This window comes from Terriglobales bacterium (assembly GCA_035573675.1).
Lineage (GTDB): Bacteria > Acidobacteriota > Terriglobia > Terriglobales > Acidobacteriaceae > DATMAB01.
Genome location: DATMAB010000010.1, coordinates 114,603 through 229,502 on the forward strand (window position 1 = coordinate 114,603; position 114,900 = coordinate 229,502).

107 protein-coding genes and 1 tRNA gene (1 of these 108 cut by a window edge) are annotated in these 114,900 nt (G+C 64.4%); 63 read left to right on the plus strand and 45 right to left on the minus strand.

What is annotated here, in order from left to right; genetic code table 11:
• The first annotated feature begins 78 nt into the window (after positions 1-78).
• The 9 genes from VNK82_02630 (at position 79) to VNK82_02670 (ending at position 11,279) form a co-directional block, all read left to right on the plus strand.
• Complete coding sequence (locus VNK82_02630) at positions 79-1,755, plus strand: DNA polymerase Y family protein (GenBank protein HXE89836.1); 1,677 nt, start codon at positions 79-81, stop codon at positions 1,753-1,755.
• Between the two features lie 96 nt (positions 1,756-1,851).
• Positions 1,852-5,259 (plus strand): error-prone DNA polymerase, encoded by a 3,408-nt coding sequence (locus VNK82_02635; GenBank protein HXE89837.1) that lies wholly within the window; start codon positions 1,852-1,854, stop codon positions 5,257-5,259.
• Between the two features lie 107 nt (positions 5,260-5,366).
• Positions 5,367-5,603 (plus strand): DUF2934 domain-containing protein, encoded by a 237-nt coding sequence (locus VNK82_02640; protein ID HXE89838.1) that lies wholly within the window; start codon positions 5,367-5,369, stop codon positions 5,601-5,603.
• A gap of 138 nt (positions 5,604-5,741) precedes the next feature.
• Positions 5,742-7,781, plus strand: coding sequence for a heme lyase CcmF/NrfE family subunit (locus VNK82_02645; GenBank protein HXE89839.1), 2,040 nt, complete (start codon positions 5,742-5,744; stop codon positions 7,779-7,781).
• Between the two features lie 72 nt (positions 7,782-7,853).
• On the plus strand, positions 7,854-8,291 hold the full coding sequence (locus VNK82_02650; GenBank protein HXE89840.1) for a cytochrome c-type biogenesis protein CcmH: 438 nt from the start codon (positions 7,854-7,856) through the stop codon (positions 8,289-8,291).
• Entirely contained in the window at positions 8,288-8,575 is a 288-nt protein-coding gene (locus VNK82_02655; protein HXE89841.1) for a hypothetical protein, read from the plus strand. The genes VNK82_02650 and VNK82_02655 overlap by 4 nt, the downstream gene beginning before the upstream one ends.
• A 145-nt stretch (positions 8,576-8,720) precedes the next feature.
• Positions 8,721-10,001: a carboxypeptidase-like regulatory domain-containing protein gene (locus VNK82_02660; GenBank protein HXE89842.1), complete on the plus strand. Its 1,281-nt coding sequence runs from the start codon at positions 8,721-8,723 to the stop codon at positions 9,999-10,001.
• Between the two features lie 228 nt (positions 10,002-10,229).
• Positions 10,230-11,045 carry a zinc metalloprotease HtpX gene (locus VNK82_02665; protein HXE89843.1) on the plus strand — a complete coding sequence of 272 codons (816 nt, stop codon included), beginning with the start codon at positions 10,230-10,232 and terminating at the stop codon, positions 11,043-11,045.
• 147 nt (positions 11,046-11,192) lie between these two features.
• A tRNA-Leu gene (locus VNK82_02670) sits at positions 11,193-11,279 on the plus strand.
• A gap of 56 nt (positions 11,280-11,335) precedes the next feature.
• Here VNK82_02670 and VNK82_02675 read toward each other — a convergent pair.
• Both VNK82_02675 and VNK82_02680 read right to left on the minus strand, forming a co-directional pair.
• Entirely contained in the window at positions 11,336-12,922 is a 1,587-nt protein-coding gene (locus VNK82_02675; GenBank protein HXE89844.1) for a serine/threonine-protein kinase, read from the minus strand.
• Between the two features lie 306 nt (positions 12,923-13,228).
• Positions 13,229-15,295 (minus strand): GAF domain-containing protein, encoded by a 2,067-nt coding sequence (locus VNK82_02680; protein ID HXE89845.1) that lies wholly within the window; start codon positions 15,293-15,295, stop codon positions 13,229-13,231.
• A 184-nt stretch (positions 15,296-15,479) separates the two neighbouring features.
• On the opposite strand from VNK82_02680, the gene trpC reads away from it, so the two are divergent.
• From trpC to VNK82_02730, 10 genes are all read left to right on the plus strand, one after another.
• The gene (gene trpC / locus VNK82_02685) at positions 15,480-16,289 is read left to right on the plus strand and encodes an indole-3-glycerol phosphate synthase TrpC (protein HXE89846.1); all 810 of its coding nucleotides are present in this window, start codon (positions 15,480-15,482) and stop codon (positions 16,287-16,289) included.
• Positions 16,290-16,408: 119 nt separating this feature from the next.
• Complete coding sequence (locus VNK82_02690) at positions 16,409-17,143, plus strand: phosphoribosylanthranilate isomerase (protein HXE89847.1); 735 nt, start codon at positions 16,409-16,411, stop codon at positions 17,141-17,143.
• Positions 17,140-18,342, plus strand: a complete 1,203-nt coding sequence (trpB, locus tag VNK82_02695) for a tryptophan synthase subunit beta (protein ID HXE89848.1) — start codon at positions 17,140-17,142, stop codon at positions 18,340-18,342. The genes VNK82_02690 and trpB overlap by 4 nt, the downstream gene beginning before the upstream one ends.
• Positions 18,339-18,623: a hypothetical protein gene (locus VNK82_02700; protein ID HXE89849.1), complete on the plus strand. Its 285-nt coding sequence runs from the start codon at positions 18,339-18,341 to the stop codon at positions 18,621-18,623. The genes trpB and VNK82_02700 overlap by 4 nt, the downstream gene beginning before the upstream one ends.
• A 15-nt stretch (positions 18,624-18,638) precedes the next feature.
• Positions 18,639-19,412 (plus strand): tryptophan synthase subunit alpha, encoded by a 774-nt coding sequence (gene trpA, locus VNK82_02705; protein ID HXE89850.1) that lies wholly within the window; start codon positions 18,639-18,641, stop codon positions 19,410-19,412.
• Between the two features lie 86 nt (positions 19,413-19,498).
• Positions 19,499-19,798 carry a chorismate mutase gene (locus VNK82_02710; protein HXE89851.1) on the plus strand — a complete coding sequence of 100 codons (300 nt, stop codon included), beginning with the start codon at positions 19,499-19,501 and terminating at the stop codon, positions 19,796-19,798.
• Positions 19,795-20,697 carry a prephenate dehydrogenase gene (locus tag VNK82_02715; GenBank protein HXE89852.1) on the plus strand — a complete coding sequence of 301 codons (903 nt, stop codon included), beginning with the start codon at positions 19,795-19,797 and terminating at the stop codon, positions 20,695-20,697. Before VNK82_02710 ends, VNK82_02715 begins: the two co-directional genes overlap by 4 nt.
• A 128-nt stretch (positions 20,698-20,825) precedes the next feature.
• Positions 20,826-21,524 (plus strand): CoA transferase subunit A, encoded by a 699-nt coding sequence (locus VNK82_02720; GenBank protein ID HXE89853.1) that lies wholly within the window; start codon positions 20,826-20,828, stop codon positions 21,522-21,524.
• Between the two features lie 92 nt (positions 21,525-21,616).
• On the plus strand, positions 21,617-21,898 hold the full coding sequence (locus tag VNK82_02725; protein ID HXE89854.1) for a hypothetical protein: 282 nt from the start codon (positions 21,617-21,619) through the stop codon (positions 21,896-21,898).
• Positions 21,899-21,966: 68 nt separating this feature from the next.
• Positions 21,967-22,656 carry a CoA transferase subunit B gene (locus VNK82_02730; protein HXE89855.1) on the plus strand — a complete coding sequence of 230 codons (690 nt, stop codon included), beginning with the start codon at positions 21,967-21,969 and terminating at the stop codon, positions 22,654-22,656.
• 1 nt (position 22,657) lies between these two features.
• Here the strand turns inward: VNK82_02730 and VNK82_02735 are convergent, their stop codons facing one another.
• The gene (locus VNK82_02735; protein ID HXE89856.1) at positions 22,658-22,846 is read right to left on the minus strand and encodes a hypothetical protein; all 189 of its coding nucleotides are present in this window, start codon (positions 22,844-22,846) and stop codon (positions 22,658-22,660) included.
• A 52-nt stretch (positions 22,847-22,898) separates the two neighbouring features.
• Complete coding sequence (locus VNK82_02740) at positions 22,899-25,094, minus strand: LpqB family beta-propeller domain-containing protein (GenBank protein ID HXE89857.1); 2,196 nt, start codon at positions 25,092-25,094, stop codon at positions 22,899-22,901.
• A gap of 294 nt (positions 25,095-25,388) precedes the next feature.
• Between VNK82_02740 and VNK82_02745 the strand changes: the two genes are divergently transcribed.
• The gene (locus VNK82_02745; protein ID HXE89858.1) at positions 25,389-25,820 is read left to right on the plus strand and encodes a hypothetical protein; all 432 of its coding nucleotides are present in this window, start codon (positions 25,389-25,391) and stop codon (positions 25,818-25,820) included.
• 79 nt (positions 25,821-25,899) lie between these two features.
• On the opposite strand, the gene VNK82_02750 is transcribed toward VNK82_02745, so the two are convergent.
• The 5 genes from VNK82_02750 to uvrA all read right to left on the minus strand — a co-directional run bounded on the left by VNK82_02750 (position 25,900) and on the right by uvrA (position 33,021).
• The gene (locus VNK82_02750) at positions 25,900-27,525 is read right to left on the minus strand and encodes a DUF885 family protein (GenBank protein ID HXE89859.1); all 1,626 of its coding nucleotides are present in this window, start codon (positions 27,523-27,525) and stop codon (positions 25,900-25,902) included.
• Positions 27,526-27,541: 16 nt separating this feature from the next.
• Positions 27,542-28,582 carry an S-methyl-5-thioribose-1-phosphate isomerase gene (mtnA, locus tag VNK82_02755; GenBank protein ID HXE89860.1) on the minus strand — a complete coding sequence of 347 codons (1,041 nt, stop codon included), beginning with the start codon at positions 28,580-28,582 and terminating at the stop codon, positions 27,542-27,544.
• Between the two features lie 76 nt (positions 28,583-28,658).
• The gene (gene pyrE / locus VNK82_02760) at positions 28,659-29,297 is read right to left on the minus strand and encodes an orotate phosphoribosyltransferase (GenBank protein HXE89861.1); all 639 of its coding nucleotides are present in this window, start codon (positions 29,295-29,297) and stop codon (positions 28,659-28,661) included.
• A 40-nt stretch (positions 29,298-29,337) separates the two neighbouring features.
• Positions 29,338-30,156: a type II CAAX endopeptidase family protein gene (locus tag VNK82_02765; protein HXE89862.1), complete on the minus strand. Its 819-nt coding sequence runs from the start codon at positions 30,154-30,156 to the stop codon at positions 29,338-29,340.
• A 72-nt stretch (positions 30,157-30,228) separates the two neighbouring features.
• Positions 30,229-33,021: an excinuclease ABC subunit UvrA gene (gene uvrA / locus VNK82_02770; GenBank protein ID HXE89863.1), complete on the minus strand. Its 2,793-nt coding sequence runs from the start codon at positions 33,019-33,021 to the stop codon at positions 30,229-30,231.
• A gap of 180 nt (positions 33,022-33,201) precedes the next feature.
• Here uvrA and VNK82_02775 point away from each other — a divergent pair, with 180 nt between their 5' ends.
• From VNK82_02775 to VNK82_02800, 6 genes are all read left to right on the plus strand, one after another.
• A complete protein-coding gene (locus tag VNK82_02775) occupies positions 33,202-33,420 on the plus strand; it encodes a hypothetical protein (protein ID HXE89864.1) in 219 nt (72 codons plus the stop codon).
• Between the two features lie 94 nt (positions 33,421-33,514).
• On the plus strand, positions 33,515-33,706 hold the full coding sequence (locus tag VNK82_02780) for a hypothetical protein (GenBank protein HXE89865.1): 192 nt from the start codon (positions 33,515-33,517) through the stop codon (positions 33,704-33,706).
• A 25-nt stretch (positions 33,707-33,731) separates the two neighbouring features.
• Entirely contained in the window at positions 33,732-34,208 is a 477-nt protein-coding gene (locus VNK82_02785; GenBank protein HXE89866.1) for an NUDIX hydrolase, read from the plus strand.
• Between the two features lie 219 nt (positions 34,209-34,427).
• Positions 34,428-36,770 carry an adenylate/guanylate cyclase domain-containing protein gene (locus tag VNK82_02790; GenBank protein ID HXE89867.1) on the plus strand — a complete coding sequence of 781 codons (2,343 nt, stop codon included), beginning with the start codon at positions 34,428-34,430 and terminating at the stop codon, positions 36,768-36,770.
• 226 nt (positions 36,771-36,996) lie between these two features.
• Positions 36,997-37,497 (plus strand): hypothetical protein, encoded by a 501-nt coding sequence (locus VNK82_02795; protein ID HXE89868.1) that lies wholly within the window; start codon positions 36,997-36,999, stop codon positions 37,495-37,497.
• A 623-nt stretch (positions 37,498-38,120) separates the two neighbouring features.
• Positions 38,121-39,362 carry an MgtC/SapB family protein gene (locus VNK82_02800; protein HXE89869.1) on the plus strand — a complete coding sequence of 414 codons (1,242 nt, stop codon included), beginning with the start codon at positions 38,121-38,123 and terminating at the stop codon, positions 39,360-39,362.
• Positions 39,363-39,468: 106 nt separating this feature from the next.
• On the opposite strand, the gene VNK82_02805 is transcribed toward VNK82_02800, so the two are convergent.
• Entirely contained in the window at positions 39,469-40,068 is a 600-nt protein-coding gene (locus VNK82_02805; GenBank protein HXE89870.1) for a UbiX family flavin prenyltransferase, read from the minus strand.
• Between the two features lie 129 nt (positions 40,069-40,197).
• Between VNK82_02805 and larB the strand changes: the two genes are divergently transcribed.
• Positions 40,198-40,944, plus strand: a complete 747-nt coding sequence (gene larB, locus VNK82_02810) for a nickel pincer cofactor biosynthesis protein LarB (GenBank protein ID HXE89871.1) — start codon at positions 40,198-40,200, stop codon at positions 40,942-40,944.
• 32 nt (positions 40,945-40,976) lie between these two features.
• Entirely contained in the window at positions 40,977-41,606 is a 630-nt protein-coding gene (locus VNK82_02815; GenBank protein HXE89872.1) for a CPBP family glutamic-type intramembrane protease, read from the plus strand.
• Between the two features lie 228 nt (positions 41,607-41,834).
• Here VNK82_02815 and purB read toward each other — a convergent pair whose 3' ends face one another.
• On the minus strand, positions 41,835-43,175 hold the full coding sequence (gene purB / locus VNK82_02820) for an adenylosuccinate lyase (protein HXE89873.1): 1,341 nt from the start codon (positions 43,173-43,175) through the stop codon (positions 41,835-41,837).
• A gap of 218 nt (positions 43,176-43,393) precedes the next feature.
• Between purB and VNK82_02825 the strand changes: the two genes are divergently transcribed.
• From VNK82_02825 to VNK82_02835, 3 genes are read left to right on the plus strand one after another with little or no spacing between them, the layout of a single operon-like run.
• Entirely contained in the window at positions 43,394-43,564 is a 171-nt protein-coding gene (locus tag VNK82_02825; GenBank protein ID HXE89874.1) for a hypothetical protein, read from the plus strand.
• Between the two features lie 60 nt (positions 43,565-43,624).
• A complete protein-coding gene (locus VNK82_02830) occupies positions 43,625-46,891 on the plus strand; it encodes a response regulator (protein ID HXE89875.1) in 3,267 nt (1,088 codons plus the stop codon).
• Positions 46,888-47,265 carry a response regulator gene (locus tag VNK82_02835; GenBank protein HXE89876.1) on the plus strand — a complete coding sequence of 126 codons (378 nt, stop codon included), beginning with the start codon at positions 46,888-46,890 and terminating at the stop codon, positions 47,263-47,265. The genes VNK82_02830 and VNK82_02835 overlap by 4 nt, the downstream gene beginning before the upstream one ends.
• Here the strand turns inward: VNK82_02835 and VNK82_02840 are convergent.
• Positions 47,254-48,249 carry a serine protease gene (locus VNK82_02840; protein ID HXE89877.1) on the minus strand — a complete coding sequence of 332 codons (996 nt, stop codon included), beginning with the start codon at positions 48,247-48,249 and terminating at the stop codon, positions 47,254-47,256. The two genes, VNK82_02835 and VNK82_02840, sit on opposite strands and share 12 nt — an antisense overlap.
• A 205-nt stretch (positions 48,250-48,454) precedes the next feature.
• Between VNK82_02840 and VNK82_02845 the strand changes: the two genes are divergently transcribed.
• Entirely contained in the window at positions 48,455-49,342 is an 888-nt protein-coding gene (locus tag VNK82_02845) for a hypothetical protein (protein ID HXE89878.1), read from the plus strand.
• A 64-nt stretch (positions 49,343-49,406) separates the two neighbouring features.
• Here the strand turns inward: VNK82_02845 and VNK82_02850 are convergent, their stop codons facing one another.
• Positions 49,407-49,895, minus strand: coding sequence for a hypothetical protein (locus tag VNK82_02850; protein ID HXE89879.1), 489 nt, complete (start codon positions 49,893-49,895; stop codon positions 49,407-49,409).
• Between the two features lie 97 nt (positions 49,896-49,992).
• On the opposite strand from VNK82_02850, the gene VNK82_02855 reads away from it, so the two are divergent.
• The 5 genes from VNK82_02855 (at position 49,993) to VNK82_02875 (ending at position 53,955) form a co-directional block, all read left to right on the plus strand.
• Positions 49,993-50,445, plus strand: a complete 453-nt coding sequence (locus tag VNK82_02855) for a MarR family winged helix-turn-helix transcriptional regulator (protein HXE89880.1) — start codon at positions 49,993-49,995, stop codon at positions 50,443-50,445.
• Positions 50,442-52,229 (plus strand): chloride channel protein, encoded by a 1,788-nt coding sequence (locus tag VNK82_02860; protein ID HXE89881.1) that lies wholly within the window; start codon positions 50,442-50,444, stop codon positions 52,227-52,229. The genes VNK82_02855 and VNK82_02860 overlap by 4 nt, the downstream gene beginning before the upstream one ends.
• Before the next feature lie 129 nt (positions 52,230-52,358).
• Positions 52,359-52,796 (plus strand): hypothetical protein, encoded by a 438-nt coding sequence (locus VNK82_02865; GenBank protein ID HXE89882.1) that lies wholly within the window; start codon positions 52,359-52,361, stop codon positions 52,794-52,796.
• A 37-nt stretch (positions 52,797-52,833) separates the two neighbouring features.
• The gene (locus tag VNK82_02870; protein HXE89883.1) at positions 52,834-53,172 is read left to right on the plus strand and encodes a hypothetical protein; all 339 of its coding nucleotides are present in this window, start codon (positions 52,834-52,836) and stop codon (positions 53,170-53,172) included.
• Between the two features lie 66 nt (positions 53,173-53,238).
• A complete protein-coding gene (locus tag VNK82_02875; protein HXE89884.1) occupies positions 53,239-53,955 on the plus strand; it encodes an FAD-dependent oxidoreductase in 717 nt (238 codons plus the stop codon).
• A 188-nt stretch (positions 53,956-54,143) separates the two neighbouring features.
• Here VNK82_02875 and VNK82_02880 read toward each other — a convergent pair whose 3' ends face one another.
• From VNK82_02880 to VNK82_02895, 4 genes are all read right to left on the minus strand, one after another.
• Positions 54,144-56,588, minus strand: coding sequence for an ATP-dependent Clp protease ATP-binding subunit (locus tag VNK82_02880; protein HXE89885.1), 2,445 nt, complete (start codon positions 56,586-56,588; stop codon positions 54,144-54,146).
• Positions 56,589-56,766: 178 nt separating this feature from the next.
• Positions 56,767-57,477: an ABC transporter ATP-binding protein gene (locus VNK82_02885; protein ID HXE89886.1), complete on the minus strand. Its 711-nt coding sequence runs from the start codon at positions 57,475-57,477 to the stop codon at positions 56,767-56,769.
• Between the two features lie 157 nt (positions 57,478-57,634).
• A complete protein-coding gene (locus VNK82_02890) occupies positions 57,635-59,971 on the minus strand; it encodes a hypothetical protein (GenBank protein HXE89887.1) in 2,337 nt (778 codons plus the stop codon).
• Entirely contained in the window at positions 59,913-60,485 is a 573-nt protein-coding gene (locus VNK82_02895; GenBank protein ID HXE89888.1) for a hypothetical protein, read from the minus strand. Before VNK82_02895 ends, VNK82_02890 begins: the two co-directional genes overlap by 59 nt.
• An 826-nt stretch (positions 60,486-61,311) precedes the next feature.
• Here VNK82_02895 and VNK82_02900 point away from each other — a divergent pair.
• Both VNK82_02900 and VNK82_02905 read left to right on the plus strand, forming a co-directional pair.
• Positions 61,312-62,841 (plus strand): hypothetical protein, encoded by a 1,530-nt coding sequence (locus VNK82_02900; protein HXE89889.1) that lies wholly within the window; start codon positions 61,312-61,314, stop codon positions 62,839-62,841.
• 856 nt (positions 62,842-63,697) lie between these two features.
• The gene (locus tag VNK82_02905; protein HXE89890.1) at positions 63,698-63,964 is read left to right on the plus strand and encodes a hypothetical protein; all 267 of its coding nucleotides are present in this window, start codon (positions 63,698-63,700) and stop codon (positions 63,962-63,964) included.
• Between the two features lie 118 nt (positions 63,965-64,082).
• Here the strand turns inward: VNK82_02905 and VNK82_02910 are convergent, their stop codons facing one another.
• The 5 genes from VNK82_02910 to VNK82_02930 form a co-directional block, all read right to left on the minus strand.
• Positions 64,083-65,360 carry an FtsX-like permease family protein gene (locus tag VNK82_02910; GenBank protein HXE89891.1) on the minus strand — a complete coding sequence of 426 codons (1,278 nt, stop codon included), beginning with the start codon at positions 65,358-65,360 and terminating at the stop codon, positions 64,083-64,085.
• Positions 65,357-65,491, minus strand: coding sequence for a hypothetical protein (locus VNK82_02915; GenBank protein HXE89892.1), 135 nt, complete (start codon positions 65,489-65,491; stop codon positions 65,357-65,359). Before VNK82_02915 ends, VNK82_02910 begins: the two co-directional genes overlap by 4 nt.
• 28 nt (positions 65,492-65,519) lie before the next feature.
• Complete coding sequence (locus VNK82_02920; GenBank protein ID HXE89893.1) at positions 65,520-66,104, minus strand: isoprenylcysteine carboxylmethyltransferase family protein; 585 nt, start codon at positions 66,102-66,104, stop codon at positions 65,520-65,522.
• A gap of 150 nt (positions 66,105-66,254) precedes the next feature.
• The gene (locus VNK82_02925) at positions 66,255-68,447 is read right to left on the minus strand and encodes a hypothetical protein (protein HXE89894.1); all 2,193 of its coding nucleotides are present in this window, start codon (positions 68,445-68,447) and stop codon (positions 66,255-66,257) included.
• A gap of 149 nt (positions 68,448-68,596) precedes the next feature.
• Positions 68,597-70,384, minus strand: coding sequence for a hypothetical protein (locus tag VNK82_02930; protein HXE89895.1), 1,788 nt, complete (start codon positions 70,382-70,384; stop codon positions 68,597-68,599).
• A 120-nt stretch (positions 70,385-70,504) separates the two neighbouring features.
• Between VNK82_02930 and VNK82_02935 the strand changes: the two genes are divergently transcribed.
• Positions 70,505-71,689 carry a VWA domain-containing protein gene (locus tag VNK82_02935; protein ID HXE89896.1) on the plus strand — a complete coding sequence of 395 codons (1,185 nt, stop codon included), beginning with the start codon at positions 70,505-70,507 and terminating at the stop codon, positions 71,687-71,689.
• 118 nt (positions 71,690-71,807) lie between these two features.
• Here the strand turns inward: VNK82_02935 and VNK82_02940 are convergent, their stop codons facing one another.
• Entirely contained in the window at positions 71,808-72,548 is a 741-nt protein-coding gene (locus tag VNK82_02940) for a hypothetical protein (protein ID HXE89897.1), read from the minus strand.
• Between the two features lie 95 nt (positions 72,549-72,643).
• Between VNK82_02940 and VNK82_02945 the strand changes: the two genes are divergently transcribed.
• On the plus strand, positions 72,644-73,675 hold the full coding sequence (locus tag VNK82_02945) for a hypothetical protein (protein HXE89898.1): 1,032 nt from the start codon (positions 72,644-72,646) through the stop codon (positions 73,673-73,675).
• Positions 73,676-73,753: 78 nt separating this feature from the next.
• On the opposite strand, the gene VNK82_02950 is transcribed toward VNK82_02945, so the two are convergent.
• On the minus strand, positions 73,754-74,074 hold the full coding sequence (locus VNK82_02950; protein HXE89899.1) for an antibiotic biosynthesis monooxygenase: 321 nt from the start codon (positions 74,072-74,074) through the stop codon (positions 73,754-73,756).
• 211 nt (positions 74,075-74,285) lie between these two features.
• Here VNK82_02950 and VNK82_02955 point away from each other — a divergent pair, with 211 nt between their 5' ends.
• Entirely contained in the window at positions 74,286-75,023 is a 738-nt protein-coding gene (locus VNK82_02955; protein HXE89900.1) for a ZIP family metal transporter, read from the plus strand.
• Here VNK82_02955 and VNK82_02960 read toward each other — a convergent pair.
• Positions 75,010-75,345 (minus strand): four helix bundle protein, encoded by a 336-nt coding sequence (locus VNK82_02960; protein ID HXE89901.1) that lies wholly within the window; start codon positions 75,343-75,345, stop codon positions 75,010-75,012. The two genes, VNK82_02955 and VNK82_02960, sit on opposite strands and share 14 nt — an antisense overlap.
• Positions 75,346-75,488: 143 nt before the next feature.
• Positions 75,489-76,568: a redox-regulated ATPase YchF gene (ychF, locus tag VNK82_02965; protein HXE89902.1), complete on the minus strand. Its 1,080-nt coding sequence runs from the start codon at positions 76,566-76,568 to the stop codon at positions 75,489-75,491.
• Positions 76,569-77,006: 438 nt separating this feature from the next.
• Between ychF and VNK82_02970 the strand changes: the two genes are divergently transcribed.
• The 3 genes from VNK82_02970 (at position 77,007) to VNK82_02980 (ending at position 82,472) form a co-directional block, all read left to right on the plus strand.
• Positions 77,007-80,624: a PKD domain-containing protein gene (locus VNK82_02970; protein ID HXE89903.1), complete on the plus strand. Its 3,618-nt coding sequence runs from the start codon at positions 77,007-77,009 to the stop codon at positions 80,622-80,624.
• Between the two features lie 234 nt (positions 80,625-80,858).
• Positions 80,859-81,263, plus strand: a complete 405-nt coding sequence (locus VNK82_02975) for a hypothetical protein (protein HXE89904.1) — start codon at positions 80,859-80,861, stop codon at positions 81,261-81,263.
• 354 nt (positions 81,264-81,617) lie between these two features.
• Entirely contained in the window at positions 81,618-82,472 is an 855-nt protein-coding gene (locus VNK82_02980) for a hypothetical protein (protein ID HXE89905.1), read from the plus strand.
• 162 nt (positions 82,473-82,634) lie between these two features.
• Here the strand turns inward: VNK82_02980 and VNK82_02985 are convergent, their stop codons facing one another.
• From VNK82_02985 to VNK82_03005, 5 genes are all read right to left on the minus strand, one after another.
• Positions 82,635-83,024 (minus strand): type II toxin-antitoxin system VapC family toxin, encoded by a 390-nt coding sequence (locus VNK82_02985; protein HXE89906.1) that lies wholly within the window; start codon positions 83,022-83,024, stop codon positions 82,635-82,637.
• Complete coding sequence (locus tag VNK82_02990; protein ID HXE89907.1) at positions 83,021-83,263, minus strand: type II toxin-antitoxin system Phd/YefM family antitoxin; 243 nt, start codon at positions 83,261-83,263, stop codon at positions 83,021-83,023. Before VNK82_02990 ends, VNK82_02985 begins: the two co-directional genes overlap by 4 nt.
• A gap of 159 nt (positions 83,264-83,422) precedes the next feature.
• Entirely contained in the window at positions 83,423-83,905 is a 483-nt protein-coding gene (locus VNK82_02995) for a DUF4149 domain-containing protein (protein HXE89908.1), read from the minus strand.
• Positions 83,906-83,992: 87 nt separating this feature from the next.
• Positions 83,993-84,961 carry a MoxR family ATPase gene (locus VNK82_03000; protein HXE89909.1) on the minus strand — a complete coding sequence of 323 codons (969 nt, stop codon included), beginning with the start codon at positions 84,959-84,961 and terminating at the stop codon, positions 83,993-83,995.
• A 27-nt stretch (positions 84,962-84,988) separates the two neighbouring features.
• Complete coding sequence (locus tag VNK82_03005) at positions 84,989-85,414, minus strand: OsmC family protein (protein ID HXE89910.1); 426 nt, start codon at positions 85,412-85,414, stop codon at positions 84,989-84,991.
• A gap of 507 nt (positions 85,415-85,921) precedes the next feature.
• On the opposite strand from VNK82_03005, the gene VNK82_03010 reads away from it, so the two are divergent.
• Positions 85,922-86,338, plus strand: coding sequence for a hypothetical protein (locus tag VNK82_03010; protein ID HXE89911.1), 417 nt, complete (start codon positions 85,922-85,924; stop codon positions 86,336-86,338).
• A 129-nt stretch (positions 86,339-86,467) separates the two neighbouring features.
• Here VNK82_03010 and VNK82_03015 read toward each other — a convergent pair whose 3' ends face one another.
• The 14 genes from VNK82_03015 to VNK82_03080 all read right to left on the minus strand — a co-directional run bounded on the left by VNK82_03015 (position 86,468) and on the right by VNK82_03080 (position 99,051).
• On the minus strand, positions 86,468-86,674 hold the full coding sequence (locus VNK82_03015; protein ID HXE89912.1) for a hypothetical protein: 207 nt from the start codon (positions 86,672-86,674) through the stop codon (positions 86,468-86,470).
• 87 nt (positions 86,675-86,761) lie between these two features.
• Positions 86,762-87,586, minus strand: a complete 825-nt coding sequence (locus VNK82_03020) for a hypothetical protein (GenBank protein HXE89913.1) — start codon at positions 87,584-87,586, stop codon at positions 86,762-86,764.
• A 562-nt stretch (positions 87,587-88,148) separates the two neighbouring features.
• Positions 88,149-88,568: a nuclear transport factor 2 family protein gene (locus VNK82_03025; GenBank protein ID HXE89914.1), complete on the minus strand. Its 420-nt coding sequence runs from the start codon at positions 88,566-88,568 to the stop codon at positions 88,149-88,151.
• Positions 88,569-88,743: 175 nt separating this feature from the next.
• On the minus strand, positions 88,744-89,160 hold the full coding sequence (locus tag VNK82_03030) for a hypothetical protein (GenBank protein HXE89915.1): 417 nt from the start codon (positions 89,158-89,160) through the stop codon (positions 88,744-88,746).
• Positions 89,161-89,607: 447 nt separating this feature from the next.
• Positions 89,608-90,657, minus strand: coding sequence for a hypothetical protein (locus VNK82_03035; GenBank protein HXE89916.1), 1,050 nt, complete (start codon positions 90,655-90,657; stop codon positions 89,608-89,610).
• Between the two features lie 218 nt (positions 90,658-90,875).
• Positions 90,876-93,962, minus strand: coding sequence for a vitamin B12-dependent ribonucleotide reductase (locus VNK82_03040; protein HXE89917.1), 3,087 nt, complete (start codon positions 93,960-93,962; stop codon positions 90,876-90,878).
• Between the two features lie 50 nt (positions 93,963-94,012).
• Positions 94,013-94,537: a hypothetical protein gene (locus VNK82_03045; GenBank protein ID HXE89918.1), complete on the minus strand. Its 525-nt coding sequence runs from the start codon at positions 94,535-94,537 to the stop codon at positions 94,013-94,015.
• Positions 94,538-95,188: 651 nt separating this feature from the next.
• Positions 95,189-95,485, minus strand: coding sequence for a MoaD/ThiS family protein (locus VNK82_03050; protein HXE89919.1), 297 nt, complete (start codon positions 95,483-95,485; stop codon positions 95,189-95,191).
• Positions 95,482-96,669: a hypothetical protein gene (locus VNK82_03055; protein ID HXE89920.1), complete on the minus strand. Its 1,188-nt coding sequence runs from the start codon at positions 96,667-96,669 to the stop codon at positions 95,482-95,484. The genes VNK82_03050 and VNK82_03055 overlap by 4 nt, the downstream gene beginning before the upstream one ends.
• Positions 96,670-96,743: 74 nt before the next feature.
• Entirely contained in the window at positions 96,744-97,106 is a 363-nt protein-coding gene (locus VNK82_03060) for a DUF1428 domain-containing protein (GenBank protein ID HXE89921.1), read from the minus strand.
• 50 nt (positions 97,107-97,156) lie between these two features.
• Positions 97,157-97,432 carry a hypothetical protein gene (locus VNK82_03065; protein ID HXE89922.1) on the minus strand — a complete coding sequence of 92 codons (276 nt, stop codon included), beginning with the start codon at positions 97,430-97,432 and terminating at the stop codon, positions 97,157-97,159.
• Positions 97,433-97,440: 8 nt separating this feature from the next.
• The gene (locus VNK82_03070) at positions 97,441-97,914 is read right to left on the minus strand and encodes a VOC family protein (GenBank protein ID HXE89923.1); all 474 of its coding nucleotides are present in this window, start codon (positions 97,912-97,914) and stop codon (positions 97,441-97,443) included.
• A 116-nt stretch (positions 97,915-98,030) separates the two neighbouring features.
• Complete coding sequence (locus tag VNK82_03075) at positions 98,031-98,504, minus strand: hypothetical protein (GenBank protein ID HXE89924.1); 474 nt, start codon at positions 98,502-98,504, stop codon at positions 98,031-98,033.
• Positions 98,505-98,526: 22 nt separating this feature from the next.
• Positions 98,527-99,051, minus strand: coding sequence for a helix-turn-helix domain-containing protein (locus VNK82_03080; protein ID HXE89925.1), 525 nt, complete (start codon positions 99,049-99,051; stop codon positions 98,527-98,529).
• Positions 99,052-99,356: 305 nt separating this feature from the next.
• On the opposite strand from VNK82_03080, the gene VNK82_03085 reads away from it, so the two are divergent.
• The 17 genes from VNK82_03085 to VNK82_03165 all read left to right on the plus strand — a co-directional run.
• Positions 99,357-100,706 carry a sigma-54 dependent transcriptional regulator gene (locus tag VNK82_03085; protein ID HXE89926.1) on the plus strand — a complete coding sequence of 450 codons (1,350 nt, stop codon included), beginning with the start codon at positions 99,357-99,359 and terminating at the stop codon, positions 100,704-100,706.
• 10 nt (positions 100,707-100,716) lie between these two features.
• On the plus strand, positions 100,717-101,391 hold the full coding sequence (locus VNK82_03090) for an isoprenylcysteine carboxylmethyltransferase family protein (protein HXE89927.1): 675 nt from the start codon (positions 100,717-100,719) through the stop codon (positions 101,389-101,391).
• Positions 101,392-101,570: 179 nt separating this feature from the next.
• Positions 101,571-103,097: a hypothetical protein gene (locus VNK82_03095; GenBank protein HXE89928.1), complete on the plus strand. Its 1,527-nt coding sequence runs from the start codon at positions 101,571-101,573 to the stop codon at positions 103,095-103,097.
• Between the two features lie 348 nt (positions 103,098-103,445).
• Positions 103,446-103,616: a Flp family type IVb pilin gene (locus VNK82_03100; GenBank protein ID HXE89929.1), complete on the plus strand. Its 171-nt coding sequence runs from the start codon at positions 103,446-103,448 to the stop codon at positions 103,614-103,616.
• A 146-nt stretch (positions 103,617-103,762) separates the two neighbouring features.
• Positions 103,763-103,933 (plus strand): hypothetical protein, encoded by a 171-nt coding sequence (locus VNK82_03105; protein ID HXE89930.1) that lies wholly within the window; start codon positions 103,763-103,765, stop codon positions 103,931-103,933.
• 109 nt (positions 103,934-104,042) lie between these two features.
• Positions 104,043-104,552: an A24 family peptidase gene (locus tag VNK82_03110; protein ID HXE89931.1), complete on the plus strand. Its 510-nt coding sequence runs from the start codon at positions 104,043-104,045 to the stop codon at positions 104,550-104,552.
• Entirely contained in the window at positions 104,549-104,965 is a 417-nt protein-coding gene (locus tag VNK82_03115) for a TadE/TadG family type IV pilus assembly protein (protein ID HXE89932.1), read from the plus strand. Before VNK82_03110 ends, VNK82_03115 begins: the two co-directional genes overlap by 4 nt.
• Positions 104,966-104,983: 18 nt before the next feature.
• A complete protein-coding gene (locus VNK82_03120; GenBank protein HXE89933.1) occupies positions 104,984-105,448 on the plus strand; it encodes a TadE/TadG family type IV pilus assembly protein in 465 nt (154 codons plus the stop codon).
• A gap of 14 nt (positions 105,449-105,462) precedes the next feature.
• A complete protein-coding gene (gene cpaB / locus VNK82_03125; GenBank protein HXE89934.1) occupies positions 105,463-106,308 on the plus strand; it encodes a Flp pilus assembly protein CpaB in 846 nt (281 codons plus the stop codon).
• A gap of 30 nt (positions 106,309-106,338) precedes the next feature.
• The gene (locus VNK82_03130; GenBank protein HXE89935.1) at positions 106,339-107,868 is read left to right on the plus strand and encodes a type II and III secretion system protein family protein; all 1,530 of its coding nucleotides are present in this window, start codon (positions 106,339-106,341) and stop codon (positions 107,866-107,868) included.
• Positions 107,868-109,070 (plus strand): Tad domain-containing protein, encoded by a 1,203-nt coding sequence (locus VNK82_03135; protein ID HXE89936.1) that lies wholly within the window; start codon positions 107,868-107,870, stop codon positions 109,068-109,070. Before VNK82_03130 ends, VNK82_03135 begins: the two co-directional genes overlap by 1 nt.
• 48 nt (positions 109,071-109,118) lie before the next feature.
• Positions 109,119-110,282, plus strand: coding sequence for an AAA family ATPase (locus VNK82_03140; GenBank protein ID HXE89937.1), 1,164 nt, complete (start codon positions 109,119-109,121; stop codon positions 110,280-110,282).
• A gap of 17 nt (positions 110,283-110,299) precedes the next feature.
• Positions 110,300-111,595, plus strand: a complete 1,296-nt coding sequence (locus VNK82_03145; protein HXE89938.1) for a CpaF family protein — start codon at positions 110,300-110,302, stop codon at positions 111,593-111,595.
• A gap of 26 nt (positions 111,596-111,621) precedes the next feature.
• Positions 111,622-112,590: a type II secretion system F family protein gene (locus VNK82_03150; GenBank protein ID HXE89939.1), complete on the plus strand. Its 969-nt coding sequence runs from the start codon at positions 111,622-111,624 to the stop codon at positions 112,588-112,590.
• A gap of 4 nt (positions 112,591-112,594) precedes the next feature.
• The gene (locus VNK82_03155) at positions 112,595-113,503 is read left to right on the plus strand and encodes a type II secretion system F family protein (GenBank protein ID HXE89940.1); all 909 of its coding nucleotides are present in this window, start codon (positions 112,595-112,597) and stop codon (positions 113,501-113,503) included.
• A gap of 87 nt (positions 113,504-113,590) precedes the next feature.
• Positions 113,591-114,001 (plus strand): DUF192 domain-containing protein, encoded by a 411-nt coding sequence (locus tag VNK82_03160; protein ID HXE89941.1) that lies wholly within the window; start codon positions 113,591-113,593, stop codon positions 113,999-114,001.
• Positions 113,998-114,900: the beginning of a hypothetical protein gene (locus VNK82_03165; protein ID HXE89942.1), read on the plus strand. It continues 1,212 nt past the right edge of the window; the window shows 903 of its 2,115 coding nt (coding positions 1-903); its start codon is at positions 113,998-114,000; its stop codon lies off the right edge, out of view. The genes VNK82_03160 and VNK82_03165 overlap by 4 nt, the downstream gene beginning before the upstream one ends.

The following is a 114,900-nucleotide window of genomic DNA, read 5'->3' on the forward strand; positions in this document are numbered from 1 at the left end:
AGAGGCATTTCGTGATTTGGTGATCTGGTGATTGGGCGATTTGAAAATCACTCAATTACCAAATTTCCAAATCACCCAATGACTTGTGCCTGCCTTTACGTTCCCGACTTCCCCGTGGCCGCGGTCGCCCGCAGCGAGCCCGAACTGTGCAGCCGGCCGGCGGCGGTGCTGGAGGGTGCGCCGCCGCTGCTCACGGTAACCGCCGCGAACGGGAAGGCGCGTACCGCCGGCGTGGCGGCTGGCATGAACGAGCTTGAGGCCCGGGCACGCTGCCCACAACTCGTAAGCCGCAAGCGTTCGCTCGAGCAGGAAAAGACCGCCAGCGCGGCCCTGTTCGATTGTGCATGCGGCTTTTCTCCGCGGGTCGAGGCCACGGCTCCGGAAGCGGTGGTCCTGGATATCTCCGGCCTGGAACGGCTGTTCGGTCCGCCCGCCATGCTGGCGCGCCGCTTGGCGTGCCGCGCCCGCGAGCTCGGCCTGGAAGCGCGTGTCGCCGTGGCCGCCAATCCCGATGCCGCGCTTCATGCCGCGCGCGGTTTCTCCGGCGTAACCGTCATTCCCCCAGGTCAGGAGGCGGAACGGTTGGGAGGATTGCCGCTCGAGGTGCTGGCGCCGCCTCCCGAAATCCTGGAGACGCTCGACCGCTGGGGCATACGCACCTTGCGCGCCCTGGCCGCGCTGCCGGAGGTTTCCGTGGTCGAGCGCCTGGGCCAGGCAGGACTGCATCTGCAGAAGCTGGCTCGCGGGGCAGCGTCGCGCCCGCTGGTTCCCGCCGAGCCCGTGCTGCGCTTCGAAGAGACTTTCGAACTGGAGTCGCCGCTGGCGCTGCTGGAGCCTCTGGCGTTCGTGCTGAGCCGTCTGCTGGAGCAGCTTTGCGGCCGCCTGGCTTGGCGCGCCCTGGCCACCCACGAGCTGCGTTTGCGCTGTGAGCTGGAGGAGATTGCCGAATTGCCGAATTGCGGAATTGCCGAATTGAAAGCCGATCCGGGCGGTGCGAAGCCAGATTCCGCAATTCCGCAGTTCCGCAGTTCCGCAATCTCCTCCAACGGCCGGCATTTCTATGAGCGTACGCTCCGCTTGCCCGTGCCCATGCTCGACCCCGGTCTCTTCCTTAAGCTGTGGCGTCTGGAGCTGGCGGCGCACCCGCCGCCGGCCCCGGTGATCAAGGTCACGCTGGCGGCCGAGCCGGTGAAGCCGCGGGTGGCGCAGAGCGGGCTTTTCCAGCCGCTGGCGCCCCAGCCGGAAAAGCTCGAGCTGGTGCTGGCCCGCCTGGCCGCGCGCGCCGGCGAAGACTCGGTCGGCTCGCCCGAGATCGAAGACACGCATCGGCCACAAGCCTTCCGCATGGGACGGTTCCAGCCAAGAGAACCGATTGCTGAATTGCCGGACTACGGAATTGCCGGATTGAAAGACGGTCACGGAACGGCGCAGCCCAATTCGTCAATTCGAAAATTCCGCAATTCGACAATTTCTCACCGTCCCCTTCTGGCCCTTCGCCTGTTCCGTCCGCCGCGCGCCGCCACCGTCGAAATTCGCCGCGGACGCCCGGCACGCATTTACTCCTCCGGTGCGCGTGGGGATGTGCTCTGGCTGGCGGGGCCATGGCGCTCCTCCGGCGACTGGTGGAGCGAGCCCGCCTGGACGCGCGATGAGTGGGACGTTGCCGTGCGCAACGGCGGCTCGGGCGTCGCGCTCTACCGCCTGGTGCGCGAAGGCCAGGGTGACAAGTGGTTTGTCGAAGGCGAGTACGACTAGCGAATTGGTAATTGAGAAATTTGGTAATTAGGTAATTGACAATCTTCCGTCGCGTAGCCTTTCAACTACTCAATTACCAAATCACCAAATTACCCAATGTACGTCGAGCTCCACGCCCGCTCCGCCTTCAGCTTCCTCGAGGGCGCTTCCCTGCCCGAGGAGCTGGCTCAGCGCTGTGTGGAGCTCGGCCTTCCCGCCATGGCGCTCCTCGATCGCGACGGCGTCTACGGCGCTCCCCGCTTCCACCTGACGGCGAAGAAAGCAGGCGTCCGCGCGCACATCGGCGCGGAAGTTACGGTAAGGACTTTTTCACCACAGAGACACGGAGGCACAGAGAAAGAAGGACCGAACTTGCCGCAGATGAACACGGATGAACACGGATTTGTTCTCAATCAAATCCGGGTTGATCCGTGGCCATCCGTGGCCGCTTTCAAAGCTTTCTCCGTGTCTCCGTGTCTCCGTGGTGAATTCCGTCTTCCTCTGCTGGCCGCCTCCCGCGCCGGTTATCAGAACCTCTGCCGCCTGATCACGCGCATGAAGCTGCGCGCCCAAAAAAACGAAGCCGCCGCCACCGAGGACGACCTCGCCCCGCACGCCGCCGGGCTCATTTGTCTGACCGGCGGCGAGGAAGGCCCGCTCGCGTCCGCCCTCGCACGCGGCGGCATGGAGGAAGCCCGGCGCACGCTCGGCTGCCTGCTCGGCATCTATGGCCGCTCGAACGTGTACGTGGAATTGCAGCGCCACTTCGACCGCGCCGGCGAAGCGCGCAACCGGGCGGCGGTCCAGCTTGCCCGCAGCCTGGGTTTGCCACTGCTGGCTACCAACGGCGTCGGGTATGCGCAGCCGGAACAGCGTGAAGTGCTGGATGTGCTCACTTCGATCCGCCATCACCGCACGCTCTCCACCGCCGGCCGCTTGCTGGCGCGCAACTCCGAGCGGCATCTGAAATCCGCGGAGGAGATGACGCGTCTCTTCGCCGATCTCCCGCAAGCCATCGCTGCGACCCGCGAGCTTTCTTCACGCCTGGAGTTCACGCTCAACGACCTGGGCTACCGCTTTCCGCGCTACCCGGTGCCGCCCGGCGAGACCATGAATTCCTTCCTGCGCGCCCGCACCGAAGAAGGTGCGCGCGCACGCTATCGTCCGTATCACGCACGCGCCCGCCGCCAGATCGAGCGCGAACTGGCGCTGATCGAAAAGCTCGACCTCGCCGGATACTTCCTCATCGTCTGGGACCTGGTCCGCTACTGCCGCGAGCAGGGCATCCTGGTGCAGGGGCGGGGCTCGGCGGCCAACAGCGCCGTTTGCTATTCGCTGGGTATCACCGCCGTGGATCCCGTGGGCATGGATCTGCTCTTCGAGCGCTTTCTTTCCGAGGAACGCGGGGAATGGCCGGACATCGACCTCGACCTGCCCAGCGGCGACGCCCGCGAGCGCGTCATCCAGTATCTCTACCGGCGCTACGGCGAGCGCGGCGCTGCCATGACCGCCAACGTCATCACCTATCGCGGGCGTTCGGCGGCGCGTGAGGTGGGCAAAGCCCTGGGTTTCGATCCGCCCACGCTCGACCGCCTGGCCCGCCTCACCGACGCCTGGGAATACAAGGACCCAGCTGACACTGCCGAGCGCCGTTTCCGCGACGCCGGCATCGACCTGGCGCATCCGCGCATGAAGAAGTTCTTCCAACTCTTCCAGGGCGTGCTCGATCTGCCGCGGCATCTCGGCCAGCACTCCGGCGGCATGGTCATTTGCGAGGGCGAACTGGACGCGGTGGTTCCGCTCGAGCCCGCCACCATGCCCGGCCGCGTCGTGGTGCAATGGGACAAGGAAGACTGCGCCGACCTGGGCATCATCAAAGTGGACCTGCTCGGCCTGGGCATGATGGCCGCGCTGGGCGACGCCCTCACTCTCATCCGCGAAGGCCACGGCGAGGAAGTGGACCTGGCGCACCTGCCGTCGGACGATCCCGCCGTCTACGCCGCCCTCCAGCAGGCCGATACCGTGGGCATGTTCCAGGTGGAGAGCCGCGCGCAGATGTCCTGCCTGCCGCGCCTGCGTCCCAGGAAGTTCTACGACATCGTGGTGGAAGTGGCCCTCATCCGCCCCGGGCCCATCGTCGGCCGCATGGTGCATCCCTACCTCAAGCGCCGCCAGGGACGCGAGCCGGTGGAATATCCCCATGCTTCGCTCGAACCGGTGCTGGCGCGCACCCTGGGTGTGCCCATCTTCCAGGAACAACTGCTGCGCATGGCCATGATCGCCGCCGGCTTCACTGGAGGCGAAGCCGAAGAGCTGCGGCGCGCCCTGGGCTTCAAGCGTTCGGTGGCGCGCATGCGTGAGATCGAGGTCAAGCTGCGCCGCGGCATGGAGCGCAACGGCATCACCGGCGCCGCCCAAGACCAGATCGTGCAGTCCATTTCCTCGTTCGCGCTCTACGGCTTCCCGGAATCGCACGCGGCCAGCTTTGCGCTTCTCGCCTATGCCAGCGCCTGGATCAAGTGCCATTACCCGGCAGCGTTCCTGGCCGCGCTGCTCAACAACCAGCCCATGGGCTTCTACCATCCGGCGACGCTGGTGAAGGACGCGCAGCGGCACGGCGTGCGCGTCCTGCCCGCCGACGTCACCCGCTCGGACTGGCTGTGCACGTTAGAAGCGGTTGCCCGTTGCCGGCTGCCAGTTGCCAGTAGAAACCATGACAACTCGCAACTTGAAACTCGAAACTCGAAACTCGCCGTCCGCCTCGGCCTCTGCTACGTCAAAGGCCTGCGCCGCGAGGCCGCTCAAGCCCTGCTGCGCGAGCGCGCTCGCGCGCCGTTCGGTTCCGTGGACGACCTGGCCGCCCGCGTCCCCGAACTGCGCCGGGATGAGCTGGTGACGCTGGCCGAGATCGGAGCGCTGAATTCAGTTTCTAGTTTCCAGTTTCCTGTTTCCAGGAGAAACCATGACAACTCGAAACTTGAAACTGGAAACTCGAAACTGGTTTTCCACCGTCGCGATGCGCTCTGGCAGGTGGAGCGCGCCGTGCGCCGTGCCGGCCCGCTGCTGGAGGGGATTCGCGAAGCCGAAGCCCGCTCGCCGCTCGCGCCCATGAACCACGAAGAGCGCCTGGTCGCCGACTTCCGCGGCACCGGGCTGACCGTCGGCAAACACCCCATGGCCTATCGCCGCGAGGTGCTGGACCTGATGGGCGTACGCCGTGCGGTTGACCTTCCGCGCACGCCGCCCGGCCGGCCGGTGCGCATCGCTGGGTGCGTAATCGCCCGCCAGCGTCCGGGCACGGCCCGCGGTTTCCTGTTCTTGAGCCTCGAAGACGAAACCGGCATCGCCAACGCCATCGTCACGCCCGACATCTTCAACCGCCACCGCCTGCTGCTGGTGAGCGAATCGTTCCTGATCATCGAAGGCGTGCTGCAGAACCAGGACAACGTCATCTCGGTGAAGGCCGAACGCGTGTTGCCGCTTTCCGTCACCCGCGCCCCCACGCGTTCGCATGATTTCCACTAAGCGAAGCGTGAAAAGTCCGTGGCCCGCCGTGAATTCCACAGGTTTTTGCGATACAGTAGATTGTCGCTCCGCTGCACGCGGATCTCGCCGACAAAGGAGGACTTGTTATGGCTGCAACCCCTCGCAAGAGCAGCGGTTCCACCGGCCGCTCGGCCAAGCCGCCGAAGTCGGCCCAGTCCGAACCCGGCCACGCCACCTCCGTGCTCAACGGCCTGGAGGAGGAGATCCGTCAGCGTGCTTACGAACTCTACGTCGAACGCGGCTACGAGGACGGGCACGATACCGAAGACTGGCTGCGCGCCGAATCCGAAGTGCTCTCCCGCCACGGGCTTCGCACCGCCTGAGCCCCGGGCGGTTCCCCTCGTGCACCGGGCGTGACGTATGTCACATCCTGCCGTGCCTCCCTGTGTAAGGATGATTCCTGGCTGATGGGGTTTGCCTAACTCCTTTCGGTTTGAAAGAATTAGACGCCCCTCCTGGATATGGCTGCCTTCGGTAGTTACGCGCTCCTGCTCGCCCTGGCTCTGAGCGTCTATGGCTTCGTCGCGGGCCTGGTGGCCCTGGTCTCCGGCGCTTCGGAGCGACTCGGCGAAACTGCGCGCCGTGCCGGCATCGCCTTGTTCGTCGCCGTTTCCGGTGCCGCAATGGCCCTGGTCGTCTCCGCCTTTCTGGATGACTTTTCCATCTCCTACATTTCCCGGCACAGCAACCGCGACCTCGGGCCCGCGTACAAGTTCGCCGTCCTCTGGTCGGGACAGGAAGGCTCGCTCTTGTTCTGGGCCTGGCTGCTGGCTGGGTTCGGCCTGCTGGTCCGCGTGCGCCACCATGTGGATACGCGCCTGACGGCCTACGCTTCCGTCATCCTGGCGGGCGTGGAGGTGTTCTTCCTCCTCCTGGTCAACTTTGCCGCCCATCCCTTCGCGCTGCTGCAGGGCAACATCCCCACGGACGGCAACGGCCTGAACCCGCTGCTGCAGTATCCGGAGATGGTCATCCACCCGCCCATGCTCTATTTGGGCTACGTGGGCTTCACCGTCCCGTTCGCCTTCGCGCTGGGCGCGCTCATCATGCGCTACCCCGGCGAAAAGTGGATTCACATCACGCGCCGCTGGACCATGGTGACCTGGTGCTTCCTCACTATCGGCATCTTCCTCGGCGGGCACTGGGCCTACTCCGTGCTGGGCTGGGGAGGCTATTGGGGCTGGGACCCGGTCGAGAACGCTTCCCTTATGCCCTGGCTCACCGGCACCGCCTTCCTGCACTCGGTGATGATGCAGGAGAAGCGCGGCATGCTGAAGGTGTGGAACATGTGGCTGATCTTCGCCACCTTCCTGCTTTCTATCCTGGGCACGTTCCTCACCCGCAGCGGCGTGGTCAGTTCGGTACATGCCTTTGCCCAGTCTTCCATCGGAACCTGGTTCTTGGTGTTCTTGGCCATCAGCTTCTCCGTCTGCCTCTTCTTCTTCCTGCGCAATCGTGATCACCTGAAAAGCGAGAACCGGCTGGAGTCGCTGCTCTCGCGTGAGTCCAGCTTCCTGTTCAACAACCTGGTCTTTCTGCTGGCCTGCTTCGCGGTGCTGTGGGGCACTCTGTTCCCCATCCTCTCCGAGTGGGTGCAGGGCACCAAGATCACCGTCGGCCCGCCGTTCTTCAATCGCATACTCGTTCCGGTCGGTTTGTTCCTGCTGGTGCTGACGGGCGTAGGCCCATTGCTCGCCTGGCGGCGTACTTCCTGGGAGAGCCTGAAGCGCAGCTTCGGCATCCCGGCTCTAATGGCCGCGCTCACCGTGGTCGTGCTCATCGTCGGTGGCATGCGTCCCTGGCAGGACGCATCGGTCGCGTACTCGGTCATGGCCATTGCGCTTTCGGTGCTGGTCACGCTCACGATCGCCACGGAGTTCGTGCGCGGCGGGCGCGTCATTTCCGGTCATACCGGCCAGAACCTGCTGGCCTCGATGGTCCAGCTCACCCGCCGTAACACGCGCCGCTACGGCGGCTACATCGTGCACTTCGGCATCGTGGTCCTCTTCGTGGGCTTCGCCGGCAACGCCTTCAACCGCGACGTCGAGCAGGAACTGGGCTTCGGCGACTCCATGACCATCGGTCCCTACACCCTGGTGAGCAAGGCGTACACGCAGGATGACAACGCCAACGCTTTCCGCGACCTTGCCATCCTCGACGTCTACAAGAACGGCCGCTTCCTCGCCACCATGTATCCGGAGCGCCGCTTCTACAAGGCCAGCCAGCAGACCGCCACCATCGTGGCCAACCGCTCCACTCTCAGGGAAGACCTGTATCTGGTTTACGCCGGCAAGAATGAGGAGACCGATCGGCCCATCATCAAGGCTCACCTGAACCCCCTGGTCATGTGGGTGTGGATCGGTGTGGGCATCGTCGTCCTGGGAACTCTGATCGCTATGCTGCCCAACCTGCAGCCCGCCGCGGCCGTCGCAAAAGCTCGCGCCGCCGAGCCGCGCGCCGCTGCGGCCAAGGAATCTGCGCCCGTGGAGGTCGGCGACTGAATGAAGTTCGTATTTCGATTCCGAGCGAAGCGAGGAATCCCTGCTCGCAGCAAGACGACGCGCGTCCTCCGCGTGCTGGCAGTCCTCGTTCTTGCGCTTCTCACCCTCGGCGCCGGCGACACCACCGCCCGCTACCAGGAACTGGGCAATTCGCTGATGTGCACCTGCGGATGCCGCCAGATCCTGCTGCAGTGCAACCACGTGGGCTGCTCGGCCTCCGATCGCATGACCAAGGAACTGCAGGTGGCGCTGACGCGCGGCGATTCTGACGACCTCATCCGCCAGGCCTTCATCCAGAAATACGGCGAAACCGTGCTGGCGGCGCCCGAAGCCAAGGGCTTTAATCTGGTCGCCTGGATCATGCCCGCAGTGACGTTCCTGTTCGGTACGCTGCTGGTGGTCTGGGTGGTGCAGCGCTGGCGCATGCACGCCGCCACAGCCGGCGTTCCGCTCGCCTCCCCGACCCTCGACGCCTATCGCGAACGCGCCCGCCGGGAGACGGAGCTATGATCGCCGCCGCCTGCATCCTGTTCACTGTGCTGGTGCTGGTCTATGTCTTCTATGTGCGCGAGCCCGAGTACGCCACCCCGGAGAAGACCCGCCTCGCCTATCTTCTCGAGCGCAAGGACGTGGTCTACGAGAACCTCCGCGACCTCAATTTCGAGTTCAAAGCCGGCAAGTTCCCCGAGCGCGACTACTTCGCCATGCGCGATGCGCTGGAAGCTGAAGCCGCCCAGGTCCTCGCCGAGATAGACGACATCGAACGCTCCCAGATGCAAGGAGCCCACGCGTGATGGTTGCACCCCAACCCTGCGGCGTCATCCAGAGCGAAGAAGGGCCCGCGGTCCTCGCTCTCCCACAAGCGCGGCAAACCCGAGTCGAGGGACCTGGGGTCATGGTTTCTCCATTTTCATTTTGCATTCTTCATTTTCCAATCTCATGAACTTCCATCGCCGAATCGCACTCGTCGCTCTCCTCGTCCTTCCCCTCTCGGCCCTTGGCCAGTCGCTCGCCGGCACGGTCCGCAACTTGACCACCGGCAAACCCCAGGCCCGAGCCGAAGTTGTGCTCCTGCGAATGGATCAGGGCATGGACGAAGAGGCGCGTACTCAGGCCGACGCCCAGGGCCGTTTTTCCTTCAAGCTGGCTGACGCCGCTGTGCCCCACATGGTGCGCGTCAACCACCAGGACGTGAACTACTTTCGCCAGGCGCCGCCGGGCACCGAGTCCGTCGAAGTGGAAGTTTACGACGCGGCAGCCAGGGTCGAGGGCATCCGCGGCATCGTCAACGTCCTCCGCTACCAGGCCGACGCCTCCGGGCTGCAGGTGACCGAGGTCTACGGTATCAAGAACGAATCCAGCCCGCCGCGCACCTGGATGGACAAACGCACGCTCCAAATCTACCTGCCCGCCGGAGCCCAGATTGACAGCGCGCTCGTCGCCGGACCCGGCGGCCTGCCGGTGAATTCTTCGCCCGTGCCCATGGACGACAAGGGGCACTACGGCTTCGTCTTTCCTATCCGCCCGGGCGAAACCCGCTTCCAGCTCTCCTACCGGCTGCCTTACAGCGGACATCTCGACTTCAAGCCGCGGCTCACCTTGCCGGTCGAGCACCTGGTAGTGATGCATCCCACTTCCATGCAGTTCACGCCCGCGCCCGGTTCCGCCGGCTTTGAGCAGAACATGGAGGACCAGGGTGCGCTCATCCACGTGGCCACTACGGTTGCGCCCGGAAGCGAACCGGCGTATCGCATCGCGGGCACCGGCACCATGCCGGAGATCGCTTCGAGTGCCGGAGGCTCGGGCGGTGCAGCCTCTGCCGCTGCCGAGGGCCAGCGTCAGGGTCCGGGCGGCGGCCTCGGCCCGCCTTCTGAGGGCCCCAACCCGCTGCAAGGTCAGATGGGGTGGATCCTCGGCGGCTTTGCCGTGTTGCTCACGTTCGGCGCCATCATGATGATGCGCCGCCCGCGCCTCGCTCCCGCCCCGGGCGGCGGTTCTGCCGTCGCCGTCCCGCGACCGTCGGCAGCGGGCGCTACGGCTGCCTTGCCCTCCGCTCCCACGCGTTCTGCGTTGTTGCTCGACGCCCTGAAAGAAGAGCTCTTCGCCCTCGAAGTCGACCGCCAGCAGGGCCGTCTCTCCCCCGAGGAGTACGAGAAAACCAAGGCCGCCCTCGACCTCACCCTGGCGCGCGCTCTAAGTCGAACGAAAAAAGCCGGTTAGCTTCCGGAACCACAGCCTCGCAACTTCGTACTTATTAGTGGATTTGTTTGACTCGGAGGAAGGAGGAAATTCCGGTACCGTCCCTGATCCCGGCCCGAGGGGGAAACACTGGGTACTGGGTACTCGCAACTCGGTACTCGCCACTCCTCACCGGCATCTAATGTTGTGATGTGAGGCACGAAAGGAGCTATGGGAAACACTTTCAAGACCGCATTCCTTCTCACCGCGATGACCCTTCTGCTGGTGTCGCTCGGGCGCGCCTTCGGCGGCCAGAGCGGCATGGTGCTGGCGCTGGGGCTGGCCGTGGTGATGAACTTTGTCGCCTACTTTTTTTCCGACAAGCTGGCATTGGCAGCCTATCGCGCGCAACCTGTCACGCGCGAGCAGTTGCCGCAGGTCTATGACATCGTCGAGCGCCTGACGCAGCGCATGGGCATGCCCATGCCTAAGCTGTATGTCATCCCCACAGATTCACCAAATGCGTTTGCCACAGGCCGCAACCCGCAGCACGCGTCCGTGGCCGTCACCATGGGGATTCTCAAGCTGCTGAGCAACGAGGAACTGGAAGGCGTGCTGGCGCACGAGCTGGGCCATGTGCGCAACCGCGACATCCTCATCAGCTCGATTGCCGCTACCCTCGCCGGGGCTATCACCTGGCTGGCCGAGATCGGCCGCTTCGGCTTGATCTTCGGCGGCTACAGCCGCGACGACCGCGATCGCGGTGGCGGTATCGGGGCGCTGCTCATGCTGCTTCTCGCGCCGCTGGCGGCCATGCTCATCCAGTTCGCCGTCTCGCGCTCGCGCGAGTACGCCGCCGACGCCACCGGAGCCGAACTGACCGGCAATCCCTATGGCCTGGCCCGCGCCCTGGAAAAGCTGGACGCTTACTCCAAGCGCCTGCCTATGGCGGCTTCACCCTCCAGCGCGCACCTGTTCATCGTGCAGCCGCTGACCGGCGCCGACTTTGCCAGCCTGTTCTCCACCCACCCGCCCATCCCCAAGCGCATCGAGCGCCTGATTGGGCGGCCGGGGGGCAGCGTCTGATAGATTCTGACTGATGCTGTCTCGTAGAGACGCAGCTTGCTGCGTCTCTCTGATCGGTTTGACAGCCTCGCTGGCCTCACCGAAAATAGAAGTGTTGTTCCTGCCATGAGACGAGTCCGCCACCGGCGGACGCCCCGTCTCCGATGTGCCGAAGTGGCGGAATTGGCAGACGCGCATGGTTCAGGTCCATGTGCCCGCAAGGGCGTGGGGGTTCGAGTCCCTTCTTCGGCACCAGCACTCAGCTTCCAGCTTTCAATCCCCCGCATATGGCCTGGTTAGTGTTGGAGGGCTTACCGCCTTCCGCCTTTGGCCCAGCGCTCGGCGCGCTCCAGGGGGATGACGACGGCGAAGCGCAGCGCCACCATCAGCAGTCCGAGGGCAAAGATCAGCCAGTCCAGGCCGAGGAACCTCCAGCTTCCGGCGACGATGCTGCGCGCCAGCAGCTCCACCGGGATGGCGATGTGCTGGATCAGGCCCATCAGCGGCGTACCCGCAATGACCTTCTCCTTGAGCAGGCCGCCGGCCACCACGAAGTGCAGGAAGAAAGCGAAAGGCACGAGCATGGAGCCGTAGGAGACGAGGACGCGCACGATCTTCAGCGTCCAGTACATCTCCCGCCGGGCCTGGGAGGGAGGCGGAGGCATCTCGACCTCGCGCAGCGGTGGCGCGGCCCCGGATTCGCGAACGTAGCGCGCCGGCGCCCTGGGCTCAGGAGGGGGCGCGGGCGGAGGCGCTACCGTGCGGCTGGCTGGCGGTGGCGGCGTGGCTACGGGCGTACCTGCGCCGGAGGGTGTGCGATCGGAGAAGGTGCGGGTTCCCTGCCAGGGTGCAACGGTGCGCCGGGGCGGAGGCGGCGCCGCTTCCGGGACGTGCATGGCGGTCGGCGCGGGCGGCACGGCCATGGCGGTAGGCGCGGCCGCCGCAACCCCGGCGGCCGGAGCCGGTGCGGCGGGCCGCATGCCGGAGGGAACTCGGCCGGAGAGCGCTGCCTGGATCTTCTGCAGCCGGGTAACGATCTCGTCGGCGCTGGGCCGCTCCTCGCGCTGCTTGCGGATGCACATATGGATGAGCTCGTGCAGTTCCGGCGGCAGCTCGGGATTCACTTCACGCGCGGGGCGCGGCTCTTTCTTCAGGATGTTCAGCAGCGTGGCCCCAATGGATTCGGACTCGAACGCCTGCTGTCCGGTAGCCATTTCGTACAGCATGACGCCGAAGGAAAAAATGTCGGTGCGCGTGTCCACTTCGGCGCCCATGGCCTGCTCCGGCGACATATGGCTGGCGGTGCCCATCACCTGGCCGGCCTGGGTCTTGAACTCCTTCGGGTCGGGCTCGACGGAAAGCGCCGTGGCGTCATACACCATGGTCTTGTCCTGGCGCGGGGCGGCGACTCCAGACTTGACCTGCTCCTTGAACTTGGCCAGGCCGAAGTCAAAAATCTTGGCCTGCCCGCGGTGGGTGACCATGATGTTCTGCGACTTGATATCGCGATGGATGATGCCCTTCTCGTGCGCCGCCGCCAGGCCGCTGGCCACCTGGATGGCGGTCTCACAGAGCTGCCGGATGGGCATGGGCCGGCCGCCGATGATGGACTTCAGCGTCTGCCCCTCGACGTACTCCATCACGATGTAGGGCGTGTCATTCTCCGTTCCCATCTGGTAGAGCACCAGGATGGCGGGATGCTGCAGGGCTGAGGACGCCTTGGCTTCGCGCAGAAAGCGGGCCATGGCCTCGCGCTGAAAGCCGGGCGGGATGTGGGAAAGCATCTTGATGGCCACCGGGCGGTCCAGTTGCAGGTCGGTGGCGCGGTACACCACGCCCATGCCGCCTTCGCCCAGCTTCTGGTCGACGCGGTACTGGCCGATGGTCTTGCCGATCATCGCCCCCTCCGGGAGCGGGAGCGCACCCTTCAACTCAGGCCGCGGAGGTGCGCTCGCGCGCGGGCAGGTTGCCCGCGCGACAGCCGGCGGGACACCGGCGCTACTAAGAATGCGGAAATCAGGCGGAGACCTCCCGCGAAAGAGCCAGGAATGGTTTGCTGGGAGCCACTCTGGCACACACGGTAACGCGCCGGACAGGGGGTGTCAATTACACAAATTGACAGGGGACGCCGGCGTCCTATTCCGGGAAACTCCTGGCTCCGGCAGGATGCCTGATAGATAACTGCGAGACGCGGAGTCACCGCCTCAGTCCACGGGGTCTGGGACGCCGTAGATGCGCACACTGCCTTCCTTGCCCTTGACTTGCGCGGAACCCAGGTCGACGCACTCGATCTCACTCCGGACCGCTTCGTAAATGAGGTCGTTGACCAGGATCTTGCAGGGATAGGCCTTGGTCAGGCCTTCCAGGCGTGAAGCAACGTTCACGGTGTCGCCGATCACGGTGTAGTCCATGCGCTGCTCGGAGCCGATGTTGCCGCTGACCGCCTCGCCCCAGGTGATGCCGATGCCGGTCTCGATGGTGGGCAGGCCCCGGGCGGCGCGCTCGCGGTTGTATTCGCGCAGGGCGCGGCGCATCTCGCGGGCGCAGCGCACGGCGCGCAGGCAGTCGTCCTCGTGGCTGACGGGGGCTCCGAACACCGCCATGATAGCGTCGCCGATGAACTTATCCAGCGTCCCCTCGTAGCGGAAGATGGGGTCGATCATGCGCGTGAAGTAATCGTTGAGCATCTCGACGACTTCTTCCGCGGTCAGGCGCTCGGAAAGCGTGGTGAAGTTGCGGATGTCGGAGAAGAGCACGGCGACGACCGACCGGTTGCCGCCCAGCTTCAACCGGTCGCGGTCTTTGAGGAGCTGCTCGGCGATCTGGCGAGTGACGTAGCGGGAGAGGGTGGACATCAGCCGCTGCTCCTGGGTGATGTCGTCGGCGACGATCACCACGCCCAGAGATTTTTCCTTGCTGTCGCGGAGAGGCAGGACGTGGAGGTTGATGTTCATGGTGTCCTCCTCTCCCTTGAGGTACTTCAGGTCGTAGGCGGTGTAGCTTTCGCCGCCCGCGACCACGCGGCCAATGGCGTCGACGATCTCCGGATTCTGGTCGCGGCCGAAAAACTGCGTGTAGGGCTGGCCGGGCTCGAGTTCGTTGCCGCGCCAGAAGATGTCCAGACCGGCCAGGTTGCAGTAGGCCAGGCCGCCGTCGGGATCGAGCGTGACCACGCCGGTGGCCATGGTGCGCAGCATGCTCTCGTTGTAGTTCTTCATGTAGCGCACTTCCTCGAACATGCGCGAGTTCTCCAGCGCAATGGCGGTCTGCGAGGCCAGCGCGCCCATCAGCTCCTCGTCCTCGGCGCTGAAGGGTCCGGTGCGTTTGTTGAGCACCTGCATGACGCCGATGATCTCCTGCTTCTCATCGCGGACCGGCATGGTAAGGATGGAGCGGGTGCGGTAGCCGGTGCGCTTGTCTACCTCGGGGTTGAAGCGCGGGTCCTTGTAGGCATCCGGGATGTTGACGGTGTTCCCGGTGTTGGCCACGTAGCCGACGATGCCCGCGCCCTTGGGCACGCGGATTTCCTTCATCTCCGGGCCCTGCGCCACCTTGGACCACAGTTCGCCGGTGACGCGGTCCACCAGGAAGAGGGTGCAGCGCTCGGCGTTCATGGCTGCCGAGGTCTGGGCCACGATGGTCTGCAGCAGGCGGTCGATCTCCAACTCGGCGGAGACCTCGCGCATGACGCTGAGCAGGATCTCCGAGGTCTTCATGCGCTTCTGCACTTCTTCGTTGAGCAGCGCGTTCTGCACCGCGATGGCGGCCTGCGAGGCGAAGGCCTCGAGCAGAGTCTCGTCATCCGCGGTGAAGATGCCGTGGCTCTTGTTCAGCACCTGCACGACGCCCAGAATCCTGCCCTCGGGATTGCACATGGGCGCGGCCAGGATAGTGCGGGTGCGGTAGCCGGTGCGCTTGTCCACGTCGATGTTGAAGCGCGGGTCCTGATAGGCGTCGGGGATGTTGAGGGTCTTGCCGGTGCGGCCGACGTAGCCGGCGATGCCGGCAGTAAGCGGGACGCGGATCTCCTTCATGTCGGCGCCCTGCGCCACCTTGGACCAGAGCTCGCCCTTGTCTTCGTCGATGAGGAAGATGGTGGAGCGGTCGGCGTCGAGCACCTCGGAGGCCTTCTGCGTGATCTTAACCAACAGGTCGTCGAGCTGGCGCTCGACGGCCAGAGAGCGCATTACGTCCAAAAGTACGGAATAGGTCGAGGCCGGGTCGCGGCGGAGACCTGCCTTGGACTTGCGCTTGGGGGAACGCGTGGGCATCAGAAGTGTGTCACGAACGTAGCTGCGGGGAGACCGGGTGTCAAGCAGAGACGGCGCGTTGCGGATAGGATCCGGGAGCCGCGGGCAAGCTGCGCGCAAGACAGCCGGCAAGGACGCCGGCGCAACCGCATCGCCGCGGTCGGGAATGAAGACCTCCCTGAGGATTTATACTCGGAGGCTTGTCATGGCCGTGACGCTGGACCAGATCGTGGCGCGCACGCGGGAACGCGTAGCGGACGCCAAACGCACTGCGGACCGCGCCGAGCTGGAGCGCCGCGCGGCGGCGCATACCCCGCGCGGATTCCGCCAGGCGCTGGAGCGCGACGCCGCCAAGGGTGCGGCCGTCATCGCGGAGATCAAGCGGGCTTCGCCTTCACGTGGGCTCATTCGCGGCAGCTTCCAGGTGGCGACGCTAGCGTGGCAGCTCACGCACGGCGGCGCTACGGCACTGAGCGTGCTGACCGACGAGGAATTCTTTCAGGGCTCGCTGGCCGATTTGAGCGAGGCTTCCGCCGCCAGCCCGCTGCCGTGCCTGCGCAAGGACTTCATCGTCGATGAATTCCAGGTAGTGGAGGCGCGGGCGTTCGCCGCGGATGCGGTGCTGCTCATCGTGGCCGCGCTGAGCGATCGCGACCTGCGGGCCCTGACGGCGAAGAGCCGCGAGATGGGGCTCGACGTTTTGTGCGAAGTGCATGACGAGCGCGAACTGGAGCGCGCCCTGGCCTCCGGTTGCGACCTGATCGGCGTGAACAGCCGCGATCTGAAAACATTCCAGGTAGACCTGGGTACGGCGCTGCGGTTGGGGCCGAGCATCCCGGCGAACGTCGTGCGCGTGGCGGAGAGCGGCATTCAGTCGGGCGCGGACATTGCGCGACTGCGGGACGCGGGCTACCGCGCGTTCCTGATCGGCGAGTCGCTGATGCGGGAAGACGCGCCCGGCGACGCCCTGGCGCGCCTGCTGGCGGAGGCGCGGGCCGGAGCAGTGGCAGGGTAGGGTTTTTGCAGCGGCTAAAGCCCCGGCTTTATCTCGGCTCGTGCGGCACGACTAAAGTCGTGCCCTGATACAAAGCTCCGATTCTTTAGACTGACAACTGAACACCGGCGACTGCTCTTATGCCTTGGGTGAAAATCTGCGGGACGACGAATCCTGAGGACGCGCGCTTAGCGGTTGACGCAGGCGCGGATGCGCTGGGCTTCGTGTTCGCAGAGAGTCCGCGACGAGTGACGGCGGAGCGGGCGCGGCAGATCATTGCGGAGCTGCCAGCCGAGGTCGAAAAGGTCGGGGTGTTCGTGAACGAGCCGGTCCAGCGGATTCTGGAGGTCGCGGACCAAGCCGGACTCACCGCGATTCAGTTGCATGGCGACGAGCCGCCGGAGACGCCTCGTGCGATAAAGCGGGCATCCTCGGGAGAACGTCCCTTGAGAGTGATTCGCGCCGGACCCCTCATACCATGGTTGGACGATTCTCACGAAGCCGATGCCATTGGCTGGGATCCGGCCCTTCTGGGGATTGTCGAGCGTGGACCGGGCGGGGAGCCGGTACGCACGGGCAACATTGACGCGTTACTGGTGGATTCCGGCACTCCGCAGAAGCGTGGAGGCACGGGAGCACCGTTCGATTGGATCCGCGGAAGCATTCTAATCACGATGATGTCTTCCTTCGTTAAGGTCATCGTCGCGGGAGGGTTGACCCCTGAGAATGTCGCTGAGGCCCTTCAGAGGCTACGTCCCTGGGGCGTGGACGTGGTTTCAGGCGTCGAGCGAGAAGCAGGCAAGAAGGACCCCGAAAAAGTCCGCGCATTCATCGAGGCAGTGCGACAGGCGGACAAGGAGTCCTCACGCCTGTGAGCCGCAAGGGGAGCACGGCCGGGACGCCCGGGCGCTTCGGTCCCTACGGCGGACGTTACGTTCCCGAGACGCTGATGGCGGCGCTGGAGGAATTGGAGGGCGCCTACAATCGCGCGCGGCGCGACCGTGGTTTCCAGCGGCGTCTCGATGACCTGCTACACCACTACGCCGGGCGGCCCACGCCGCTGTTCTTCGCCGAACGGCTGACCAAGAAACTCGGCGGCGCGAGGATCTACCTGAAGCGCGAAGACCTGCTGCACACGGGCGCGCACAAGATCAACAACTGCCTCGGCCAGGCGCTGCTGGTGGAGCGCATGGGCAAGCATCGCGTGGTCGCCGAGACCGGCGCGGGACAGCACGGCGTAGCCACGGCCACGGTCTGCGCGCTGTTTGGCTTCCAGTGCGTGGTGTACATGGGCACGGAAGACATGCGCCGGCAGGAGCTGAACGTCTTTCGCATGCGCCTGCTGGGTGCGGAAGTCCGCGGGGTGGATGCGGGCTCGCGCACGCTGAAGGACGCCATCAGCGAAGCCATGCGCGACTGGGTGACGAACGTGCGCACCACGCACTACCTGCTGGGGAGCGTGCTGGGCGCCCATCCGTATCCCACCATGGTGCGCGATTTTCAGTCGGTCATTGGGCGTGAAGCGCGGCAGCAGATTCTGGCCGCCGAAGGCCGGCTGCCGAGCGCGGTGATGGCATGCGTGGGCGGCGGCTCGAATGCCATCGGCATCTTCCATCGCTTTCTCAGAGACGGGAAGGTGAAGCTGGTCGGAGTGGAAGCCGGCGGCTGCGGCCGCAGGCTCGGCCAGCACGCCGCACGGTTCCGCGGCGGCGCGCCCGGCGTCCTGCAAGGAACGTACTCCTACCTGCTGCAGGATGCGGCGGGGCAGATCGCGCCGACGCATTCCGTTTCCGCCGGGCTCGATTATCCGGCCATCGGACCGGAGCACGCCGCGCTGCGCGATGCCGGCCGAGCCGAATATGTGGCAGCATCGGACCGCGAAGCCTTGGCCGCATGCCGCCTGCTGGCGCGAACCGAAGGCATCATTCCGGCGCTGGAGTCGGCGCACGCTGTGGCGGAAGCGGTGAAGCGCGCACCGCAGATGAAAAAGAGCGACATCATCCTGATCAATCTCTCCGGGCGCGGAGACAAGGACATGGGGATCCTTGTTGAACACTCTGGCGGACTCCGATGAATCACGAAATCGCCTACGGCGTGCTCCACGCGGAGATGAAGGCGCTCCGCGTGCAGCCCTACCAGAACCTGGAAGAGATGGTCGGCAAGAACATGTACAAGGAAGTGATCAGCGGCGAAGATGGAAAGCCGTACCAAGTGGAGATCGACGTGATGTGGGACGACGAGCGGGGCGGGAACCTCCGTGTCCTGGGATCCGTGGACGACGGGGGATGGCGGACATTCATTCCGCTTACGGATGACTTCATCATGGGTCCGAACGGCGAGTTCGTAGGAGAGTGAGCTCCTACCTTCTGCATGCCCGTTCGATTCCAAACTCGTCCGGCGCTGATTGCCTACCTGACGTGCGGTTTTCCTGACCTGGCCACAACGCGCGCCGTAGCGTTGGCGGCCATCGACGCCGGGGCGGCGGTGATCGAGCTGGGTGTTCCGTTCAGCGATCCGCTGGCCGACGGTCCGGTGATCCAGCGCGCGAGCTGTCGCGCGCTCGAGCGCGGCACCACGCTGGAAGACGTGCTGCAACTTGGGCGTGAGTTGCGCCGCGCGCGGCCCGAGGCTGGGCTAATCGTCTTTTCGTATTTCAATCCCGTGCTTCGCTTCGGCCTGGAGCGCTTCTGCAACGCGGCTGCACGAGCGGGCGTGGACGGCGCGCTCATCACCGACCTGACGGTCGAGGAAGCCGGTGAGTACCGGCGGCAGATGCGTGCGCGGGGTTTGGCGACGGTCTTTTTGGCGGCTCCGACCAGCACCGACGCGCGGCTGCGCCGCATCGCGCAAGCGTCCACGGGCTTCGTCTACGCTATCTCGCGCACGGGCGTGACGGGCGCGCGGCGTGAGCTTTCGGGCGATGCCCGGAGGCTGGTCACGCGTCTTCGCCGCTTCACCGACCTGCCCATCGCGGTCGGCTTCGGAATCTCCACGGCGCCGCAGTTCCGGGCCGTGGGCCGCTTCGCGGATGCGGTGGTGGTAGGCAGTGCGATTGTGGACGCCGTGGAGCGCAGTGGTTCGCGACCGATGGCGGCGAAGGCCGTGGCAGAATTGATTGCTAGACTGAGAAGCGGTAAGCAATAAGCCGCAAGCGGTAAGCGAAACGCTTCGAACAATCAGGAATCGTTTACTTATCGCCTATTGCTGATCGCTTATTGCTCGTTCGTCCCATGGACATCGCACATTTCCGCAAAGAAATCGACAAGCTGGACCGCCACCTGGTGCGGGCGCTCAACCAGCGCGCGCGCGCCGCACAACAGATCGGGCGGCTGAAGCGTTCGACCGACCTGCCGATCTACGAGCCGCGGCGCGAGCGCGTGATTCTGGGGAACGTCCGCAGCCACAATCGCGGGCCGCTGAGCGATCTGCAGCTCACACGCATTTACCGGCGCATCATCCAGGCCATGCGCGAGCTGCAACGCGAGGAACTGGTGGAGAAGCAGGGCACAACGCGCAGGCCGCGCCGATGACCATCCGGCAGATCACCGTGGTCGGGACCGGGTTGATCGGAGGGTCGCTCGCCCTGGCCCTACGCCAGCGCCGCCTGGTGGAGCGCGTGGTCGGCTGCGATCGGGAGGAAATTCTGGCGGAGGCCTGCGCGCGCAACGCTATCGACGACGGCTTCACTGACGCTGTGCGGGCCGCCGAAGGCAGCCGGATTGTGGTGCTGGCGGCGCCGGTGGGACAGATTCTGGACCTCATCGATCGGCTTGGTCCCTGCCTTCCACCGGACACGTTGCTGACCGACGTGGGCAGCACCAAGGCGGAGATCGCGCGCCGGGCTCGCATAGTCTTCGGCGAAAGGGCGGCTCAGCGGTTCCTGCCCGGACATCCGATGGCGGGCAAGGAACTCTCCGGCATCGAGCAGGCCGACGGTGAATTGTTTCGCGGGGCCGTCTGGTTCCTGACCCCGCTCGCGGGACAGGAGCTGACGCAGCCTCTCGTCGCGGACTACATCCACCTGCTGGAAGGGGTCGGCGCGCGGACTGTCGCACTCGGGGCCGAGCAGCACGACCTGCTGTGCGCCTGGACCAGCCACTTGTCGCAGATGCTCTCGACTGCACTGGCGGCCACACTCGCCGACTTCCGGGAAGACTTCGCCGCCGACTTCGGGGCCGAGGTGGATTTGAGCCAAGTCGGCGGGCGCGCATTGCGTGAGAGCACGCGCCTGGCCGCCAGCCCGTATCACATCTGGCGCGACATCGCCCTGACCAACACGGAGAACATCGCGCAGGCCATCCAGCGACTGGAGCAGCACCTGGCGCACATCCGCGAGAACCTCAGGACGCCGGAACTGCGCGAGGAGTTCGAACGCGCCAGGCAATTCAAGAACAGCCACAGAGGCACAGAGACCCAGAGACGGGACTGATTCATGACGCATTCGCTCATGCACCGCGAATCTTGGCTTGAATAAAAGGCGCCGCACTCTCTGCGCCTCAGTGTCTCTGTGGCTGAGATTTGCCCGGCGGCGTCGCGGTAATTAGAATCGAACGCTCCATGAACAAGGTCTTCCCCAGCGCCGAGGCGGCAATTTTCGACGTCACTGACGGCGCCACCGTCATGGTGGGCGGATTCGGGCTGTGCGGCATGCCGGAGGACCTGATCGCGGCGCTGGTGCGCAAGAACGTTCGCAACCTCACTACCATCAGCAACAACGCCGGCGTGGACGGCAAGGGACTCGGACTGCTGCTGGCCAACCGGCAGATCCGCTGCCATATCGGGACCTACGTGGGCGAGAACAAGCTGCTGGAAGAGATGGTGCTCAAGGGCGAGGTGGAGCTGCAACTGGTTCCGCAGGGCACGTTCGCGGAACGCATCCGCGCAGGAGGCGCCGGCATCCCGGCGTTCTTCACGCCTACCGGCTACGGCACGGTCGTGGGCGACGGCAAGGAAGTGCGCGACTTCCATGGCCGCCCGCACATCCTGGAGCACGCGCTGCGCGCCGACTTCGCTTTCGTGAAGGCGTGGAAAGGCGACCGGTGGGGCAATCTCGTGTATCGCAAGACCGCGCGCAACTTCAATCCCATGATGGCCACAGCGGCACGGGTGACCATCGCCGAAGTGGAGCATCTGGTGGAGCCCGGGGACCTCGATCCCGACCTGGTGCATACGCCCAGCGTCTACGTGAAGCGCATCTTCCAGGGAACGGGCGAGGAGAAACCGATAGAGCGGAGGACGGTGAGGAAAAGAGGCTGATGGTGAATTGACGGATTGTCGAACTGAAGGGTGACGGCTGAGCTGCTTTCAATTCGGCAATTCGTAAATTCAGCAATTCGGCAATCCAGTCCATGCCCGCTCCAGACAGCACTATCGAAGAGGTCCGCTCCACCGTATTGCGCTACTTGCGCATGTACGAAGAAGGACACATGACGCTGGGCGATCTGGCGGCGGAACTGGCTGCCATGGCTCCGGCGTATGATCATGCCATGGGCGGGCTGGACGATGCGTATCAGCAGTTGCTGGGAGCGGCCTGCAAGCACCGGATACAAACCGGAAGCGACGGCGGCCTCTCCCCGGCGGAGTGGGAAGAATCCGTAACCCGCTTCCGACGGACCGAAGCGGCGTGGTAAGAGGCGGAATGGTAGAGGCGTACCGGTAGAAACGTAGCTCGCTACGTCTTCTCCGGAATCGGAATCCCATGGCGACCGCACCGACCGCGAACAAACAGAAGGACACTGAGAAGCGCGACCGCATTGTGAAGCGCGTGGCGCGCGAGCTGCGCGACGGATTCTACGTCAATCTCGGCATCGGCATGCCGACGCTGGTCGCAAGCCACGTCCCGCCGGGGATGGACGTCGTGTTCCAGAGCGAGAACGGCATGCTGGGCGTGGGGCCGTATCCCTTTGAAGGCGATGAAGACCCCGACCTGATCAACGCCGGCAAGGAGACCGTGACCGAGATCCCCGGCACGGCATATTTCTCCAGCGCCGATTCCTTCGCCATGATCCGCGGCGGGCACATCGACCTGAGCGTGCTCGGCGCCATGGAGGTCGACGAGGAAGGCAACCTGGCCAACTGGATGATCCCGGGCAAGATGGTGAAGGGCATGGGCGGCGCCATGGACCTGGTGGCAGGCGCGCGCCGGGTGATCATCGCCATGGAACACACCACGCGTGACGGCCAGCCCAAGATCCTCAAGAAGTGCACGCTGCCGCTGACAGGCGTAAAGGTGGTGGACACCATCGTCACCGAGATGGCCTATATCAAGGTGACGCCGCAAGGGCTGGTGCTGGAAGAAGCAGCTCCCGGGCTGACTGCGGAAGACGTCCAACGAGCCACCGAGGCGCGCCTGATTGTCAGCCCCAACCTGAAAACGATGGGCGCCTGAATCAGCCGCCCAGCACGCGCGCCGGCAGGAAGATGAGCGCACGGAAGAACCGCAGCACGCCTTCCACCGCGATCCCCACCAGCCGGAAGGGCAGCAGCAGCAGCCACACCAGCGGATACAAGACCAGCGCCAGCAGCGCCAGCGGCCAGCACAGCACCAGGAGGATGCACCACAGTACGAAGGTCAGCACTTAGCCTCCTCTCGGTAAGGGATACGCAGGTGGCCCCGGCAGGGTTCCGCGGCTAGCGGAAGTTCTCCACCAGCATGATGTCGCTGGTCTCGTGAGTGACCTGAACGTAGAGCAGCGCGCTGCCGTCGGGAGCGACGGTGAGTCCTGGCGCGCCGTAGTAGGGATCCTTTTCCGGCCGGGCGATTTCGCGGCGCCTGCCACCGGCGAAGCTGCGGAACTCAATCAGCGGACGCAGGCCCTTCCCCAGGTATCCGTTCCGCGGCCGTCCTGCGGGCCGGATGTAGTAGATGCCGTCCCGGGCGAGCGCCCAGTAGCCCCAGAACCCGGCGGGCGGATCGTCCATTACCGGAACTTCTTCTCCGCCCTCGACCGGCACGCGCCATATGCCGGGCAGGTCGAGCCCCTTGGCGTAATACACGAACTTGCCGTCGTAGGACTCGTGGGCCGCAAACCCACCCGACTGCGTGAGCTGGCGGGGAGGGCCGCCAGCCGCGGGCATTTTCCACACTTGCCAGCTTCCCGAGCGGTCGGAGGCGAAATAAACCCATTGGCCATCGCGCGACCAACTGGGCACCACGTGATTGAAGTCTCCGGAAGTCAACTGGCGCGGCGCGCCACCCTCGACTTGAACGGTAAAGATGTGGGCATAGGGGCCCGGCCGCGAGTCGAAAACCACTTGCCGGCCGTCGGGCGACCAGCGCGGGGTCCCGGTGAGCGGTCCGCGAAACGAGGTCAACGGCAGCGGATTGTTGCCGTCGGCGTCGCATACCCAGATCTCATAAAACCCGCTGCGCGTGGACTGGAAGGCGATCTTTTTGCCGTCCGGGGAAAACTGTGGCCCTTCGTCCTTGCGGGTGGACACGATGAGCGGGGTAGCCGACTGCGCGCGGGCACCCACCCTCGCAACGGGGATCCGGACAATGTCTGCGTCCCATTCATGCTGCACGTAGGCCAGTCGGTTTCCCTGCGGAGCGACCGTCGGGGAGAGCGCGCCTTCGCCGCCCACGCCCAGGCTCTGGGGCTCGCCTCCCGTAACCGGTACACGCCAGAGCCTGGCGGTAGCACCACCGAAGGAGGCGAAGATGATCTGTCGTCCATCCGGCGTCCAGTCGAGTCCGATGATGAGGGCATTCTGGAAGGTAATGCGCCTGGGCTCGCCGCCCTCGACCGCGACCGTGTAGATATCGGCGGTCTCGCGGGTTTCGCGCAGAAACGCCACCTGCCGGCCGTCGGGCGAAAAGCGGGCATCGGAGTCGCCTTCGTGCTGCCGATCGGGGTGGGTGAGCTGCCGCCGCTCCAGCGTGTCGAGGGAAAGCAAGAACAGTGCAAGCGGCTTCTCGGCTCCCGTCTTCTCCGTGAAAGCGATGTATTTTCCGTCGGGAGACCAGGCCGGCACGCCCGCTCGTTCGCGAGTCCGGTACAGGGTGCGCTCGGCTCCCCCCAGGGCTGGAATCACCATGAGCGACGACTCGCCTTCCCGATAGCGCATGAAGGCCAGGTAGCGGCCGTCCGGGGACCAGGTTGGGCTGGCCTCAGCCGCATCTGGAGTCTGGGTCAAACGCAACTGTGAGCTGGCGCCCACCAGTTGCACGTACAGGTCGGGCTGCTGATCGGCGTCCGCGGCCCCGTAGGCGATGTGTTTGCCGTCGGGGGAGAACGCGGGCGTGAACTCAGCACCCGGAGCGCTGGTGAATGGGACCACCTGCATGGCGGGCATGGCCGCTTGCGGCATCTCCTGCATAGCCGGTCGCCAAAGCATGTAGACCGTTCCCGCCGCCAGCAACGCCACCAGAAGGGCCAGGACGATGGCCGGCGAGACCTTCTCGCTCGCCGTCCGCCCGGACGTGACCGGCACTTGAGCCGCAGTTTCCGGCGCCATTCCTGCTCCGGCGGCTGACCCATTGCCGGCCAACCCACCCACGGGGGCAATGAACCGATAGCCGCGCCGGTGCAGGGTCTCGACGAAGCGGGGGTTGTCGGCGTCGTCGCCCAGGGCCTCGCGCAGCTTTTTCACTGCTGTGTTCAGGCTGTGATCAAAGTCCACGAACGTATCTGCCGGCCACAGGCGCTTGCGCAGTTCCTCCCGCGTGACGACTTCACCGGGCCTCTCCAGAAGCATGGCGAGGATCTGGAACGGCTGCTCCTGAAGCTTCACTTTGACCCCGCTCTTCCGCAGCTCTCCGGCGCGCAAGTCGGCGGAATAGACGCCGAAGCGGATGACCGTGGGAGATTCAGCAGAGGGATTCATGACCCGGTAGCGAGTTTCAGGCTGAGTCTAGCACTCACCTATGAACAGACGCGCCAAGGCCCCAACCGGTTCACAAAAAACGGCGCGGCGTCCTGTTCACCTGCGTCCGTAACTGCTTCCCTTTCAGGCGGTTGCCTGTTCACCCAGGTTCTCCTCAGGGTCCATGTGCGTTGCATTGCGAGGCGCAAGCGCTCGCATCAGATTCGCCGTGTGAGGCCAATGCCCGGAACGGCGGCGGCCCGGCGGAATCGCGTAAGCGGTCCGGAACTCACCAAACCATGGAGGAAAGCTACAATGACGCGCAATTACACGATCCTGGCGGTCCTGCTGCTCATGACGGTAGCGGCAACGGTCACCGCCAATGCCCAGAACGACCGGTCGATCACGGTCAATATTCCCTTCGATTTCGTGGTCGAGAACCAGAAGCTGCCCGCAGGCGAATACCGTATCCAGCCCGTTCACAGCGACCGGAGCGATCGCCTGCTGCTTCGCAGCGGCGGCAGCCGCACTCTGACCACCGTGTTCACACTGCCCAAGAGGACGCTGGATCCTGCAAGGGAGAGCAGGTTGGTGTTCAAGCGCTACGGTGACCGGTACTTCCTTTCCCAGATCTGGGTGCATGGCGCCGACGTCGGCCGCGAACTGCTGGTCGGCCGGGCCGAACAGGAGGCCGCAAAACGGCACGGTTCGAAGAACCTGACGGTGCTGGCCCAGAAGCAGGATTAAGCACGAGCGGGCGCAAGCTCCTCAGAGCGCTGGGACGAGTCGATGGTCTCCCAACGTGATCCGGTAGCTTGCGCCCGCCTTATTCTGTTCGAGGGCTCCGGGCTTCCGCTGTGCTCGTGGCCGGCAGAAACTCCCTCACCTCGTCGTCGAAGCCGGTGATCTCCCAGCGAATGAGCGAGACCGGAATGGTGCCCGCCGCCAGAAACTGGTCGTGAAACTCTCCCAGCCGGAATGTTTCGCCCAACTGGCGGGCGCGCTCGGCGAGCAGACGCTCGATCTGCAGCTTGCCCATCTGGTAGCTCATGCCGTAGGTGGGCGTGCGCAGATAGATTTCGCAGTCCACGCGGGCGACGTCCGGGTCCATGAAGGGAACGTTCTTCACCATGTAATCGATGGCCTGCTCCACGGTCCACTCTCCGGTGTGCATGTGCAGTTCGGCGCGGTTGCGGACGGCGCGCGCCGCAGCGAAGATCCAGAACAGCTCACGGGTGCGGGGCAGATCGTCGAGCAACCCGGCATTCATCATGCCTTCCTCGAGATAGAAGCCCCAGCCCTCGATGCGAGCGCTGTCGGTGTAGCGCCCGCGAATGGGGCGCTTGTCGCGCTCGTGGATCGCGATGTCGAAGCGATGTCCCGGAATGCCGGCGTGCACCTTGTCCGGGCGCGGGTCGCGGAATTGCACCTGCTCCCAGAAGTTGCGCCCGCCAGGCCGCACGATCCACGGCACGTTGTTATCCATTTCACCGATGTAGTCGGGGATGGTGAGGAACTCCTGCGTACGGATAAATTCACGGACGTGGCGGTCGGCGTCAGCAATTTTCATGGCGTACTCGGCTTCGCTGGCCGCCGGAAGTAGTTCAGGAAGATGGCGGTTGCGATGCCGTTCCAGCGCCAGCCCTGCAAGCGTGCGTGCAAGTTCACGATCGCCGATGCGGGCGATATCGTCCGCGGTGTAGGTCATCAGCCTCACGTTCTTCAGCAGCCAGTTGTAGTTCTCCAAGCCGATTCCGGCGCGAGCCGTCATGCGTGGCCGTTCCCGCTTCAACCACTCATGGAACTCAGCCACAGCCTGGCGCGCTCGCCGGCCGTCCGGAACCAGCTCCGGGTGGTGCTTCTCCAGTCCGTAGACCAGTTCATCGAACCAGCCCAGGATGCCGGGCGGCGGCACGGACCGCAGCGGCTGCTCGTGGCCCACGCCGTCGTGCTTCTCCAGGTTGCGGAGGGCGAAGTCAGCCAGCTCGCCCGCCCCTTCAGTCAGGTTCTGTCGCGCCTGCTTGAGCAAGGCCGGAACAGCGGCGAGGCCGGTGCGGAATCCCTCCAGCTTTTCCTGCTCGACGGGCAGTTTGGCGAAGGCTACCGGTCGCAACATGTCCACGTAGAAGCCGGGATCACGCGCCCATGGGCGCAAGACCCGATGGTGGAAGTCGAGTTCGTCCATCTGCGCGCGGACCACGAGGTAATCGACCTGCTGCGGCACCGGCCAGACACGCGGATCCATGGCGTCCAGCCTCTTCCGCAGCTCGCCAAGCGCCGCATGCTGCGTCCGCATGGCGGCGGGCGTGTAGTCAGGAACTCCCGTGGTGACTTTCGGCGCCTTGAGCTTCTGGAATTCCTCGTGCAGCGCGACCAGCGACGGATAGTCATTCTGGGCCGGTGCGGAGACGGTGACACACAGTGCGAACGACGCGAGCGCGACAGCTCTCACGGCTCCCTCCCTGGAATCAGGCTTGCGACAGTTTCTTCAGCGACTCTTCATACGGCGGCTTGGCCACGCCGCGCTCGGTGATGATGGCGGTGATGTAACGCGCCGGCGTGACGTCGAACGCCGGGTTCTCGACCTTCACGCCCTCGGGCGTGATGCGGGTCCCGGCCAGATGCGTGACTTCGCGTAACGGCCTCTGCTCGATAGGAATCTTCGATCCATCCGGCGTCTCCAGGTCGATGGAAGAGAACGGCGCCGCCACGTAGAAGGGGATGTTGTGCTCCCGGGCGAGCACGGCGACGGTATAGGTGCCGATCTTGTTGGCCGTATCGCCATTGGCGGCGATGCGGTCGGCGCCCACCACCACCGCGCCGATCTTGCCTGCGGCCATCATGGCGCCGGCCATGTTGTCGGAGATGACGGTGGTCGGCACGCCGTCCTTGGCCAGCTCCCAGGCGGTGAGCCGCGCGCCCTGCAGGAAGGGACGCGTCTCATCGGCATAGACTTCGAGCTTCTTGCCCTGCTCGATGGCGGCGCGGATCACTCCCAGCGCCGTGCCGTATCCGCCTGCGGTAGCCAGCGCGCCCGCGTTACAGTGCGTGAGCACGGCGCCGCTCGCAGGCAGCAGTGTGGCGCCGTGTTTCGCGATGGCTTCGTTCTGCGCCAGGTCTTCCACGTAGATGCGCTGCGCTTCGGCGATGAGTTCCTGCCTGATGCGCGCTACCGGCTGCTCCGAGCACGCCGCAAACCGGCCCCGCATGCGCTCGATGGCCCAGAACAGGTTGACGGCGGTGGGCCGGGTCGCGGCCATGGTCTCGCAGATCTCCTCGAAGCTGCGCCGGAACTCGGCCACGTGGTCGCCGTCGGCGTCGCGCGCACCCAGTGCGATCCCCATGGCGGCGGCGACGCCGATGGCCGGCGCGCCCCGCACCACCATGCTGCGGATGGCCTCCGCCACCTCTTCATACGTCGAGCACACCATGTACTTCTCTTCCGTGGGGAGTTTCGTCTGGTCGAGCAGGCGAACGCCCTCTTCCGTCCATTCCAGGGTCTTGATCATGAGATTCAGTGGCCAGTGGTCAGTGGCTGGTGGTCAGTAAAAACATCGGTTCCCCGAGTCAGTTGCTTGCCCACGTCTACAGCGCCGCCCGCAGCGCCTGCCGCTTCAGGTGCTGCTCCCGGACTTCGCGGGCGGTGAAGATGGAAACGAAGCTGGCCGGCGCGGCAGCGGCCTCCACCGCCGGACGTCCGCCCGCATCCTCGCGCTCCACCAGGCACATCACGCCGATCACCTTGAACCCGAAGTCGCGCGCCGCTTCGATGGCCTGGATGGTAGACCCGCCGGTGGTGCAGACGTCATCCACGATCACCACTTCCGCTCCCGGCTCGCGATACCCTTCGATGCGCTGCCCCGTGCCGTGCCCCTTTTCCTGCTTGCGCACCAGGAAGCCGTGGATCAACGGGAAGACGGGCTCGTACACCGGCCCGCGCTCGGCCGTGCGCCGCTGTGCGTGCTGCGAGCTGAGTAGCGCCACCGCTACCACAATCGGATCGGCGCCCAGCGTCAATCCCCCGATGGCCTTGGGCTTCCATCCCCGCACCCGGATCTCGTCCAGGAAGACGCGACCGGTCAGCCGCGCCCCTTCGGCGTCGAGCGTGGTCGTGCGGCAGTCGATGTAATAGTCGCTGGTCGCTCCTGAAGAGAGCTTGAACTCACCCAATCGGAACGACTGCCGGGCCAGCAGCTCCAGCAATTCCTGCCGCGGGGTGCTCATGGGAAAAATCTACGATATCACGAGCGCTGCGGCTCCATCCCTATTGCAGCATGCGCTCCATGTGCCGGAAGCGGTCGGTGGTGATGTAGAGCAGCGTGAACAGGGCCCCGTTGTAGCCCAGATGCAGCAGGAAGGGCACGGCCACCGAGCCCGTCCAGGCGCGCGCCAGGGTGAAGGTCAGGCCGACCACGAACAGCACCAGCAACGGCGCCCAGTGATTGCCCAATTGCGAGGCGTGGATGAGCGCAAATCCAATGGACGTCAGCACCACACCTGCGGCCACCCCTGCCCGGCGGGCCAGCACCGGATACAGGAAGCCGCGGAAGAACATCTCCTCGACGAAAGGCGCCACCAGCGTGCCGAAGGCGGCCATCAGGTAGGCTGCGGACGTATCCTTGAGGAATTCGTAGATAGGAAGCTGCTTGGGCACGGGCAGCCATGCGGAGGCCCACTGCACCAGCAGCGCAATCACCGCTCCGGCAATCACCAGAGCGGGCGCGGCCGTTTTTTCCACCGGCCAGCGCCAGCGCACCGCATCCCAGAATCGCTGGCGATAGCGGACCGCCACCATCAGGTACATCACCGCCACCACCACCAGGTAGGCCAGCAACTGTGCCATCAGCGCGATGGGCGTCACCTCCCCGGCGCTAGGCGGTTTGTGTCCCGGGGTGGCGACCACCAGCGCCACGATCCCCAGCGTGCTGAACACCAGGATGCCCAGGATGGCGACGGCCGCCAGCAGCACGACGTCCCAGCCGCTCCAGACGGGATCGCGGCGCGGCGGCGCGGCCGGCGCAGCGGGTGGAACCGACTCGGCCGTGCCCGGCGGCTTCAGGTAGGGATCAGGACAAGAGACCAAGCGGGTATCTCGCGGTCAGGCTTCTTCTCGAATGTACACGAAGCGGGCCGACTTTTCCCGCTGATGCCCGGCTCATGCGGAGTGCACGCGCGCCCCCAGCGCCGCCGCCAGCGCTTGCCCGGTGTGCGATTTCTTCACCCGGGCCACCTGCTCCGGCGTCCCTTGCGCGACGATGCGGCCGCCCTCCTCGCCTCCTTCCGGGCCGAGGTCGATCACCCAGTCGGCGGCGCGGATGACGTCCATGTGGTGCTCGATGATGATGACCGTGTTGCCCAGGTCCACCAGACGGCGCAGCACGTTCAGCAACTTGCTCACGTCGTCGAAATGCAGCCCGGTCGTAGGCTCATCCAGGAGATAGAGCGTGCGGCCGGTCTGCCGCTTGCTCAGCTCGCGCGCCAGCTTGATGCGCTGCGCCTCGCCGCCGGAGAGCGTCACCGCCGATTGTCCCAGCTCGATGTAGCCCAGTCCCACGTCCACCAGCGTCCCAAGCTTCTGCCGGATCTGCGGGATGTTCTCCAGCAAAGGCAGGACGTCGGCCACCGGCGTCTCCAGAAGGTCGGCGATGGAACACCCTTTGTACTTCACCGCCAGGGTCTCGTGGTTGTAGCGCCGCCCGCCGCAGATTTCGCACTGCACGTAAACGTCGGGCAGAAAATGCATCTCGATGCGCCGCTGGCCTTCGCCCTGGCAGGCTTCGCACCGCCCGCCGGCTACGTTGAACGAGAACCGCCCGGCCTTGTAGCCGCGCTCACGCGATTCCGGCAGCAGGGCGTACAGGTCGCGGATGTGAGTGAACACGCCGGTGTAGGTGGCGGGATTGGAGCGCGGTGTCCGTCCGATGGGCGACTGGTCGATGCGGATGACCTTGTCGATATGTTCCACGCCGGCGAGCGCCTTGTGCGCGCCCGGCTCTTCGCGCGACCGGTAGAGCTTGCGGGCCAGCGCCAGATACAGGATGTCGTTCACCAGTGTCGATTTGCCCGAGCCGGAAACGCCCGTAACCACGGTCATGACGTTCAGCGGGAAGCTGACGTCCAGGTTCTTCAGGTTGTTCTCACGCGCGCCCAGCACGCTGAGCGCCTTTCCGTTCACCGCCTTGCGCTCCGCCGGAACCGGAATGCTCAGTTCCCCGGCGATGTAGCGGCCGGTGAGCGACTCCGGCGCCCGCATGATCTCCGCCGGCGTCCCCGCCGCCACCAGTTCGCCGCCGTGGCGCCCCGCGCCCGGGCCCAGGTCAATAACGTAGTTGGCGCGCCGGATCGTCTCCTCGTCGTGCTCCACCACCAGCACGGTGTTGCCCAGATCGCGCAGGGATTCCAGCGTCCGGAGCAGCCGGTCGTTGTCGCGCGCGTGCAGCCCGATTGAGGGCTCGTCCAGCACGTAGAGCACGCCGCGCAGGCGGGAGCCGATCTGCGTGGCCAGACGCACCCGCTGCCCTTCGCCGCCGGAAAGCGTGGCCGCCGAGCGATCGAGCGAAATGTAGCCCAGACCCACGGCTTTCAGGAACTCCAGGCGCTCCACCACCTCGCGCAGCACCCGCCCGGCGATCAGGGTTTCGCGCTCGTTCAGCCGTATCTTGCGCGCCGCCTCGATGGCCCGCGACACCGGCAGCGCCGTGAACTCGGCGATGGACATCCCGCTTACCCGCACCGCCAGGCTTTCCGGCCGCAGGCGCTTGCCGTTGCAGGCCGGACACTTCGACGCCGACATGTACTGCAGCAGCCACTCGCGGTAGCTCTCCGAGCTCGATTCCTCCAGGTTCTGCCGCAGGAAGTCCAGCACCCCCCGAAAGCCCACCCGCCTGGGCTCTTTGTCGCCGGGCCCGTAGAGAACGAGGTTCTGAACCTTCGCCGGCAGTTGCTCGAACGGCGTCTTCAGGTCGAACTCGTAGGCCGCGGCCGCCAGCCCCAGCATGCGCTGCAGGTTCACAGACCCGGACCCCGGTCCCAGCCCTCCTTCGAGCAGGGGCTTGGACCAGTCCACGATGATGCGCGCCGGATCGAAGTCGTAGCGGCTTCCCAGGCCGTCGCATTCCGGGCAGGCGCCGTACCTGCTGTTGAAGCTGAACAAGCGCGGCTCCAGCGTCGGCACGCTGATGCCGCATACCGTGCACGCCATCTTCGACGAATAGAGGTGCTCTTCTCCATCCACGACCGCCACCTGCACCAGGCCGTCGGCCAGCTTCATGGCGATGGCCACGGCGTTCTCCAGACGGCGCTCGATGCCGGGCTTGACCAGCAGCCGGTCCACCACCACCTCGATGGTGTGGTTGCGCCGCTTGTCCAGCCGGATCTCATCATCCAGGCTGCGCAGTTCGCCGTCGATTCGCGCCCGCGTGAACCCGGTCTGTGCCAGCTTCTCCAGCTCTTTCCTGAATTCGCCCTTGCGGCCGCGCACGAACGGCGCCAGGATCATCACCCGTTCTTCCGGCTTGAGCGCCATCACCCGCTCGACGATCTGCTCCGCGGACTGCCGCGAGATGGCCCGCCCGCACTTCGGACAGTGCGGCACTCCCACCGACGAGTACACCAACCGCAGGTAGTCGTAGATCTCGGTGATGGTGCCCACCGTGGAGCGCGGGCTCCGGCTGGTGGTCTTCTGCTCGATGGAGATGGCCGGGCTGAGACCGTCGATGGCGTCCACGTCCGGCCGCTCCATCTGGTCCAGGAACTGCCGGGCGTAGGCGGAAAGCGTCTCCACGTAGCGCCGCTGCCCCTCGGCGTAGATGGTGTCAAAGGCCAGCGAGGACTTGCCCGACCCGCTCAGACCGGTGATGACCGTGAGGGTACCCCGGGGGATGGTGACGTTGATGTTCTTGAGGTTGTGCTGCCGCGCGCCGCGGACCGTGATCTCCCGGATAGGCATGAACGAACGTGCGCCGTACAGGCAGCTTCAGAAAGCACTGCGCACAACGCTACGCGTGTATCTTATTTGCTAACATCGCGGCCGGTCAATGCGGGTAGAGTAGTGCTGGTTCAGGCGGCTTGCGGGCTTCAGGCTTGATTCCATCACACGCAACTCGGTCCTCGCGACTCGCAACTCGTCATGGAACATTGCTGCCAGATGCTGCAGGACGCCGTGGAAGGCGAGGCCATCGTCAACGCTCCGCGGTCCCGTATGGAGGGACGCCTGCTGAACGAGGTCGATTCGGATTACGCCGTGCGCTCCGCCGATCCCCGGCCCAACGTGTATCCTATGAACTTCTGTCCCTTCTGCGGGCGCGCCATCTCGCGCTCCATCTGGAATGCGGAGAAAAAGAAATGACGGCTCCCGGCCCGGCAACCTTCCGGGTTCGGCCGGGGTCTAAGACTGCAGAAGGATTCGGCCGGCAACTTTCAACCCGGTACTGGCAACTGAATTGCGCACACTGTTGATTTCCGGCACGGTCGCGGTCACCATCCTGTGGGCGCTGGCGGTGGGTGTGGTGTGCGGATACGCGGCCGTGCTCGCCGTCTTCCGCGTCCTGATGCCCACCCAGCAGCCACCCCAGTCCCCTCGCCCGGCCGCCCTCAAGAAGATGGTCCAGGCTCCTTCGGGGGGCCGCACTTGAACCCTCACCTCACTCGCCTGCCGGCATGAACCGCGCCTATCCGGAGCGTCCCTTGGTCGGCGTCGGCGCCGTCATCGTGGACGCCGCCCGAGTGGTCGTGGTGCGCCGCGCCGGCGAACCGGCAAAAGGTCAATGGTCCATCCCGGGCGGGCTCATCGAAGCCGGCGAGACCTTACAAGCCGCCGTGGTCCGCGAAACCAGGGAAGAGACGGGTCTCACCGTTCAGGTAGGCGAACTGCTCGAAGTCTTCGACCGCATCACGCTCGATGCCGAAGGCAAGGTGCAGTACCACTTCGTCCTGCTTGACTTCCTGTGCCGCCCGGTCTCCGGGCAACTGCGCGCCAGCGGCGATGCCAGCGAGGCCCGCTGGCTCACGGCGGCCGAGCTGGCAGACTTTCCTATCTCACTGGATGCCGCCGAAGTCCTGCGCAAGGGCCTCCGACGCGCCGAGCACGACCGCGGCGACCGCTTCCTGGAAGAAATCAGGAATCCGCCCCTCTGACCGGTCATCATTATCATTTTCTACTGTCATCCCGAGCGAGGGAGGGACCCGCGCGTCTACGCCACAGCCGCACCGCGCGCAGCACGGTGCGGTTGGTCGTGTGCGGGAAATCCGAGTCGAGGGATCTCGGGTTTGCTTGCTTGAGGCTTGACCTTGCGAGAAATGGCCCTATGCGTTGCCCTCCCGTGATAAAAACTCCCATCATCGCGGGTGAACCTCATGCGCCAACTCGCCGCCCTTCTGGCCGCGCTGCCCGCCCGGCATGTCAGCCTGGCCATTTCGTTGGCCGTGACCCTGGCTGGCTTGTTGGTGTTCACGTTTGCCAACGTCAGCGGCGATCCGCGTCCGGGCTTCGCCTTCGTGCAGCACATCGAACTGCGCTCGCTCGACGCGCGCTTCAACCTGCGTGCCCCGCGCCCGCCCGATCCGCGCATCGTCATCGTGGACATCGATGAAAAGACGCTCCAGCGCATGGGCGCATATCCCATCGCGCGCAGCGCCTACGCCCGGCTCATCGACCGCCTGCACGCGGACGGCGCTCGCCTGGTGGGCTTCGACATCACCTTTCCCACGCCGGAGAAGAACTCGGCGGTCGAAGCCCTCTCCCGTCTCGAAACCGAGGTCGGGAAGAACGCGCCTCCGCCGGTGCGCCAGAAGATCGCCGCCCTCCGCGAGTCGAGTGACAATGATCGTCGGCTGGCGGAGAGCATGCAGCGCGCCGGCAACGTCATCCTGGGACACGTGTTCCTCGACCCCAAGCGCGCCGAGGCCGTCTCCCCGGAAGCCGCCGAGGCCTACTTCAACGTGGCCTGGGCCAAGGCCTTCCCTCAGGTTCGCCCGGTCGGCCCGCAGGCAGGCAAGTTCAACCTCGGTGAGGCATGGGCCGAAAAGGGGAGGGGCCAGGTCGCGCAGGCGGTCGAGGCCAACATCGTGCCGCTGGCCGAGGCCGCCCGTTCCTTCGGCTTCATCAACAACAATCCCGACGCCGACGGCACCATGCGCGGCGCTATCCTGCTCATCCGCTATCAGGACCTCGACTGGTATCCCTCCCTCGCCTTTCAGGTGGTCCGCGAATACCTTGAGGTGCCGGATCAGGATCTCGCCGCCTTCATCAATGAGAACGGCCTCGAGCGCATAGAGTTCGGTCCATACTCGCTCGTCCCGCGGCCCGACAGCACGGTGCTCATCAACTACGCCGGACCTTACGGCACCTATCCTCACTATTCGATGTCGGACGTGGTCGAAGGCGCCGTGCCCGCCGCCACCTTTCGCGACAAGATCGTGCTGCTCGGCCCCACCGCGCTGGGCATCGGCGACATGCGCAACACGCCTTTCCAGCAGCGCACCTACATGGGCGTCGAGATCCACGCCAATATCATCGATAACCTGCTGCACGTCGAAGACCCCGACCGCACCTTTCTCACCCGCGGCAACCGTCAGGAAATGATCGACCTCGCGGCCATCGTCATCTTCGGAGTCGTGCTCGGCGCCTGGTTCGGGCGCACGCGTCCCGCCCTGGCCACGGTCTCTGCCATCCTCGTTCTGCTGCTGTTCATGAGCGGCGTGCACCTTGCCTTTGCGCGCTGGGGCATGTGGCTGAGCTTTGTGGTGCCCGCCGGCACCCTGCTCGCCAACTACGCCGGCGTCACCAGCTTCCGCATGATCTTCGAGGAGCGCGAGAAGCGCAAAGTCCGCCGCACCTTTTCGCAGTACGTCTCACCCGGCGTCATTCGCCTGCTGGAGAACGATCCCGGCCGCTATCTGCGGCGTGGCGGCGAACTGAAGGAACTCACCGTGATGTTCTCCGACATCCGCGGTTTTACCGCCATGTCCGAAGGCATGACGCCCGACGAGCTCGTCAGCCTGTTGAACGAGTACCTGGGCGAGATGACCGACATCGTCTTCCGTCGCTGGGGTACGCTCGACAAGTACATCGGCGACGCCATCATGGCCTTCTGGGGCTCGCCCTTCCCCCAGGAAGATCACGCCCAGCGCGCCTGCTTCGCCGCCCTCGACATGTGCGCGCGCCTGGAGGAACTCAACGCTGAGTGGCGCGCCGCCGGACGCAAGACGCTCGCCATCGGCGTCGGCCTGAACACCGGTCCGGTCAACGTCGGCAACATGGGTTCGGACAAGCGCCTCGCCTGGACCGTCATGGGCGACAACGTCAACCTCGCCTCCCGACTCGAAGGACTCACCAAGGAGTACGGGGTGTGCATCGTGCTGAGCGAGGGCACCTGGCAGCAGGTGTCGAAGGATTTCGTCGGCCGCGAACTGGACCGCATCCGCGTCAAGGGCAAGGCCCAGCCGGTGAGCATCTACGAACTGCTCGACGCCACGGGCAACGGCAACCGCCACGCCCCCCTGCTCTCCGCCTTCGACGACGCTATGGCCGCCTACCGCCGCCGCGAGTGGGACGCTGCCGCCCAGAAGTTCCAGTCCTTGCTCGAACTCTACCCCGACGATGGTCCTTCGCGCGTCTTCCTCGCCCGCTCCTGCGAGTTCACCGTCTCCAGCCCCCCGCCCGACTGGGACGGCGTGTATGTCATGAAGACCAAGTAGCCGTTCGCTGCAGCGCCGGCTTCTGTCGCGCGGCCGCCTTCGGCCGCACGTACCCCGGCGCCTCTTGCGGATTTTCGTTGGGAGAGCTGGGCTTCAGCCCCCACATAGGGTTTGGTTGAGCCAGGCCTTAGCCCTGGCAGAAGCCCGCAACTGTAGAGACGTAGCTTGCTACGTCTCTTGCCCCTGCCGCCCGCCCGTGGCACAGTGGCGGCTTCGGAGGCCACCGATGACGCTCCTACGCGCGCAACTCCTGGTTCTCGCCGCCTTGCTCTCTGCCTTTGGTCAAGGAAGGCCGAAGGCTGAAGGCCCCGATCCGCTCTGCGGTTATTTCCAAGCTGTATTGCGCGAGGCGCCCACGAACTTCGTCGGGCTTCGCGGCAAGCCCATGGAGGGGTACAGCATTCCGTTGTGGCAAGGCAAGCTGAAAGCACCTGGCTCGACGTCGTGTCAGGTTACGGAGAAGAGTTATGTCTGCTCATTGGGATTCCGCCCCGACCAGGCCAAGGGTAAGCGTGAGTTTGAAGCCCTGGCCCAGCGTGTTCTGGCCTGCTTCCCTGGATGGAGGATCCAGAGCGCCCGCGGCAATGATTCCTGGACGTTCGCGCTCCTCCGCGAAGAGATGCTCATGGCGGTTGATTTCGAATGCTTGCAGGATTGCAGCTTCAAGAAGGACCCGCGGCCCGAGCTCTTTCTTCGCGTCCAATATCGCCGCTCCGTAGTCCCATAGGATAGCCAGCCCCGCTCGAAGAGTATCCCAAGCCCGCCAAGCGGGCGGCCAAATGATGGTCGCAAATCCCACCGGGCGAACACATCGCAAACAGCCCGTTGTCCCAGCGCCGTAGGCGCGGAATGAAGATAGCCCAGGGCGGTGAGTCCGCCGAAGGCGGACGAGCAAGCCCCGGGGAGGCTCGGCTAGGATCTCGCGCCCGACTGGCGCCGAGCGAGTCCGCCACGGCGGACGGGGCGAGGCGGCAATAGGAGGGCGCCAACCGTAGGCGATCCCGAATACCTCCGCAAATGTAGAACGACCCGCCAGCTCATTCCCGAGCCGGCGGGTCGCCGGTAAGCTGTTGGGATTGGCCTGAGGCGGTCACTCTCATGAATCAGTGGCCACTGCCAACTCCTCAACGTGCGGAAGTTGCAGAAGGTTAGAGCAAACGCCCTAAGCCTCAGCCACCTCACGATTCCTGCATAAGTCCTGTTCCATGGACCACCTCCTTTCCCGTGTACCTCGAACCCTAATACGCTCCCGCGCGCCCCGTCAATCTCTTTGAAAGCATCGCATCCGCTCTGCCACTGCGTTCTTGCATTTTGCATTCTGCATTGTTTCTCGTGCTACGCTTCTTCCCCTTGCCTGCCGAACTGGAAAGCATCGCTGGCCTGGTGACGGCGGCGCTGGGCGGCGCCGCGGTCGGCCTGGAGCGCGAATGGTCCGGCCACGCCTCCGGACCCGACGCCCGCTTCGCCGGCATCCGCACTTTCACCCTGCTGGGCGGGATGGCCGGCATGGCCGGCTGGCTCTGGTCCCTCCAGTACACCGCGTTCGCGGCCATCCTCCTGTCCGCGGCTGCGGCCCTGGTGCTGGCCGCTTACATTTCCGCGGCCCGGCGCAGCGTGGAAGCCACCACCGAGGTCGCGGCGCTGGTGGTGCTGGGCGCAGGCCTGCTCAGCGGCATCGGACACCTGCGTCTGGCCAGCGCCATCTTTGCTCTTACGGTCCTGTTGCTGGCGGAAAAATCGCAGCTCCACGCCATGGTGGCCCGCATTGACGACGTCTCGCTCCGCGCCGGCATCCGCTTCGCCGTCATGGCCGTCGTCATCCTGCCGCTGTTGCCCGAGGGCCCCTACGGACCGCTGGGCGGCATCCGCCCGCGCCTGCTCTGGCTGCTGACCCTGTTCTTCTCCGGCCTGAGCTTCGGCGGATACATCGCTCGCCGTCTGGTCGGCGACCGCCTCGGCTACCCGCTGGCCGGATTGCTGGGCGGCATGGTCTCCTCGACCAACGTCACCTTCACATTTGCCCGCCTCAGCCGCGCGGAGGAACGCATGCGCGGCCCGCTCGCTTTGGGCGTGGTTGGCGCCTGCACGGTTTTGTTTCTTCGCGTGCTCACCGCCACCACCGTGCTCAAACCTCCGCTCACGCTCGCCCTCATTCCCTATTTTGCTGCGCCGTTCCTGGTGGGCGCGGTGTTCCTGCTGCCGCTTCTGCGCCGCGCGCCGGATCAGGTTGCAGCTCCGGTGGAGATGAAGAACCCTCTGCAGGTGTGGAGCGCGCTGCAGATGGCCGCACTGTTTCAGGTAGTGCTGTTCGGCGTGCATGCCATGGAACAGCGCTTCGGCGACGCCGGGTTGCTGGTCTCGGCCGCCGTCCTCGGGCTCACCGACATGGACGCGCTCACCATCTCGATGTCGCGTGCCGACATGGCCGTCACCTTGTGCGCCCGGGCCCTTACCGTCGGCGTCCTCTCCAACACCATCCTCAAGATGCTGCTGGCCGTCGTGTTGGGAAGAGGAACGTTCCGTCTCCAGGCTGGAGCCTTCCTTCTGGCCATGGCAATCGCCCTGGCCGCGTCGCTCTTCTGGCTTCGGTAGCCGGAAAAGTGGGCCTCGGCAGGTCGCACCTCCAGGCCCATTCGTAGAGACGCAGCCTGCTGCGTCTCGGAGACGTTGCAAGCAACCTGGGAAAACGGTGATCCGCCTACCCCTCCCAGCGATACATCCCTTTCTGCTCCAGCCCCACGTGCGCCAGCACGCGGCAGGCGAACTGTTTCGCCATCGCTTCCGCCCCCGACGGCCGGTTGTATAGTGCAGGGATCAGAGGGAAGATGGTCGCCCCCGCGTCGGCCGCGCGATACATGTTGCGAATGTGGATCTTGTTCAGCGGAGTCTCGCGCACGCACAGCACGAGCGGGCGCTTCTCTTTAAGGCAGACGTCGGCGGCCCGTTCCACCAGCCGCGTGGCCAGTCCATTGGCGACGCGCGCCAGCGTCCCCATGCTGCACGGGATCACGATCATGGCGTCGGCCGGATATGACCCGCTGGCGATGTTCGCGCCGATGTTGGCGTTGTTCTGCTCGCGGATCTTCTTCGACTTGCGCCCCACTACCTGCGCCACCAGGTTGGAGCGCCCGCGCAGGCCCAGCTCCTCCGCCAGCACGCGCAGAGCGTGCTCGGAGACCACCAGGTTGACGTGCGCCACGCGCTGGTCGCGCTCCAGCAGTCGCAGCAGCTCGCGCGCGAAGATCGCCCCGCTCGCCCCGGTGATGGCCACGGTGATGTTCTGCGGTGGGATGGACATGGGCGTCAATCTTAGCACTCAGCATTCAGCCGTCAGCACTCAGCCTGATGCAGAGAAGGTGTTAAGCTGATTGCTGATTGCTGAGTGCTGAGTGCTAGTCGCTAATCGCTTATTGCTTATCGCTCCCCGATGAATCCCGAGGCCTTGCGCAAGCTGTTCCATGAAGTTCGCACCGGCCGCCTCTCACCCGACCAGGCCGTCCGCCGCCTGCGCCACATGCCCTTCGAGGACCTGGGCTTCGCCAAGGTGGATCATCACCGCCCGCTGCGCGCCGGCATGCCGGAGGTCGTTTTGGCGGAAGGCAAGACGCCCGCTCAGACGGCGCGCATCTTCGAGCGTCTGGCTCGCCACGGCTCGAACGTCCTCGCCACGCGCGCTTCCCGCGAGCACTACGCTGCGGTCCGCAGGCGCGTACGCCGCGCTCGCTATGAGGAGCTGGCCCGCGCCATCGTGCTGCATCGCGACCACCGCCGGCACGGCAAAGGACGCATTGTCGTCGTCTCTGCCGGGACCGGCGACATCCCCGTGGCCGAGGAGGCCGTGGTCACCGCCGAGCTCATGGGCAACACCGTCGAGCACATCTACGACGTCGGCGTCGCCGGCATCCACCGCCTGTTCGCTCACCGCGACTCGCTCACCCGCGCCCGCGTCGTCATCGTCTGCGCCGGCATGGAAGGCGCGCTCCCCAGCGTGGTGGGAGGCCTGGTCAGCGTTCCCGTCATCGCTGTGCCCACCAGCGTCGGCTACGGCGCTTCGTTTGAAGGATTGGCCGCGCTACTCGGCATGCTCAACTCCTGCGCCTCCAGCGTCAGTGTCGTCAATATCGATAACGGCTTCGGCGCCGGCTACGTCGCCTCGCTGATCAACCGGCTGTGATGTTGCCGATGACAAGATGACCACATGACTGCATGAACCACATGTTCCGTGATCTGCTCGAAGTCGCCGTCGCCTACGCCCTGATCGAGGCCGCCCTCTGGACTCCGCGCCCGCAGCAGTTCTGGTGGTCTGTGGCGGCCATGGTTTGGGTGCTGGCCTCGACCATCGTCGGCCGCAAGCGCTTTCGCACTCTCGGCCTGGGTTCGCGCGGCTTCCGGGATACGCTGTGGATGGTGCCCGGCGCCCTTGCCGGGGCCGGCATCATGCTGCTCGCGGCTTGGCTGGAAGGCACACTGCATCCTCTGTTCGGCAGCCGGCCCGCCCTGGTGCATGCCCTGCTCTACCTGCCCTGGGCGCTGGCGCAACAGTTCCTCTTGCAGTCGTTCTTCTTCCTGCGGCTGGAGCGCGCCTTCGACAGCGGACGCCGCGGCGTGCTGGCCGCCGCCCTGCTCTACTCGCTGGCCCACATCCCCAATGAATCCATGGTGCTGGGCACACTGCTCTTCGGCCTCATCTCGTGCGACGTCTTTCGCCACGCCCGCAACGTCTACCCGCTCGCCCTGGCCCACTTCATCCTGGGACTGGCCTTCGCTGTCAGCGTCCCGGCCAGCGTGCATCACAACATGCGCGTCGGCCTGGGCTATTTGCGCTATCCGAACTGAGGGCGGCCACGAGAACCAGAGCAGTCAGCAGTCAGCAGTCAGCAGTCAGCAGTCAGGAATCGGCATCCGCCATCAGCAATCAGGTTGTCGGCTGTCGTCCATGACCCTGATGCCATCATCCTGAGCGACGAAGGGGCTCCCGCGCCCATACGCCCCAGCGGCAATGCGCGCAGCGCGGTGCCGCTGGTCGTGCGCCGGAAACCGGAGCGAAGGATCTAGGGGTTGCCGTTATCTCCCGCTCTTTCTTCGCGTTCTCTGCGTTCTCTGCGGCGAACCCTTCCCGAACACGCGAACAAAGATCTTGTCCACGTTCCGCAACTGCCGCTTCAGGTCGAACGCCTGCTCCAGTTTCTTCCGCGGCAGCCGCGCGGTGATCTGCTTGTCCTTCATCACCATCTCGCGGAAGTTGCCGCCTTCTTTCCACGCCCGCATGGCGTGGCGCTGCACCATGCGGTAGGCCTTCTCGCGCGACAGACCGCTCTCCGCCAGGTCCAGCAGCAGTTGCCCGCTGAACACCAGCCCTCCGGTGCTCTCCAGGTTCTGCAGCATGCGCTTGGGATAGACCAGCAGCCGGTCGATCAGGTCAGTGGTCTTGTGTAGCAGATAGTCCACCAGGATGGTGGAGTCCGGCAGGATGACCCGCTCGACGGACGAATGCGAGATGTCGCGCTCGTGCCACAGCGCCACGTTCTCCAGCGCCGCCTGCGCGTTGGCCCGCACCACGCGCGCCAGCCCGCTGATCTGTTCGCAGGTCACCGGATTGCGCTTGTGCGGCATGGCCGAGGAGCCCTTCTGCTTCTCGCTGAAGAACTCTTCCGCTTCGCGCACCTCGGTGCGCTGCAGGTGCCGGACCTCCGTGGCGAACTTGTCCAGCGACGACGCGATGCCCGCCAGTGTCGCCAGGTACTGCGCGTGACGGTCGCGGCTAATCACCTGCGACGACACCGCCGCCGCCTCGAGGCCCAGCTTCTCGCAGATCCTCTCTTCCAGCTCCGGATCGAGATGCGCGCAGTTGCCTACCGCGCCCGAGAGCTTGCCCACCCGCATCTCTTCCGCCGCCCGTTCCAGGCGAGCCCGTTGCCGCTCGATCTCGCTGTACCAGTTGGCCAGCTTCAGCCCGAAGGTGATGGGCTCGGCGTGCACGCCGTGCGTGCGTCCGATCATGGGCGTGCGCTGGAACTCGAGCGCGCGCCGCTTCAGCACCGCGCTCAGCTTCTCCAGGTCGCGCCGCAGGATTTCCGACGCCGCCTTCACCTGCAGCGCCTGCGCCGTGTCCACCACGTCGTTCGAGGTCAGCCCGTAGTGCAGCCAGCGTGACTCCGGGCCGATGTGCTCCGCCACCGCCGTGGTGAAGGCGATGACGTCATGCTTCACCTCCGCCTCAATAGCCAGGATGCGGGCCACGTTGAAGTCGGCCTTGGCGCGGATGGCTTCGGCCGCCTCCCGGGGCACGATCCCGGCCTCGGCCAGCGTCTCGGTGGCCGCCAGTTCCACCGCCAGCCACATGCGGAACTTGTTCTCGTCCGTCCAGATGTGCCCCATCTCGGGGCGCGTGTAGCGTGAGATCACGGCCTCGTCCTCGCCTCCGGCTGCGAATCGGGAACCGCCATTCTAAATGGCCGCGACGCATCTTTCCCAAAGTGGGCCTTGTCCCGTAAGTGGATGCGCCCTCCTTCCGCCGTGCGTTTTCCCGGCCGGCCACGCCCGCAGCTCCGCCTAGCATGAAGGTTGCGCCGCCTGCGCGCGCGGTACCCGCGTGGCTGGCGCCGTCCTCGCGGAGGATCAGCATGAAACCAGCTGCCAACGGCAGCCCATCCAAGCGTCCCTATCAGAAGCCGGAACTGCGCAAGCTGTCTCCGGCGGAAGCCCAGGCGCGCCTGCGGGAGCATGCGATGCGCGGCAGCACGGTGCCTTATCTGCTCCTGCATCGCCCGCCCCAGCGGGGTTGGGTCCGTTAGGACCCGTCAGCCCTTCCGTCGAGCGCTGCCGGTTTGGCTATGAACAGCGCGTCCAGTGCGATGGCAGAAGCGGCCCGGGATGAGCCTGCGGTCTCGGCTCTGGTCCGGTCGTTCCGCCGGTTCGCACGCGCCGCCGCTGTGGTTGCCATGCTGGTCGGCATCGTTGTCCTCGGTGGTTGGTTCTTCGACCTCGCCACGCTCAAAAGCGTCCTTCCCGGCCTGGTCGCCATGAACTTCAACACTGCGCTGAGCTTTGCGCTCGCCGGCCTCGCCCTCTGGCTGCTTGCGCCCGACTCGGTCTCAGCCGGCAAGTCTGGCCTTCACTTCACCGGCTTCGCCTGCGCCGCCCTGGTCACCCTGGCCGGCGCCCTCACGTTGAGTCAATACCTGTTCAACTGGAACGCGGGAATCGACCAACTGCTCTTCCCCGAACCTGCGCCCGCCGTCGATACCTCTCATCCCGGCCGCATGGCGCCGGTCACCGCCCTGAACTTTTTCCTGCTCGGTGCAGCCCTCCTCCTGCTGGAGACGCCCCGGCGCGTTCTCCAGTTCTTGCGCTTCTGCCTTGCCGCGGCAGTGTTCCTCTCCTCGTTTCTGGGCCTGATCGGCTACCTCTACGGCGTTCGCCAGTTCTACGGACAGGGACCGTTCACCGCCATCGCGCTCCACACCGCAGCCACTTTCTTCTTGCTCAGCCTGGGGATCATCTGTTCCCGGCTCGAGCAGGGGCCGACCGTCGCGTTTGCCGGCGACACCACGGGCGGCATGATGGCGCGGCGCCTCTTCCCCGCCGCCCTGCTGACCCCCACCGTCCTGGACTGGCTCCGCCTGCAAGGCGAAGCTCACAGTCTCTATGGGATGCACTTCGGCGTGGCCCTGTTCACCACCGCCAGCGCCATGGTCTTCGCCGCGCTGGCATGGCTCAACGCCGTTGCCCTGGACCGGCTCGACCGGCAGCGCCGCCAGGCCGAAGAAGGACTCCGCGAGCAGACCCGCATCCTGCAGTCCATCCTCGACTGCATGGGCGATGGCGTTGTGGTGGTGGACCAGGACCGGCGCTTCCTGGTTTTCAATCGGGCAGCGGAACAACTGCTCGGCCGCGGACCGGTACCGGCCGACCCGGCCTCCTGGCCCGAATTCTACGGGCTCTACTACCCCGACCGGATCACTCCTTTTCGCAGCGACGATCTTCCCAGTGCCCGTGCCCTGCGGGGGGAATCCACCGATGGTATCGAGTTCTTCGTCCGCCACCCGGGCCAGACCGAAGGCCGCTGGGCTCAGGCTTCCGGCCGGCCGCTGCTCGACGATCGCGGCCGCATTCGCGGCGCCGTGGTCGTCAGCCACGACATCACCCAGCGCAAGCGCTTCGAAGAGGCTCTGCGCCGCAGCGAGGAAAACTACCGCTCCCTGGTCGAGCACATCCCCGACGTGGTCTGGACCGCCGACTCTGAAGCCCGCGCCACTTTCATCAGCTCCAACATGGAGCGCCTCTCCGGCTTCACCGCAGAGGAGATCGAAGCAGGCGGGCCCGAGGTCTGGTTCCAGCGCGTCCATCCCGATCACGCCCAACGCGCCCGCGACGCCTACCGCGAGATGTTCGAAACCCGTGCGCCTCTGGATGTCGAATACCCCATCCAGCGCAAGGACGGCCGCTGGATCTGGGTACACGTGCACGCCGACCATGTCTACCAGGCCGAGGGTCGCGTCTTTGCCTCCGGCATCGTCTCCGACGTCACCCGCAGCAAGCAGCTCGAGGAGGACCTCCGCCGCCTCAACGCCGAGCTCGCCGCCGCCAACCAGGAGCTGGAACAACGCAGCCGCGAAGCCGAGCACGCCACCCAGCTCAAGAGCCGCTTCCTGGCCAGCATGAGCCACGAGCTGCGCACTCCGCTCACCGCCATCATCGGCTTCTCCGACCTGCTGGGCGAGGAGATCGCCGGCGCCCTCAACCCCAAACAGCGCCGCTACGTCGAGCACGCCCGCCAGGCCGCGCGCCACCTCCTCCAGCTCATCAACGACATCCTCGACCTCTCCAAGATCGAGGCCGGCCAAATCGAGTTCCGTCCGGAAACGTTCTCCGTCGCCGAAGCCCTCCCGGAAGTGCTCACCACCATCCGTCCCTTGTCGCTCGGCCGCCGCGTCCGCCTGCAGACCCGGATGGACGACCTGCGCGTGTTCGCCGACCGCATCCGCTTCAAGCAGATCCTCTACAACCTCATCTCCAACGCCATCAAGTTCACTCCCGAAGGCGGCTGCGTCTCGGTCGAATCCGCGCTGTGCGGGGCCTTCGTCGAGGTCTCCGTGATCGACACTGGCGTTGGCATCGCTGCCGACGAACTCGAAGTCATCTTCGATGAGTTCCGCCAGGTCGGCGACAGCGCCCGCGGCCTCAAGGAAGGCACCGGCCTCGGCCTGGCCATCACGCGCCGCCTGGTCGAGCAGCAGGGCGGAACCATCCGCGTCGCCAGCGAGCCCGGCCGGGGGAGCCGGTTCACCTTCGCGCTGCCGGCTGCGCTGCCCACCGAAGTCACCCGCGAGCCCGCTCCCCAGCGTCCTCGCGCTTCACGCCGCGTCCAGCCCCTTGTGCTCATCGTGGACGACGAGCCCGCCGCACGCGAGCTGCTGGTCGAGTACCTCTCGCCTCAGGGATATGAGCTTGCGACCGCCGCCTCCGGCGACGAAGGCTTACAGAAAGCGCGCGACCTGCAGCCCGACGCCATCACCCTCAACATGCTCATGCCGGGCAAGAACGGCTGGGAGACTCTGCGCCGGCTCAAAGCCGATCGTTCCACCGCCTGGATCCCGGTCATCATCGTCTCCGTCGTCGACCAGCGGAACGTGGGGTTCGCGCTGGGCGCTGCCGACTACCTGGTCAAGCCCGTGCCCAAGCAGGTGCTTCTGCAGGCGGTCCGCAAGTGGCTCCCGCGCACCGACGGCCGGCCCTCCATCCTGGTGGTCGATGACGAACCGCAGGCCCTGCAGATGATGGCGGAAGTGCTGGAGGCTGCCGGCTATCGCATCGCCAAGGCTTCCGGCGGTCGCGAAGCCCTGGAAGCCATGCGCCGCCATCCGCCCCACGGCCTTCTGCTCGACCTGCTCATGCCCGAAGTGGACGGCTTCGAGGTCATCCGCCAGATGAAAGAAGATGGCGCCCTGCGCGACATTCCCGTCTTCGTTCTCACCGCCAAGGACCTCACCGAGGTGGACGTCGAGTTCCTTCGCCAGCAGACCCGAGCCTTCTTCCGCAAGAACGCGTCCTGGAAGCAGGAATTGCTGGCTCAGGTGCAGGCCGCAGTCTCCCGCACCGCGGAGGGCGCTCGCCCATGAAGCGCATCCTGCTGGCCGAGGATAATCCCATGAACCGGGAGCTGATCCGCGACGTGCTGGAAGCCCTGGGCTGCGAGGTCATCGAGGCCGAAAACGGCGAGGCCGCTCTGCGCAAGCTGCGCGAGCTGCCGCCCGACCTCGTCCTGCTGGACGTGCAGATGCCCGGACTGGACGGCTACGCGGTGCTCGGCCAGGTGCGCGCGGATGCCCGTCTGTCCCACCTGCCGGTCATCGCGCTCACCGCCTTTGCCATGCGCGGCGACCGCGAGCGGATGCTGGCGGCCGGCTTCGACGCCTATCTCAGCAAGCCCATCGACTTCGACCAGCTTCGCGCCGAGATCGAGCGCCTCTGCAACCACCGCTCAGCGCATTGAGTACGCGCGCTCGTCCCCTTGCAGGCCGGAGAGGGCTTCCTGCATCAGCGGGCGCAGGGCTTCCACACTCACGCCCAGCGTGCTCCCGGAGAAGCCTTCGAGATAGGCCGCGTTGATGCCGATCACTTCCCCGCGGGCGTTGAACACCGGGCCGCCGGAACCGCCGTGCGCCGTGGCCGCGTCGTAGATCAGGTTGTGGCCGACCACGTCGCCCAGGTGGCCGAACGTGGCCGAAGGACGGATGAGCAGCAGGCTGGCCAGTTCCCGGGTCACCGCCATCTCGTCCTCGCGATTCACCAGCCGCCGGTAGACCGCGCGCGGGCTCTTGGCCACCATGGCCGCGGTGCCCATCGGATATCCCACCACCACGACCGGATCGCCCGGCACGGCGGGCCGCGCGGCCAGCGGCAAGGCCCGCAGATTTGCTGCCGAAGCCTGCGGCTCGAAGCTCACCACGGCCAGGTCGGCTTCGTCCGAGACCGTGACCTTGGTGACGCGCAGCCCTTCGCCCACTCCGGGGAAGAAGGCTTCCAGGCGCTCGAGTTTGGGCCGCGCGCCGCGGCGCATCAGCGCTTCCGCTTGTTCGTCTTCGAACCAGGGTTCGGCGACGTGGCGGTTGGTGGCGATCAGCCCCGCGCCCACCACGAACCCGGTGCCGGAAAAACGCATGCGCAGCTTCCCGCGCCGGCCCACAACCGCGGGCCGCCCGCTGAAGGTGTAGGTCCCGTAGAGGAAACCGATGGAGTCGCGGTGCCGGTTCAGCACCACCGCAGGCATGGCCTGTTCCTGGCGCACCGCCTCCAGTTCGGCCGAGAGCCGCTCCACCCGCTGGGCGAATCGTTGCGCGGAGCGTTCCGCCGCCATCTGCGAACCGCCGGCGACCAGCGCGAGCAGGACGGTGACTCCCGTCATCGCCGCCCACGGCGCGTATCCGCGCGCGGCCTTTCCGGCGTGCTCGCTCGCCCGTTGCACTGCTGGCGTCATTCCGCCTCACCTTGCTCTCGGATGCAAGCCCTTTGCCGTAACTGACTGGATACCGGCGTATCCGCCCCGCGCCGCTGTTTCTCCTTCGCTTGACTGGCAATTCCCGGCCCCGGGGTCTAGAATGTGCCGGTCTTTTCTTCTCCTGTCCCGGAAGCGTGAGCGCGCTTCCCATCGTTCTGACAGCCAACAATCCGGAGGATTCCCCATGAAGAAACATTTCGCATTGCTCTTGGCGTTCCTGCTCGTCTCCAGCCTGGTGGCGCTGGCGGGCGATGCCGCGGGCGCGCCCAAGATCCTGCGCATTTTCAAGGCCGAGACCGCGCCCGGCCGCAGCGCCACCTACGATGCCGCCGTGCGCCAGGTGCGGCAGGCGGTGAACGCCGGCAAGGCCGACTTCCACTGGATCGCGGCCCGGCCCTTCACCGGTGACGCCAACCAGATCATGTTCCTCACCTTCGCCGATAATTTCGCCGAAGTCGAGCGCTCCGAGGAGAGCTTCAACAAGGCCGCCATGGCCACCTTCCAGAGCGCCGACTTCACCCGCAGCATTGCCGAATCCGAACGCAGCGGCAAGAACATCGTGGCCAAGCTGCGCGAGGACCTTTCCTACAACCTGGGCAGGTTCGACGTGGCCAATGCGCGCCACTGGGAAGTCAGCTTCGTCGAGGTCCGTCCCGGCTACGGCATGGATTTCTCCGAGATGGAGCGCGAAGCCATCGATCTGCACAAGCGCGCCAACATCGATGAGGTGTGGGCCGCCTACGAAGTCGAGTACGGCGGCACGCCGGGGATCCTGTTCCTCACCCCGCTGCGCTCGCTCGCCGATCTCGACCGCGACCTGAAGAAGGAGCACGAGGCCGTATTCACTCCCGCCATCCGCCGCCGCTTCTCGGCCGTGGCCCGCGAGGGAATCGCGCAGGAGAAGAGCCAGATCATCTCCGTGCGGCCCGACCTCAGCCGTCCCACCGAAGCCATCGTGGCCGCCAACCCCGACTTCTGGACCGTGAAAGAAGAAGCTCCGGCCGTTGCCGCCAAGGGCAAGAAGACCGCCAAGGTGCAGCAGGCGGCGCAGAAGTCCGAAGCCAGGCAGTAGCGTTAGCCGTTTTCTGGGAGCCGGCGGCGGAAAGCCGCCGGCTTCCTTCTTGTGCGGCGCTCGCTTACTTCTCTGCGAGGTAGACGCTTAGCGTGAGTTCCGGCTGCTCGTCCTCTTCATCGCCGGAGGGAACCAGGCCGCTGAAGTCCACCGAGAGGCGCGTCTTCTCGTGCGCGAGGATGAAGCGCCATTGCGATTCCTCGCGGGTCTCTTCCGCCTTCCATGCCGGGAAGCACGCCCGTGCGCGTTTGGCCAGCGCGACGAACTCGCGCTTGCCCTTGGCCGGGTCCGGGCGGAATCCAAGCGAGCAGAAGTAGCCCTGCTCACTGGCCTCGCACGAGGCTGCGCCCGGCGCTTTCAGCTTGCCTTCCCACATGGCCGTGAATCCTTCCAGGGGCTGGCCGCGCAGCGCCGCGAACCGCGTGGGCGCTTCGCGCAATACAGATTCGAAGTAGCCGCAAAGCGGGTCGCGGGCCTCAGCTTTCTGCGCATCCTGCCCGGAAGCGGAGAGCAGGACGGCGAGAACCAGGAGTTGCGCGCGCAGAAGTCTCATCGGCAGGCTCCGGAGGGTGTACTGTGCCACGGTCCGGCGCCCGGGAGCAACTTTGTTCATGGCTCGGCCATGCATATCGTGATACGATATATATCGCATGTCCTTCTACCAGGCCCTGGCTGAGTTCCGCTACCGTATACGCGGTTTCCTGGAGTTCAGCCAGCGGGCGGCGGCCGCCGCCGGCTTGGAGCCTCAGCAGCACCAGGGTTTGCTGGCTTTGCGTGGCCTCCCTCGCGGGCTTCAGCCCACCATCCGCACGCTGGCGGAGCGCCTGTGCATCCGTCACCACAGTGCGGTAGAACTGGTGAACCGGCTGGCGCGCGCCGGACTGGTGACCCGCAATCACGCCCCAGGGGACGCACGCGTCGTGCTGCTGCGCCTGACGCCGCGCGGCGAGCGCCTGCTCGACCGCCTTTCCCGCCAGCATCGCGCCGAGTTGCGGGTGGCTGCTCCAGCCCTGGTCCGCGCCCTTCAGAGCGTCATCGCGAAGCCTCCCGTCCGAGCCCGCCGGCCGGTTCGGCGTCCAGCCCATGCCAAGGACAAACGATGAGCCCGTCACGTCTCAGCCCCGGGCATCCCCCGGCGCAGTTCCGGCTGCTGATGGTTTCCCTGCTGGCGGGCGGCATCGGTCTGGCTGCGGGCTTCATCGCCTACGGCCTCTATTCGCTCATCGGCTTCTTCAGCAACCTGGTCTTTTTCCAGCGGGTGGAGTTCACGCTGCCTTCGCTGCAGGACCACCACTTGGGACTCTGGGTGCTGGTGGTGCCAGCGCTCGGTGGCCTGATAGTCGGACTGATGGCGCGCTACGGCTCTTCCCGCATTCGCGGGCACGGCATCCCTGAGGCCATGGAGGCGGTGCTGGTGCAGCAGAGTCGCATCGAGCCGCGCGTCGCGTTGCTCAAGCCGCTTTCCGCCGCCATCGCCATCGGCACCGGCGGCCCCTTCGGCGCCGAGGGTCCCATCATTCAGACCGGCGGCGCCTTCGGATCCCTGGTCGGCCAGCTCCTGCACACCACGGCGTCGGAGCGCAAAGTCCTGCTGGCGTGCGGCGCCGCCGCCGGCATGGCTGCCACCTTCAGCACGCCTATCGCCGCGGTCATCCTGGCCATCGAGCTGCTGCTGTTCGAGTTCAAGACGCGTTCCTTCATTCCGCTGGTGATCGCCAGCACGCTGGCTACCAGCGTCCACGTCATGCTGCTCGGCCCCGGCCCCATGTTCGACGTGGGACGCCTCGATTTCCGCGTCCCTGCAGCCCTCCCCTTCTATCTGCTGCTGGGCCTGGTGTGCGGCCTGGCGGCCGTCGCTTTCACCAAAGCGCTCTATTGGACCGAGGACCGGTTCGAGCGCCTGCCGCTCGATCCCATGTGGCATCCGGCCATCGCCGGCGTGGCGCTGGGCGTCATCAGCTTCTACGTTCCCCGCGTGCTGGGCGTGGGCTATGACACGATTAGCGACATCCTCGCCAGCCGGCTCACTGTCCAGCTCCTGCTGCTCGTTCTGGTGTTCAAGTCGCTGGCGCTCTTGATCTCGCTGGGCTCGGGAACCTCGGGCGGACTGCTGGCGCCCATGTTCATGGCCAGTGCCGCGCTGGGCGCGGTGGTCGCGGCCCTGCTGAACCGCATCGTGCCCGGCGCGCACCTGGCACCCGGGGCGTTTGCGCTGGTGGCCATGGGCGCGGTGTTCGGAGCCGCCTCCCGCGCCACCTTCACATTCATCATCTTCGCTTTTGAGATCACGCGCGATTACAACGCCGTGCTGCCGCTGATGCTGGTGGCGGTCATCGCCGACGGCATCGGCCTGCTGCTGATGCCGACCTCCATCATGACGGAGAAGCTGGCCCGCCGCGGCCTGCGCATCCACCAGGACTACGAGGCCGACGTCCTGCAGCAGGTCACCGTGGGCGAGACCATGATCCGCGACTTCCCCACCCTCTCCGCCGGCATGCGCATGGAAACGCTCGCCGAGCGTCTGGCCGCCGGTGACCCTTACGCGACGCGCCATTATGCCTTTCTGCTGCTGGACGACCACGGCGACTTGGCCGGCATCCTCACGCGCGGGGACATCGTGCGCGCCCTCAATCATCCCGATGGCCGCCAGCGCACCGTGCTCGAAGCCGGCACGGAAGCGCCGATTACCATCCTCCCTGATCAACTGCTCTCCGACGCGGCCAGCCTCATGCTGCGTCACGACATCGGCCGCCTGCCCGTCGTCAACCCGGAAAACCCGCAGAGGGTCGTCGGTTACCTGGGCCGCTCTGGGATCATGGCTGCCCGTGTCCGCCGCCTGGAGGAAGAGCACATCCGCGAGCCCGGCTGGCTCGGCCGGGTATTCTGAGCCGAATTCACCCGTCGTCACGATCTGTGCTGCCGGCCCATGGACCTCGGCAGCTCCCAACCAGCGTTGTAACCCTTCGCCGCTCCGCCACTCTGTACCGGTGAGACCAAAAAACGGACGAGGTGCAAGATGATCCATAGCAACGAAAAAGGCCTGAATTCAGCATGGTGGGCTTTGCGAATCGGGCTTGGCTTGGGACCATTCCTGGCCGGCCTGGACAAGTTCTTCAACATCCTCACCGACTGGCAGATGTACCTGAGTCCCACGATGGAAAAGCTGTTGCCGATCAGCGGTGCCGCGTTCATGCGGACGGTTGGAGTCGTGGAGATGATTGTTGGATTAGCCATTCTGACGCGCTGGACAAGGCTGGGCAGCTACGTTGCCGCGGTTTGGCTGCTCGCCATCGCCGCCAACCTGGTGACTACCGGGATGTTTTTCGATCTGGCGGTTCGGGATGTGGAAATCGCCATCGCTGCCTACACCCTGGCGCGTCTCACCGAAGCGCGTCAGCCGGCGGGCGCAACTTTGCCCCTGTCGCTGCTGGAGCGCCGTCGAACGGCAGCCTGAGATTTTCGACCGACCCTAATTCCAAAAGGAGAACATAGTGAAGAACGCAGCGCTTTTCCTGGCCGTACTGGTCCTTGCCCTTCCGGCTTCCGCAGCAGCGGAAACCTGGGAGAACGTCACCGTGGTGGACACGATGTGCAGTGCGAAGGTCAAGGCGGCCCCCGACGAGCACACCACCAAATGCGCCCTGGCCTGCGCCCAGAGCGGTTTCGGCATTCTGACCGCGGATGGCTCTTTTCTGAAGCTCGATGCAGCGGGCAATCAGAAGGTCGTAGACGCTCTCAAGAGCACCAAGAAGACCGACCACTTGCGTGCCACCATCACCGGCGAGCGTCAAGGCGGCAACCTCAAGGTGCAGTCGCTCAACCTGCAATAGCCGTGCCCCGAAGGGCGGCTGCTTGCGCAGTCCGCAGGCAGCCGCCCGCAGAACATCGAGGAAGGAATGGCCAAAGTCAGGATCAAAGGAACCAGCGAGGTGGCCGACAGGACGCTGGCTGTCCGCATGGAGAAGCCACCCGGCTTCAGTTTCGAGGCAGGGCAGTTCGTCGAACTGACGCTGATGGATCCGCCGGAGACGGACGCCGAAGGCAACAGCCGGGCTTTCACCCTGGCCTCCGCGCCCCACGAAGCGGAGCTGGTCGTCGCCACTCGATTGCGCGACACCGCCTTCAAGCGGGTCCTGAAGACCTTGAAGGCTGGAGCGGAGGTCGACCTTGACGGCCCGTTCGGCTCCTTCACCCTGCACCGGGATGGCTCACGCCCGGCTGTCTTTCTGGCGGGAGGAATCGGCATCACGCCGTTCCGGAGCATGGCGCTCCAGGCAACGAAAGATGCGCTTTCCCAGCGCTTGTTCCTTTTCTATTCCAACCGGCGTCCGGAAAATGCCGCATTTCTTGCGGAGCTCCAGGCGCTGGAGACACAGAATTCACGGTTTACCTGCATTGCAACCATGACTGACGTGCAGCCTTCCAGTCAGTCATGGCAGGGGCACCGAGGTCGCATCGACCAGGCGCTGATCGAACGCTGGGTCGACTCAACAACCTCGCCCATCTACTACATCGCCGGCCCAGCTGGAATGGTGAGGGCCATGCAGGGACTGCTGAGGAGTTCAGGAGTCGCTACCGAAGACATCCGTGCGGAAGAATTCTCCGGCTACTGAACCCAGACGCTGGACGAGAGAGCAATTGCCACCTGACCGGTCGGCGGCGACTCTACATCACAAGGCGGTGGCGAATGAAGTTCGCGCCGTCTTTGCTGCGACCTTTGCGGTCTCTGCGTTTGAAAAAATCAAAAGCCGCCAGCTCTCGCTGACGGCTTGTCGCTTACCGTTTATTTCTTATCGCTGCTCTAACTCTCATACAGCAGCACCGCGTCGGTCTCCTTCGAATCCACGGGGCGGTAGAACAGCTTGTCGCCTTCCAGGAAGACCTCGATGAACGCCGGCCGCGTCGTAATCGTCCCCTGGATGAGGGCTTCCGAGAGCGGGTCCTCGATGTACTTCTGCAGGGCGCGGCGCAGCGGGCGGGCGCCGTAGCTGCGGTCGCCGAGCGTCTTGTCGAGGATCCACTTCTTGGCCTCTTCGTTCACCGTGATGGTGATCTGCCGCTGTGCCAGGTTCTGGTTGAGCTGGCTCACCAAGAGCTCGAGGATTAGGATGAGGTCCTGCTCGGTCAGCGCGTTGAACAGGATGACCTCGTCCAGCCGGTTCAGAAACTCGGGATTAAAGGTGCGCTTCACCTCGTTGCGCACCAGTTCCTCCACCTTGCTGGCGACCATCTCTTCCTTGTCCGACTGGAAGCCCAGCCCGGAGCGCTTCTGCAAATGGCGCGCGCCTATGTTCGAGGTCATGATGAGCACCACGTTCTTGAAGTCCACCGTGTTGCCCAGGCCGTCGGTGAGCTGCCCGTCCTCGAACACCTGCAGCAGGATGTTGAATACATCCGGGTGGGCCTTCTCGATCTCATCCAGCAGGACGACCGAGTAAGGCGCGCGCTTCACGCGCTCCGTCAGTTGTCCGCCCTCTTCATAGCCCACGTAGCCCGGCGGCGAGCCGATCAGCTTGGAGACTGAGTGCTTCTCCATGAACTCGCTCATGTCGAAACGGATGAGCGACTTCTCGCTGCCGAACAGGAACTGGGCCAGCGTCCGCGCCACTTCCGTCTTGCCCACGCCCGTGGGGCCCAGGAACATGAACGAGCCCACCGGGCGGTTGGGATTCTTCAGGCCGGCGCGCGAGCGGCGGATGGCCCGCGCCAGCGCGGTGATGGCCTTGTCCTGCGAGATCACCCGCTTGTGCAGCTCTTCTTCGATGCGCAGCAGCTTCTGCGACTCTTCTTCCTTCACCGCCGTAACCGGCACGCCCGTCCAACGCGACACCACGTCCTCGATGTCCTCGCGGCTCACCACGCCGGTGGAAGATTCGTCGAGATGGTATTTCTCGCGCAGGGCGCGCAGGTTTTCGCGCTCTTTCCGTTCCTCGTCGCTGTAGAAGCGCGCCTTCTCGAACTCGTGGTTGGCGATGGCGTTCTCCATCCGGTGCACGATGAACTTGATGCGCTTCTGCACGTCGGTGATCTCATCGGGCAGCGAGGTCTGCCGCAGCTTCACCCGCGCGCCCGCCTCGTCGATCAGGTCGATGGCCTTGTCCGGCAGGTAGCGGTCCGGGATGTAGCGGTTGGAGTGCGCCACCGCGAACTGGATGGAATCCGGCGTGTACGTGACCGCGTGGAACTTCTCGTAGCGGTCCTTGATGCCCTCCAGGATGCGCACCGCATCGCTCTCGTTGGGCGGCGGCACTTTCACCGACTGGAAACGCCGCTCCAGCGAGCGGTCGCGCTCGATGGACTTGCGGTATTCACCCGGCGTGGTTGCGCCGATGCACTGGATCTCGCCGCGCGAGAGCGCCGGCTTCAGGATGTTGGCCGCGTCCAGCGACCCTTCCGCCGAGCCCGCGCCCACCAGCGTGTGCAGCTCATCGATGAAGATGATGGCGTTCTGGTTCTCCATCAGCTCCTTCATGATGGTCTTCAGGCGTTCCTCGAACTGGCCGCGGTACTTGGTGCCGGCCACGATGAGCGAAAGGTCCAGCGCCAAAATCCGCTTGTCGGCCAGGAAGGAAGGCACCTCACCGTCAGCGATGCGCTGCGCCAGCCCCTCGACGATGGCCGTCTTGCCCACGCCCGGCTCGCCGATGAGCACAGGATTGTTCTTGGTGCGCCGGCACAGGATCTGCACCACGCGCTCCAGCTCCGGCTCGCGTCCGATCAGCGGGTCGAGCTGGTTGTCCAGCGCCGCCTGGGTCAGGTCGCGGGAAAACTCCGAGAGCAGCGACGATTCCTTCTGCCGCTGCGGCGTGGCCTTCTCCTGCGTGCTGCGCGCGATCTCCTCGCGGATGGCGGAGAGCCGCAGCCCACGCTCATGCAGGATCTCCGCCGCGAAGCACTTCTCTTCCCGCAGCAGGCCCAGCAGCAGGTGCTCGGTCCCGATGTGCTTGTGCGAAAGGCGCTCTGCCTCCTCGGCGGCATAGGCCAGCACCCGCTTGCACTCGTTGGAAAGCGGCAGGTCCACGGAGGTCGAGACCTTCTCGCGGATGGTGGTGTGCCCCTCGATCTGCTTGCGGATGGACTCCACCGAGGCGTGCGAACGCAGGAAGCGGTTGGTCAGCGCCTTGTCTTCGCGCAGCAGGCCCAGCAGCAAGTGCTCGGTCTCGATGTACGGCGAGCCGAACTGGCTGGCCTCATAGCGCGCGAAGAAGATTACGCGTCTCGCTTTCTCCGTATATCTTTCGAACAATGGGGTCTCACCCTGGAAGACCTCGCGGCGCGCCTATTCGCGCTTGCGGGCCTTCCCCAACCTTCAAAACCTGCTATCCGCCTTCCGCTTACGACTCATCGCTTATCGCTTATTGCTTACTGCTTATCGCTTATCGCTCGATGCTGCCGCCCTCCCTGCCTCCTGCACTCCTGATGATTCAATGACTCAATGATTCCAACGATTCAATCTCTTCAATTCGGCCCTGGTGGAGCCGCAGCACGCGGTCACAGCGGCGCGCGAATGCCAGGTTGTGGGTGACGAGGATCGAGGTCAGCCGATGGTCGCGATGGAGCCGTCGAATCAATTCAAACACCGCCTCCGCCGTGCGCGCATCCAGGTCGCCGGTCGGCTCGTCCGCCATCAGCATCTGCGGACCGGTCACCAGCGCCCTTGCCAGCGCCACGCGCTGCTGCTCACCACCGCTCAGCTCGCCGGAGCGGTGCTGCGCCCGGTCTTCCAGCCCTACTTCACCGAGCCAGCTCGCGGCTTCGGCTTCCGCTTCCCGCTTCGGCCGCCCTCTCAGCAACAGCGGCATGGCGACGTTCTCCAGCGCGGTGAACTCCGGCAGCAGGTAATGGAACTGCCACACGAACCCCAGCCGCCGGTTGCGAAATTCCGCTGCGCCGTCGTCGGAAAGCGTCCGCAGCGCGATTTTTTCGCAGTATACGTCACCCTCGGAAGGCCTATCAAGCGCCCCGAGGATGTGCAACAAGGTACTCTTCCCCGCGCCCGATTCGCCCACGATGGCCAGCATCTCTCCCTTCCCCACCTGGAAGGACAGGTTGTCAAAGATCACCAGTTCCGCCGTACCCGAGCGGAAGCTCTTCTTCAAGCCTTCCACCCGCAGCAGCATCTCTGCCTGACTCATTGGATGCTCCCGGACGCGCCTTCGTCACATCCGCGCGCCGCGGCATCGGCGAGCCGGAGCGCAGTCCGCGCTCGTAGAGCTATTAAAGCACTGCTTGGCAAGATTGCATCCCCCATATGAATTTCAATAGTTACCAAAGTGTGTTACGGGGGGGAGATCAGGGAAGGGCTCCGGAAATAACAGGTTCAGCTGCAAGCATCGACCGAATCTGTCCCAGAGTACCCTTCAATCCCAACGCTTTCTCCAGTGCTTCATCGATCTGCTCTCTAACCATGTCCGTCGCCATATGGGGCAATGGCTGAAGTTCCATGCGCTTCACAGAATCGAAGGCTCTGCCGAGCGCATCACGGCTTGATACAGCAAGCGCGCGAGGGTCGAGCACCATGATCTCTTCGAGGATCGGCTTCTTCATTTCAACCCAGGCCCCCTCAGTATCGACGCGCGCGGCCATGAGCGACAGCAGTCCCAAGGAGGAATTAAGCCAAAGAGCCAAGATGCCGTTGAGCGCATCTGCGCTGATTCCTTCTGCGTAGGTAGAGACGGGCCACCAGGTATTGGAGAGAACAGGCTCGTCAAACGTTATCGCCAACGTGCGGATCGTGTTCAGGCGAACTCTCTCGGAGATAAGGAGCTTGCCAGCGCGCGACCATAGGAGCGCAGCATCTCGAAGTGGTCGACCTTTCTTTGCCTTCGCCAGCGCCACCAAGTATCGGTTCGGACGCTGGCGGATTGTCCTGACGGTGTCGGTGTCATGCCCCCAAAAGGCAGCATACTCAGTCTCGCTGCTAGTGTCGTTGAAGCCGTCGGCGATGTCCCTCCTGTCCGGACCAAGATCGGCAATCGCCTTCAGTCTTACGAGCGGGACTTCCCCAATCACGCCAGCGCCCGGGACATACACGCGGGAACCTGCCAGGAAACACGCTGCCCGGCATACCTCCGTCTGAGCAAATGCTGCCCCCTGATTCCAGTTACCACTGCTGATCTGATCCGAGCCGCACAGGATGATTTCCCCATATTTGACGTCGCCGGATTTGATTTCATCAGTCCCAACGCCATCAAGCGCGGCTCCTTCATGAGAACGAGCCAGAGCGGCAACCGTCAGTGCCTCAACACTATTTCTTGGCTTGGTCCAAAGGTTGACAACCTTAGTAGGATGGGCATTTCCGCCCGGCATCTGTTCGGCAACGATCAGGCATTCGCTCAGCGAAGTATTCTCCGAAAAATTCCACGATCCCGGCTGATGGCTGACGACTATGTACTTAACGTGATAGCTGTTTCCCAAGAGCGTACGCGTGGCCTGCCATGCCACGCCCGAAAGCAGCGCCCTCGGCAATACGAGAGCGAGCTTTCCGTTTGGTTTGAGCTTCTTGTGGGCGATAGCAACAAATGCCGAACCCAGTCCGGCCGTGATATTGGCAGGGAGACCCTCCTCGGCTACGACCCTCTTGAGGCGTGCCTGCATTCTCTTGCGTTCCTTCTCAGGTGCGTGTCCAAAGAGTAGGTTTCCCCCAACGCTGCGCGTGAAGGGCGGATTCATGACACACAAGTCCAACTCAGGAACCTCTACTGTGTCTGCGACTTCCCCGGACGCCGCCATTCTCTTCGGAGCGTCGGGCGGTCCGTACAAGTCTGCTTGCAACGCAACCTTCCGGCCGTGAATGAGGTCTAGGCTACCGAGGTAATCCTTGGGTCCGCCGATTGGTAGAGTCATCAACTTCATGTCCGAGAACACCACGTCAGGCTCATGCAGGGCGAGAGCCGAACCGGCTAGGTGGATGGCAGTCGGAACCACGTCGAGCCCCCACAAGACGTGCTCAACCATCGCCTGGTGAACGGCCGGGATTGAGGGTAACCTCCCGTACTCGGTTCGTGCGCGGACATGATTCTCCAGAATCGTCTGTAGCGCAGCTTTCAAGAGCGTACCTGTACCACAGGCCAAATCGGCGATGTGAAGCTTCTTGATAGCCTCTACATCGGACCAGTCAATATCTTCGTCATCGTAATCTAGGGTAAGTTTTAGGAGGAGAGCCGCGGCCGGAACTGTTGTGTAGAATGCTCCAAAATATTTCGCGTCCGCAAGGAGGCGATGATAAATGCGCCCCATTAGATCGTGGCGCAAAGCAGCCTTCTGTCCAGTTATACGGAGGGCCGACCGGGCCAGCATCCTGAGCGCCTTATCCGAATCTGGCACTCCAACCAGATCTCTGGCTATCTCTGTTGCCGTTGTGAAGATCGGTACATAGTCAATCTTGTCCTTGATGTAGGTCCACGCCTCAACCAATGATTCGGCGATATTGTTTCCTTCAGCGATACGGGAAAGCGCTTTGATCTTGTGATCACGGGTTGCAATGACTTGATGAAAAATCATTGCATTCACAAGGGTTAGAGCGGCAATGCGGCAAACCTTGAGCTCTGCATCAACCGGAGGCATTTCTCTATTCTTCATCCTCCGCTTCATCTTCTGTCCTACCCCTTGTCTGGGCAGGAATACCAAGCGTTGCTCGGAAGCGTTGTGGCATCGCCTTTGTATGGACGAACGCGTCACTCGATCCATCAATGGCTCGCTCCAAGTCCTCGACGCATTTGACAACGACATCGTCGCTCACGATCAGCTCATACGCGCGCCGTAAGGATTCGGCAATATCATCGACGCTGCCATCGCTCCACGCATCACCGTCACCGGCCTCGGATACCACCCGTACTTGCATTCGCGATTGTCCGAGTCTCACCTTGAGCTCAGAAAACGTCTTTGTTGATCGAAGTTCCTTCGGATAGAGAACCGCCAGGCAGACCGGGGAGATACCATCTTCAACGCGCTGCTTGGCGTCTTTGAGCAGCGATACCTTTGCTGCTGGGCTGTCGAATCGACCTTCGACAACCAAGCGAATACCCATCAACTCTGCAACGGTGATGTCGGGTAGTCTCTTACCCTTGACAGACTTTCGGATGGTTTCAGGTACGGATACAAGCCCTCTGGTTTCAAGGAGTTCAGCCAGGGCCACGTTCACAACCTCTTCTCGGACTTCGGGCATTAGTTCCTTAGGGCACGGACCGCTGCCGGGCGAGAACATATCACATGCGGGGCTCCTGGCCGGACGTTGTAGGGATGTACCAGGAAGGCCCGTCGTTAGATTTCTTGGTTCCTCTGGTGAATTGACCCTGGATTTCCACAAGCTGTTTCGTGTACGACGACAATAGCAGCGCGCGCCAGGTTAGCTTTTCGATTTCAGGTACTAGCCTGCCGAAGATGGGGCCATAGGCCCCCGGCACGAACGGATCGGCTACCGGCCGGTGGTTGCTGGTTCGATCCCAGCCGCGCCTACTAGGCTTCTAGCTTCTCATTTCACCGCCCATATTCCTGTTGTGCTCGTCCGCCAACCAGAAACGCAATCACTTTATTGTATTCCAAGTAGAAAACGTGAATTCGTAATTCGTAACAATTTTGCTATTGACGAACAAAAGGCGAATATGCTATCCTCCGTGTAAGTCTGCGGAAGGCTGGCAAGCCCGCCCGAGCCAGCCCGCTAAGGAGGACCGCCAACCCCAAGCTTTTCAATATTTTCCCGCTAAGTCCAGCCGCATCAAAGATTTTCCGGGATTTTGTGTCGCAAACCAATGATTCCATTGGACCAGGGGGGAGGGGGAGGGTACACCGTGACCATACCGATCTGCCAGCACATCAAAACCGACGGAAGGCGCTGTCCCGCAACAGCGGAGCGTTGTTGCGGACCGAAGAAACGACTCCCCAGGGCCCCCGCAGCGCCGAAATCCCTCGCCAAGGAGCAACAACGAAAGCTATGAACGCGATTCCTCAATGTAGCTACATGAAGACCGATGGAAAGCGATGCGGGTCCCCCGCAATGCGCGGCAAGCGTCTGTGTTTCTTCCACGGACGCCAGGCGCCCCGCATCCGCAAGCTGGCTCGCGACGGCCGCTGGCTCCCTGCCTTCCACGCCGACCGGCCAGACCTACACCATCTGCGACCCGCAGAACTCGGGTACCACCAACCTGGTGAGCCGCATCGGGGGAATGGTGATCGACGACGACGGCCTGCTGTGGGTGCCGGTAGTGGCCAATGTGACCAACCGCAGCGTCTCCTGCACGCCGCAGGTGGACAACGACGGCAATGCGGTGCCGTGGGACGGCAGCGGGACTTCCTACACGTACAGTTCAACGCTGTATCTGTTGTCCGTAGACTCCGGCGGGACCGTATCCACGATCCAGCTTGACTCCACGGGCGGCAGCGGCACGAACTGGAACGCGGCGATGCCGAAGTTCAGTGTGCGGAATGCGATCATCCCGGACGGCGTGGGCGGAGTGCTGGTCTCGGTGGTCAGGCCCAACGGGAGCAACCCCATTTACCGTTCGAACGGTGTCCAATACAGTACGCCTCTGAGTTCGGTGGACCAGATGCTCATGGGTGAGAGCGAGACAGTGTTCGCGGCCGGGGTGTTCGGCGGCGTAACTGCCGTGAATCTTCAGACGGGGTCGACTTTGTGGCGGCCGGACGCCGTAAACCTTACGCTCGCGTTGGGTGACGGGACGTTAGTTGCAGAGAATGCATTGTCACTCGTTCGGTACGATACTGTCGGCTCGGCGAGCGACTTCGTCGGTGAGACATCGACTTATGCCTCAACTTTCCTGGGTGGAGACCTCTGGAGCGGCGGCGGCTCGGTCGGCGGCCTCGCCCTGATTGCAAGCGAATGTCATCCCCAGGGCGACCCAACCATGCCTTGCTGGATAGGTCCTAACTGGGCGGCAATGTCCGGAAATCAGCAAAAGCAGAATGCGCCACCAGCCCGAGTAGAATTGCGAGTTCATCGCGTAACGCAAGCACCCGCTCTGGTGGAGCATATCTTGCAGCTTGCAGATACGGCAGTTCGTTATTGGTCGTGGCAGGGAGTCAGACTGGATTGGGACGGCGTCGTCCGACCCATCGACCAATGTCTGATAAATCCTGGGAACTGTCTCGACACGGATGACGAGAACATTCTCAACCTCTCGACTGATACGGTCTTCCGTTGGCAGCAGTCGCTGCGCGTGTTCGAGAAATTCACAGATAGAAAGGGTATCGACGCAGTCTTCATCAACAGCGTGCTTGGAAGCAATGATGCTCTCATTACGCTGCACTTCCCGACCACGAGTTGCTGCAACTATTCACTTAGGAAGTCGAACGTGGTGGTGGCGTCAAGTGATGCGGACAATGCGCTTGACCATGAAATCGGCCATGTGTTTCAGCTCGACCACACTCTCAATCCTTTCAATCTCATGTGCGACCCAAGCGTTCTCGTTTGTGTGGGTAGATTCTTGAACGATGCCCAACAGAGTACGGTCCGAGTCGAAGCTCCGAAGCTGGCGAGGTAGTTCACATGCGAGACAGAGGCGGATGGCGGAGCGAGGTACTGGCGGGACTCTTGGTCGGCTTCCTGTTCGCGCTGGCGTTGCGTTTTCTCCTGGTCCTACCGCTTTGGTCATACTACATCGCTAGCCCTACAGCGCAGGAGCAGTGCGATCAGATACCCGTTGGTGCGTCCCGTTCAGAGGTTCTAAGCACGATTGCGGGTTCCACTCCCCCCGAGGAGCTCTTGACGATTGACGGTCGAATTCAGGTATCCCGTAGAGATCGGATGTGTGTGATTGAATTCGATGCGTCCAATAGTCGGGTAGCCTCAAAAGTGGTGGGGGGGAGGTAGAAGCGTTCAATGATGAGAAGTCACTCACCGCTGGCAGATCGGTCGCGGCTGCTTTCGATTCGAACGGCTGTCACAACAGTCCTCGTTTTCCTAATCCTGAGCCTCGGACCAGTTTTGCAGTGCTGGCGCGACCTTTCGCGCTTCAGTGTCTTTGCCGCTGTACAAATGGGCATGAGCCAATCCGAAGCCAGAGAGGTTCTTAGCCGGAACGGGATAGTGTGTGATCTAACCCGCAAACCGGGTGGCTCTGATTGCTTCTTTTCTGACTTCTGGCGAGAGTATGGAATTAGAGTCGACCCGGACAATAAGACGGTAACTTCCAAGTACTTCCGGTTCAGAAGAACCCCTCGGGATCTGATTTAGGGTTCACCACGCTAGCTGAAGTCTATCGTGGCAAGCGGCTGAGTATCCCGAATGGGGCGTCTCGACCGCACCTGACTTTTGTCTACCTCCGTCGTTACGTCCTTAACCTGTGCGCTTTCCGCACACAATTGTTTTCCTTCTGAACCTGCCCTACTCTCCGCAACGTGGCAGGCATCACTCTCACTCAGGCGCAGGCTGAGCTCGACCTGCCGCGCAACCTACGCCAAGCTCACGGACGGCAGGCGCCCCGCATCCGCAAGCTGGCTCGCGACGGCCGCTGGCTCCCCGCCTTCCACGCCGAGCGCCCCCTCGAGGTGATGCTCGCCGAAACCTACCGCCTGGTCTCCGAAGGCCGGGTCTCGCTGCGCCAGGCGCAACTGCTCATCTACGCCATGCAGATCACCGCTGCTTGCGAGAAGAGCAGATCCTAGGTCTCGGGTGTCGGAAAGCGGATGTTCACTGGTTCGTAGTTCGCAGTTCATAGTTCATAGATCGCAGTTCAGAGTTCGCAAGTTCAAAGTTCATTATCCGCAGTTCGTAGTTCACAGTTCACTCGTACCTCAGCGCCTCCGCGGGCAGCACCCGCGCCGCCGACCACGAGGGATAAAGAGTCGCGATGAACGAGATGCCGATGGCGACCAGGGCGACGACCACGCCATCCAGCAGGCGCGGAGCGAAGGGGACGTAGTCAATGGAATAGATCTCGGGCGAGAGCGAAATCCATCGGTAGTGGCCGCCGGCCCAGGAGAGCGCGTATCCGGCAATCAGGCCCAGGGCGGTGCCGACCACGCCGATCATCACGCCCTGGGCGATGAAGATGCGGCGCACCTGGGCCCGCCGCGCGCCCATGGACATCAGCACGGCGATGTCGCGGGTCTTTTCCATGACCATCATGATGAGCGAGATGAGGATGTTGAGCGCGGCCACCAGCACGATGAGCCCGATGGTGATGAAGGTCACGACGCGCTCCAGGCGCAGGGCGCGGAACAGGGCGCGGTTCTGCTCCATCCAGTTGGTGGAGACGTAGCCGGGACCGGCGACGGGCTCGAGCCGGCGGCCAATTTCGTCGGCGCGATCGAGATCGTCCGAGGCCACGCGGAACTCGATGACGCTGGCCACGTCGCCCAGGCCAAAGAGGCGCTGCGCGTACTCCAGGCCGGTGAACGCCCAGGCGTGGTCGTAGTCGTAGAAGCCGGAGTCGAAGATGCCCACCACGCGGAAGCGGACGTACTTGGGCACGATGCCGAACGGCGTCAGCTCGCCCTGCGGGCTGGTGACCAGCACCACCGAGCCCACGGTGGCGCCCAGTTCGTCGGCCAGACCCTTGCCCAGGACGATGGGCGCGTGGCGGCGATCGAGCGGATCGGGGAGCTCTTCGCCGGCTTCGCGTCCGGCGGGCCGTGAGCTGAGTTCCTCCGCCGAGCCGAACTTCACCGCCGCCAGCAGGTCGCTGACTTTTCGTTCTTTCTCCGGAACGACGCCTTTGAGCACCACGCCCTTGGCGCGTGCGCCGCGCGACACCAGCACCTGCTCGTAGATGGCCGGAGCCGCGGCGAGGACGCCGGGCTGCTTCTCCAGGCGGGCGGCGAGTTCGCGCCAGTCGCGGATGCCGTCGGCTTCGGCGCGCAGCAGGCTCACGTGCGCGGAAGCGCCCAGCAGGCGCTGTTGCAGGTCCTGGCGGAATCCGTTGTTGATGGCCAGCGCGATGATGAGCGAAGCCACGCCCGCCGCCACTCCCACCACCGAGATGGCGGTGATGACCGAGATGACGGCCTGCCTGCGTTTGGCGCGCAGGTATCTCGAAGCGATGAATAGCTCGATTCTCATGTGGCCGTCTCGTCGAAGGTCCCTCGCTGCGCTCGGGATTTCGGCGCGCGGCTCCGACGCCGCGCAAACGCCTCAACCTGGCGCCGTTTGGCGCGCAGGTAGCGGGCGGCGATGAGGAGTTCGATGGACATCGGGCTTCGAGCTTCTAGCTCCTAGCTTCTAGCTTGAAGAAGCCTTGGGAATCAGCATGGGCACCTTTTTCTTATACTCGCGATACTGCTCGCCGAAGCGGCGCTCCAGTTCCTTTTCCTCCAAGGGAATCATGATGGCGCCGGTGAGGAGGGCAAAGGCGGTGAGCGCATAGCAGACGACGAGCCCGGAGCCGGCGCTCCAGCCGAACATCATGAGCATGTGGCCGACGTAGAGCGGATGGCGCACCCGGCCGTGCATGCCGGTAGTGACCAGCTTCTGTTCGTGCTTCGCGGCTTCCACCTCCGGCCGGCCCATCACCTGCGGCCCGCTGATATGCCGGCGCGAGCCGCGGTAGAAAAAGATGGCCGTGGCGGCGAAGGGAACGAACAGCGCCCAGGAATACGGCGTGTCATACAGATGCACATGGCGCCATGGCCGGGTGGCGAAGGCCGCGGCGGCGATCATCAATAACCAAAGGGGAAGAATGACGCGGTAGGGCGAACGCACGCGCCGCCAGAACTCCGGGAAAGGATGGATGATGAGCCAGAAGGAGGGAATGGTCGCGTACCAGGAGACGAGGAGCCAGGCGACGGTGTCGAAGAAACGGTGCATCGGCGGGAGTGTAATGCATTTGGTGATTTGGTCACTGGGTAATTTGGTAATTGGAAAAGCAACCCAAAGGTCCTTCGACTCGTCCGCCGCAGCGGACGACCGCGCCAACCGCAGGCGGGGCGTTCGCTCAGGATGCCAATCCTCCGGGGGCTACCGGACGACGACCCTGGCCGAACCGGCGTTCTCGAACTTGTCGTAGGCACGGACGACGATGGTGTGCTCTTCCCCGGCACTGACAGGGATACTGACGTCGAAACTTTCGCTGATGGAGTCGGCGATGCCGTCGGCGGGCTCGATGCGCTTCCAGTCGCCGCCGTCCAGCGAATACTCGGCGCGCAGGATGGGCGAGAAAGTGTCGGTGGCGAGGAAGGTGACGCGGGCGTGGCCGGCTTCGGGCGCGGACTTGAGGTCCTCGATGCGGGGCGGAGTCGTGTCGAGCTCGAAGCGCGGGCTCTCTTTTTCGCCGCAGAGAGCTTCCTGGGGGGAGTTCGAGGGACCATCGCAGGCGACGACCTTCAGTTGATAGCCACCGTCGGGAAGCCGCCCCGCCTCCCAGGAGTAGACCTTGTCGGAGAGCTTCTCGTCGAGGAGCTTCCAGCGGGACTCGCCGTCGCCGCGGTAGTAGAGAGTGAATTCCAGGTCGTCGTCGTTATCATCGGAGGCCTTCCAGCGCGCCGCCACGGAGCCGCGATCGCGTTGCGCGGGCGGAGGCGGGGGCTCGAAGCGGGGCTGGGCCGGTGCGGGCGGAGGCGCGCCTAACTGTACGGGTTGCGAATCGGCAGGCGGCTTGGGCACCGCCTGGAAGCGCGCGCCCGCCTGTACCGCGACCTCTTCCACCTGGGGCGCGACGTTGGTGGGCCGGTAGAAGACGGTGACGCTCTCGACGCGGGCAGGGGCAGGCGCGGCGTGCAGCACCAGCTTCCATTGCAGGAAGCGGGCGGGCGGAGCGTCCACCAGGCCGGTGACGCTCACTTTCTTCCACGGGCTCCAGTTGCGGTCGGGATTATCGACGTTGCCGCTGCGCGCCCAGAGCTCGAAGCTGCCGCTGCCGCGGGCTTCGGCGCGTCCCCAGCGCGAGAAGTTGCGGGCATCCAGGACCTCGCTCTCGAAGGTGGATTCCGCTGCCGGGACCGTGCCCAGGCGGAACAGCTTGCCCAGATTGCTGGTGGCGGCGTAGAGGGTGCCGTCAGGCAGGGGCGCGAAACCGGTGACCTGGGTGGCGCTGGCCTTGACCAGGTCGGTGTAGGAGCCGTCGCTGGCGATGCCGAAGATGCGGGCTTCGTTCCCGGTGCCGGCGAGCAGGCGTCCCTGGCGATCGAAGGCCAAAGTGTAAACGACGTGCTGCGGCGAGCTCCAGAGGATGCGGGGCGAGCCGTCGACAGCGATGCGGTAGACGTCGGAGCCGCCCTGAACTCCCAGCGCCGGAGGCAAAGCCACGGGTGGCGGCGCCTGCGGTTGCGTGGTGACCTGCACGGTGATGCCGGGCGTGGGCTGGGCGGGTGACGCCGCCGGCACGACCGGCTGCGGGACCGGCTGCGGCATCATGGGCGTGACCCGCTTTTCGCCCAGCCCGGCGGCATAGATGTTGCCTTCTGCGTCGACTGCCAACGCGGTGATCTCCTTCTTGCGGGCGCTGAACAGCACAAAGCCTGCGCCGGCGGGCGAGATGCGGTAGATGAGCCCGCTGCCGTCCGAGCCGGCGATGAGGTTGCCCTTGCGGTCGAAGGCCAGCGCACGGATGTGCGCTTCGTCGCTCTTGAAGAAGACCGAGCCCTGGCCGTCGGGAGAGACGCGGAAAATCTCGCCGCGGTCGCCGGTGGCCACGTAAAGACGGCCTTCGGCGTCGAAAGCAAGGTCCCAGATGTACTTGGTCTTGGGATCGAAGAACTCGCTGGAGGAATAGTCAGGGTCGAGCGGAGCCTCGGCGCCGGGCTCAGCGCGAACGGCTTCCGCCGGCTTCGCACCGGACTTGCGCTCGATGCGATAGACCTTGCCGTCGGGGCTGGTGGCGGCGTAGACACGGCCGGACTTGTCCACGGCCAGCGCCTGCACCTGCAATTCCTGCGGCTTGAAGACGACCGAGAGCTTGCCTTCGGAGGAAACACAATAGACGCGCGCGGGCGCTCCCGCGGCGGCGTACACGTTGCCTTTGCCGTCGGACGCCACCGCCCACAGATAGGTGGAAGGCGAAGTGGCCACGGCATCGAACGCAGGCGCGGGCAGCAAGCTGCCGTCGCTGGTGATGGCCACGCCCCGGGCCGTGCCCTTGGCGAACTCTTCGGCGCGGGACTGCTGCCAGGTACGCGTGCCGCCGGCGAAGGCGACGCCTGCCGAACCCGCCACAAGCAGGAAAGCGGCCGAGAGGCGAAGGGACGTAGCCCAACGAAAGTGAGCGGATCGTGAACGTGAATGGATGAGCATAAAGGTCAGTCTACCTGACAGCGGATGATCACGGATCCAGCGGTGCACAGCCGATGCGAAGCACGGACTGCTTACTTGATGTTGATGCTGAGCACCTGCGCGCCGACCACGACGTAGTCGAGTGGAGTGGAGTTTTCATCCACCGCGGATTCGCCCAGCACCACCACTTCGCGCGTGCCGCGCTGCCCGTCCATCACATTGATGACGGAAAGCGGCAGCGAGGGCATCACCTTGTCCTCCACCAGCGCCTGGGGATTGGCCTGCAGGAGGGCAACGTAGAGGCGGTCGTTGACGCGCTCCTTGTTGAGGAGCGCGATGGTGGAGCCCAGTTCGAGCTGGCGCCCGAAGGGCAGGGTCATGCGTCGCATGCCGTCGAGGGTATCGCCGTCGCTCACCAGGATGCGCAGGGTTCCCCTAGGCGCGGAGGCGGGAATGCGCACCGGCACCTGGCGCAGGATGCGCTCGCCGCGATAGGGGCGCAGCGCCGCTTCGATGACGATGGTGTCGCCGGGTCGAGCTTCGGTCACATCGGTGCGCGCGCTCTCCAGCCGCGCCCAGCGCCGCTCCGGCAGCACGTCGAAGGCGAGATCCACGCCCGCCACCTGAGGCCGCGCGTAGGGATTGCCGAAGATACGCGAGAAACGGCTCCCCAGTGCCAGGGCCACCTGGAAGGCGGTGGGCACGTTGGCCTCGGGCGGCGCGTACATGTCCTTCAGCACGACGTCGGGATAGCCGTTCACGCGGATAGCGCCGCGCATGCGGAAGGTGACTTCCTCGCCGTACTGGTTGTCGGCGCGCAAGGCGTTGTAAACCGTCACCATGATGGCCAGGGGCGTGATGCGGGGATTGTTGAGCACCTCGAAATGGAAGTCGCGGGCGCGGCCGCCGGCATCCAGCTTGACCGAGACGGGGATCATCTCCGGAGCACGGTCGAAGCGTCCCAGGATGCCCGCCTGGCGATCCTGCACGAAGGCCCCGGCGGGTTCGGTGGCGTTGACGATCTTGAAGGAGTTGAAGGGCGAGGCCAGCGTGGTCAGGACTTCCGCCTTGCTCATGGGCATGTCCACCTGGCCGAACTGGGAAATGGGATGGCCGCAGGCCAGCAGCCGGTCGGCATCCACGTAGGTCACGGTGCAGGCGGCGGTGATGTTCATGTCGCCGCGCACATAGACGGCGCCCACCATGGAGCCGGGCTCGAACGGCTCCGGCTGCGCAGCGCCGCTGGCGGCACCTGCGCCCAACACGGGCACGATACCGCTGGAGGCGAACTGCGGGGCGAAACGCTCCACGGCTTCCTCACTGAAGCCGGCGAACACCAGCGGCGTCTCGATGGGACGCAACTCCTGCCGGTAGGCTTCGAGATGGGGTTCGGAGCCGGCGTTGGAGGCCTCGCCGGCCGCGCGTTCCACCGCTACGGCAGAGGCCACCGCCGCCGGGGGCTCTCTGCGGTCCAGCTCGTTGATCTCCAGCATGTCGGCGATGGGAGTGACGCCGGCAATGGGCTCCTTGGCGAATAGACCGATGCGGTAGGCCAGCGCGCCCACCAGCTTGCCCTCGATATACACCGGGCTGCCGCTCATGCCGGCCACTACGCCGGTATGCTCGGCCTTGGCGCCTCCCAGTCGCACCAGGATCACATCCCGGCGCGGCCCGAGGACGTTCCGCAAGACCCCGAGCACTTCCACGTCCATGGCTTCGGGCCGGGTGCCCTCAAACACGGTGTAGGCGACGCCGCGCATGCCCGGCTTCACCTGATCGACCGCAAGGGTAGGCGGCGCGGCGGCCAGAGAGGTGCCGAGGCAAACAATCAGAAGGATGGGAAGGAAGAGAAAGCTGCGTACTGCCACTGCTCGTATCATTGCGTCCTGCGTCCCCGGCTCTCCCTGCGCCCAGGGGAAGGGGCACAGGCCAAAACCCGCTATCAAAAACGTCCTTACGTGCATCTATACTAGCAGATTGTGATGAGAGGTGATGCCCGCTTGAACCGACCTTCCCTTCCGCCGCGGTCCGGTGCTCTGTGGACGGCGCTCCTGCTGATGTTGGTCCTGGTGTTCTCCGCCGCCGGTCTGGTGGCGGCTGCTCCTCCGCAGGACGAGCCCAAGCCCGCGGAAAAGAAGGCGGAACAGAAACCCGACGAGGCCGGCGGTCCCAACGCCCCGGTGGGTCCCATCGCAGTGCCCAAGCGCAAGGAGGAAGCCCCGCCGCCCGAGCCGGCGCGGCGGCCCGGTCCCTCCGATATGCCGGATTACTCCCTGCGGGTGGACGTGCCCCTGGTGAACGTGGACGTGCTGGTGCTCACCAAGGACGGCCAGTTCGTGCCCGGGCTGAAGAAAGAGCACTTCCGCGTGCTGGAGGACGGCGTCCCCCAGAAGATCACGAATTTCGGCCAGTCGGAAGCGCCCATCACTGCGGTGCTGGTGGTGGAGTTCGCGTCCACTTACTACGATTTTGTCTATGACGCGCTCAACGCCTCCTACCAGTTCGCCAGCACGCTCAAGCCGCAGGATTGGGTGGCCGTGGTCGCGTTCGACATGAAGCCCCGCATCATGGTGGACTTCACGCAGAACAAGGGCGCGATCTACGGGGCGCTGGGCCAGTTGCGCATGCCGGGCTTCAGCGAGACCAACGTCTTTGACGCGCTCTATGACACCCTCGACCGCATCGACGGCATCGAGGGACGCAAGTACGTCATCCTGGTGAGCCGCGGCATCGATACCTTCAGCAAGATCACGCTCGACCGCACACTGAAGAAGATCCGGGAGACGCGCGACGTCACCATCTTCACCATCTCGACCGGCGAAGCCCTGCGCCTGTGGGCGGAATCGCACGGCATGATCGGTCCCATCACCAGCCTGGAGTTCCTGCAGGCCGACAACCAGATGCGCCACTTCGCCGAAATGACCGGCGGCCGCTGGTACAAGCCGCGCTTCGAGGGCGAGTTCCCCGGTATCTTCCGCGAGATCGCCGCCATCACGCGCAACCAGTACACGCTCTCTTACCACCCCACCAACCGGGCGCTGGACGGCAGCTATCGCAAGATCAAGGTGGAGCTGGTGGCGCCCGATGGCAGCGGCCCGTTGAAGGTGAAGAACGAGAAGAACAAGGACGTTAAAGTCCAGATCATCGCCCGCGAAGGCTACACCGCGCGACACGTGGTGGATTAACACCAGTTGTCAGTTGCCGGTTGTCGGTTATCTGTCTCCGGAATCAGGTCCGGGGGCAAAGCCGCTAGGCGTGGCGACGACCAAGCGGACGACTGAGAGCTGACGACGGAAGACTGCCTTACTGCTGCGGCGGCTCTTCTGTGCGCTGGTTCTCCGGCTTGTTTTCCTGCTCTTCGCGCTGTTTCTGGAGCCGTTCCTGCAGTTCCTGCAGGAGCTGCTGCGGAGACTTGGGTTGCTGGGGCGTGTTCTCGGGCTGTCCGGTCGCGCCGGGCTGGGTTGCCGGCGGCTCGGGTTCCGGCTCCGGCTGTTCGACAATGGGCTCGATCTGCGGCTCCTGATCCAGATCCTGCGGCTCCACCTGGGTGATGTTCGGGTGCCGGTACTGTGGCGTCGCGGACGGCGGAGTCGGCGGGCCGCTCCGCACGGTGAGCGTGACCGCGGTGACCGCCTGCACGTTCTCCGGGGAGCCGACGATCACGTAGTTGAAGTTCGACCCGGTCAGCAGGTCGGCCAGCACCTGACGCGGCGCTCCCGGTCCCAGCCGCACGGAGACGCGCTCGGCGCTCATCGGACCTTCGACGCGCGCGCCGGTCGCCCGACCCACGGCCTGCAGCACGTCGCTCAAAGTGGAGTTCTCGGCCCGGATGAAGAGCAGCCCGCCGCGGTAGATCACCTGCGGCGGCGCGGGCGGAAGCTCATGCGGCAGCAGCGGCCGTTGCTCCGGCGCCGGTTCGGTCGCCGCGGCCGGCGGCGACTTCTTCTGCGCCAGCGCGCGCTTCTTCGCGGGCGCAGTCGTGGCTGCCGCAAACGGAAGCGCCAGGGTTCCCGCCAGGGTTACTGCAGCGATGGTTGCGCGCATCGTCATCATGCTACCGCGCCGCACCGGATTCTACACCGCTTGGATGTTGCCCCGTCCGTCGCAGCTTGGCATATCATGAGCGCATAGGGCCTGCCGTGTCGAGACTTCGCTTTCATCTCTTTCTGGCGCTCTGGGCTGCGCTGGCTTCGCCGGGGGCGCGCGCGCAGACCTGCACGACGCTGGAGGAGATGTTCCCGGCCACCCGCGACGCCATCCAGAACACGGCGCGTCGTTATTGGGAAGCGGCCGCGCGCGCGGACACGGAAGCGCTTCGCCAGGCCGCCATTCCGGCCGTGGCCGCCGGATTCCAGCCCATCGCCGACGCCGTCCGTGCGCACCGCGAACTGCTGGCCACAGCGCAGCCCACACTGCGCGCCGCCTACCTGCTGGAAACCGATGGCGACCAGCCGCAGCCACGCGTGAGCTTCTACTGCGGCGTCTATCGCACGCCGGGCTGGCTGGGCTTCACTTTCACGGACCTCGAGCCCGGGCGTTATGCGGTGGTGCTGTTCGACCTCACGGCTCCCGCGGGCCCGCACACGTTTTCGCTGGTGCTGCGCCAGGAGCCGCCGCCCGCCATGGCCACACCCGACGTCGCCCTGGCGCAACCCTGGAATCTCGCCGGCCTCTACCTGAAGCCCTCCACGCTGATGGGTCACGATGCGCAGTGGTTCCTGGAAAAGGCGCGCGCCTTTCAGCTTTCCGGCCAGCCCCGCAATGCCTGGTTCTACTATCTGCTGGCGCGCGATCTGCTTGCGCCCGTGCCCTTCATCGGCACCGAATTGCTGGACAACATTTACGACGAGCAGCAGCAGGTGCGTCCCGCCGAGCTTCCCTACGACCAGCCGCTGAGCCTGGCGGTAGGCGGCCGCAGCGTACGTCTCACGCACATTTTCCCCGTGCCGGCCGAGCAGGGCCTGCTGCTGGTGCTGAAGTACGAAGCGGCCGACGTCTCCGACTCCGCCAAGGCCGGGGCGCAGAACCTGGCCGTCAGCCGCGCCTTCCTGGCGCGCTTCCCGGAATATCGCAATGCCTTCGAGGGTGTGGTGGCGCGCGCCGTCGAACCCTCCGGCCGCGACTACGGCTCGCTGGTGATGATGAAAGACCTGGCCGCCGGACCGCGCTGAACTCACGCGCTCCGCTCTCTGCTTCGCCTGTGAAGACACCAAGGGCCCGGCTCTTCCACGGTCCGGGCCCTTTTCGGTTTACGCCGCTTTGGCGGAAATCTTGTGAGGTGTGGAGACTTCCACGGTGAAGGTCTGGAGCGTGGGGTTGGTAGCCAGCAGGGGCTTGAGGATGTCCGCGATCTTGGGATAGTGCTCGCGGTGATAGCGCTCCGCATCCTCGCGCGTGTTCCACAGGCTGATGGCCACGACGCGTTCCGAATTGCCGTCGGCGCGCAGCACCAGCTCGTCAGTGAATCCTGTCTGCCTGCGCAGCAGCGGCAGGATCTCGCTGTCGAACCGGTCGCGCAGTTCGTTCAGTTTGTCCTTTTTCAGGGTGAGTTCAACCATGCGAGCGAACATAGAAGTGCTCCTTTCCCCGTTTGGGACGCTGGGCCCGTCGGACGCGGCCCGCGCAGGAACTCGACCGGCGGGCGGGTTGACGAAGGAATGAACGTGCAGTAACACGAAAATTCTACACCCGCTCGCGGAGCCCGGAACCGAATTCGGTTGTGGAAAAGTGCCGCCGGGTACTCGCAACTCGCTCCTCTGCTATCCTCGACAAGTTTCCCCCATGCCCTTTGATCCCATCCTGCTGAGCGTGCTGCTGGGGCTGACGGCGGCGGCGGCCAACGCCTTCGGCGGCGCGGTGATCGTGCAGCGCAACTGGAGCCGCGGCTACCTGAAGTACTTTGTGGCGCTGGGCTCGGGATTCATGCTGGCCACCGCGCTGGTGGAGATGATCCCCGAAAGCCTGCACCTGGGCGGCGGCAACATCCTGGGCTTCGTGCTGATGGGCTACCTGCTGGTGCACTTCTTCGAGCACACCATCACGCCCCACTTCCACTTCGGTGAGGAGACCCACGCCGACGAGTTCATCCACTCGCACAAGAGCTACCGGGTGTTGCTGGGACTGCTGATCCACGCCTTTTTCGACGGGATCGCCATCGCCTCCGGGTTTCTGGTCTCGCCCTGGCTGGGCTGGGTGATCTTCGTGGCCGTCTTCCTGCACAAGGTGCCGGAGGGATTCACCGTGGCCTCGGTGATGCTGGCCAGCGGCCGCAGCCGGGGCACGGCGTGGACAGCTTCAGCGCTGCTCGGCGCCGCGACGCTTGCGGGCGTGTTCTCCATGGCGCTGGCGCGCGGCGCCATCCAGGCGGCGCTGCCGCTCGCCGCCGGCGTCACCCTCTACGTCGCCGCCACCGACCTCCTCCCTGAAGTCAACCGCGAACCCGGCGTCAAGATGGCCATGGTCGTCTTCCTCGGCGTGGGACTGCTGTTCCTTTTGGATTTTGTGTTTAAGGGACACTAGAAGAGCAGTTCTCAGTTCTCAGTTTGATGGCGCCGATGAGGCCGTTCAAAATGCGGCCAAGCTCTGCGACCCTCGACAAGAGCGGCTCGGCGTCCTTCTGTGTGAGATAGTTCAGGTTTTGTGCAATCAGCACCTGGGTTTCGATCTCCACCAGCGAACCGCGTGCGTGACTCAAGAAGCTTTTGAATTCTTTCTGTGAGTGCCGCGCCTGGCCCTCAGCGATATTGCTAGGCACCGACACGGCGGCGCGCCGCATCTGGCTGGTCAAACCGTAAATCTCTTCTTTTGGAAAGCTGCGGGTCACCCGATAGATCTCGGTCACAAGTTACATCGCCTTCTGCCACGCAATGAGGTCCCTGTACGATTGGCCCATGCGACCTCCTTTGTAGTCTTTGTGTTCCCAAGAAACTGGGAACCGAGAACTGAGAACTTGCTTCCTGAGAACTGAGAACCGAGAACTTTACTTTATCCGCTGTGCCTCACATGCACCACGTCTCCATCCCTCACCTCGTAGTCCTTCCCTTCCAGCCGCAGCGTTCCGGCGGCGCGGGCGCCGGCCTCGGAGCCGGCGGCCAGCAGGTCGTCCCAGCGCACGGTCTCGGCGCGGATGAAGTGCTTGGCCAGGTCGGAGTGGATCACGCCCGCCGCCTCCACGGCCTTTGAGCCGCGGGCCACCGTCCAGGCGCGGCATTCGTCCTCGCCCACCGTGAAGAACGAGATCAGTCCCAGCAGTTCGTAGGTCTTGCGGATCAGCCGTACCAGGCCGCTTTCTTTGAGGCCATAGCTGGCCAGGAACTCGGCGGCTTCGGCGTCGCTCATCTCCGCCAGTTCGGCTTCCACCTTGCCGCACACCGCCGTGACCGACGTATGCGGATGCCTGGCCGCTTCCGCCAGTCCGAACTTTTCCGCCGCGTGCTCCAGTTCCCCGCCCAGGTCGGCGCTCTCGCCCACGTTCACCACCGCCAGCAGCGGCTTCTCACTCAGGAACATGAAGCCGCGCACGCGCTTCTTGTCTTCCGGCGTCATCTCCATCTCGCGCAGCGGACGCTCTTTCTCCAGGTGCGCCTTTGCGCGCAGCAGCAGTTCGTGTTCGCGCTCCAGGTCCGCCGACTTGCTTTTCTTCAGGTCTTTCTCCAATCGCTCCAGGCGCTTCTCGATCTGGCCCAGGTCGCTGACCATCAGATCGAAATCCACGTTCTTCAGATCGCGCGCCGGATCGATGGGCCCCACGTGCGGAATGGTGGGATCGTCGAAGGCGCGCAGCACGTGCGCCAGCGCGTCCACGGTGCGCAGCGTGCCGAGGTACGCGGTCTCCTTCAGCGCCTCCTGGCCGATGGCCGCGACGTCCACGTACTCGACGGAAGCGTGCACCGTCTTGCGCGGCTTATACAGCGCGGCCAGCCGGTCCAGGCGCTCGTCCGGCACTTTGGCCACGCCCAGATGCGCCTCGCGCGGGTTGGCGTGCGCCTCCAGATGCGCCCGCGTCAGGATCTTGAACAGCGACGTCTTCCCCACCTGCGGTAACCCGATGATTCCGGTTTTCATAGTCAGTGGCCAGACCCAGTTGCCAGTACCCAGTTCGAGCTACTGGCTGCTGGCTCCTAGCTTAATGCATTGACGGGGAAGGCTTTCCGCCGTCCGCTTTCCGCCGTCCGCTTTCCGTCGTCCGCTTTCCGTCAAGCAGAAGCTTCCGCCTCGGATTGACGCGGATGAACGCGGATTGGGCAAGGGACAAGCGAAGCCGAAAGCGGACAGCGGAAGGCGGAGAGCGGCGTTGCGGGCTTTGCCCGCAACGCCTAGCACCTTCGTGCCACCCGAATAGCACTCTCGGTCAATTGTCCGGTTGGCCGAACGGACGGGAAAATTGTTGCGCTTGTCCCCCAGCGGTTCTGCCCCGCTTCTCTCAAGCTGCTGAGGCAGTCAACAGGGCCCCCTGAGTTGCGGCGACGTGTCGCCTGACGACGCGTCCCGGAAGAGGTTTTTATGACACGCTTCGCGAAGCTTTTCGCGATCACATTCGTTCTGGTGCTGGCCTGCGGAGTGTTCCTGCGCGGCTCGTTGCCCCAGGTTTCGACCGGCGCCTTCCAGAGCGGCGCCGAAATGGCGGAAGCCCGCACCGGCGGCGCAGCCGTCACGCTCGACGACGGCCGTCTGCTGGTCTTCGGCGGAACCACGGCGTCTGGCGGCGCGACCAACGCCGTCCAGGTCTTCGACCCCGCCTCGAACTCGTGGAGCGACCTGGGCGTGGTCATGCTCGACGCCCGCAGCGGGCACAGCGCCACGGCGCTGGCCGACGGACGCATCCTGCTGGCCGGCGGCGAAAACTCTTCCGGCCCGCTCTCCTCGCTTGAACTCTACGACCCGGCCTCCAACAGCTTCGCTTCCGCCGGCACGCTTTCCGCCGCGCGCAAGTCGCACGGCGCCGCCCGCCTGCCCGACGGCCGCGTCCTGATTATCGGCGGCTCCGATGGCTCCAACGCTTTGGCCTCATCCGAAATCTATGATCCCGAATCCGGCAGCGTCTCTGCCGGCCCCTCGATGTCCGCGCCGCGCTCCGGCGCGAGCGTGACCGCGTTGCTCGACGGCAAAGTCCTCATCGCCGGCGGTAATAACGGCGAAGCTGACCTCGCCTCCACCGAAATCTACAACCCCGCCGACGGCAGTTTCTCCGCTGGCGCCAATCTTTCGGTTCCACGCAGCGGCCATACCGCCATCCTTCTTCCTAGCAACAATTCTGTGCTGATTGCCGGCGGCTCCTCGGCCGGCTCTGATCTCTCATCCGCCGAGCTGTATGTCCCCTGGACCGCAAGCGTCAGCGCCACCGGCGCGATGTCCGCCGCGCGCTCGGGCGCTGCCGGCAGCGGGCTCAAGCAGGACGGGATTGCCCTGGTCGCCGGCGGTAGCGGCTCGCAAAGTTCCGAGCTGTATGGGTTTGCAACGGTGAAGACGGACGAGCGCGATTACGCTCCGGGAACGACGGTGCACATCACGGGCACGGGATGGCAGCCGGGCGAGACAGTGACGTTGCTCTTGCACGAAGCCGTTGAGCCGCCCATCCACGGCGACCGCATGCTTACGGCAGTGGCAGATGCCTTTGGGAATATTGCAAACAGCGAGTTCGCCCCGGAGGAGCACGACTTCGGCGTCCGGTTTTACTTGACAGCCTCTAGTGGTGCATCCCAAGCACAGACGACGTTCACAGACGCTGTCAACATCAACTCGTTCGCCTCGGATTGCGCCACGGCGTCTGACTCTTTCACCAGCGGAACTACGGTTTGCGCAAAGGCGACGGGCCTAGGCAGCAACGCTTCAGGCAAGATTGAGTGGTGGGCGCCGGGGGCTGTATCGGCAACGCGAACGACCACCTTTGGCCCGCTGAACGGCAATGCCATCGATAGCTTTGCCCCGTCGACTTGCGGCACATGGACGCTGAAGGTTTACAAGCCTGCCACCACCTTCGAAGACGACGACACGTTCGAGGTGACGAATTGCAATTCCACCCCCTCGGTCACCGCCAACAACCAGTCTTTCGACGAGGGTACCTCGACCAACTACAGCGCGAGCTGGAGCGACCCGGATGCCGGCCAGTCCCACACCTGCACGATCGACTTTGGGGACGGCGGCGGGCCTCAAGCCGGAACGATTTCTCCGGCTCAGCCTTCTACCAGCGGCACCTGCTCGGCGAGCCATACCTACGCTGATGGCCCGAACAGCTACACCATCACGGTCAGCGTAAGCGACGGAACGGCGTCCGGCAGCGACACTGCCACGGCAACCGTCAACAACCTCAACCCGTCCATCAGCAGCGTCACCAACGATGGTCCCATCACCGAAGGCTCCAGCGCCACCATCACCGTGACCGCTTCTGACCCGGCCGGGGTCAACGACCCGCTCAGCTACGAATTCGACTGCAACAACGACAGCACCTACGAAATCGGGCCGCAGTCCGGCAACACCGCCTCCTGCTCGTATGCCGATAACGGCAGTTACCCAGTGAACGTCCGCGTGACCGACGGTGACGGCGGTTCGGCCACGGATTCCACCACGGTCCAGGTGAACAACGCAGCGCCGGTGGTGACCGCGCCTGCCGACCAGACGGCCGATGAAGCCACGAGCAAGTCCTTCAGTCTCGGCTCCTTCTCCGACGCCGGCGTCAACGACGGGCCGTGGGATGTCAGCGTGGACTGGGGTGATGGCTCAACCGACACGACCTTCAGCGTGGCGTCTCAGGGTTCGCTGGGCTCACAGTCCCACACCTACGCCGACAATGGCCTGTACACAGTCACCGTGACCGTGGAAGACAAGGACGGCGACAGCGGCAACACCACCTTCCAGGTGGACGTGGCCAACCTGCCGCCGGAGATCACGAACGTTTCCAACAACGGCCCCGTGAATGAGGGCTCGCCAGTGGACATCACCGTGACGGCTTCGGACCCGGCCGGAGCTGCCGATCCGCTCAGCTACAGCTTCGACTGCAACAACGACAGCGTCTACGAAGTGGGGCCGCAGTCGAGCGCCACCGGCTCGTGCACGTTCGCCGATAACGGCACGTACACGGTGGGCGTGAAAGTGGATGACGGGGACGGTGGCGTCGACACGGATTCCACCGTGGTCGCCGTGAACAACGTGGCTCCGTCCGTCAACGCGCCGACCTTCAGTCCCGGCAGTTCGGTGGACGAAGGCACCAACGTGACCGTTTCCGCCAGCTTCAGCGACCCCGGAGCGGACACGCATACCTGCACCATCAACTTCGGCGACGGCTCCAGCGTTGCCGGCACTGTGAGTGAGACGGTCGGCAACCCGACGACCGGGACCTGCTCGGCCAGCCACGTCTACGCCGACGATAACCCCACCGGCACGTCTTCGGACGTCTACAGCGCGACCGTAACCGTCACCGACGACGAGGGCGACTCCGGAAACAACAGCAGCAACATCACCGTCAATAACGTGGCCCCGAACGTGACCGCGGCCTTCACGTCTACGTCCGTGAGCTGCGGCACCAATAACGCCACGCTCAGCTTCAGCTTCACCGACCCGGGCACGGATACCTTCACCGCTTCGGTGGATTGGGGCGATGGCTCCGGCGTGCAGTCCCTCGGCGCGGTCACGAAGGGAACGACGATCAACGTCTCCCATACCTACGCATCGGCCGGGATGTACAACGCAACGGTTACGGTGACCGATGACGACACCGGCCAGGGCTCGGACAGCAACAACCCCGTCACCGTCAACTTCACCATCGTGGGCGGCGGCGTGCTGCCTCCCATCAATCAGGATGGCTCCAGCATCTTTAAGAGCAAGAGCACTATCCCGGTGAAGGTGAAGCTGCAGAACTGCGACGGATCGTATCCCAGCAACCTGACGCCGCAGATCCGCTACTACCTCTATACCAACAATGCGCCGGTCGGCGACCCCAACGAGCCGCTTTCGACCAGCGCGGCTGACACCACGGGCGTGATGCGTTTTGACTCGATCGCGCAGCAGTACATTTACAACCTGGCAGGCAAGTCGCTGCCTGATCCGGCTGCGACATATCTGGTTCGCATAACGATTCCAGCGACCAATCAGACCATCGATGCGATCTTTGGTCTGAAACCGTAACGACTTCCCTGACCGGAAGCTGCCCCGGGCTCGATAACCATCGGGCCCGGGGCACTCGAAAGCGAGGGCGAGTTCTTCCCCGCCCTTCTTTTTTCCTTCGGCTCTTGGCTTTTGGCTCTTGGCTCTTGGCTCTTGGCTTATCGCTTATTGCTTATCGCTTTCCGCTTTCCGCTTTTCCGCCTTCAGTTTGTAGTTCACAGGTTCATAGTTCAAAGTTCGCATTTGACGTAATCCGTGTTCATCCGCGTTCATCCGAGGCGAAAAGGTTTTTCGTTCCTGCCGTCTGCTTCGTTGGCAACTCTGTTTCCCGCGCTCGCCTCTAACCGTGCAGGCGCTTTCATCAAGCAGCCGAAGGAAAATCATGCCTGCGAATCCCGGGCCGTGCCTTCGACACGCTCGTCCGGCGAGACCGATGCCGGTCAGCGCGCGGGCTCTGCTCCGGCTCGAAGTACGGAAGATCTTCAGCCGCGCCGCTCGCTTTTCCGCCTGCCCCGCCCGGACCGGCTGCCGAACACTTCCGACGCGCCGCGCATGGACTGGCTGCAAGCCATCATCGTCGCGGGCGGCGCCGCCATCGTCGCCTACCACCTCGGCTTCCTCCGCGGCCGGGCGGAACAGGCCGACTCCGCGAAGGACTGAATCGCACTTCGTCGCAGCTCCTTGAGTTCTCAGTTCTCGGTTCCCAGTTCTCAGAAGACCGCCGCCCTTGGCTCTTGGCTCTTGGCTTATCGCTTACCGCTTATCGCCTATCGCCCTCCGCCTTCCGCTTTCCGCTTTCCGCTTTTGGTTCGGAGTTCGCTGTTCGCAGTTGACGTGATCCGGGCTCATCCGCGTCCATCCGCGGCGCAAAGCCTTTGCCTTTCCTGCCTCTCGCCCGCTGCGAGCTGCCGCCTTCCAATCGCCCTTCAAAGTTCACAGTTCACAAATGTGCTTCCCTCGTTCATAATGGCCCGCCTTCGCATCTCGCTGTTCCCGTCCTACCAAGGAGAATCCATGAAAAGAGTCGTGATGTTGTCCGTCCTCTGTCTCTGTCTGGGCGCGGCCGTTTTCGCTCAGGCGCAACAAGCCGTGTTGGACCCTCCCCCAGTCCTGGTCATCACCCGCGAACTGCTCAAGGCCGGCAAAGCCGGAGTGCACGAGAAGTGGGAAGCCGGCTGGCCGCGCGCCTTTGCCAAGGCCAAGTCGCCGGTGCGCTACCTCGCCGCCTCTTCCCTGACCGGCGAAGGCCGGGTGCTGTTCATGTCCGGCTACGACTCCTTCGCCGCCTGGGAGAAGGAGAACCAGGAGATTGCCAAGAACGCCACCCTCACGGCGGAACTGGAGACGCTGGCCGACAAGGACGGCGACTACCTCAAGGAGAACCGCACCGCCGCCTTCCGCTACCTGCCGGAGCTGAGCTACAACATGAACATCCCGGTGGCCGGCGTGCGCTACTTTTTCATCGTCTCCCAGACGGTGAAGCCCGGTCACGGCGATCACTTCAGCGCCGTCCGCAAGCTGGTGCGCGAAGCGCACGAAAAGGCCAAGCTCACCGACTCTTACGCCGTGTATCAGTCCGTGGCAGGAGCGGGCAACCTCTACCTCATCTTCATCCCCATGAAGTCGCTGAAGGAGATGGATGGGTTCCCGACCGTGCACGGCAAGGCGTATCAGGACGCGCTCGGTGAGGACGGCCAGAAGAAGCAGCAGGAATTCGCCGCCCAGGGCCTGGAAAGCAGCGAGGGGCAGATCTTCATGTTCAGCCCCAAGATGAGCTATCCGCCCGACTCATGGATCGCCGCTGAGCCCGATTTCTGGAAGCCCGCGGCGCCCAAGCCCGCACCCAAGAAAGCTCCGGCTGCCCAGTAATCGCCCCCATTGCGGAATTGCCGAAGTGCCGAATTTGGAGATTTCAGATTCGGCACTTCACGCAGTGCGCCGCCTGCGCCTGTCGAACGCGACCCCTTAGTAATTGAATTCCTGCTTTTGATCCGCGCTCATCCGCGTGGATCCGCGGCGGACGATTTGGCCTCAGCGATTGGCCAGGGTCGCAATCTCTCCCAGCCCCAGCAACCGGTGGTCCGCCGTGACCAGGGTTAGGCCCAACACTTGAGCCGTGGCGGCCAGGAAGCGGTCGGCGGGATCTGGATGGGGCAGCGGCAACTGGTGCGCTGCCAGCACGATCTCATGCGTCAGCGGCGCCTCTTGCAGATGCGCGGTGGCCCGCGCCAGCCAAGCGGCCACCTCGCCCCGCAGGCGGATGCGCCCCTTGGCTTTCAGCAACAGCGCCTCCCACGTGCTGACGGGAGAGAGCCACAGTTCGTTCGAGCGATCGGCCAGCTCCCGGCGGACCCGTCGCCCAAGACGAGCCGGTTCGGCCAAGCTCCACAACCAGATGTGCGTATCGAGCAACAGTTTCAATCGCGCAGCGCCTCGAAGTCGGTCTCCTCGATGACCGGGGCCACAATGTCGCCGGTGATCGCCAGGGTGTCCGCCATGGACCCCAGCCACTCAGCGCCCCCGGCCGCAGGCGACGGCGGAACTAGCTCGGCCACCGGCTTGCCGAAGCGCGTGACCCGGATCGGCCTCCGGGTGCGGCGGACCTGCTCCAGCAGCGCCAGGCACTTGGCCTTGAACTCGGAGATGGCCACGTCTTTCATCCTAACAAATATACCATGGTCATATTTAATGGTCAACTCCAAAAGGAGCATGCGGATTGCCGAATTGTCGAGCCGTGACATGGTTGAGTTCTTGCTCTTGATCCGCTCATCCGCGTGGGTCCGCGGCGGAAGGGTTGGCCTTTCTTGGTAGCCGGCCTTTCACCTTGGCCGCACTCGCGCCAGCGACATTATTACGCCCGCGCCCAACAGCAGCACCGCGCCTTCGATCTGCGTCGATTGCCTGTGCAGGCGGTTGAATTCCACTCGCCGTGGGTCGTCGGCTGGCACTCTGTCGATCTCCACCATCGCCGCCCGCAACACTTTCATCTTCGGCATGAGGAGGAATTGTGAGACGAGCGTCAACACCAGCATGGCGTAGATCAGCAGGTGGCGCACCGCGAACGGCCGCGCATACCCTGCAGTCAGCCGCCCGTGGATCATCGAGCAGGCCGCAAACAGCGCGCCCGCGGCCATCCCCATGAAGTGCAACCGCGTCAGCGCCTCCACCACCACCGTGCCCGCCAGATGCCGCGACGGCAGCACGCTGAACAGCGTGGGCGCCACCACTGCGCCAAAGAACACGATCCCGCCCAGCCATACCACCAGCGCCGCCAGCATCAGGAAACGCAGGGATTGAGTCATTGAATCAGTGAATCAGTGGAAACACCTGTTTCGGGATTCTGGCTTCTCAATGAGTCAATGATTGACTGATTCAATGAGCGAATGTTGTTACACCGGTACGGGTACCGATTCTACGATGTCCTTCAGGATCTGCTCCGCCTGCTCGCTCTTCTTGAGCGTGGAGGCATAGCGCGCGTTGACCACCACGCGGTGGGCGAACACCGGAACGGCCAGAGACTTGAAGTCGGAGGGCTGCGCGAAGCTGCGTCCTTCCACGTAGGCCAGCGCCTGGGCCGCGCGGTAGAGCATGAGCGCGCCCCGCGGCGAGACCCCGAGCGAGAGGTGCTCCGAATCGCGCGTGCGCTGGACGATTTCCAGCGTGTAATCCACCAGCGCGTCGTCCACCTTCACCTGCGCGACTTCCTCCTGCATGGCGGTGACGTCGGCGCCGGTCATGACCGGCCGCAGGTGCTCGAGCTGCGCCATGCCCGCTTCCGAGCGCAGGATCTGCCGCTCGCTGGCCGCCTCCGGATAGCCCATCGAGACCCGCATCAGGAAGCGGTCCATCTGCGACTCCGGCAACGGATACGTCCCGTGATGCTCCACCGGGTTCTGCGTGGCGATCACCAGGAATGGCTGCGGCAGCGTGTAGCTGCGGCTGTCCACCGTCACCTGGCCTTCGTTCATCGCTTCCAGCAGCGCCGACTGCGTCTTGGGCGTGGTGCGGTTGATCTCATCCGCCAGCAGCACGTTGGTGAACACCGGCCCGGGCTTGAACTCGAAGCGCTGTTCCTGTGCCGAGTAGATGGAGATGCCCACTACGTCGGAGGGCAGCATGTCGCTGGTGAACTGGATGCGCTGGAAGCTGCAGTCCAGCGCCCGCGCCAGCGCGTGCGCCAGCGTGGTCTTGCCCACGCCGGGCACGCCCTCGATGAGCAGATGTCCGCGCGCCAGGATGCCCACCAGCGCCAGGCGCACCACGTCATCCTTGCCGCGGATCACCGTGCGCAGCGCCTGTTCCAGCCGCGCCACTCGCGCCGCCCGCGTCTCCATCCCGCTCTGTGTGCCGGTCGCCAACTCCTCTGTGTCTCTGTGCCTCTGTGGCTAGCTTTCCAGCTTCGCCTCCATGGTGATCTTGGCGTTCAGCAGCCGCGAGATCGGACAACCCGCCTTGGCGTTGGCCGCCGCCGTCTCAAACTTGCCCTTGTCGCCGCCGGGAATCTTCGCCGTCACATCCAGATGGATGGCCGTCACCGTCCACCCCGCCTCCAGTTTCTCCATCGTCAGTCTGGCGTTGGTGCGGATGCTCTCCGGCGTCATCCCCGCATTGCCCAGTTGCGCCGAGAGCGCCATGGAGAAGCATCCCGCGTGCGCCGCCGCCACCAGTTCTTCCGGGTTCGTGCCCGGAGTGTTCTCGAAGCGCGTGGTGAACGAATACGGAGTGTCCTTCAGCACTCCGCTGGGCGCTGAGATCGTGCCCTTGCCGTCTTTCAGTCCGCCTTTCCACACCGCACTCGCCTGCCGCTCCATGGTGCTCTCCTTAAGAGATTTTTCTCGGAACCGGGTCCTGGTGGTTCGGAGGGGCACGGCTTCAGCCGCGCCGTTGCGGGCCGTGTGCGAACACACGCCTTCAGCCGCCGAGGAAATCCGCCGAACCGATATCCCTGGAACCAGCTCTTATGAGTCCGCGCCGCTCTGGGCGCAGCCCATAAAGATACCACCTTCGCAGTCACGTCTCAGATGTCGGCTGCCGCTTATTGCTGATCGCTTATCGCCTTGTGCTGATTCGCTGATTCAACGATTCCGTCCCTGCTTCCTGCCTCCTTGTTTTCGCCCGTTACCATCGTGTTCACAGAATCAAGTTAGTTCTTGACACTCCCGCCCGCAGGGCCATAACGTTGCCGCAGTTTCACCGCATTCGGGCGATGCGGGCGGGCTCCCGTTTCAGCCCGCGTTTTCGTGGTGGTTTTCCGATAACAACCCGTTGAGGCGAGCCCGCGGCCGGCGGCCGCGACCACCCAGGAGGAATCGGCGTCTATGGTGATGAAACCCACCCACAAGAAGCTGCGGCTCGCTCTGACCGCTATCGCCGCACTGCAGGCCCTGATCAGCTACGAGCTGGTGTTCGCCGCCATGCGTCCCGGCGGCCGGTCTGCTTTCATCTTCGGGCTGCTGGGCGTGGTGTTCGCGCTGCTGAACCTGTATCTCGCCTTCCGTCTGAAGAAGCTGCTGCCCGACCACGCCGGTCGTGTCGTCAGCCTCACCATCGCCAGCGTTCTTTGGATGGGCGTTGCCTTCATCTTCGCCGTTGACGGCCTGCGCGACCCTCGCGGCTATATGCTCTTCGGCGCAATGGTTTTCGCCTGGTACACCGTGCGCAACCTCAAGCGCGCCAAAGGCGACTTCCCCACCGCCGAGGTCGCCAAGGAAGACCTCCCCAAGCCCAAAGCCTGACGACGGCCGTCATTCTTCAGCCTTCAGCTATCCGCCGAAAAGCGGAGGAGTGTTGGTTTGTATTCCTGCTCGCTGCGTCGTTCTGATGGTGGTTCGCTAGCCACTGACCACTGATCACCAGCCACTGGTTCAATAGAAATCCGCGCAGCTCAGAAAGAATCCGCATTGCGGGCAGACCAGCTTGCAGTGCCGGTCCACCAGCCGCGAGGAGCAGGTCGGGCAATGCCGGATGGCCGGTTCGGTGGCGCTCGGCCGGTGCTCCGCCGCGCGCCGCGTTTCGTCCGTCGAACCTGGGTCCGCTTCGCGCGGACGCGACGACCGGGGTTTCTCGCTCACATCCGCATTGTAGCCCGGCTTCGCATGGGGCAGAAAACAGTAAGGGCGAGGCGCACGGCCTCGCCCCCAAGAATCAGATCCGGCCGGTTATTCCAGCGCTTTGTTGCGCCGGTCGCGCTCCTCCAGCGTCCAGATGACAAACGTGAACACCTTGTGTCCGCCGCCGAAGTCCAGTTCATAGACCTCGGTTCCGCCGTTGCGCGAGCGGGCCACCAGTCGGCCCCACTGCCCCGGGCCTTCGAAGTCAATGGCGTTCATCGCGTTCGGATGCCGGCTCACCGTCTGGCCCACGGTCGTGGTGCTGTCCAGGTGGGCATAGATCGTTTCGAGTTGCTGGTAGTCGTGCGAATTGGGATGCTCGTTCGAAGGCGGACCATCGGGATCGTCGGTGTAATCCATGCAGGTCCCCAGGTTGCCGTTGTCGAAGTTCTCGTCCTGATGGTCGAGGCCGAAGGTGTGCCCAATCTCCTGGCACATCACCAGCCGCCGCCATGCCGTCGAGTTGTACGGCGGATTGTTGTGGTAGAAGTCGTTGAGCTTCACCACGCCCTGGGTGATGTGGCTGCCGCTCGCCCAAATCTGCGCCAGCCCCAGCCAGCCGTTGTTGCCGTAGCTGGCGTTACAGACCTCGACGCGCCCGCTCGTCGGCCGGCAGTTCTTGGGCCGCGGATTCCCGCCGGCCACAATCGTGGTGTTCAGCACGCTCGACGCGCTCCAGTCGCTCGAAGCCGTAGCCAGCATCGGATCCCAGGTGGAACTGACGTTATCGCCCAGCTTCAGGGTGAACGGATTGGCGGTGCGCGCCCAGTGGTAGTTGCCCCAAGAGTGACTCGCGTACAGCACCGTGGCAAGCGCCAGAAGCGCCAACCCAACGGCCAGCACGCGCACGAGTGTGCGACGAGAACTTGTCATGCTCAATGCCTCCAGAATTGCGGTGTGAGATGCCCCCAACCCCTCGTGAGGGACCGAGAAGTATGCGCAGCATCTTAATGTCACAGCCTTCCGTGATGCAATACCACCAAGGTGCCTGCCCCGCCCTGGCCGACCGGCCCCTTAACCCGTTGATGCAGTAGCTTCTAGCTCCTGGCTTCTAGCTCCTGGCTTCTAGCTCCTGGCTCTTGGCTCCTGGCTAATTGCTATCGCTCTCCGCTTTGCGCTTTCCGCTTTCCGCCTTCAGTTCACAGTTCATAGTTCGCGGCTCGCAGTTACTTGTTCCGCGCCCATCCGCGTGCATCCGCGGCGAAAGGCTTTTGTCCTTTTTTCTTGGCTCTTGGCTCCTGGCTAATTGCTATCGCTCTCCGCTTTGCGCTCTCCGCCTTCAGTTGACAGTTCATAGTTCGCGGCTCGCAGTTACTTGTTCCGCGCCCCTCCACGTTCATCCGCAGCGAAAGGCTTTTGCCTTTTCACGGATAGCGGATGGCGGGGAGCGCCTTTTGCCTTTTCTGGCCACTGGCCACTGACCACTGGCCACTGATCACTGCTTTCTGGGTTCTTCGCTCGACCAGGCGGCGAACACCAGCATGCGCCAGTCGCCCGCCGCTTGCCGCTGCCACACCACCAGGTAGCGGCCGCGGTCGCGTTTCCGGCTGCCGTCGTCCTGGTGCAGGCTCACGGCATAGCGGCCCACGTCGTAGGCCAGGTCGCCGGCGCGCTGGATGAAGTCGATCTGCAGCGTGAAGTCGCTCGCGCCCTTTTCCAGCGACCCGCGCAGGAACTCGCGGATGCGCGCCCGCCCGTGGATAGGATCATCGTGCGCCGGCAGGTAGAGCGCGTCTTTGGCGTAGAGGTCGACCACCTTGTCGAGGTCGCCGGCGTTCCAGTCGCGCATCCACTGCTCGCTCAGCTTCCAGATGACGACTTCGGCGTCCTCGTACGGATTGGCGGCACTGCTCACAACTCACCCTCGGGGATTGCGCCCAGCATAGGACGCCCCCTCAGCCTGCGCAATCTCTTACCCGCTCCTGGCCTGTCCGATGGATGGTGAACCTCCTGGCCATTACGAGGTTACTTTCGTGACCGGGAGCGCTCTCCGCCTTCCGCCTTCCGCTGTCCGCTTTTTCGCCGCGGATTCACGCGGAGGGACGCGGATGGACACCGCGCGGGGGAGAGATAGGGTGATCGGATTCGCCACCGTTCTGCGGGGAGACGCCGCGGTGGTGGGGATCCTGGGCAGGGAGGTCGGTGACCATGTCGTACTTGTGGAAGCCGAAGTGGACGTTCTTGAGGTTGGCGGCGGCGGTCTGGAGCAGGTAGCCGAGGGCGGTGGCCTTGCCGGAGTCGAGGCGGTCGTCGGCGAGGGCGCGGATGATGTCGAGCAGGGCGACCTGGATGGCGTTGCCGTCCTCGAGCGGCGGGATGTCGAGGTTCACGGTGGCACGGCGAGCCTCGTAGTGGTAGTAGCAGAAGCGCTGGCCGCGGAGGGCGGGAGAGCCGCAGCGCCTTCCATCGGTGCGGATGTAGTGACAGGTGGGAATGTTCGCGTTCATGGTTTCTCGTTTCTGGTTTCAGGTTTCACGTCCAAGCAAAAGCGTTTGGCCACGGATGGACACGGATTGACGCGGATCGGGTCTTCAGGGCAAGGACTGCGTTTTGGAATCCGTGTTCATCGGCTTTGATCCATGGCGAAAAAGGTCTTCGCCTTTCAATGATTCAATGACCCGATGATTGAATGATTCAATCGGTGTACCCCACCCCTCCCCCTATACCCGTGGTCTTTAAGAATCAGCGAGATAGGGGCGGCGATGCGGCCAGGTCTTTGACTCCCAAGGGGTTAGGTCTGCGGTCTTTGAAAACAAAGTAGTTATTTTCTCTTCGTCAATATATCTACAGAGATTATATCTTATTGGATGCGGTTGTCAAGGGAAAAGTTGCAGGGGGGACGCTGTAAACCAAAGTGCGGCGTGAGCGCTCCCGTTGTTGCGGGCATGCACTTCTTAGTCGGGTAGCAACTCCATGTGGTCTCGGAGGAAACTGCCTCGTTTGTCCAGGAGAAACGTATAGCGACCCGTCTTGAGACCACTCAAGATGACATCCCTCTCTACACCCACAACCAAGTCCTGGCAAATGTGGTGCATGATTGCTCCGTGGATCTGATGTTGCCAGTTCTCCAACTGCCATACCTCGGGCCGGTAAGCAACAATCTTGTATTCGCCCGATATCCGATCAAACTCGGAAAAGAACCTCGGCCTCTCGCTCAGTTGAATGTTGATGGAAGCTAGCCGAGCAGCAATCTCGCGCAGCTGCAAAGGCGACAGAGGGCCATCAAGTCTTTTCAACTCCTCCGAGTAAATCTGGAGAGCGGCCTGAGAATCATTGAAAACAGCGATGATTGCAACGTCATCCAGTCGCAAGAGCATGGTTTGGGCCAATGAAAGGTCGCCGTAGTCAAAGCTCTCAAAATGCGGCCGAACCTTTGCTGGAAGCACCAGTAGCGAACCGGCGACTTCCGCGGCTATGTTGCAGCCCGTGTAGAAGGCTCGAGCGATGCAGTGGAGATGATGCAAGTCCTCCCAGCTGTGGAATTCAGCAATCTTGGCATCGCCTTTGCGTTTGTCGCGACAAAAGCTGAGGTTCTTGTCCTTGAGATGTGTCTTAAGAAAAATCAAGGACATCCACATAAAGAGTCGCCATGGCCCATACTTCTTGAATTCACTTGATAATCCCTCGGTGCCTTGTGAGAACATTTCACTCATGGGTTTCTCTATGTTGCTTCCCATTGTGCTGTTGCACTCGACACAACAGGGTATCTTCATCTGACCGTACCGAAGGCCTGTGTTGTTCGGGATTGTGATGGTCTTGTCGTGCAATTTGTAGCGTTTCAGAATCCAATCAGGAAGCACATGTTCATCGTTGAATGGGGCGGTTCCCGGTTTCGCGCCACAAATAAAACAGTGATCCCCTGTAGCGATCTCTGAAATGAAACGATGAAGGCTAAACAATGTGATGCGCCCCTTATGGTCTACTACAGAGCCATCGGGCATCATTTCAAATCTAATTGGGACAATCATCTTTCAGGCCTATGAAACAAATAAGGCACGGCGTTGGCCGTGCCCTCCCTACACGTCCTGAACGTCTTCTAACTGCTCACCACTTGTTGCCCTCAGGGGCTAAAGCCCGCGAGGTTGTTGCTCTTTCCTGCAGGGCTAAAGCCCTGCTCCACCCGATTCTCCGCGATCTCTGCGGTCTCGGCGGTGAATCCTTTCTACGAACATCCGCTCGTCGCGCCACAACTCATGCACCGGTAACACGACCCGTTGCGGGTCATAATCGCGCCGCAGACGTGGCAGGAAGGCGCGTCGCCCATGTCCACCAAGTCGCGGAGAGCGTCAGCGGGGTGGGCCGAAGTTCTCAGTTCTCGGTTCTCAGTTCTCAGAGAAGGCGGAACCTCGGAGGCTGCGGACGCACCGGGAGCTTCTGCACCCGGAGCGGTGGCGGCTTGGGCCTTGAGCCGCAGGTCCTCGAACAGGAACTGCTGCTGGCCGGTGAGGAAGCGCAGCTCCAGCCAGCGGAAGATGTAGTCCATCACGCTCTTGGCGTAGCCGATGTCGGGGTTGGTGGACCAGCCCGAGGGCTCAAAGCGGGTGTGCGCGAACTTCTCGCACAACAGCTTCAGCGGGACGCCGTGCTGCAAGGCGATGGAGACGGCGCAGGCGAAGCTATCCATGAGCCCGCTGACGGTCGAGCCTTCCTTGGCCATGGTGATGAAAATCTCGCCCGGGGAGCCGTCCTTGTAGACGCCCACGGTGATGTAGCCCTCGTGCCCGCCCACGTTGAACTTGTGCGTGAGCGAGCGGCGCTCCTCCGGCAGACGATGGCGGACGGCGCGCGGCGGCGCGGCCGATTCTTCGACCGGCTCCGCTTCCGCTTCCTTCGCGGCTTCTTTGGAGACCAGCCGCAGCCCGGCGGCGCCGCTTTTGCCAGATTCGGCGGTGGCGGTGCCGGCGGCGGAGAGCGGCTGCGCCTTCTTGCAGCCATCGCGGTAGATGGCGACGGCCTTGAGGCCCAGCTTCCAGGACTGGATGTAAGCGTCCATGATCTCTTCCACCGTGGCCGATTCGGGCAGGTTGACGGTCTTGGAGATGGCGCCGGAGATGAACGGCTGCACCGCGGCCATCATCCGGAGATGGCCCATGTAATGGATGCTGCGCGTGCCCTTGGCGGGCTTGAAGGAGCAATCGAACACCGGCAGATGCTCGTCCTTGATTCCCGGCGCGCCTTCGATGGTGCCGGTGGCGTCGATGTAGCTGACGATGGCGTTGGCCTGCTCGTGGGTGTACCCCAGCTTGAACAGCGCCAGAGGCACGGTGTTGTTCACGATCTTGATCATGCCGCCGCCCACCAGCTTCTTGTACTTCACCAGCGCCAGATCCGGCTCGACGCCGGTGGTATCGCAATCCATCATGAAGCCGATGGTGCCGGTGGGGGCGAGGACGGTGACCTGGGAGTTGCGATATCCGAACTTCTCGCCCAGGGCGAGAGCCTGGTCCCAGCAGTCGCGGGAGGCGGCGATGAGCTCGGGAAGCTGGGAAGAACCGGTTTCGAGCTTCGAGTTTCGAGTTTCGAGCGAGGCGCCGATGTGGTTGACGGAGGCGCGGTGCATGCGGATGACGTCCAAGAAGGGCTCGCGGTTGACGTAGAAGCCCGGACATGCGCCGCCGGTGATTTCGGCCTTCTGGCAGAAATCGGTAGCGGGGGCGAGCGCGGGGCAGTGCTCGGCGATGCGGGCGGACTGGAGATAGGCCTCGCCGCACATGATGGCAGTGACGCAGGCGGCGAAGTCGCGGCCGGCGTCGGAGTCGTAGGGCAGGCCGGCGGCCATCAGCAGGGCGCCGAGATTGGCGTAGCCCAGGCCGAGCGGGCGGTAGTCATGCGAGTTGCGGGCGATGGCTTCGGTGGGGTAGCTGGCGCCATCGACCAGGATCTCCTGGGCGGTGATGATGACGTCGACGGCGTGGCGGTAAGCCTCGACGTCGAAGCTGCCGTTGCGGGCGAACTTCATGAGGTTGAGGCTGGCCAGGTTGCAGGCAGAGTCGTCGAGGAACATGTACTCCGAGCACGGATTGGAAGCGTTGATGCGGGCGGTGTGCTTGGAGGTGTGCCAGCGATTGATGGTGGTATCGAACTGCATGCCGGGATCGCCGCACTGCCAGGTGGCCTGGGCGATCTTGCGCAGCAGGTCGCGCGCCTTATAGGTGTGCACGGGACGATGGTCGCGGACGCTGAAGGTGGTGAAATCGGCGTCGCGCTCGACCGCGAGCATGAAGTCATCGGTGACGCGCACGGAGTTGTTGGCGTTCTGGAAGAAGACGGAGGAGTAGGCTTCGGCGTCGGGGGAGTGGCCGTCGTAGCCGGCCTGCACCAGGGCCCAGGCCTTGGCTTCTTCCTTGGCCTTGCACTCGATGAACTCGACGATATCAGGATGGTCGATGTTGAGGATGACCATCTTGGCGGCGCGTCGGGTCTTGCCGCCGCTCTTGATGACGCCGGCAAAGGCATCGTAGCCCTTCATGAAGCTCAGGGGCCCGGAGGCGGTGCCGCCGCCGGCCAGCGCTTCCGAAGAAGAGCGCAGCGTGGAGAGATTGGTGCCGGTGCCGGAGCCGAACTTGAACAGCATGCCCTCGGTCTTGGCGAGGGTGAGGATGCTGTCGAGCGAATCCTGCACGGAGTTGATGAAGCAGGCCGAGCACTGCGGGTTGCGGTAGCCGGTGCGGGCGAACTCGACGCGGGCGGTGGCCGGGTTCCAGTGCCAGTTGGTGGCGTCGGCATCGGGTTCCAGGCGGTCGCAGCCGACGTTGAACCAGACGGGGGAATTGAAGGCGGCGTACTGGTTGAGCAGCAGGTAGGTGAGCTCGTCGTGGAAGATGGCGGCATCCACCGGGGTGCGGAAGTAGCCGGCGGCAACGCCCCAGTCGCGGATGGTCTCGGCGACGCGGCTGATGAGCTGGCGGACGCTGGATTCACGCTCCGGGGTGCCGAGGCGGCCGTGGAGGTATTTTGACGCCACGATGTTGGTGGCGGTCATGGACCAGTCCTTGGGGACCTCGACGTCCTTCTGCTCGAAGATGACGTTGCCCTGGGCGTCGGTGATGAGGGCGGTGCGCAGTTCCCACTCGATCTGGTCGTAGGGCGAGACACCGCCCTGGGTGAAATAACGGCGAAAGGCGAGGCCGGGGGCAGACTTCTTGGCGGCCGTCTTTTCGGCGGCGGGAGCGGCGCCGGTCTGCTGGTTGACCTTCACGACGACAGGGCTGGGACCCGGGGTCCCGATCTTCGGTGTGATGTCGCCCATCTCTATTCTCCTCTTTCAGAACAGGGTGTGCCAGTGCCCACGGCGGAACCTCAGAAGCCAGCGGGCAGCGGCGAAGGACGCAGATCCTTCGAATGACGATTGACGATTTTGGGATTGACGATTGAGGGCGGCGGAAGTGCGCTGCCGCCGAATGGGTCGCCCGAAGCGTCGCTACTGAGCGCGGCGGCGGAATCGGAAGCGGCGGCCAACCAGTGCGCGAGCGCGGCGGCGACGGCACGGCGGCGGCCGGGATCGGCGATGGCGGCGTAGCGCACGTAGCAGCGGCCCTCCTGAAGCTTGGCGCGCACCGGGCTTTCGGCCGCGAACAGACGGCTGAGGGCGCGGGCGAGGTCCTCGGCCTCGGCCACGTGGAAGAGCGCGAGCATGCGGCGGGCGGCGGCGCCGGCGGGCGCGGCGACCTCCTCGGCGAGGGCGAACACGCCCGGCTGGTGCGGAACCAGCAGCAGGCTGAAGCTGGACTCGCACCGCGACCAGGGAGACCAGTTCAGGCCGGTCTCGGCACCGGGGTCGACCGGGAGCGTGGAGGGCGTCGGGCGAAGGGCATCGGCTTCCATGGGTTCGAGCTGACCTCCGAATTAGTGTGGTAACCCCTGTCTCTTGACCACAGGGAGGGCGTCCCGCCGCGGGGTCCCGTTGCCGGGACGAGGAGGCAAGATGGAGCCTCTCGGGCGCCCGGGAAGCCCCGGAACACCCTCTTTCCTTGTGCCTATCCCCTCAAGAATCGCGACCGGCAACCACCCCGGCGCGACGGGGGCCACCGCATGAAATCAGCCCCAAAAAGCGGGCTGGAACGCGACCCTCACCCCGAAGGCGCGTTGCACGTGGGAAGGGACAATACTCCCACATATAGGGCGTGTCAAGAGGATATCGCTACATATTGTAGCATGCGTGTCTTTACCCTCCAGATGCGCCCTGGACCGCGAAAAGCGCTGTGCAAATCGAGGCGGCCTTCGCCAAGTCCGCTTGGCTGGCGGTTGCGACGCGTTTCGGTTGTGGCTGGAGAAGAACCGCGGCTGGAAGGTGACGCGGAGTGTACGCGGGGGATTCGCCGGACGTCAATGCAGAAAAATGGGGCAGTGGGAGATTGCCGAATTGCGGAACTCGGAATTGCCGAATCGGTAAAACCAGCGTGCTTCCTCTCCCACGTCTGCGCCGAAAAGCGTGGCGCAGACATGGGGCACCGCCAGCACTCGAAGGACTCTGCCCTAGCCGCCGGCGATGGCGCCGATGATGAAGAGGGGTTCAGCGCCGGAGGCGACGGCGGCGGGCAGCGCGGCCGCCGGCGGCTGGTGGGACAGGTCTTCCTCGCAAGCAAAGAAGCGCAGGAAGGGGCGGCGCTGGAGGGTGGCATGGTCGCGGATGGTGCCGCGCAGCATGGGGTAGCGGGCCTCGAGGGCGTCGAGGACGGAGCGCAGCGTGGCTTCGCCCTCGACGTCGAGACAGACTTCGCCATCCACTTTGGCCAGCGTGCGCAGATGATACGGAAGCACGACCCGGATCATGGCAGCGTCTGTACCTCCACGGAAAGCACGGCGGGAAGATCGCGCACGATGGGAGCCCAGGTGTCGCCGGCGTCGGCGGAGGCGTAGACCTGGCCTCCGGTGGTGCCGAAGTAGACGCCGCAGGCGTCGAGCGAGTCGACGGCCATGGCATCGCGCAGCACGTTGACGTAGCAGTTGCTCTGGGGAAGGCCCTCGGTAAGGGCTTCCCATTCATTGCCGCCGGTGCGGCTGCGATAGACGCGCAGGCTGCCCTCCAGCGGGTAGTGCTCGGAATCGCTCTTGATGGGAACGACGTAGAGGGTTTCCGGCTCGTGGGCGTGCACGTCAATGACGAAGCCGAAGTCGGTGGGCAGGTTGCCGCTGATCTCACGCCAGTTGTCGCCGGCGTCGTCGCTGCGCATGACGTCCCAGTGCTTCTGCATGAACAGAGTCTCGGGGCGGGAGCGATGCAGAGCGATGCGGTGCACGCAGTGGCCGACCTCGGCGTTGGGGTCGGGGATGTACTGCGAGACCAGGCCGCGGTTGATGGGCCGCCAGGTCTTGCCGGCGTCGTCGGTGCGGAAAGCGCCGGCGGCGGAGATGGCCACGAACATGCGGCCGTTGTCGCGGGGATCGAGCAGGATGGTGTGCAGGCACATGCCGCCCGCGCCGGGCTGCCACTTGGGCCCGGTACCGTGTCCGCGCAGTCCGGCGAGCTCGTGCCAGGACTTGCCGCCGTCAGTGGAGCGGAACAGGGCGGCGTCCTCGATGCCGGCGTAGACCGTGTCCGGGTCCTTGAGCGAGGGCTCAAGATGCCAGACGCGCTTGAACTCCCAGGGGTGCTGGGTGCCGTCGTACCACTGGTGGGTGGTGAGCGGCTTGCCGGTTTCCGGCGAGGTGTCGTAGACGAACTTGTTGCTTTCGCCCTTGGGCATGCCTTCGGGGATGGTGACGGTCTCGCCTGGCGGCGTGCCGGGCTGATGCCAGGTCTTGCCGCCGTCGTCGGAGCGCTGAATGATCTGCCCGAACCAGCCGCTGGTCTGCGAGCAGTACAGCCGGTTGGGATCGGCGGGCGATCCCTTGAGGTGGTAGATCTCCCAGCCGGCAAAGAAAGGACCGGCGACCTCCCAGTTCTTGCGTTTGCCGTCCGAGGTGAGAATGAAAGCGCCTTTGCGAGTGCCAACCAAAACCCTGACTCCGCTCATGGAATCCACGCTCCTTGCGTTGAATTTATTGTGCCGCGCTGTTGTTGGACCTGCCGGTTCGAAGAGTTCGGCTCTCAGGCGTCGACCAGGACCTTGAATCCGCCATAGGCCATGCGCTTGACGTCGAAGGGCATCTTCTTGCCATCCATCATCGCAGCCAGGCGCGGATCCTTCATGACCTTGGCGTTGACGCGATCGCGATGGCGGCGCGACTTGAAGACGATGTAGGAGAAAAATACCGTCTCGCCGGGCTTGAGCTTCATGACGCGCGGGAACGGAAGCCCGAACTTGACCTTGAGGTCTTCGCCAACGCATTCCTTGTAGTCGAGGGCGCCGTGCTCGCGCCACACCTTGCCCGCCGCGCGGGCCAGGCGGGAATACGCCGCCAGATTCTTCTTCGGTACTGCCAGAACAAAGCCATCCACGTAGCTCATCATTGTCCTCCGATCAGGTGCTGACACTTACCTGCCTGCTTACATGTTGTGCTTTACCTCAGCCGGTACCTTTGAGGTCGTGAAGCAGTGCGTGCGATGAGTTTCCGGCCTTCCAGATCGAGCTTCACGGTTTCGCCGTACCAACTGACGTTGCCGGGAAATCTGCCCTTGAGCTTGCGATTGAGCCGACTGAACAGTTCCGTATGCGTGAGTTCGGCCCCCTCGAGGGCCGCCAGGATGGCTTGCTTCATGGAATCGTACTTCTGCTTGCTGATGTGCAAGCCGCGCTTACCCTGAGGATGTTTGGTGAGTATTCTCAGTTCGGTCATTGCGGTCCTCATGCCTGCTCGTACGCCTGGCGCAGGGCCTGGATGTCGATTTTTTTCATCTTGAGCATGGCTTCCATGACTCTCGTGGATTTTCCGGGATCGGGATCGCTGAGCATCTCGCCCAGGATAGTGGGATTGATCTGCCAGGAGAGGCCGTACTTGTCTTTCAGCCAGCCGCACGGCCCTTCTTCTCCGCCGGCCGAGAGCTTGGCCCAGAACTCGTCCACTTCCTGCTGGGTCTGGCACTCCACGGAGAAGGATACGGCCTCAGTGAACTTGAAATGCGGCCCGCCGTTCAGCGCGATGAATTCCTGTCCATCGAGCTGGAAGACCACGGTCATCACGCTGCCTTTGGGCCCGGGTCCAGCCTCTCCGTAACGAGAGATTTTCACGATCTTCGAGTTCTTGAAGATGGAGACGTAGAACCTGGCCGCTTCCTCGGCCTGAGTGTCGAACCACAGGAATGGAGTGATTCTGGGCATCGGTGTCGCCTTTCGCAGGTGCGCTTTCGGTTCGTGCAACGGTGGAATCGCCAGTCCCGGTTGGGGCCCGGCGGCGGAAAAAGCCACCGCCGCCGGCGATCACAACGGGTGCGGGCTCAGGCCGCCGACGCAGACTTGGGCTGCAACTGCTGCTGCATCTGCTGCATGAACTGGCGCATGGCGGTCACGTGGCCGGGGCTGCGCTTCTCCGCCCAGGCCTCGTAGCGCTGGGCGGCCTTTTCCAGGTGGGCGAAAAGCGGCTTGTAGGTCCACTTCTCGCGCGCCTCCGGGACGATGGGTTTGAGCTTTTCCCAGACGCCGAAGAACTCGCCGCTGGTCTCAAAGAAGAGGTCTTCGTGAAGAAGGCCGTAGTTGAGCAGGGCGCAGGCCTGTTCCCAGTAGCCGACAACCATGCCAAAGAACGCACCGGCTTCGGTGCCGGGCGCGGCGAGACGCATGGCTTCGTCGAAGCTCTTCGGGTGGAAATCCCGGTGAAACCAGTCGCGGGCCTGGCGGAGCCGGGCCTCGCGGCGCAGATCGTAGACCTGCAGGTGGAGTTGGGCTTGCTCGTGGGTCGGTTTGCTTTCCATGATTCCTCGCTCTCCTTGTTGGTTACTTCCTGGAATGAACTGCGTTGGGTTGGGAGTGGCGGAGTGACGAAGTGAGTGGCGAATCGAAATTCAGAGCGGGGTCGCCGACCCGCGGCAACAGCGGAGTGGGATCGCGCTCCTGCCAGCGACGCCGGACCTCGGCCAAGACCGCCGGACGATTCTGCTCCATCCTTTCGATGAGGGCACAGGCCGCGCCGGTTTCCTCGTGGCGGGCAGCCCAGATGAGCAGCTCCAGAAGCACGGGCGCGAGGTCGATGCCCTTCTCCGTCAGGCGGTAGTTCACGCGGCGGGCGTCGCTCTCCTCGGGCTCGGCGGTGATGATGCCCGCGGCTTCCAGCCTCCGCAGCCGGTCGGCGAGGATATTGGTGGCGATGCCCTCGCCTGCCTGCTGGAACTGCTTGAAGGTGCGGTAGCCGCGAACCATGAGATCGCGAATGATGAGCAGCGACCAGCGATCTCCGAAGCGCTCGAGCGAGACGCTTACCGGGCACCCGGAGCGGCGTTCGGATCTGGGCTTTCTGGGCACGGGATGGACAGTATCATATTTACTTGCATATTGCAAGTGATATTCGTGAAGGGCGGGAGGAGGTTGGCGCGATGGATGAGCCATGAGCAATCGGCGAGGGATAAACATCGGGCCACGGCTGGGTGGTGACGGCGTTGCCGAGTGGTTACTCGGGCATTACCAAAGAAACCTTTACATCGGCGAGGGAGAAACCTAGACTGGGCGGTAGTTTGCGAGGCTGGGGTCGACCTGGCCGCCCACAGAGACCTCGAAAGCAAGCCAGGCAAGCATCACAATCAGGGGATGAACCGGTAACGGGGTGACCGGTGGTCAAGTGCTGCTTCATTGACGAGCGGGAAGACTTCTTCCAGCTATTGGGGGAGAAGCTCGGGGAGGAATTCGAGATGCGGTCTGCGGCGGCGGACGATCGCGAGCTCCTGACCGAGTGCGACGTGGTGCTGGTGGGGCTGCCGCCGGCGGAGGATCCGCGCTTCGCGAAGTGTCTGGAATCGCTGCAGAAGATCATCCGCAACCCGGACGCGGCGCCGGTGGTGGCCTTTGTGGCCGGACCGGACCGGGCCGTGATGCGCCAGGCGATGTCGGCGGGCGCGTACGACTGCTTCATGGAGACCGGCTCGATGGAGGAGCTGCGCATCGTCCTGCGGCGGGCCGCGCGCTTCCGCGACCTGAACCGCGAGGTCGAACGGTTGCGGGCGCAGGGTCCGCAACTGAAGGATTTTCCCGCGGTGCTGGGCGTGGACGGCAAGATCCGCGCGGTGTTCCAACTGGCGCAGCGCGTAGCGCAAACCGACGCCACCGTGCTGGTGACGGGCGAGAGCGGGACGGGCAAGGAGTTGCTGGCGCGGGCCATCCATCAGGCGAGCCCGCGGGCGAAAGAGCCGTTTGTGGCGGTGGCGTGCTCGTCGCTGCCGGAGACGCTGATCGAATCGGAGCTGTTCGGGCACGAGAAGGGAGCGTTCACGGGCGCCAACGCGGTGCGCCGCGGACGCTTCGAAGCGGCGGGACAAGGGACCATCTTCCTGGATGAGATCGGCGATCTTTCGCCGGCCATGCAGGTGAAGCTGCTGCGGGTGCTGCAGGAAAGGACGTTCGAGCGCCTGGGCAGCAACAAGCCGGTGGCCATGGAGGCGCGGGTCATCTGCGCCACCAACCGCAATCTGAAGCAACTGGTGGAACAGGGCAGCTTCCGGCTGGACCTCTATTACCGGCTGAACACGGTGGAGCTGGAACTGCCTCCGCTGCGGGAGCGGCGGGACGACATCACTCTGCTGGCGCACGCCTTTCTGCAGAACTTCGCGGAGCGGCACCAGAAACCGGCGCGGCGCATCTCGCCGGCGGCGATGTGCGCGCTGCAGGAGTACGACTGGCCGGGCAACGTGCGCGAACTGCAGAACGTATTGGAGCGCGCGGTGGTGATCTGCGAGGGGCCGGACATCCGCATCAACCATCTGCCTTCGCAGTTCGCGGGCTGGGAAGAAGAAACGGCGCCGACGTCGTTCGAAGAGGAAGTCCGCAACTTCAAGCGCCGCCTGATCCAGCGCACCCTGCAGGAGTACGGGAACAACAAGCTGCAGGCGGCCCGGTCGCTGAAGATCGCGCGGTCGTCGCTCCATCGGCTGATCGACGAGCTGGATATCCCTCCGAGAGTGCAGTGAGGAACCCACGATGAATACCCGGCACTGGACGGACTGGGTAGGATTTGCCGTCTTTCTTGCCTGCGGCATCCGAGTCATGGTGCAGGTGCCCGAGTTCGGCATTTTCCTGCTGCCGGCCCTGCTGCACCAGTTCGGCGTCTCCCTGTCCTTTCTGCTGCGGCGCCCGGTGCGCGCGGAAGCCCGAGGATGGCTGCCGCCGCTCTCTGCGTACGCCAGCATCCTCATGCTTCCAATCTTCGGCCTGGCCGCGGCGCGCTGGTACCCGGAATGGCTGGCGCGAACGCCCTCGTCGACACAGGCTTCCGTGGCGGGCCTCTTGCTGCTCGGCGGCAGCACCTTCCAGGTGTGGTGCATCTGGCACATGCGGCGCGCGTTCAGCATCGTGCCGCAGGCGAGGATGCTGGTCACCAATGGTCCGTACCGTTACGTACGCCATCCCATCTACGCCATGATCGTGGTGCAGAACCTGGCCGGATTCCTCTTCCAGCCCACGGGCGCCGTGTTAATCGCCCACCTGGCGTGGCTGGCCATCACGGTGGTACGAGTGAATTACGAAGAACAGGTGATGCGAAAGGCGTTCCCGGAGTATGAGGAGTATGCCCGTCGCGTTGGGGCGTTCCTGCCCAGGCCGCCGCGCCAGGAATCGCCGGCGAGCATGCCCCTGGGCGCGCCTGCTGATTCGTAGAAATTGAAGAGGTAGCCCCCGGGGGTCCGGGGACCTCAAGACCTTTGACTTCGCTCAGGATTTTGCCCGCGCGGCTGGAGAAGACGCTGGGCGTCTACAATCGGGTCCGTTTTCACACCCGCAGGTAATCCGTTATAAGCGACACCACACACGCGTGCGCGCGCTACAATCGGGCGCAGATGAGTGCCACTGAAGCGGCGGTGCCGACTGAGCCGGGCGCGCAGGTTCTTTTTTCCTCTCCCGTTTCCTCTTCCCGACTTTCCACGCGGCGCGTGTTCCACTGGGTGGTGCTGGTGTCGCTGCTGGGAGTTACGGCACGACCCATCCTGGTGCCGGATTTCTGGTGGCATCTGCGCACGGGACAGTGGATGGTGGAGACGCGCAGCATCCCGCACACCGATCCTTTTTCCTACACCGCCGCCGGCAAGCCGTGGGTGACGCATGAGTGGCTATCGGAAGTGCTGATCTGGGCCCTGTACCGGGTGGCCGACTGGGGCGGCCTGATCCTGTTCTTCAGTCTGGTGATTGCGGCAGCGTGGTGGATCGTGGACCGGCGGCTGGAGGGCCAGCCGTTCGTGGCCGGATTCGCGCTGCTGCTGGGCGCCTTCTCGACCGCGCCGGTGTGGGGCGTGCAGCCGCAGATGTTCACCATGCTGCTGGCCAGCATCTTCCTGTGGCTGGCCGACGCGTACGCGCGCGACGGCCAGGCGAAGCGACTGGTGTGGATGCCGCCGCTGATGGTGCTGTGGGTGAATCTGCACGGCGGATTCCTGGCGGGTCCGGCGCTGGTCGGAGTTTTGGCAGCGGGACTGGTCCTGGATGAACTAGTGGAGGGCCGGGGATGGAGGGCGGCGTTCAAGCGCGCATTTCCACTGGCCGCGGCAGCGGCAGCGTGCCTGGCGGTGATTCCGCTGAATCCCAACGGCGCACGGCTGTACGCGTATCCGTTCGAGACGCTGCAATCGGAGGCGATGGCGGAAAACCTTCGCGACTGGCTCTCGCCGGACTTCCACAAAGCCAGCATGCTGCCGTTTGCAGTGCTGATTTTCGCCACTGCGGGGGCGATGGCGATCTCGCCGCGGCGGGCACGGGTGAGCGATGCGCTGTTGCTGGCGGTGACCGGGTGGCTGGCGCTGCGTTCCGGCCGGCACATCCCGCTCTTCGCATTGGTGGCCACGCCGCTGCTGGCGGCGCACGCCTGGGACTGGGTGCGCCGGCAGAGCTGGGGAAGTTGGATGGCGCAGCCGGAAACTCCCCTGACGCCGACCAAGAGAACAACGAACGCCGTGGTGCTGGGCGTGCTGGTCGCGGCCTGTGGGTTTTATTTCGCCGATGTGATTGCCAGCCAGCCGCAAGCGGAGTCGGAGATATTTCCGCGGCGCGCCGTGGAGTTTCTGAAACACGAAAAGCCTCCGGCGCCGGTGTATCACCGCTATGACTGGGGTGGCTACCTGATCTGGCACCTGTATCCGCAATATCGCAGCTACATCGATGGCCGGGCCGACCTCTACGGCGATGCGTTCATGATGGAATATTTCCGCACGTATCGGGGACGGCCGGGGTGGCCGGAAACGCTGGAGCGCTTCGGGGTACGCACGGTGATGGTGGAACCGCACATGCCTATCGCCAGTCTGCTGCGGCAGGACCCGGGCTGGGCGAACGTGTACGAGGACGACCAAGCGGTGGTGTTCGTGAAAAAACAGTAGCCAGGTGCCAGTGGTGAGTGGCTATAGGAAGCCTCCCCATCCGCTTTCCGCTTTCCGCTTTCCGCTGCACGCCCCGCTTTCCCGGGTCACACCGAGACGCTACCCCCACTATCAGGCCGGGGGAACCTCCACTGTCGCCCGGGTAGAGCAGCCACGTTGGTGGGGTGTCTCAGAAATCGGACAGTGGGGTGGGTTACCAGCCAGATTACCCGCGTAATACATAGAAAATAAACCAAATAAAGGTTCGTTCCAAGGGCTGGATTTGCCCCAAAAATGCAATCTACGGAGGCCGAAATCGAGCGCTGGGGGCGTTTTCGCTCACCGGGGTTCGGGAGGAGACAAACAAACATGAAGGACGTTCTTCGCAGGATGTGGCGGGATGACGAGGGCCAGGACGTGGCGGAATACGCGCTGATGCTGGCGGTCATCCTGGTGGTCGTGATCGGGGCGGTGCGCCTGATCGGCACCAACGCGAGCAACATTTTCAACGCTGCGTCGGGCCAGCTGACCACCCCGTAGGCGAGGCGGGGGAAGGAGGCAATTCGGGCCTGGACCCGAGCACCCCTTGCGCTTCCCCAGGCTTTCGGAGTCCTATCGCCGGGATAGGGCGGCAGTGGCAGTACCCGGCTGTCCAACCAAACCGTAGAAGCCAACCGGAGGAGATCGTGACAGAACTCGTCTGGAAGATGTGGAAGGATGACAAGGGCGAGGACGTCGCCGAGTACGCGCTGATGCTGGCGGTGATTCTCGTCGTGGTGATCGGGGCGGTGCGCCTGATCGGCACCAATGCGAGCAACATCTTCAACGCCGCGTCGGACCAGCTGACCACCCCGTAGGAGTGCTGGATGCGAGCGGCAGGTGGGCTGACACCCCGTCCCGTCCTGCCGCTCCCGGTTTTTTGAGCCATAATAGGAACTAGCGAGAGGGGAGACGCGAGGCGCCCGTATGTCGGAATGGTTGTGGCAAGCCTTCGTGATCGCCTTCGTGGTGACCTGTGCCATCGGCGACGCGCGCTGGCGAAAGATTCCGCGCGCGTTCACCACCTGCGGCGTGGTGGCCGGCCTGGCGTTCCACTTGTGGAGCGGAGGTCTGGCGTCGGCGGCTGCGGCCGCGTTTCTGGGATTCGCCGTGGGTCTGGCGTTCTTTCAGTTGGGCGCCATCGGCGGCGGTGACGTCAAGCTGATGGCGGCCCTCGGAGCCCTGCTGGGGTTGCAACCCTGGCTGGTGGCCATGCAGATCGCCGTGTTCGTGGCGGCGCTGATGGCGGTGGCGCAGATCTTCCGGCGCGGAGCCTGGCGGCAGACGCTGGAGAACATGCGCGAGATCCTGCGGGCGCTGAAAGCGCAAGGGCTGCGCGCCCATCCCGTGCTGCATGTGAAGAACGCCGCCATGATCCGAGCCCCGTTCGGCGTGGCAGCGGCCTGCGGCACGCTGTTCGCACTGGTGGCGCGATGAGGAACCAGCGCGGTTACGAGCGCGGCGCTACGCTGGTGGAGGGCGCCATCACGATTCTTCTGTTCTTCACCCTGATTTTGGCGAATATCGAATTCGGACGGGCGTACAATCAGTACCAAGTCATGACCGACGCGGCGCGCGAGGGAGCGCGATTCTCGGTAGCGCCCTTCAGCGGCACCAATACGCTCCCGACGACGACCGCCGTGCAGGCAGAGGTCCAACGGTTTCTGGACAGCGCGGGTGTGCGGGGAGCGACAATCTCGGTGACGCAGAACGTGACCGCCACGATAAATAATGTGCCCGTGACTCATACGCAGGTAACGGTGAACGCCCCGTATACGTTCTTCTTTTTCCGCTTCGGATCGGTGGGCCTGAGCACAACCGCTACGATGCGCAACGAGACCTCCCCCTGAGGCAGGAGACGCCGGACGATGAGGTCGACCCAGTGGCAATCGAGGGAGCGGGGAACGCAGATCGTGGAGATGGCAGTGGCCCTGCCACTCTTGCTGTTTATGGCGCTGGTGGTGATCGAGGGGGCCAGCCTGGTCCGCACCCACCAGGTGCTGAATAATGCCGCCCGCGAAGGTGCGCGGTTCTCCATCATCCTGACCAACAAGGACAATCCCGCAACAGGCTTCAATGGAACCAATGCGATCAAGGACCGGGTGGTGGCCTACGCCGCGGCCAACGGAGTGACCATCACCAGAAGCAACGTCACCATCAACCAGTGCGCGTTGATCACCTCGCCGTCAGGGCTGACTTATTCGACATCGCTGGTGGTGGTGCAGCTCAACTATACGCTGCGGTATCTGCCGCGCATCCCGTTCACCAGCGCACCGACCACGGTGCCGCTCGCCGGACGGGCACAGTTCCGAAACTTCTACGGGTGCAACTGAGCTAGGAGGATCGTATGGACCGGAGACGGTTCTTAGTCGTGGGAATGATCGCGGTCGTGCTGGCGGCGCTGGTGAGTTTCGGAGCGCTGCGAGTCCTGCGCGGCGCGCAGGCCGATGCAGGCAGCACCACCAACGTGGTGGTGGCCGCCAAGGCGCTGCAGGTGGGGCAGCAGATCCAACTTTCCGATCTGCAACTGGCGCGGCTGCCTACCGCGCAACTGCCCCAGGGAGTGTTCGGCGACCTGAAGGAAGTGGCAGGCCGGGGTGTGATCGTGCCCATTTCGGAAAAGGAAGTGGTGCTGAACAGCAAGCTGGCGCCGCGCGAGGCCGGCGCCGGCCTGCCGCCGAAGATCCCGCAGGGTATGCGGGCGCTTTCCGTGCGGGTGCGGGAGGACATATCCGTGGCCGGATTCGTGCAGCCGGGCACACGGGTGGATGTGTTGCTGACGGGCATTCCGCCCGGCTCGCCTTCCGGCCAGACCGTGACCACCACCGTGCTGGAGAACGTCGAAGTGCTGACGGCCAACCAGGACCTGCAAGCCAAGGAGCCCTCCAAGAAGGACACTACCGTGGTGACCCTGCTGCTTTCACCGGAGGACGCGCAGAAGCTCACCCTGGCCAGCACCCAGGGTTCCATTCACCTGGCATTGCGGAACCCCCTGGACAGGGACGAGGTGAAACCGAAGGGAACGTACTATGGGGACTTGTACGTAGCCGCGGGCGCGCAGCCGCAACAGGCCAAGGCCGCGGTGTCCGGAGCGTCGACCCGGCGAGCCAGGCACGCGGCTGTGCCGGAACCGAGCAAGGTTTACGTAGTGGAGATGATCCGCGGGGATAAGCGTGACGAGGCAAAATTCTAGGCGCCAGAAGCCGGGGGACGGAGCGAGACGATGACACAAACCGAGAGGCGGTGGCTGTCGTTGGGGAGTCTGGTAGTGATGGCGGCGATGGCAATGGCCCCGGCAGCCTGGGCGATGCAGGCGGCGGCCGAAGCCGGAGCGATGACGCCCAAAAAGGCTCCGACCGGCCTGGGACAGGCGATTTCGGGCGCCCAACAGGGAGCCGCCGAGGCACTGGGATCGGTGACGCCCGGGGCTCCGACGGCCACGGGCGCCCCACAAGCCACTGGGCCCGCCGCGGAAGCCGGCATGCCGCAGGAGGGCTTTCCGGAAGGCTCGGTGCCGTTGCGGGTGCTGGCGGGCAAGTCCATCCTGGTCAACACCACGGACCGGCTGAAGCGCGTGGCGGTGAGTGATCCGACCGTCGCCGATGCCCTGGTCGTGACCCCGACCCAGATCCTGGTGCACGGTCGCCAGCCCGGCGAGGTCTCCCTGGTGCTGTGGGATGAGGCCGAGCGCTCCCGCAGTTTCGACCTGCGGGTGGATGTGGACGCCACCTCGGCGGCGGAGGAGATCCATCGCATCTTTCCCAGCGAGAGGATCAACGTATCGGCCTCGCGCAATGCCATCGTGCTTTCCGGGCACGTGAGCAGCGAGGAAGTGCAAAAGAACGCCGGCGCCCTGGCCGGAGCCTACTCCAAGTCCGTGGTCAACGTGCTGACCTACGGTCCCTACGAACCGCAGGAAGTGCTGTTGCAGGTGAAGTTCGCGGAAGTCAACCGCGACGCTCTGGAGCGCTACGCCGTCAACCTGTTCGCGACCAACGTCTCCGTCGTCGGCCAGACGGGTACGGGCAGCCGGCCGCCCGTCAACCTGACCGACACCGACGTCAAGGACGTGCCGGAAGGCTCCTTCAGCAGCGACCTGCAGATCGACCCGCTGAACGTGTTCCTGTTCCGCCCGGATGTGCACGTGGGCGCAGCCATCCAGGCCCTGAAGCAGAAGTCGCTGGCGCAGATCCTGGCCGAACCGAACCTGATCGCTTTGAACGGCAAGGAGGCCAGCTTCCTGGCCGGCGGCGAGTTTCCCATCCCCATCGTGCAGGGCGGAGGCAACGTAGGCAACGTCACGGTCCAGTTCAAGGAGTTCGGCGTGCGGCTGAGGTTCACGCCCTACATCATGCCCACGGGAAACATCCGCCTGAAAGTGGCGCCGGAGGTAAGCCAACTGGACTTCGCCAACGGCGTCACCATCTCCGGCTTCACCATCCCCGCCCTGGTCACGCGACGCGCGGAGACCGAGTTGGAGTTGCAGGACGGACAGAGCTTCCTGATTGCCGGCTTGATTGACAATCGCGTGGCCAACGTGGCCTCGAAGATTCCCGGGCTGGGAGACATCCCGATTATCGGGTATTTGTTCCGGCAAAAGTTCAATCAGAAGACCACCGGCGAGCTGATGGTGCTGGTGACGGCGCGCAAAGTGTCGCCCAGCGTCGATCTCCCGCCGGGACCGCAATTCCCCCAAGAATTCCTGGACAAGCAGAAATTCGACAAACCCAAACCCACGGGAGGGGGCAAGTGATGCGTGGCCGAAGCAGGAATCGCGAGCGTGGCATGACCATCGTCATGCTGGCGGTGTTTCTGGTGGTGTTGTTCGCGATGGCGGCGCTGGCGGTTGACCTGGGGTTCGCCTACACGGCACGGACCAGCGCGCAGCATGCAGCGGACGCGGGCGCGCTGGCGGGCGCGTACACGTTCGCCTTTACCGGCCTGAGCCAGCCGGGCGCCGCCATTGACGCGGCGCGGGCCGCGGCCCAAGCCAATTACGTTCTGGGCGCGCCGGCGACCATCGCGGCCACCGACGTCACGGTAGACATTCCCAACCGCAGGGTGACGGTAACCGTCCCGCGCTCCGGAACGAGCGCGATCAGCACGGTCTTCGCGCGCGTGCTGGGCATCCGCTCGCTGGATGTCGTGGCCCGGGCCACGGCGGAAGCGCTGTCGGCCGGCTCGGGCTCGCGGTGCGTCAAACCGGTGTTTCTGCCCACGACCATCCTCAGCCCCAACAATCCGGTTACGGCCTGTAACAACGGCGAGAGGATTTTCGACTCGAACGGGAACATCACGAGCTTTGCCCAGAGCCAATTGGGAACCTGCCACGAGATCCGTCCGACGGACCCGAACGACGAGGCCCTGCAGAACCCCTTGGCGCCCGGGCAGTTCTATTCACTGGATTTCGGGGCCGGCGCCGATGCCTACCGCTGCACCTGGGCAGGATGCCTGAACCAGTGTCCCAGTGCGGACGAGGACATCATCGAGTGCGGGAACGATTATCCCCTCAAGACCGGCGACATGGTGGGACCGGTGCAGCAAGGCGTGACCGACCTTATCGGCGATCCCGCGGATACCTGGTGGAGTAGCTGGTCGCCGACGAACCAGCAGTATGTGAACGAGCCGTCAAAGACGCTGGTGGTCGACACCCCTTCGCTGGTGCTGGCTCCCGTCTATGACAACTGCGCGCAGGTCATCAACTCCGGAACCGCTGGGCAAAGGGTAGTCGTGATCGGTTTCGTGACCATCTTTGTAGACGGCCTGGGACCCCGAATCGGCTGTCCCGGAGGCGGGGGCCGGGGCGGCGGTATCAACCCGAATGAGAGGGTGGCTGCACACCTGGTCGGGATCACCACCTGCGCCGGCGTAGGCGGCGGGGGGGCCGGGGCGGGAGGCAGCGTCTCAGGGCCGGGCGGTTATCCCATCCGGCTGATCCAGACGCCTACCACCTGATCGGCACCGAGAGCGGCGATGGCAGTATAGGGAGAATAGGGACCGAGCATGCCTGCGTTAGCTGTAGTCATTCTGGCGCTGGACGAGGAACAGCGGACCATCCTGAAGATGCTGGTGGATGGCACCGCTATCGCCCGCACCACCCATGCTGTGCCCGGCTACCCGGTAGGGGCCACCGACCCCATCATCCGGCGTATTCACGAGGCCCGCCCGGATGTGCTGCTGGTGGACATCCCCTCGCATGACCCTACGCCCGGCCTGCGAGCCATCGAGCTGCTGCATGCGGAATTGCCGGCTGCGGCGGTGTTCGCCGTAGGGGAAATGGCCCAGCCGCAGGTGATCGTGGCCGCCATGCGGGGCGGAGCGTCGGAGTTTCTGGAGCGCCCGGTGGGCACCAACCACCTGCTGGAGGCGCTGGCGCGGCTGACCTCGGCGCAACGCAAGACGCGCACCAACGGCGTGCGCGGCCGCGTGTTCACGGTGGTGAACGCCAAGGGCGGCAGCGGCGCGACCACCATCGCGGTGCAGACGGCGACGGCCCTGCAAGGCATGCAGGGGGGAGTGGCGCTGGTGGATCTGGCTCCGCTGGGCCATGTGGCCCTGCATCTGAACGTGAAGCCGCAGTTCACGGTGGTGGACGCCATCCGCAACCTGCACCGCCTGGACGGAGCCCTGCTGGAAGGCTTCATGACGCGCGACGAGCGCGGCATCCATCTGCTGGCGGGCGTACAGGAGCCGATGATGGTGGAGCCGTCGCACGCGGAATTCGCGCGCCTGTTCGACATGCTGGTGAGCCACTACCGGCACGTGGTGGTGGACGCTTCCTCGCGGCTGGACGCCATCACCCGCATGGTGAGCGACCTTTCCGACACCGTGCTGCTGGTGGCGCATGCCGACGTGGCTTCGCTGTGGAGCGCCAACAAGGTGCAGAACTTCCTGAACGACGGGAGCGGCCGCGAGCGGCTCCGCCTGGTGCTGAACCGCTACCGCAAGATCTCCGGCTTCACCGACGCCGACGCCGAAGCGGCCACGCACACCAAGCTGCTGTGGAAGATCCCCAACAACTACGCGGCCATCTCCAACGCCATCGACCGGGGAGTTCCGGTGATGCAGACAAACCATTCGGAAGTCTCGCGCGCGTTCCAGGGTTTGGCGACGGCGCTGACTCAGGGAGCAACCGCCAAACCCAAGAGCTGGACCCCATTCCGTTGATTTGAGGAGAGAGATCGTTGGAACTGCAAACCTTCTTCGAGCGAACCGAGTACCAGCAGGTCAAATCGACGCTGCACCGCAAGATATTGGAGCGCCTGAACCTGGAGAAGCTGGGCAAGACACCCAGCGAGACCGCCAAGGAAGAGGTGCTGGCGGTCATCCGCGATTCGGTAAGTTCGGAAGCGGTGCCGCTGAGCTTTGCCGAGCGCGAGCGTTTGGCCCGGGAGATCCTGGACGAGATCTTCGGGCTGGGGCCGCTGGAACCGCTGCTGAAGGACCCATCCATCAGCGACATCCTGGTGAATGGACACGCCAACGTGTACATCGAGCGCGCCGGCAAACTGGAGCGCACCAACCTGAGCTTCAAGGACGACGCCCACCTGATGCAGATCATCGACCGCATCGTGTCGCGGGTGGGGCGGCGCATCGATGAATCCTCCCCGCTGGTCGACGCGCGTCTGATGGACGGTTCGCGCGTGAACGCCATCATCCCGCCGCTGGCGATTGACGGACCCTCGCTCTCCATCCGCCGCTTCGGGCGCGACCCCCTCACGGACAAGGATCTGGTGGCCAATAAGTCCATCACCGAGCCCATGCTGGAACTGTGCAAGGCCATGGTGAAAGGCAAGCTGAACATCCTGATCTCGGGCGGAACCGGCGCGGGCAAGACCACCCTGCTCAACGTGATGTCGGGCTACATCCCCTCGAGCGAGCGCATTGTGACCATCGAGGACGCGGCCGAGCTGCAGCTCAAACAGGAGCACGTGGTACGACTGGAGACGCGGCCCCCCAACATCGAAGGCAAGGGCGCGGTGCGCCAGCGGCAACTGGTGATCAACGCGCTGCGTATGCGCCCCGACCGCATCGTCGTGGGCGAGGTGCGCGGGGACGAGGCCTTCGACATGCTGCAGGCCATGAACACCGGCCACGAGGGCTCGCTGACCACGGTCCACGCCAACACTCCGCGCGACGCGCTCTCCCGCGTGGAGAACATGGTCTCCATGGCCAATCTGAATATTCCCGACCGCTCCATCCGGCAGCAGATCGCCTCCGCGCTGCACGCCATCGTGCAGGTGCAGCGCCTGACCGACGGCACGCGCAAGGTCATCAGCATCGCCGAAATCACCGGTATGGAGGGCGACGTCGTCACCATGCAGGAGATTTTCACCTTCGAACGGCGGGGTCTGGATGAGCGTGGCAAGGTGCGCGGCGCATTCAAGGCCACCGGCATCCGGCCCAAGTTCACCGACCGTCTGACCGCGGCCGGGTACCGGCTGCCCTCCTCGCTGTTCGAGACGGAAGTGGTGGTATAGGAGCGTTTCGGGGGAAAGGAAGCATCATGGTCTACCTCGTCGTCCTCGGCTTGTTCATCCTGGTGGTGATTCTCGTCTTCACCGTGGCCGGGGTCTTCGAAGAACGGGACGTGCGAGCGCGCTCCATGCGCGAGCGGTTGCTCTCGCTGGAACGGGCGCAGGAGCGCGGCCCCTCGGAAGAGCTGGCCCTGTTGCGGGAAGAGATCCTGAGTGAGATTCCGGCCCTGAACCGGGTGCTGCAGCAGTCTCCCCGCATCAGGCAGTTGCAGCGCTTCCTGGATCAGGCGGATACGGGCACGCGGGCGGGCAAGTTCCTGATGATCTCGCTGGCGCTGGCGATGATCTTCGGGGCGCTGGCCATGGAATGGTCGAATATCCCCACTCTGGGCCTGGCTATGGCCCTGCTGGGTGGCCTGATGCCCTACTTCTATTACGCCTACCGGCGGGCCCGGCGCTTTCAGAAGTTCGAGGAGATGTTTCCGGAAGCCATCGAGCTGCTGTCGCGGGCCACGCGCGCCGGCCACGCGTTCACCACGGCCATCGAGTTGATCGGCAATGAGCTGGGCGAGCCGGTAGCAGGAGAGTTCCGCAAACTGTTCGAGGAGCAGAAATACGGATTGCCGGTGCGCGATGCGCTGCTCAACCTGGGCGAGCGTGTCCCGCTGGTGGACGTGAAGTTCTTCATCACCACCGTAATGCTGCAACGCGAGACGGGCGGGAACCTGGCCGAGATCCTGGACAAGCTCTCGTACCTGATCCGCGAGCGCTTCAAGATCCTGCGGCAGGTCCGGGTTTACACCGCGCAGGGCCGGCTGACGCTGCTGATCCTGATGCTGCTGCCCCCGGGCGTGGTGCTCATGTTCGCCTGGATGGACTACAAGTTCATCGAGCCGCTGTGGACGGATCCCATCGGGCATGCGCTGATCGCGGCGGGCGTCGTGATGCAAACCATAGGCTTCTTTCTGATCCGCAAGATCATCCGTATCCGGGTTTGACCATATGGCACTGACCAACATTCTGATTGCAGCCGCGATGTTCGTGACGCTGGCGGCAGCGTTCTTCTTCCTGATGGCCGCCGCTGTTTCCCCGGCGTCGCTGCTGGGAGCGCGCTTGCGCGCCCTCACCGGCGTACGGATCGAGGAAAAGAAGCCGAAGATGCAAGAGCGCCTGGAACAGGCGCTCACTCCGCTGGCCAAGGCGCTGCCTGCTTCCCCGGCAGAACTTTCGCGGATGCGTCTCATGCTGGTGCAGGCCGGGTTCCGCGAGCCCCGGCACGCCACCATCTTCTTCGGCTCGCGCGTGGCCCTCTTGGCGGCGGCGGTGATTTTCGTGCTGAGCACGAACCTGTTCGCGCGCGACGCCATGTTTGCGGTGGGCATCGTCGGGCTGGCCTATACCTTGCCGACCATCTGGCTGCGACAGAAGGTGAAGGCTCGCCAGTTGGCCATTCGGCTTGGACTCCCGGACGCGCTGGATCTGGCCGTGATCTGCGTGGAAGCGGGCCTGGGCCTGGACCAGGCGGTGCAGCGTGTGGGCGACGAAATGCGCCATGTCCACAAGGACCTGTCCGATGAGTTCGGATTGGTGAACCTGGAGATGCGCGCCGGCAAGCCGCGGGCGGAAGCCCTGCGCAACCTGGCGGTCCGCACGGGCGTGGACGACATGCGGGCGCTGGTGGCGGTGCTCATCCAGACCGACCGCTTCGGTACCAGCATTGCCACAGCGCTGCGCGTGCACTCCGACGCCCTGCGCACCGAGCGCCGGCAGCGGGCCGAGGAAGCCGCGGCCAAAACGACCATCAAGATGGTGCCGGTGCTGGTGTTCTTCGTTTTTCCGTCCATGTTCTTCGTCAGCCTGGGACCGGCGGCCATCCAGCTGATGCGGAACCTGCTGCCGGCGTTGAAGTAGGGAGAAACATGGAATACGCGATCCTGGCCGTGGTGCTCCTGCTGGGGCTGGTGGTTTACAACCGCAAGGGGAAACGGGTGTGATTGAATGGCCGCAGGGTCCAACGCGAACTCCAAGCGCCGCGGCTACGCCTACAACCGCACCCGACAGGCCTTCCTGGCCAGTGAGCTGCGCGTCGCCGATACTCATGCCGGGCGTCTGCGCGGCCTGATGGGCCGCAGCAAGGAAAGCTTCCCGCCCGGATCGGGCCTGTGGATCATTCCCTGCCATGGCGTGCACACGCTGGCGATGCGCTTTCCCATCGACGTGGTGTACGTGGACGCCAACCAGGTAGTCGTGGGCCTGGAAGAGAACGTGCGCCCGTGGCGCATGACGCCAATGGTCATGGAAGCGGCCACGGTGCTGGAACTGCCGCCTCATACCATCTTTAACACCGGCACCAGCGTCGGCGATCAACTGGAGATAGTCCGGGAACGGAACCACCAGCCCGCCCCATGAGCGACAAGCCCAAGCTGCTGGTGGACTGGGAGCCGCGCTGGCGCAACTTCACCACATCTCTCCGCCCCGCCCTGCAACGCGAAGCGCCCTTGCCGGTGAACTACTTTCGCCGCAATGGCGGCGCACCCGCCCTGTTGGTGGAGTGGGACCGGCCACTGGCCGGGTTCTCGGCACTTGGGATCGCCCTGGGTCGCGATCCGGCGCTTCCCGCCTACTATTTCGAGGACTTCCAACCGGCCCTGCTGGTGGAGTGGGAAGAGGGCTGGGGGAACTTCTTCTCCTGCGTCGCGCCGGCGCTGAAGCTTTCCGCCCCGCGCCTGGCCAACGAATGCGATCACCTCCCGCTGACGCCACGCGGGCTGGTGGGGGCCCTGGCCGTACTGGCTGCGTCGCTGGCGTTCGCCACGCTGCTGGCCTGGCGCATGGCTCCGGCTCCGCAACGGCAACACATCGCTTTACTTCCGCTGGAACCGCTCATCTATGCGCCTCCCGTCGTGGCGCAGCCACGCGCCCGCGCGCTGACGCCGCGGGAACTGGCACGGGCGCGAGAGCGCCAAGCTCGGCAGCCGACGCCGAATTCACGCGAAGCGAGCAAGCCCGAACCGAACAAGCCGGAAGAGCCGCCGCAGGTGCAAGTGGTTCTGCAGCCTTCGCCCAACCTTCCGCGCATGGAAGATGTGGGCGGCGCGGAAGCCGGCCGGTCGGGCCGTTCCGGAGGACGCGAAGCCTTCCACCCCACGCAGGTCATTCGCATCTCCCGCGGGCCGCGGCTGGTGGAGCGCGTAGCCGACGCCCCCAAGCTGAACCTCCCCAAACGCAACGACGCCGTGGCCAACCTGGTCGCGGTGGCTGCGGCGCCTCCACCGCCGCTTCCCATGGCTGCGGTAGCTCGCGGCACA

Excerpts from the sequence above, each read along its gene's own strand:
- VNK82_02630 (HXE89836.1), top strand. The coding sequence starts at position 79 with ATGACTTGTGCCTGCCTTTACGTTCCCGACTTCCCCGTGGCCGCGGTC.
- VNK82_02635 (HXE89837.1), top strand. The coding sequence starts at position 1,852 with ATGTACGTCGAGCTCCACGCCCGCTCCGCCTTCAGCTTCCTCGAGGGC.
- VNK82_02640 (HXE89838.1), top strand. The coding sequence starts at position 5,367 with ATGGCTGCAACCCCTCGCAAGAGCAGCGGTTCCACCGGCCGCTCGGCC.
- VNK82_02645 (HXE89839.1), top strand. The coding sequence starts at position 5,742 with ATGGCTGCCTTCGGTAGTTACGCGCTCCTGCTCGCCCTGGCTCTGAGC.
- VNK82_02655 (HXE89841.1), top strand. The coding sequence starts at position 8,288 with ATGATCGCCGCCGCCTGCATCCTGTTCACTGTGCTGGTGCTGGTCTAT.
- VNK82_02660 (HXE89842.1), top strand. The coding sequence starts at position 8,721 with ATGAACTTCCATCGCCGAATCGCACTCGTCGCTCTCCTCGTCCTTCCC.
- VNK82_02665 (HXE89843.1), top strand. The coding sequence starts at position 10,230 with ATGACCCTTCTGCTGGTGTCGCTCGGGCGCGCCTTCGGCGGCCAGAGC.
- VNK82_02675 (HXE89844.1), bottom strand. The coding sequence starts at position 12,922 with ATGATCGGCAAGACCATCGGCCAGTACCGCGTCGACCAGAAGCTGGGC.
- VNK82_02680 (HXE89845.1), bottom strand. The coding sequence starts at position 15,295 with ATGCCCACGCGTTCCCCCAAGCGCAAGTCCAAGGCAGGTCTCCGCCGC.
- trpC (HXE89846.1), top strand. The coding sequence starts at position 15,480 with ATGGCCGTGACGCTGGACCAGATCGTGGCGCGCACGCGGGAACGCGTA.
- VNK82_02690 (HXE89847.1), top strand. The coding sequence starts at position 16,409 with ATGCCTTGGGTGAAAATCTGCGGGACGACGAATCCTGAGGACGCGCGC.
- VNK82_02700 (HXE89849.1), top strand. The coding sequence starts at position 18,339 with ATGAATCACGAAATCGCCTACGGCGTGCTCCACGCGGAGATGAAGGCG.
- trpA (HXE89850.1), top strand. The coding sequence starts at position 18,639 with ATGCCCGTTCGATTCCAAACTCGTCCGGCGCTGATTGCCTACCTGACG.
- VNK82_02710 (HXE89851.1), top strand. The coding sequence starts at position 19,499 with ATGGACATCGCACATTTCCGCAAAGAAATCGACAAGCTGGACCGCCAC.
- VNK82_02715 (HXE89852.1), top strand. The coding sequence starts at position 19,795 with ATGACCATCCGGCAGATCACCGTGGTCGGGACCGGGTTGATCGGAGGG.
- VNK82_02720 (HXE89853.1), top strand. The coding sequence starts at position 20,826 with ATGAACAAGGTCTTCCCCAGCGCCGAGGCGGCAATTTTCGACGTCACT.
- VNK82_02725 (HXE89854.1), top strand. The coding sequence starts at position 21,617 with ATGCCCGCTCCAGACAGCACTATCGAAGAGGTCCGCTCCACCGTATTG.
- VNK82_02730 (HXE89855.1), top strand. The coding sequence starts at position 21,967 with ATGGCGACCGCACCGACCGCGAACAAACAGAAGGACACTGAGAAGCGC.
- VNK82_02740 (HXE89857.1), bottom strand. The coding sequence starts at position 25,094 with ATGAATCCCTCTGCTGAATCTCCCACGGTCATCCGCTTCGGCGTCTAT.
- VNK82_02745 (HXE89858.1), top strand. The coding sequence starts at position 25,389 with ATGACGCGCAATTACACGATCCTGGCGGTCCTGCTGCTCATGACGGTA.
- mtnA (HXE89860.1), bottom strand. The coding sequence starts at position 28,582 with ATGATCAAGACCCTGGAATGGACGGAAGAGGGCGTTCGCCTGCTCGAC.
- pyrE (HXE89861.1), bottom strand. The coding sequence starts at position 29,297 with ATGAGCACCCCGCGGCAGGAATTGCTGGAGCTGCTGGCCCGGCAGTCG.
- uvrA (HXE89863.1), bottom strand. The coding sequence starts at position 33,021 with ATGCCTATCCGGGAGATCACGGTCCGCGGCGCGCGGCAGCACAACCTC.
- VNK82_02775 (HXE89864.1), top strand. The coding sequence starts at position 33,202 with ATGGAACATTGCTGCCAGATGCTGCAGGACGCCGTGGAAGGCGAGGCC.
- VNK82_02785 (HXE89866.1), top strand. The coding sequence starts at position 33,732 with ATGAACCGCGCCTATCCGGAGCGTCCCTTGGTCGGCGTCGGCGCCGTC.
- VNK82_02790 (HXE89867.1), top strand. The coding sequence starts at position 34,428 with ATGCGCCAACTCGCCGCCCTTCTGGCCGCGCTGCCCGCCCGGCATGTC.
- VNK82_02795 (HXE89868.1), top strand. The coding sequence starts at position 36,997 with ATGACGCTCCTACGCGCGCAACTCCTGGTTCTCGCCGCCTTGCTCTCT.
- VNK82_02805 (HXE89870.1), bottom strand. The coding sequence starts at position 40,068 with ATGTCCATCCCACCGCAGAACATCACCGTGGCCATCACCGGGGCGAGC.
- larB (HXE89871.1), top strand. The coding sequence starts at position 40,198 with ATGAATCCCGAGGCCTTGCGCAAGCTGTTCCATGAAGTTCGCACCGGC.
- VNK82_02815 (HXE89872.1), top strand. The coding sequence starts at position 40,977 with ATGAACCACATGTTCCGTGATCTGCTCGAAGTCGCCGTCGCCTACGCC.
- VNK82_02825 (HXE89874.1), top strand. The coding sequence starts at position 43,394 with ATGAAACCAGCTGCCAACGGCAGCCCATCCAAGCGTCCCTATCAGAAG.
- VNK82_02830 (HXE89875.1), top strand. The coding sequence starts at position 43,625 with ATGGCAGAAGCGGCCCGGGATGAGCCTGCGGTCTCGGCTCTGGTCCGG.
- VNK82_02835 (HXE89876.1), top strand. The coding sequence starts at position 46,888 with ATGAAGCGCATCCTGCTGGCCGAGGATAATCCCATGAACCGGGAGCTG.
- VNK82_02840 (HXE89877.1), bottom strand. The coding sequence starts at position 48,249 with ATGACGCCAGCAGTGCAACGGGCGAGCGAGCACGCCGGAAAGGCCGCG.
- VNK82_02845 (HXE89878.1), top strand. The coding sequence starts at position 48,455 with ATGAAGAAACATTTCGCATTGCTCTTGGCGTTCCTGCTCGTCTCCAGC.
- VNK82_02850 (HXE89879.1), bottom strand. The coding sequence starts at position 49,895 with ATGAGACTTCTGCGCGCGCAACTCCTGGTTCTCGCCGTCCTGCTCTCC.
- VNK82_02855 (HXE89880.1), top strand. The coding sequence starts at position 49,993 with ATGTCCTTCTACCAGGCCCTGGCTGAGTTCCGCTACCGTATACGCGGT.
- VNK82_02860 (HXE89881.1), top strand. The coding sequence starts at position 50,442 with ATGAGCCCGTCACGTCTCAGCCCCGGGCATCCCCCGGCGCAGTTCCGG.
- VNK82_02865 (HXE89882.1), top strand. The coding sequence starts at position 52,359 with ATGATCCATAGCAACGAAAAAGGCCTGAATTCAGCATGGTGGGCTTTG.
- VNK82_02875 (HXE89884.1), top strand. The coding sequence starts at position 53,239 with ATGGCCAAAGTCAGGATCAAAGGAACCAGCGAGGTGGCCGACAGGACG.
- VNK82_02885 (HXE89886.1), bottom strand. The coding sequence starts at position 57,477 with ATGAGTCAGGCAGAGATGCTGCTGCGGGTGGAAGGCTTGAAGAAGAGC.
- VNK82_02900 (HXE89889.1), top strand. The coding sequence starts at position 61,312 with ATGGAAAGCGATGCGGGTCCCCCGCAATGCGCGGCAAGCGTCTGTGTT.
- VNK82_02910 (HXE89891.1), bottom strand. The coding sequence starts at position 65,360 with ATGAGAATCGAGCTATTCATCGCTTCGAGATACCTGCGCGCCAAACGC.
- VNK82_02915 (HXE89892.1), bottom strand. The coding sequence starts at position 65,491 with ATGTCCATCGAACTCCTCATCGCCGCCCGCTACCTGCGCGCCAAACGG.
- VNK82_02920 (HXE89893.1), bottom strand. The coding sequence starts at position 66,104 with ATGCACCGTTTCTTCGACACCGTCGCCTGGCTCCTCGTCTCCTGGTAC.
- VNK82_02930 (HXE89895.1), bottom strand. The coding sequence starts at position 70,384 with ATGATACGAGCAGTGGCAGTACGCAGCTTTCTCTTCCTTCCCATCCTT.
- VNK82_02940 (HXE89897.1), bottom strand. The coding sequence starts at position 72,548 with ATGCGCGCAACCATCGCTGCAGTAACCCTGGCGGGAACCCTGGCGCTT.
- VNK82_02950 (HXE89899.1), bottom strand. The coding sequence starts at position 74,074 with ATGTTCGCTCGCATGGTTGAACTCACCCTGAAAAAGGACAAACTGAAC.
- VNK82_02955 (HXE89900.1), top strand. The coding sequence starts at position 74,286 with ATGCCCTTTGATCCCATCCTGCTGAGCGTGCTGCTGGGGCTGACGGCG.
- ychF (HXE89902.1), bottom strand. The coding sequence starts at position 76,568 with ATGAAAACCGGAATCATCGGGTTACCGCAGGTGGGGAAGACGTCGCTG.
- VNK82_02970 (HXE89903.1), top strand. The coding sequence starts at position 77,007 with ATGACACGCTTCGCGAAGCTTTTCGCGATCACATTCGTTCTGGTGCTG.
- VNK82_02980 (HXE89905.1), top strand. The coding sequence starts at position 81,618 with ATGAAAAGAGTCGTGATGTTGTCCGTCCTCTGTCTCTGTCTGGGCGCG.
- VNK82_02990 (HXE89907.1), bottom strand. The coding sequence starts at position 83,263 with ATGAAAGACGTGGCCATCTCCGAGTTCAAGGCCAAGTGCCTGGCGCTG.
- VNK82_02995 (HXE89908.1), bottom strand. The coding sequence starts at position 83,905 with ATGACTCAATCCCTGCGTTTCCTGATGCTGGCGGCGCTGGTGGTATGG.
- VNK82_03005 (HXE89910.1), bottom strand. The coding sequence starts at position 85,414 with ATGGAGCGGCAGGCGAGTGCGGTGTGGAAAGGCGGACTGAAAGACGGC.
- VNK82_03010 (HXE89911.1), top strand. The coding sequence starts at position 85,922 with ATGGTGATGAAACCCACCCACAAGAAGCTGCGGCTCGCTCTGACCGCT.
- VNK82_03020 (HXE89913.1), bottom strand. The coding sequence starts at position 87,586 with ATGACAAGTTCTCGTCGCACACTCGTGCGCGTGCTGGCCGTTGGGTTG.
- VNK82_03030 (HXE89915.1), bottom strand. The coding sequence starts at position 89,160 with ATGAACGCGAACATTCCCACCTGTCACTACATCCGCACCGATGGAAGG.
- VNK82_03035 (HXE89916.1), bottom strand. The coding sequence starts at position 90,657 with ATGATGCCCGATGGCTCTGTAGTAGACCATAAGGGGCGCATCACATTG.
- VNK82_03040 (HXE89917.1), bottom strand. The coding sequence starts at position 93,962 with ATGGGCGACATCACACCGAAGATCGGGACCCCGGGTCCCAGCCCTGTC.
- VNK82_03045 (HXE89918.1), bottom strand. The coding sequence starts at position 94,537 with ATGGAAGCCGATGCCCTTCGCCCGACGCCCTCCACGCTCCCGGTCGAC.
- VNK82_03050 (HXE89919.1), bottom strand. The coding sequence starts at position 95,485 with ATGATCCGGGTCGTGCTTCCGTATCATCTGCGCACGCTGGCCAAAGTG.
- VNK82_03055 (HXE89920.1), bottom strand. The coding sequence starts at position 96,669 with ATGAGCGGAGTCAGGGTTTTGGTTGGCACTCGCAAAGGCGCTTTCATT.
- VNK82_03060 (HXE89921.1), bottom strand. The coding sequence starts at position 97,106 with ATGATGAGCTACGTGGATGGCTTTGTTCTGGCAGTACCGAAGAAGAAT.
- VNK82_03065 (HXE89922.1), bottom strand. The coding sequence starts at position 97,432 with ATGACCGAACTGAGAATACTCACCAAACATCCTCAGGGTAAGCGCGGC.
- VNK82_03070 (HXE89923.1), bottom strand. The coding sequence starts at position 97,914 with ATGCCCAGAATCACTCCATTCCTGTGGTTCGACACTCAGGCCGAGGAA.
- VNK82_03075 (HXE89924.1), bottom strand. The coding sequence starts at position 98,504 with ATGGAAAGCAAACCGACCCACGAGCAAGCCCAACTCCACCTGCAGGTC.
- VNK82_03090 (HXE89927.1), top strand. The coding sequence starts at position 100,717 with ATGAATACCCGGCACTGGACGGACTGGGTAGGATTTGCCGTCTTTCTT.
- VNK82_03095 (HXE89928.1), top strand. The coding sequence starts at position 101,571 with ATGAGTGCCACTGAAGCGGCGGTGCCGACTGAGCCGGGCGCGCAGGTT.
- VNK82_03100 (HXE89929.1), top strand. The coding sequence starts at position 103,446 with ATGAAGGACGTTCTTCGCAGGATGTGGCGGGATGACGAGGGCCAGGAC.
- VNK82_03110 (HXE89931.1), top strand. The coding sequence starts at position 104,043 with ATGTCGGAATGGTTGTGGCAAGCCTTCGTGATCGCCTTCGTGGTGACC.
- VNK82_03115 (HXE89932.1), top strand. The coding sequence starts at position 104,549 with ATGAGGAACCAGCGCGGTTACGAGCGCGGCGCTACGCTGGTGGAGGGC.
- VNK82_03120 (HXE89933.1), top strand. The coding sequence starts at position 104,984 with ATGAGGTCGACCCAGTGGCAATCGAGGGAGCGGGGAACGCAGATCGTG.
- cpaB (HXE89934.1), top strand. The coding sequence starts at position 105,463 with ATGGACCGGAGACGGTTCTTAGTCGTGGGAATGATCGCGGTCGTGCTG.
- VNK82_03130 (HXE89935.1), top strand. The coding sequence starts at position 106,339 with ATGACACAAACCGAGAGGCGGTGGCTGTCGTTGGGGAGTCTGGTAGTG.
- VNK82_03135 (HXE89936.1), top strand. The coding sequence starts at position 107,868 with ATGCGTGGCCGAAGCAGGAATCGCGAGCGTGGCATGACCATCGTCATG.
- VNK82_03140 (HXE89937.1), top strand. The coding sequence starts at position 109,119 with ATGCCTGCGTTAGCTGTAGTCATTCTGGCGCTGGACGAGGAACAGCGG.
- VNK82_03150 (HXE89939.1), top strand. The coding sequence starts at position 111,622 with ATGGTCTACCTCGTCGTCCTCGGCTTGTTCATCCTGGTGGTGATTCTC.
- VNK82_03155 (HXE89940.1), top strand. The coding sequence starts at position 112,595 with ATGGCACTGACCAACATTCTGATTGCAGCCGCGATGTTCGTGACGCTG.
- VNK82_03160 (HXE89941.1), top strand. The coding sequence starts at position 113,591 with ATGGCCGCAGGGTCCAACGCGAACTCCAAGCGCCGCGGCTACGCCTAC.